The organism is uncultured Pontibacter sp. (assembly GCF_947502515.1).
Taxonomy (GTDB): domain Bacteria; phylum Bacteroidota; class Bacteroidia; order Cytophagales; family Hymenobacteraceae; genus Pontibacter.
The window spans coordinates 346,028-461,052 of record NZ_CANNAI010000004.1 but is presented as its reverse complement, the minus strand read 5'-3'; the positions used below and the strand labels follow the sequence as shown (position 1 = coordinate 461,052).

At 49.0% G+C, this 115,025-nt stretch carries 108 protein-coding genes and 3 tRNA genes (1 of these 111 cut by a window edge); 43 read left to right on the top strand and 68 right to left on the bottom strand.

The genetic code is table 11. The features are described 5' to 3' along the window. The 5 genes from Q1A54_RS13255 to Q1A54_RS13235 form a co-directional block, all read right to left on the bottom strand. On the bottom strand, positions 1-257 hold the 5' portion of the coding sequence (locus tag Q1A54_RS13255) for a hypothetical protein (RefSeq protein WP_196121056.1). It extends 181 nt beyond the left edge of the window; 257 of the gene's 438 nt are visible here — the first part of the coding sequence; the start codon lies at positions 255-257; its stop codon lies beyond the left edge, outside the window. A gap of 8 nt (positions 258-265) precedes the next feature. Next, positions 266-1,129, bottom strand: coding sequence for a TIGR02587 family membrane protein (locus tag Q1A54_RS13250; protein ID WP_299988934.1), 864 nt, complete (start codon positions 1,127-1,129; stop codon positions 266-268). 27 nt (positions 1,130-1,156) lie between these two features. Continuing rightward, entirely contained in the window at positions 1,157-1,930 is a 774-nt protein-coding gene (locus tag Q1A54_RS13245; RefSeq protein ID WP_299988931.1) for a transporter, read from the bottom strand. 608 nt (positions 1,931-2,538) lie between these two features. After that, positions 2,539-3,279 (bottom strand): (Fe-S)-binding protein, encoded by a 741-nt coding sequence (locus Q1A54_RS13240; RefSeq protein WP_076422439.1) that lies wholly within the window; start codon positions 3,277-3,279, stop codon positions 2,539-2,541. A 2-nt stretch (positions 3,280-3,281) separates the two neighbouring features. Beyond that, complete coding sequence (locus tag Q1A54_RS13235) at positions 3,282-4,142, bottom strand: hydroxymethylglutaryl-CoA lyase (protein ID WP_299988926.1); 861 nt, start codon at positions 4,140-4,142, stop codon at positions 3,282-3,284. 266 nt (positions 4,143-4,408) lie between these two features. Between Q1A54_RS13235 and Q1A54_RS13230 the strand changes: the two genes are divergently transcribed. The 4 genes from Q1A54_RS13230 to Q1A54_RS13215 all read left to right on the top strand — a co-directional run bounded on the left by Q1A54_RS13230 (position 4,409) and on the right by Q1A54_RS13215 (position 8,306). Further along, the gene (locus tag Q1A54_RS13230) at positions 4,409-5,257 is read left to right on the top strand and encodes an SDR family oxidoreductase (RefSeq protein ID WP_299988923.1); all 849 of its coding nucleotides are present in this window, start codon (positions 4,409-4,411) and stop codon (positions 5,255-5,257) included. A gap of 15 nt (positions 5,258-5,272) precedes the next feature. Further along, the gene (locus Q1A54_RS13225) at positions 5,273-6,703 is read left to right on the top strand and encodes an aldehyde dehydrogenase (RefSeq protein ID WP_299988921.1); all 1,431 of its coding nucleotides are present in this window, start codon (positions 5,273-5,275) and stop codon (positions 6,701-6,703) included. Positions 6,704-6,815: 112 nt separating this feature from the next. Continuing rightward, the gene (locus Q1A54_RS13220; RefSeq protein WP_299988919.1) at positions 6,816-7,208 is read left to right on the top strand and encodes a hypothetical protein; all 393 of its coding nucleotides are present in this window, start codon (positions 6,816-6,818) and stop codon (positions 7,206-7,208) included. 48 nt (positions 7,209-7,256) lie between these two features. After that, the gene (locus Q1A54_RS13215) at positions 7,257-8,306 is read left to right on the top strand and encodes a CNNM domain-containing protein (protein WP_299988916.1); all 1,050 of its coding nucleotides are present in this window, start codon (positions 7,257-7,259) and stop codon (positions 8,304-8,306) included. A 91-nt stretch (positions 8,307-8,397) separates the two neighbouring features. Here Q1A54_RS13215 and aceA read toward each other — a convergent pair whose 3' ends face one another. Continuing rightward, positions 8,398-9,678 (bottom strand): isocitrate lyase, encoded by a 1,281-nt coding sequence (gene aceA, locus Q1A54_RS13210; protein WP_299988914.1) that lies wholly within the window; start codon positions 9,676-9,678, stop codon positions 8,398-8,400. Positions 9,679-9,861: 183 nt separating this feature from the next. Continuing rightward, positions 9,862-11,454, bottom strand: coding sequence for a malate synthase A (gene aceB / locus Q1A54_RS13205; protein WP_299988911.1), 1,593 nt, complete (start codon positions 11,452-11,454; stop codon positions 9,862-9,864). Between the two features lie 152 nt (positions 11,455-11,606). Here aceB and Q1A54_RS13200 point away from each other — a divergent pair, with 152 nt between their 5' ends. The 4 genes from Q1A54_RS13200 to Q1A54_RS13185 all read left to right on the top strand — a co-directional run bounded on the left by Q1A54_RS13200 (position 11,607) and on the right by Q1A54_RS13185 (position 16,103). After that, on the top strand, positions 11,607-13,088 hold the full coding sequence (locus Q1A54_RS13200) for a helix-turn-helix domain-containing protein (protein WP_299988908.1): 1,482 nt from the start codon (positions 11,607-11,609) through the stop codon (positions 13,086-13,088). Positions 13,089-14,057: 969 nt separating this feature from the next. Beyond that, a complete protein-coding gene (gene xseA / locus Q1A54_RS13195; protein ID WP_299988905.1) occupies positions 14,058-15,620 on the top strand; it encodes an exodeoxyribonuclease VII large subunit in 1,563 nt (520 codons plus the stop codon). After that, a complete protein-coding gene (gene xseB, locus Q1A54_RS13190) occupies positions 15,613-15,879 on the top strand; it encodes an exodeoxyribonuclease VII small subunit (protein WP_007656098.1) in 267 nt (88 codons plus the stop codon). The genes xseA and xseB overlap by 8 nt, the downstream gene beginning before the upstream one ends. Positions 15,880-15,896: 17 nt before the next feature. Continuing rightward, positions 15,897-16,103: a hypothetical protein gene (locus tag Q1A54_RS13185; RefSeq protein WP_299988901.1), complete on the top strand. Its 207-nt coding sequence runs from the start codon at positions 15,897-15,899 to the stop codon at positions 16,101-16,103. A gap of 77 nt (positions 16,104-16,180) precedes the next feature. On the opposite strand, the gene Q1A54_RS13180 is transcribed toward Q1A54_RS13185, so the two are convergent. After that, complete coding sequence (locus Q1A54_RS13180; RefSeq protein WP_299988898.1) at positions 16,181-18,388, bottom strand: bifunctional alpha,alpha-trehalose-phosphate synthase (UDP-forming)/trehalose-phosphatase; 2,208 nt, start codon at positions 18,386-18,388, stop codon at positions 16,181-16,183. Positions 18,389-18,672: 284 nt separating this feature from the next. Between Q1A54_RS13180 and Q1A54_RS13175 the strand changes: the two genes are divergently transcribed. Together Q1A54_RS13175 and Q1A54_RS13170 are read left to right on the top strand one after the other, a co-directional pair. Next, positions 18,673-19,755: a mechanosensitive ion channel domain-containing protein gene (locus Q1A54_RS13175; protein WP_299988895.1), complete on the top strand. Its 1,083-nt coding sequence runs from the start codon at positions 18,673-18,675 to the stop codon at positions 19,753-19,755. Positions 19,756-19,789: 34 nt separating this feature from the next. Then, the gene (locus Q1A54_RS13170) at positions 19,790-20,389 is read left to right on the top strand and encodes a DUF2179 domain-containing protein (protein ID WP_299988892.1); all 600 of its coding nucleotides are present in this window, start codon (positions 19,790-19,792) and stop codon (positions 20,387-20,389) included. A gap of 108 nt (positions 20,390-20,497) precedes the next feature. Here the strand turns inward: Q1A54_RS13170 and glgB are convergent, their stop codons facing one another. The 3 genes from glgB to Q1A54_RS13155 are packed head-to-tail and all read right to left on the bottom strand — an operon-like array spanning position 20,498 to position 28,214. After that, complete coding sequence (gene glgB / locus Q1A54_RS13165) at positions 20,498-22,852, bottom strand: 1,4-alpha-glucan branching protein GlgB (protein WP_299988889.1); 2,355 nt, start codon at positions 22,850-22,852, stop codon at positions 20,498-20,500. Next, a complete protein-coding gene (treS, locus tag Q1A54_RS13160; RefSeq protein WP_299988886.1) occupies positions 22,845-26,177 on the bottom strand; it encodes a maltose alpha-D-glucosyltransferase in 3,333 nt (1,110 codons plus the stop codon). Before treS ends, glgB begins: the two co-directional genes overlap by 8 nt. A 15-nt stretch (positions 26,178-26,192) precedes the next feature. Next, on the bottom strand, positions 26,193-28,214 hold the full coding sequence (locus Q1A54_RS13155) for an alpha-1,4-glucan--maltose-1-phosphate maltosyltransferase (RefSeq protein ID WP_299988883.1): 2,022 nt from the start codon (positions 28,212-28,214) through the stop codon (positions 26,193-26,195). Between the two features lie 209 nt (positions 28,215-28,423). On the opposite strand from Q1A54_RS13155, the gene treZ reads away from it, so the two are divergent. The 5 genes from treZ (at position 28,424) to Q1A54_RS13130 (ending at position 37,840) form a co-directional block, all read left to right on the top strand. Continuing rightward, entirely contained in the window at positions 28,424-30,277 is a 1,854-nt protein-coding gene (gene treZ / locus Q1A54_RS13150; RefSeq protein WP_299988881.1) for a malto-oligosyltrehalose trehalohydrolase, read from the top strand. A gap of 120 nt (positions 30,278-30,397) precedes the next feature. Continuing rightward, positions 30,398-32,821, top strand: a complete 2,424-nt coding sequence (locus tag Q1A54_RS13145) for a DUF3536 domain-containing protein (protein WP_299988879.1) — start codon at positions 30,398-30,400, stop codon at positions 32,819-32,821. 65 nt (positions 32,822-32,886) lie between these two features. Continuing rightward, positions 32,887-35,610 carry a malto-oligosyltrehalose synthase gene (treY, locus tag Q1A54_RS13140; protein WP_299988876.1) on the top strand — a complete coding sequence of 908 codons (2,724 nt, stop codon included), beginning with the start codon at positions 32,887-32,889 and terminating at the stop codon, positions 35,608-35,610. Then, complete coding sequence (gene malQ, locus Q1A54_RS13135) at positions 35,607-37,115, top strand: 4-alpha-glucanotransferase (RefSeq protein ID WP_299988872.1); 1,509 nt, start codon at positions 35,607-35,609, stop codon at positions 37,113-37,115. Before treY ends, malQ begins: the two co-directional genes overlap by 4 nt. A 152-nt stretch (positions 37,116-37,267) precedes the next feature. After that, positions 37,268-37,840 (top strand): thioredoxin family protein, encoded by a 573-nt coding sequence (locus Q1A54_RS13130; RefSeq protein WP_299988870.1) that lies wholly within the window; start codon positions 37,268-37,270, stop codon positions 37,838-37,840. Here Q1A54_RS13130 and Q1A54_RS13125 read toward each other — a convergent pair. Beyond that, the gene (locus Q1A54_RS13125) at positions 37,806-38,600 is read right to left on the bottom strand and encodes a murein L,D-transpeptidase catalytic domain family protein (protein ID WP_299988866.1); all 795 of its coding nucleotides are present in this window, start codon (positions 38,598-38,600) and stop codon (positions 37,806-37,808) included. The two genes, Q1A54_RS13130 and Q1A54_RS13125, sit on opposite strands and share 35 nt — an antisense overlap. 235 nt (positions 38,601-38,835) lie before the next feature. Here Q1A54_RS13125 and Q1A54_RS13120 point away from each other — a divergent pair, with 235 nt between their 5' ends. Both Q1A54_RS13120 and Q1A54_RS13115 read left to right on the top strand, forming a co-directional pair. Further along, a complete protein-coding gene (locus tag Q1A54_RS13120) occupies positions 38,836-40,188 on the top strand; it encodes a peptidoglycan DD-metalloendopeptidase family protein (protein WP_299988863.1) in 1,353 nt (450 codons plus the stop codon). Between the two features lie 101 nt (positions 40,189-40,289). After that, positions 40,290-41,192 carry a phosphatase gene (locus Q1A54_RS13115; RefSeq protein WP_299988860.1) on the top strand — a complete coding sequence of 301 codons (903 nt, stop codon included), beginning with the start codon at positions 40,290-40,292 and terminating at the stop codon, positions 41,190-41,192. A gap of 254 nt (positions 41,193-41,446) precedes the next feature. Here Q1A54_RS13115 and ppk1 read toward each other — a convergent pair whose 3' ends face one another. Beyond that, the gene (gene ppk1 / locus Q1A54_RS13110) at positions 41,447-43,552 is read right to left on the bottom strand and encodes a polyphosphate kinase 1 (RefSeq protein WP_299988858.1); all 2,106 of its coding nucleotides are present in this window, start codon (positions 43,550-43,552) and stop codon (positions 41,447-41,449) included. A gap of 603 nt (positions 43,553-44,155) precedes the next feature. Between ppk1 and Q1A54_RS13105 the strand changes: the two genes are divergently transcribed. The 3 genes from Q1A54_RS13105 (at position 44,156) to Q1A54_RS13095 (ending at position 46,624) form a co-directional block, all read left to right on the top strand. Then, a complete protein-coding gene (locus Q1A54_RS13105; protein ID WP_299988856.1) occupies positions 44,156-45,235 on the top strand; it encodes an acyloxyacyl hydrolase in 1,080 nt (359 codons plus the stop codon). 4 nt (positions 45,236-45,239) lie between these two features. Then, positions 45,240-45,701: a DUF302 domain-containing protein gene (locus tag Q1A54_RS13100; RefSeq protein WP_299988853.1), complete on the top strand. Its 462-nt coding sequence runs from the start codon at positions 45,240-45,242 to the stop codon at positions 45,699-45,701. A gap of 167 nt (positions 45,702-45,868) precedes the next feature. Then, positions 45,869-46,624: a type II CAAX endopeptidase family protein gene (locus Q1A54_RS13095; protein WP_299988850.1), complete on the top strand. Its 756-nt coding sequence runs from the start codon at positions 45,869-45,871 to the stop codon at positions 46,622-46,624. Between the two features lie 84 nt (positions 46,625-46,708). Here the strand turns inward: Q1A54_RS13095 and gyrB are convergent, their stop codons facing one another. Continuing rightward, positions 46,709-48,667: a DNA topoisomerase (ATP-hydrolyzing) subunit B gene (gene gyrB / locus Q1A54_RS13090; RefSeq protein ID WP_196115559.1), complete on the bottom strand. Its 1,959-nt coding sequence runs from the start codon at positions 48,665-48,667 to the stop codon at positions 46,709-46,711. 446 nt (positions 48,668-49,113) lie between these two features. Between gyrB and Q1A54_RS13085 the strand changes: the two genes are divergently transcribed. From Q1A54_RS13085 to Q1A54_RS13065, 5 genes are all read left to right on the top strand, one after another. After that, positions 49,114-49,443 (top strand): DMT family protein, encoded by a 330-nt coding sequence (locus Q1A54_RS13085; RefSeq protein ID WP_299988845.1) that lies wholly within the window; start codon positions 49,114-49,116, stop codon positions 49,441-49,443. 144 nt (positions 49,444-49,587) lie between these two features. Then, positions 49,588-50,016: a DUF2267 domain-containing protein gene (locus Q1A54_RS13080; protein WP_230392021.1), complete on the top strand. Its 429-nt coding sequence runs from the start codon at positions 49,588-49,590 to the stop codon at positions 50,014-50,016. A gap of 166 nt (positions 50,017-50,182) precedes the next feature. Then, positions 50,183-50,611 (top strand): hypothetical protein, encoded by a 429-nt coding sequence (locus tag Q1A54_RS13075; RefSeq protein ID WP_299988840.1) that lies wholly within the window; start codon positions 50,183-50,185, stop codon positions 50,609-50,611. Next, positions 50,598-51,287: an SCO family protein gene (locus Q1A54_RS13070; protein WP_299988837.1), complete on the top strand. Its 690-nt coding sequence runs from the start codon at positions 50,598-50,600 to the stop codon at positions 51,285-51,287. Before Q1A54_RS13075 ends, Q1A54_RS13070 begins: the two co-directional genes overlap by 14 nt. Further along, the gene (locus tag Q1A54_RS13065; protein ID WP_007657988.1) at positions 51,271-51,696 is read left to right on the top strand and encodes a cytochrome c; all 426 of its coding nucleotides are present in this window, start codon (positions 51,271-51,273) and stop codon (positions 51,694-51,696) included. Before Q1A54_RS13070 ends, Q1A54_RS13065 begins: the two co-directional genes overlap by 17 nt. 61 nt (positions 51,697-51,757) lie before the next feature. Here the strand turns inward: Q1A54_RS13065 and Q1A54_RS13060 are convergent, their stop codons facing one another. From Q1A54_RS13060 to Q1A54_RS13050, 3 genes are all read right to left on the bottom strand, one after another. Beyond that, on the bottom strand, positions 51,758-52,264 hold the full coding sequence (locus Q1A54_RS13060; protein ID WP_299988832.1) for a phosphoheptose isomerase: 507 nt from the start codon (positions 52,262-52,264) through the stop codon (positions 51,758-51,760). A gap of 173 nt (positions 52,265-52,437) precedes the next feature. Next, positions 52,438-53,004, bottom strand: a complete 567-nt coding sequence (locus Q1A54_RS13055) for a hypothetical protein (RefSeq protein ID WP_299988829.1) — start codon at positions 53,002-53,004, stop codon at positions 52,438-52,440. Positions 53,005-53,013: 9 nt separating this feature from the next. Next, positions 53,014-54,837: a site-specific DNA-methyltransferase gene (locus Q1A54_RS13050; protein WP_299988827.1), complete on the bottom strand. Its 1,824-nt coding sequence runs from the start codon at positions 54,835-54,837 to the stop codon at positions 53,014-53,016. A 599-nt stretch (positions 54,838-55,436) separates the two neighbouring features. Here Q1A54_RS13050 and Q1A54_RS13045 point away from each other — a divergent pair. The 5 genes from Q1A54_RS13045 (at position 55,437) to Q1A54_RS13025 (ending at position 61,103) form a co-directional block, all read left to right on the top strand. Next, the gene (locus Q1A54_RS13045; protein ID WP_299988824.1) at positions 55,437-56,669 is read left to right on the top strand and encodes a phage integrase SAM-like domain-containing protein; all 1,233 of its coding nucleotides are present in this window, start codon (positions 55,437-55,439) and stop codon (positions 56,667-56,669) included. A gap of 129 nt (positions 56,670-56,798) precedes the next feature. Beyond that, positions 56,799-57,989 carry a HindVP family restriction endonuclease gene (locus tag Q1A54_RS13040; RefSeq protein WP_299988821.1) on the top strand — a complete coding sequence of 397 codons (1,191 nt, stop codon included), beginning with the start codon at positions 56,799-56,801 and terminating at the stop codon, positions 57,987-57,989. Then, positions 57,986-58,909: a DNA cytosine methyltransferase gene (locus tag Q1A54_RS13035; protein WP_299988818.1), complete on the top strand. Its 924-nt coding sequence runs from the start codon at positions 57,986-57,988 to the stop codon at positions 58,907-58,909. Before Q1A54_RS13040 ends, Q1A54_RS13035 begins: the two co-directional genes overlap by 4 nt. A gap of 136 nt (positions 58,910-59,045) precedes the next feature. Further along, positions 59,046-59,549, top strand: a complete 504-nt coding sequence (locus tag Q1A54_RS13030; RefSeq protein WP_299988815.1) for a hypothetical protein — start codon at positions 59,046-59,048, stop codon at positions 59,547-59,549. Between the two features lie 447 nt (positions 59,550-59,996). After that, positions 59,997-61,103: a putative phage abortive infection protein gene (locus tag Q1A54_RS13025; protein WP_299988811.1), complete on the top strand. Its 1,107-nt coding sequence runs from the start codon at positions 59,997-59,999 to the stop codon at positions 61,101-61,103. 24 nt (positions 61,104-61,127) lie between these two features. Here the strand turns inward: Q1A54_RS13025 and Q1A54_RS13020 are convergent, their stop codons facing one another. The 8 genes from Q1A54_RS13020 to Q1A54_RS12985 form a co-directional block, all read right to left on the bottom strand. Continuing rightward, the gene (locus Q1A54_RS13020) at positions 61,128-61,850 is read right to left on the bottom strand and encodes a recombinase family protein (protein ID WP_299988807.1); all 723 of its coding nucleotides are present in this window, start codon (positions 61,848-61,850) and stop codon (positions 61,128-61,130) included. Next, positions 61,847-62,335, bottom strand: a complete 489-nt coding sequence (locus Q1A54_RS13015; RefSeq protein WP_299988804.1) for a RadC family protein — start codon at positions 62,333-62,335, stop codon at positions 61,847-61,849. Before Q1A54_RS13015 ends, Q1A54_RS13020 begins: the two co-directional genes overlap by 4 nt. Beyond that, positions 62,325-62,600: a hypothetical protein gene (locus Q1A54_RS13010; RefSeq protein WP_299988801.1), complete on the bottom strand. Its 276-nt coding sequence runs from the start codon at positions 62,598-62,600 to the stop codon at positions 62,325-62,327. The genes Q1A54_RS13015 and Q1A54_RS13010 overlap by 11 nt, the downstream gene beginning before the upstream one ends. A gap of 1 nt (position 62,601) precedes the next feature. After that, positions 62,602-62,865 carry a hypothetical protein gene (locus tag Q1A54_RS13005; RefSeq protein WP_299988797.1) on the bottom strand — a complete coding sequence of 88 codons (264 nt, stop codon included), beginning with the start codon at positions 62,863-62,865 and terminating at the stop codon, positions 62,602-62,604. A 479-nt stretch (positions 62,866-63,344) separates the two neighbouring features. After that, entirely contained in the window at positions 63,345-63,689 is a 345-nt protein-coding gene (locus Q1A54_RS13000) for a hypothetical protein (protein WP_299988794.1), read from the bottom strand. 2 nt (positions 63,690-63,691) lie between these two features. Further along, positions 63,692-63,958 (bottom strand): hypothetical protein, encoded by a 267-nt coding sequence (locus Q1A54_RS12995; protein ID WP_299988791.1) that lies wholly within the window; start codon positions 63,956-63,958, stop codon positions 63,692-63,694. Positions 63,959-63,988: 30 nt separating this feature from the next. Beyond that, entirely contained in the window at positions 63,989-64,258 is a 270-nt protein-coding gene (locus Q1A54_RS12990; protein WP_299988788.1) for a hypothetical protein, read from the bottom strand. A gap of 1 nt (position 64,259) precedes the next feature. After that, positions 64,260-64,439: a hypothetical protein gene (locus Q1A54_RS12985; RefSeq protein WP_299988785.1), complete on the bottom strand. Its 180-nt coding sequence runs from the start codon at positions 64,437-64,439 to the stop codon at positions 64,260-64,262. A 251-nt stretch (positions 64,440-64,690) separates the two neighbouring features. Here Q1A54_RS12985 and Q1A54_RS12980 point away from each other — a divergent pair, with 251 nt between their 5' ends. Further along, the gene (locus Q1A54_RS12980) at positions 64,691-64,972 is read left to right on the top strand and encodes a hypothetical protein (protein WP_299988782.1); all 282 of its coding nucleotides are present in this window, start codon (positions 64,691-64,693) and stop codon (positions 64,970-64,972) included. A 59-nt stretch (positions 64,973-65,031) separates the two neighbouring features. Beyond that, complete coding sequence (locus Q1A54_RS12975; protein WP_299988779.1) at positions 65,032-65,337, top strand: hypothetical protein; 306 nt, start codon at positions 65,032-65,034, stop codon at positions 65,335-65,337. 36 nt (positions 65,338-65,373) lie between these two features. Here Q1A54_RS12975 and Q1A54_RS12970 read toward each other — a convergent pair whose 3' ends face one another. From Q1A54_RS12970 to Q1A54_RS12945, 6 genes are all read right to left on the bottom strand, one after another. Beyond that, complete coding sequence (locus Q1A54_RS12970) at positions 65,374-65,565, bottom strand: hypothetical protein (RefSeq protein ID WP_299988776.1); 192 nt, start codon at positions 65,563-65,565, stop codon at positions 65,374-65,376. A 30-nt stretch (positions 65,566-65,595) separates the two neighbouring features. Continuing rightward, positions 65,596-66,945 (bottom strand): BT4734/BF3469 family protein, encoded by a 1,350-nt coding sequence (locus Q1A54_RS12965; RefSeq protein WP_299988773.1) that lies wholly within the window; start codon positions 66,943-66,945, stop codon positions 65,596-65,598. 117 nt (positions 66,946-67,062) lie between these two features. Then, positions 67,063-67,233, bottom strand: a complete 171-nt coding sequence (locus Q1A54_RS12960) for a hypothetical protein (RefSeq protein WP_299988770.1) — start codon at positions 67,231-67,233, stop codon at positions 67,063-67,065. A 332-nt stretch (positions 67,234-67,565) separates the two neighbouring features. Continuing rightward, the gene (locus Q1A54_RS12955) at positions 67,566-68,111 is read right to left on the bottom strand and encodes an NUMOD4 domain-containing protein (protein WP_299988767.1); all 546 of its coding nucleotides are present in this window, start codon (positions 68,109-68,111) and stop codon (positions 67,566-67,568) included. Positions 68,112-68,121: 10 nt separating this feature from the next. Continuing rightward, entirely contained in the window at positions 68,122-68,451 is a 330-nt protein-coding gene (locus tag Q1A54_RS12950; RefSeq protein ID WP_299988765.1) for a hypothetical protein, read from the bottom strand. 83 nt (positions 68,452-68,534) lie between these two features. Next, positions 68,535-69,233, bottom strand: coding sequence for a hypothetical protein (locus Q1A54_RS12945; RefSeq protein WP_299988762.1), 699 nt, complete (start codon positions 69,231-69,233; stop codon positions 68,535-68,537). Between the two features lie 339 nt (positions 69,234-69,572). On the opposite strand from Q1A54_RS12945, the gene Q1A54_RS12940 reads away from it, so the two are divergent. Continuing rightward, positions 69,573-70,028 (top strand): lysozyme, encoded by a 456-nt coding sequence (locus tag Q1A54_RS12940; RefSeq protein WP_299988759.1) that lies wholly within the window; start codon positions 69,573-69,575, stop codon positions 70,026-70,028. 87 nt (positions 70,029-70,115) lie between these two features. Here Q1A54_RS12940 and Q1A54_RS12935 read toward each other — a convergent pair whose 3' ends face one another. The 28 genes from Q1A54_RS12935 to Q1A54_RS12800 all read right to left on the bottom strand — a co-directional run bounded on the left by Q1A54_RS12935 (position 70,116) and on the right by Q1A54_RS12800 (position 97,559). Beyond that, positions 70,116-70,580 (bottom strand): hypothetical protein, encoded by a 465-nt coding sequence (locus tag Q1A54_RS12935; protein ID WP_299988756.1) that lies wholly within the window; start codon positions 70,578-70,580, stop codon positions 70,116-70,118. 176 nt (positions 70,581-70,756) lie between these two features. Next, a complete protein-coding gene (locus tag Q1A54_RS12930) occupies positions 70,757-74,812 on the bottom strand; it encodes a tail fiber domain-containing protein (RefSeq protein ID WP_299988753.1) in 4,056 nt (1,351 codons plus the stop codon). Then, entirely contained in the window at positions 74,812-75,570 is a 759-nt protein-coding gene (locus tag Q1A54_RS12925) for a hypothetical protein (protein WP_299988751.1), read from the bottom strand. The genes Q1A54_RS12930 and Q1A54_RS12925 overlap by 1 nt, the downstream gene beginning before the upstream one ends. A gap of 4 nt (positions 75,571-75,574) precedes the next feature. Beyond that, positions 75,575-75,790: a hypothetical protein gene (locus Q1A54_RS12920; protein ID WP_299988748.1), complete on the bottom strand. Its 216-nt coding sequence runs from the start codon at positions 75,788-75,790 to the stop codon at positions 75,575-75,577. Further along, on the bottom strand, positions 75,777-75,920 hold the full coding sequence (locus Q1A54_RS12915) for a hypothetical protein (RefSeq protein WP_299988744.1): 144 nt from the start codon (positions 75,918-75,920) through the stop codon (positions 75,777-75,779). Before Q1A54_RS12915 ends, Q1A54_RS12920 begins: the two co-directional genes overlap by 14 nt. Positions 75,921-76,036: 116 nt before the next feature. Next, positions 76,037-76,543 (bottom strand): hypothetical protein, encoded by a 507-nt coding sequence (locus Q1A54_RS12910; protein ID WP_299988741.1) that lies wholly within the window; start codon positions 76,541-76,543, stop codon positions 76,037-76,039. Between the two features lie 19 nt (positions 76,544-76,562). Continuing rightward, positions 76,563-77,054, bottom strand: a complete 492-nt coding sequence (locus tag Q1A54_RS12905; protein ID WP_299988738.1) for a hypothetical protein — start codon at positions 77,052-77,054, stop codon at positions 76,563-76,565. Further along, the gene (locus Q1A54_RS12900) at positions 77,017-78,330 is read right to left on the bottom strand and encodes a hypothetical protein (RefSeq protein WP_299988735.1); all 1,314 of its coding nucleotides are present in this window, start codon (positions 78,328-78,330) and stop codon (positions 77,017-77,019) included. The genes Q1A54_RS12905 and Q1A54_RS12900 overlap by 38 nt, the downstream gene beginning before the upstream one ends. Before the next feature lie 16 nt (positions 78,331-78,346). Beyond that, positions 78,347-79,207 (bottom strand): hypothetical protein, encoded by an 861-nt coding sequence (locus Q1A54_RS12895; protein ID WP_299988732.1) that lies wholly within the window; start codon positions 79,205-79,207, stop codon positions 78,347-78,349. Next, on the bottom strand, positions 79,204-79,473 hold the full coding sequence (locus Q1A54_RS12890; RefSeq protein ID WP_299988729.1) for a hypothetical protein: 270 nt from the start codon (positions 79,471-79,473) through the stop codon (positions 79,204-79,206). Before Q1A54_RS12890 ends, Q1A54_RS12895 begins: the two co-directional genes overlap by 4 nt. Before the next feature lie 95 nt (positions 79,474-79,568). Continuing rightward, the gene (locus Q1A54_RS12885) at positions 79,569-80,081 is read right to left on the bottom strand and encodes a hypothetical protein (protein ID WP_299988726.1); all 513 of its coding nucleotides are present in this window, start codon (positions 80,079-80,081) and stop codon (positions 79,569-79,571) included. Positions 80,082-80,166: 85 nt separating this feature from the next. After that, positions 80,167-80,937: a hypothetical protein gene (locus Q1A54_RS12880; protein WP_299988724.1), complete on the bottom strand. Its 771-nt coding sequence runs from the start codon at positions 80,935-80,937 to the stop codon at positions 80,167-80,169. A 143-nt stretch (positions 80,938-81,080) separates the two neighbouring features. Continuing rightward, positions 81,081-81,512, bottom strand: coding sequence for a hypothetical protein (locus Q1A54_RS12875; protein ID WP_299988722.1), 432 nt, complete (start codon positions 81,510-81,512; stop codon positions 81,081-81,083). Between the two features lie 113 nt (positions 81,513-81,625). Beyond that, on the bottom strand, positions 81,626-82,195 hold the full coding sequence (locus Q1A54_RS12870) for an XkdF-like putative serine protease domain-containing protein (RefSeq protein WP_299988719.1): 570 nt from the start codon (positions 82,193-82,195) through the stop codon (positions 81,626-81,628). Positions 82,196-82,221: 26 nt separating this feature from the next. Further along, on the bottom strand, positions 82,222-84,966 hold the full coding sequence (locus Q1A54_RS12865; protein ID WP_299988716.1) for a hypothetical protein: 2,745 nt from the start codon (positions 84,964-84,966) through the stop codon (positions 82,222-82,224). Between the two features lie 66 nt (positions 84,967-85,032). Further along, positions 85,033-87,354, bottom strand: a complete 2,322-nt coding sequence (locus tag Q1A54_RS12860; RefSeq protein WP_299988713.1) for a hypothetical protein — start codon at positions 87,352-87,354, stop codon at positions 85,033-85,035. 1 nt (position 87,355) lies between these two features. Next, positions 87,356-87,751: a hypothetical protein gene (locus tag Q1A54_RS12855; protein ID WP_299988710.1), complete on the bottom strand. Its 396-nt coding sequence runs from the start codon at positions 87,749-87,751 to the stop codon at positions 87,356-87,358. Between the two features lie 15 nt (positions 87,752-87,766). Next, positions 87,767-89,215 carry a hypothetical protein gene (locus tag Q1A54_RS12850; RefSeq protein ID WP_299988708.1) on the bottom strand — a complete coding sequence of 483 codons (1,449 nt, stop codon included), beginning with the start codon at positions 89,213-89,215 and terminating at the stop codon, positions 87,767-87,769. Positions 89,216-89,227: 12 nt separating this feature from the next. Beyond that, a complete protein-coding gene (locus tag Q1A54_RS12845) occupies positions 89,228-89,800 on the bottom strand; it encodes a hypothetical protein (RefSeq protein ID WP_299988706.1) in 573 nt (190 codons plus the stop codon). A gap of 69 nt (positions 89,801-89,869) precedes the next feature. Next, positions 89,870-90,022: a hypothetical protein gene (locus Q1A54_RS12840; RefSeq protein WP_299988704.1), complete on the bottom strand. Its 153-nt coding sequence runs from the start codon at positions 90,020-90,022 to the stop codon at positions 89,870-89,872. Then, positions 90,022-92,109: a hypothetical protein gene (locus tag Q1A54_RS12835; protein ID WP_299988701.1), complete on the bottom strand. Its 2,088-nt coding sequence runs from the start codon at positions 92,107-92,109 to the stop codon at positions 90,022-90,024. The genes Q1A54_RS12840 and Q1A54_RS12835 overlap by 1 nt, the downstream gene beginning before the upstream one ends. A gap of 12 nt (positions 92,110-92,121) precedes the next feature. Further along, positions 92,122-92,343 carry a hypothetical protein gene (locus Q1A54_RS12830; RefSeq protein WP_299988699.1) on the bottom strand — a complete coding sequence of 74 codons (222 nt, stop codon included), beginning with the start codon at positions 92,341-92,343 and terminating at the stop codon, positions 92,122-92,124. Positions 92,344-92,377: 34 nt separating this feature from the next. Beyond that, positions 92,378-93,553 carry a hypothetical protein gene (locus Q1A54_RS12825; protein ID WP_299988696.1) on the bottom strand — a complete coding sequence of 392 codons (1,176 nt, stop codon included), beginning with the start codon at positions 93,551-93,553 and terminating at the stop codon, positions 92,378-92,380. 60 nt (positions 93,554-93,613) lie between these two features. Then, a complete protein-coding gene (locus Q1A54_RS12820) occupies positions 93,614-94,333 on the bottom strand; it encodes a hypothetical protein (RefSeq protein ID WP_299988693.1) in 720 nt (239 codons plus the stop codon). Positions 94,334-94,377: 44 nt separating this feature from the next. Continuing rightward, on the bottom strand, positions 94,378-95,838 hold the full coding sequence (gene terL / locus Q1A54_RS12815) for a phage terminase large subunit (protein ID WP_299988689.1): 1,461 nt from the start codon (positions 95,836-95,838) through the stop codon (positions 94,378-94,380). Further along, the gene (locus Q1A54_RS12810) at positions 95,816-96,316 is read right to left on the bottom strand and encodes a hypothetical protein (RefSeq protein ID WP_299988686.1); all 501 of its coding nucleotides are present in this window, start codon (positions 96,314-96,316) and stop codon (positions 95,816-95,818) included. Before Q1A54_RS12810 ends, terL begins: the two co-directional genes overlap by 23 nt. Positions 96,317-96,419: 103 nt before the next feature. Continuing rightward, on the bottom strand, positions 96,420-97,004 hold the full coding sequence (locus Q1A54_RS12805; protein WP_299988683.1) for a hypothetical protein: 585 nt from the start codon (positions 97,002-97,004) through the stop codon (positions 96,420-96,422). A 42-nt stretch (positions 97,005-97,046) separates the two neighbouring features. Continuing rightward, positions 97,047-97,559: a hypothetical protein gene (locus Q1A54_RS12800; RefSeq protein ID WP_299988680.1), complete on the bottom strand. Its 513-nt coding sequence runs from the start codon at positions 97,557-97,559 to the stop codon at positions 97,047-97,049. A gap of 377 nt (positions 97,560-97,936) precedes the next feature. Between Q1A54_RS12800 and Q1A54_RS12795 the strand changes: the two genes are divergently transcribed. After that, positions 97,937-98,458 carry an HNH endonuclease gene (locus tag Q1A54_RS12795; RefSeq protein WP_299988677.1) on the top strand — a complete coding sequence of 174 codons (522 nt, stop codon included), beginning with the start codon at positions 97,937-97,939 and terminating at the stop codon, positions 98,456-98,458. Between the two features lie 57 nt (positions 98,459-98,515). On the opposite strand, the gene Q1A54_RS12790 is transcribed toward Q1A54_RS12795, so the two are convergent. The 3 genes from Q1A54_RS12790 to Q1A54_RS12780 all read right to left on the bottom strand — a co-directional run bounded on the left by Q1A54_RS12790 (position 98,516) and on the right by Q1A54_RS12780 (position 99,107). Further along, positions 98,516-98,589 (bottom strand) — tRNA-Arg (locus Q1A54_RS12790). Positions 98,590-98,828: 239 nt separating this feature from the next. Continuing rightward, positions 98,829-98,902: transfer RNA gene (locus Q1A54_RS12785), tRNA-Pro, on the bottom strand. 118 nt (positions 98,903-99,020) lie between these two features. Beyond that, positions 99,021-99,107 (bottom strand) — tRNA-Ser (locus Q1A54_RS12780). 320 nt (positions 99,108-99,427) lie between these two features. On the opposite strand from Q1A54_RS12780, the gene Q1A54_RS12775 reads away from it, so the two are divergent. The 5 genes from Q1A54_RS12775 (at position 99,428) to Q1A54_RS12755 (ending at position 103,241) form a co-directional block, all read left to right on the top strand. Beyond that, the gene (locus tag Q1A54_RS12775) at positions 99,428-100,399 is read left to right on the top strand and encodes a VWA domain-containing protein (protein ID WP_299988674.1); all 972 of its coding nucleotides are present in this window, start codon (positions 99,428-99,430) and stop codon (positions 100,397-100,399) included. Next, the gene (locus Q1A54_RS12770) at positions 100,396-101,361 is read left to right on the top strand and encodes an aerotolerance protein (protein ID WP_299988671.1); all 966 of its coding nucleotides are present in this window, start codon (positions 100,396-100,398) and stop codon (positions 101,359-101,361) included. The genes Q1A54_RS12775 and Q1A54_RS12770 overlap by 4 nt, the downstream gene beginning before the upstream one ends. 69 nt (positions 101,362-101,430) lie before the next feature. After that, entirely contained in the window at positions 101,431-102,024 is a 594-nt protein-coding gene (locus Q1A54_RS12765; RefSeq protein ID WP_299988668.1) for a TetR/AcrR family transcriptional regulator, read from the top strand. Positions 102,025-102,073: 49 nt separating this feature from the next. Beyond that, positions 102,074-102,586 (top strand): acyl-CoA thioesterase, encoded by a 513-nt coding sequence (locus tag Q1A54_RS12760; RefSeq protein ID WP_299988666.1) that lies wholly within the window; start codon positions 102,074-102,076, stop codon positions 102,584-102,586. Positions 102,587-102,617: 31 nt separating this feature from the next. After that, a complete protein-coding gene (locus Q1A54_RS12755; protein ID WP_299988663.1) occupies positions 102,618-103,241 on the top strand; it encodes an HD domain-containing protein in 624 nt (207 codons plus the stop codon). Between the two features lie 150 nt (positions 103,242-103,391). Here Q1A54_RS12755 and Q1A54_RS12750 read toward each other — a convergent pair whose 3' ends face one another. From Q1A54_RS12750 to Q1A54_RS12740, 3 genes are read right to left on the bottom strand one after another with little or no spacing between them, the layout of a single operon-like run. Continuing rightward, entirely contained in the window at positions 103,392-103,781 is a 390-nt protein-coding gene (locus Q1A54_RS12750; RefSeq protein ID WP_299988661.1) for a VOC family protein, read from the bottom strand. A gap of 30 nt (positions 103,782-103,811) precedes the next feature. Further along, positions 103,812-104,249: an SRPBCC family protein gene (locus tag Q1A54_RS12745; RefSeq protein WP_299988658.1), complete on the bottom strand. Its 438-nt coding sequence runs from the start codon at positions 104,247-104,249 to the stop codon at positions 103,812-103,814. A gap of 37 nt (positions 104,250-104,286) precedes the next feature. Then, positions 104,287-104,628: a zinc ribbon domain-containing protein YjdM gene (locus Q1A54_RS12740; protein ID WP_299988655.1), complete on the bottom strand. Its 342-nt coding sequence runs from the start codon at positions 104,626-104,628 to the stop codon at positions 104,287-104,289. A 210-nt stretch (positions 104,629-104,838) separates the two neighbouring features. Between Q1A54_RS12740 and Q1A54_RS12735 the strand changes: the two genes are divergently transcribed. Continuing rightward, positions 104,839-105,297, top strand: a complete 459-nt coding sequence (locus Q1A54_RS12735; protein ID WP_299988652.1) for a PaaI family thioesterase — start codon at positions 104,839-104,841, stop codon at positions 105,295-105,297. A 79-nt stretch (positions 105,298-105,376) separates the two neighbouring features. Here the strand turns inward: Q1A54_RS12735 and Q1A54_RS12730 are convergent, their stop codons facing one another. The 3 genes from Q1A54_RS12730 to Q1A54_RS12720 all read right to left on the bottom strand — a co-directional run bounded on the left by Q1A54_RS12730 (position 105,377) and on the right by Q1A54_RS12720 (position 111,446). Then, positions 105,377-106,708, bottom strand: a complete 1,332-nt coding sequence (locus Q1A54_RS12730) for a TldD/PmbA family protein (protein WP_299988649.1) — start codon at positions 106,706-106,708, stop codon at positions 105,377-105,379. A gap of 11 nt (positions 106,709-106,719) precedes the next feature. Continuing rightward, positions 106,720-108,351 (bottom strand): TldD/PmbA family protein, encoded by a 1,632-nt coding sequence (locus Q1A54_RS12725; protein WP_299988646.1) that lies wholly within the window; start codon positions 108,349-108,351, stop codon positions 106,720-106,722. 188 nt (positions 108,352-108,539) lie between these two features. Continuing rightward, positions 108,540-111,446: a prolyl oligopeptidase family serine peptidase gene (locus Q1A54_RS12720; RefSeq protein ID WP_299988643.1), complete on the bottom strand. Its 2,907-nt coding sequence runs from the start codon at positions 111,444-111,446 to the stop codon at positions 108,540-108,542. Between the two features lie 283 nt (positions 111,447-111,729). On the opposite strand from Q1A54_RS12720, the gene Q1A54_RS12715 reads away from it, so the two are divergent. The 3 genes from Q1A54_RS12715 to Q1A54_RS12705 all read left to right on the top strand — a co-directional run bounded on the left by Q1A54_RS12715 (position 111,730) and on the right by Q1A54_RS12705 (position 114,987). Then, positions 111,730-112,914, top strand: coding sequence for an acetyl-CoA C-acyltransferase (locus tag Q1A54_RS12715; RefSeq protein WP_196115517.1), 1,185 nt, complete (start codon positions 111,730-111,732; stop codon positions 112,912-112,914). Between the two features lie 126 nt (positions 112,915-113,040). Next, a complete protein-coding gene (locus Q1A54_RS12710; RefSeq protein ID WP_299988639.1) occupies positions 113,041-113,565 on the top strand; it encodes a HEAT repeat domain-containing protein in 525 nt (174 codons plus the stop codon). A gap of 93 nt (positions 113,566-113,658) precedes the next feature. After that, complete coding sequence (locus Q1A54_RS12705) at positions 113,659-114,987, top strand: toxin-antitoxin system YwqK family antitoxin (protein ID WP_299988637.1); 1,329 nt, start codon at positions 113,659-113,661, stop codon at positions 114,985-114,987. Positions 114,988-115,025 lie beyond the last annotated feature (38 nt).

Here is a 115,025-nt window from a genome sequence, read left to right as displayed (position 1 = left end):
GTTTCGCCGCCTTCATTATATACCTCCACCCGGTAGCGCTGCGGAGCATTGTCTGTCGGGTCGGGATAATACCGCACCACCAGGTCGGGGGTGGAGGGTGTGTCGATGTAGGTTTGGTAACTCAGGTAGGCCAGTATGCTCAGTACAAGCAGCAGGCTTACTCCGAACACAGTCCATTCCAGTGCGTTTTTGTCATCGTCCTCACCAGCCCTTCCAACCTGGCTTTGCTTATTTTCTTGTTCTTGTTTTCCCGTCATGCAGCATGTTATTTTATCAGCAGTCGCCCGGCTGAGGCCCCCAGGCTGGCTAAAACACCCAATACAATGCATTGGGCTATGGCTATTTCAAAACTTACACCTTCAAACCGGCCGAAAAACCACAGCAGGAATGCTGAAGCGGCAAGTGCTGTCAGGTAGCTCAGGCAGGTGTCTATTGTGATGGCGAAGAATAAGTCACCATTCTGGTGCCTGCCCGTACCATGGAAATCGCTGAAGTAGACCACCACCACACTGAGAGCAAGCGACAGTAAGGCCATGAGCAATATGTGAAACGGCGCCGCCCCTACCGCCAGCAGCACCACTTCTTCGGTAGGTGCCACGTTGCCACCCACAATCACACTGCCACAAAGCGCCAGTACTACCAGGCTGACCTTACTCCGCAGTCCGGTGCGCCAGCCTGCCTCCTTTGCTTCTGTTTGTACTTCATCTTCTTCCTCCGGTTCATCTTCCGGACTGCCCAGCTGTGCGGTCCCGATGGATACGCCAATAGAGACAGCCATAGCCTCGATGATAATTTTACCCATGATCTCGTCAGCGGACATCTCCCCAAATTGTATGCGGTTAAGTACATACAGTACCGCAAATGACAGGATAATGCCCAGTCCCATTTCCTCCACCGAGTCGATGAAGACGCTGCGCCACGATGCCCCGGGACGCATACCTGCATAGCGATTGTAGCCAAGCAGCAACAGGTAGGTGACTACAACCATGATCAGCAGTTGGAAGGGCGTGGCGATAAAGCCGGCCCACCATACCTCCATGGTAAAGAGCAGCGGAAAACTGAACAGAAGTCCTCCAGCTATGCCGCGGGCGTACTCCTGCAGCGATTTCCGGACAGGTCTCTTTTTCATATCTCTTGCCATACCTGTTACAGCCAGTTAACGGGGTAGCCGTACTACCAGGCCTGTGGTGATAAAACTGTGTGGAGCTTCTTTGTTCAGCCGCCGCCCTGCCGCCACATCGAACTGCAGATTGGGCAGCAGCAGGTAGAGCAGCCCAACGTCCGCCTGGTGCTCGGCAGTCTCCCCTTTCTCTTTGCTACCGAATGCTTCCAGGTAGAGTGTGAGCTTATCGCTCACTTCCCGGGTGATGTTGGCCCCGTACGATCGCACGGGATCACCCTCAGCCCAGCCATAGCCCAGGTTATAAGTCAGGTCCATTTTCTCAGAGATTTCATGACTAAAAGCCAGCCCGAACTGAGGTTCCGGATTATCGGGTTTGAATACTTCGCTCGCAAGGGGCAGCGTCAGCATGGCTGATACAGCAGCCTCCGGACGCCAGCCGCTTTCTTCCCATAGCCGTACCTTCGTGCCGACGCTCAGCGGCCCCCAGCCCCTGATATGGCGCTTTGATCCATTTTCAATTACAGAATCTTTCGCGGCTCCTTGCAGGCGCAACTCCACTCCCTCCAGCAAGCCGATACGCAGCAGTGCCGTGGGGTAGGCGTGTGTTCTAATGGCTGCATTGAGCCTCTGGTAGTGATAACCAGCTTCCAACTGAACATAGCCTCGCGACACAATGCCCGGCCCCTGTGACTTATCCGGTCTGTCTGTCGTAAGCTCCTCCCGTTCTTCCTGCGCCTGCGCCGGTAGTACAAGAGCGCTCAACACAAAACTCAGCAGTCCCAGCACCAGCGTCTTGTTTGATTTCATAGCTTTGAATAGTCCTTGCGTTTGTTGCGCTTTATACGCTGCATGACTACATAAGTAGGGATAGCCTATACAAATACCGATTTGCACGTAGTAGCATCGCATATTAACGCAAGGCGCTGACATAAGCGTCAATCTGCTACCTACATGTAGTCAAGCTCACAAAAACAGCTTGACAACTGGTATTTTCTGCCGGATGAATTAAAAAGGAATCGGGGAGCTGTAAGAGGGGGAGAAAAAAGGGAGCCGGTTCCAACCGCCTGCATTAAAATAACAGATACCGGCTCCCCTTATAAACATGTGCAAACCGCCAAACGCACCCCAGATAGCGTTAAGCACATGATCATTTAAAAACAACGTTTGTATCGGCAGCAGACTCACCAGGAGTCAGAACGTAAGGTTCAACCAACCTAAAACCAAAGTTCAAACTACCTTCCGTGTTTTGTCTATTATACGGCAAGCTTTTGGGGAGGTAAGCCATGTAGGCTCTAATCGGTTGTTTTTGAGCTAATTTCAGTATTACTAGCTTGAAGGCTACGTGTTTTTACGCATATAAAAAAAGCCAGACACTTACCGTATCTGGCTTTTGAATTTTTGTTGATCCCTATACCTTACCAACCGCTGGCCAGCACATCAGCAATGTGCATGGTTTTGATCGGCTTCCTGTTTTTCTGGATGTAGCCGTTCAGGTGCATCAGGCAACTGCTGTCAGTGGATATGATGTAGTCGGCACCGGTGGCCAGGGCATTCTCCACTTTTTGCTCGGCCATGGCTACTGATATGGCTTCGAACTTCACGGCAAATGTACCACCAAAGCCACAGCAGGTTTCAGTGTCTTCCATTTCGATCATTTCGAGGCCATGCACCCCTTGGAGCAGCGCACGGGGTCCTTCCTTGATATGGCATTCGCGCAGGGCGCTGCAGGAGTCGTGATAAGTTGCCTTGCCGTCGAGGCGGGCACCTGGCACCTGCGATACCTTGAGCACATCGGTCAGAAACTCGGTCAACTCAAACACCTTCTTCTGCATGGCACGGTACTTCACCAGTTTCGATGATTTCACAAAAATGTCCTGGTAGGCATTGCGTACCATACCCACGCAGCTCGCTGAAGGTGCCACGATGTAGTGAGACGTTTCATTTGAAAAATCGTCAAGAAACTTATTGGCTACTTCACGGGCTTCATCAAAAAAACCAGCGTTGAAAGCAGGCTGTCCGCAGCAGGTCTGATTCGGGTTATAGTTCACTTCGCAGCCAAGCCCCTCGAGCACCTTGACCATACTCAGGCCTGTCTCTGGGTGCAACTGATCCACGAAGCAGGGAATGAAAATATCTACAATGGTTCTTCTTGCCATAATCAGGAGAAAACAGAGCCTGAGGCTGCCAGCGCGGCAGCGAAAGCCTCTTTGTCGAGCTTCAAATTTAAATTATTATTTTCGAAGTAGCCGACCAAATTTTCAGTCGCCATGTTGCCGACCAGTTCGTCTTTGGCCATCGGGCACCCCCCATACCCGCGCATGGCCCCGTCGAAGCGGCGACAGCCGGCCTGATAGGCAGCCTCCACCTTCTCTTGCCAGGTAGTGGGGGTTGTGTGCAGGTGCGCCCCAAACTCGATGTGCCGGAATGCCGGTACCAGTTCGCTGAACAGGTATGTAATGTTTTCCGGATTGGAAACGCCAATGGTATCCGAAAGAGAAATGATTTTCACCCCCAGCTTATCCAGCTCCTCCACAAACCGGATCACAGTAGCCGCATCCCAAGGATCGTTGTAAGGATTGCCAAAGCCCATGGAAATATACGTGACAAGCGTTTTGTCCTTGCGCTGGCAGATGTCCTGGATCTGGGCCAGTTGGGTCATGGCCTCGGCTATGCTCTTATTAGTGTTGCGCTGCTGAAACGTCTCAGATACGGAGAGCGGAAAGCCCAGGTAATCGATGGCCTCGTGGGAAGCTGCCTCCTCTGCGCCACGCACATTGGCAATGATGGCCAGCAGTTTGGAACGGCTATCGCGCAGGTTCAATCCTGCCAGCACCTCGGCTGTGTCCGCCATCTGGGGGATTGCCTTGGGCGACACAAAGCTACCAAAGTCTATTGTGTCGAAGCCCACCTGCAGGAGCTGATTGATGTAGTCGATCTTCGTCTGCGTAGGTATAAAATCATGAAGGCCCTGCATGGCATCGCGGGGACACTCTATTATTTTGATGGTATCGTCTTTCATAGGGAATAGATTCAGGTCGTTTTGCCAAAGATACAATAAGCCTATGTTTGAATTGGGATTTAAGGAGAGAATTTGTGCCTGCCGGATACAGCTGGTTCAGACCAGACTGGCCAGGTAAACTAACCTGGTACTTGCCTAGGTAAGGCAGGTCTTCAATTGTGACATCTCTATCTGCCTGATTGATAATGAGGTGATAATATTTTTTTATATGATCTTATCCTCCTATATTATGCTTGCGAAATACACATAATATCTAAAAAAGCTCCATGACCAGCATTAAGAAAAGTACAGTACTCATAACTGGGGGTGCTTCCGGCATAGGCAAGCTGATGGGCATGAAATGCCTGCAGCGCGGCGCCAGTCGGGTGCTGGTGTGGGACATCAACCCTACCGCCTTGCAGCAGACTCACCAGGAGTTTAGCGATGCCGGTTATGAAGTACATACCTGGCAAGTGAACGTGGGAGATGCGACGCAGGTACAGCAGGCAGCCGAAGAAGTGCAGAGCCGCTTTGGAGCACCGGATATACTTGTTAATAATGCAGGCATTGTGGTAGGCAAGCCATTTGTGGAACACACGATGGCCGAGATCGAGCGGACCATTCAGGTCAATGTGCTGGGCGCCATGCTCGTGACACAGGCGTTTTTGCCAGCCATGGTGGCGCGGGAGAAAGGACATATTGTGAACATAGCCTCGGCAGCGAGTCTGCTTCCCAACCCGCGCATGAGTGTGTATGCGGGCAGCAAATGGGCAGTGCTTGGCTGGTCTGAGAGTCTGCGGCTGGAACTGGAGCAAACCGGACCGAGCCTGCAGGTAACCACCGTCACGCCCAGCTACATCGACACCGGCATGTTTGCCGGCGTGAAAGCACCGCTGCTCACCCCTATCCTGCAGCCTGAGGAAATCACGGAGGCCATTCTGCAGGCCGTGGAGCGCAACATGATTCTGCTTCGCAAACCCTCTATCGTGCACCTGCTCCCCTTGCTTCGCGGCATTCTTCCCACCCGCCTGTTTGACACGGTGGCAGGCCGCTGGTTTGGGGTCTATACCTCTATGAATAGCTTTACCGGCCGACCGGCTGCCGACCAAAAACCGGCCTATGCAACCAAAACCTAACTTTTTTCACCCGCTATGAACTCAACAAACACCTATGTAAACAGGGCCGGCTCCGTATCGGAAGCAGACCCGCAGGCCATAATGGACCTGCTCAAACAACAACGGGCCTATTTTGCAGGAGGCCATACCCTCGACGTCGGCTTTCGGAAAGAGCAACTCCGGCGCCTCCTGGAGGCAGTGCGCAGCCACGAGCAGGAGCTGATCGATGCCATGTATGCCGATTTCCGGAAACCAGCATTTGAAACCTACACCACAGAGATAGGCTTTGTAGAGAAAGAACTGCAGCTGGTGCTCAAAAAAATAGTACGCTGGGCGAAACCGCAGTCTGTAGGCGAAACCCTGCTTAATTTCCCGGCCCGCAGCTATGTCTACTCCCAACCTTATGGAGTTGCCCTGATCATCGGTCCCTGGAACTACCCTTTGCAACTGGTGCTCAACCCACTGATCGGTGCGCTGGCGGCAGGCAATTGTGCGATTATCAAGCCATCTGAACTCACTCCCGCTACCTCGACTGTGATAGCCCGGCTGATTTCCAAAACGTTTGATCCGAGGCTGGTCGCCGTAGTCCAGGGAGGTGTGCCCACTACCCAGCTCCTGTTGGCGCAGCGGTTCGACTACATATTTTTTACGGGCAGCACACAGGTGGGCCGTGTGGTCATGAAAGCTGCTGCCGAGCACCTGACTCCGGTTACGCTGGAGCTTGGTGGCAAAAGTCCTGTGATCGTAGCCGAAGACGCCGACCTGGGCCTGGCAGCACGCCGCATCGCCTGGGGTAAGTTCATGAACGCCGGCCAGACCTGCGTGGCCCCCGACTACCTGCTGGTGCATGAGCAGGTGAAAGACGAGCTGATCGAGCGCTTGCGCATTGCCATCCAGGAGTTTTATGGCGACTCGCCCCGCCAAAGCCCGGACTTTGCCCGCATTATCAACGACCGGCACTACCAACGCCTGCGCAGTTACCTGCAGGACGGCGTCGTGCGCATCGGCGGGCAGCACGATGCTGCTAGCCGTTTCATCGCTCCGACTGTGCTGGACCAGGTGAACTGGCAACACCCCGTCATGCAAGACGAAATATTCGGACCTATCCTGCCTGTGCTTACCTATACTCACCTGGATGAAGCGATCCGGCAGGTTAATTCAAAAGAGAAGCCCCTTGCATTGTACTTCTTTTCATCCAATGAAGTGCAGCAGCAACGTGTGCTGGAAGAAGTTCACTTTGGAGGCGGCTGTATCAACGATACTATTTCGCACCTCATTAACCCCAACCTTCCCTTTGGCGGTGTGGGGGAAAGTGGTGTCGGCAGTTACCATGGGCAGGCCAGCTTCGAGCTGTTCTCCAACCAGAAGAGTGTCGTGCACCGCGGTACCTGGATTGACCTTCCGCTACGCTACCCACCCTACGGCAACCGGCTTGCTTTTGTCAGGAAGCTTTTCAAATGGTTATAGGTCAAGGTATAGGTATAGCAGCTATGTAGCCGCACCCTATTGCTTCTCGTATGCAAATAAATGAGGGCATTGCCGTATAGGAGCTATACACCCACATATACCTGACATGACTATGGAAAACCTGATAGAATACCTAGACGAATCACTTGTCCCGCTGGAGGAAAAAGTGAAAGAATACCTGCATGTGGAACGGGATATCCGGTTACTGGAAGTGGAATTGCTTTCGCTACAGAGCATGAAGCACGACTTCGACCCGGAGCAGAACATTGAACAGCAGCTGACCGAGCAGCAACCGCAAAACTCCCTGAATGACAAAGAGCAGAGACTGAAAGAATTGCTTGAGAAGTACAAGGACCTGCAACAGGAGGTGATCGCGATGCTGCCGGATCAGAATAAGTTTGTAGAGCTGAACCTGGGCTATGGGCCAAGTATGGTAGGGTATTTCACAGTGGATCCTGAAACCCGCACACCGCTCGAGGAGCCGGTACTGCGCGTGGTGCACTAATTTACTACCTTTGCAAATCAACCAAAGGTTTCAACATAATCCACTCGCATGGGCTTACTTTTCTTATACCTAACCATTGCGCTTATTTTTTCATTTTTGTGTTCGCTGCTCGAAGCGGCATTGCTGAGCATTACGCCCTCCCATGTAGGCATTACGGCACAGGAAAACCCTACGCTTGGGAAACACCTGCAGGAGTTCAAAGACAATATTGACCGCCCGCTGGCGGCCATCCTCACCGTCAACACTTTTGCACACACCATAGGAGCAGCCGGGGTAGGTGCACAGGCCCAGCTAATCTGGGGGGAGGAATACCTGTCTCTGATCTCAGCTGTCCTGACCATCATCATCCTGATCTTCTCTGAAATTATACCCAAAACACTCGGTGCTAACTATTGGAGACAACTCACGCCCTTTACGGTTACGAGTTTGCGCATCATGATTTACTCGCCGCTGTACCCGCTTATTGTGCTGTCGCAGTTTATTACCAAGCGACTGAAGCGCGACAAAGACAAGAGTGTGCTAAGCCGCGCAGATTTTACGGCTATGGCTGAGATCGGCATTAAAGAAGGTATTTTCAAAAGAGGTGAATCCCAGATTCTGCGCAACATCCTGCGCTTTAACCAAATTCTGGTGCGCCATGTTATGACACCCCGCACTGTGATTTACGGTGCGCAGGAGGAGATGCTCATCGTTGACTTTTTCAAGCAAGCCAAGACGCTACGCTTCTCCCGTATTCCGATCTACCAGAACAGCCTCGACGACATCAACGGCTATGTGCTCAAGGACGAGGTGCTCTCTAAACTAATTGACAACCAGGGCCACCTGCCTCTAAAAACGATACGCCGCGACATAGAGGTTGTGACCGAGTACATGCCTATACCTGAGCTGTTCAGCAGATTGCTCAAAGAGCAAAACCACATTGCCCTGGTAGTCGACGAATATGGCGGCACAGCCGGCATCGTGACCATGGAGGACATCATCGAGACGCTGCTGGGTATGGAGATCATGGACGAAATGGACAACGTGGAAGACATGCAGAAGTGGGCCCGCGAAAATTGGGAAAAACGTGCCAAAGGCATCGGGTTCAAAACGGAATAAGCCTCCCCTATACCTGACACACGATTATAAACAGCAAACCCCATCCTTTATTTGAGGGTGGGGTTTGCTGTTTATAATAACCTTCTATCGCTTAATGAAACTGCTCCTCTTCGGTTGAGCCAACCAGGGCCGCAGTGGAAGCGGTACCCGAGGTCACGGTGTTTTGGATGGCATCGAAATAGGCGGTACCTACGAAAGACTGGTGCTTTACGGCTTTGAAGCCTTCTTTTACTAAGCCGAACTCACGCTCCTGCAGCTCGGAATAACCCGCCATGCCACGTGCTTTGTAGGCTTTGGCCAATTCGAACATGCTGGTGTTGAGGGCATGGAAACCGGCCAGTGTGATGAACTGGAACTTGTAGCCCATCTCGGCAAGCTCTTCCCGGAACGTTTCCATTTCTTCCACGCTCAATTTGGCGGCCCAGTTAAAGGACGGAGAGCAGTTATAAGCCAACAGCTTGCCCGGATATTCCGCGTGTATAGCCTCTGCAAACTTACGTGCTTGCTCTAAGTCTGGTGTAGAGGTTTCCATCCAGATCAGGTCGGCATACGGTGCATAGGCCAGGCCACGGGCTATACCTTGTTCGATACCGCAATTCACACGGTAGAAGCCTTCGCTGGTGCGCTCGCCGGGAATGATAAATTCATGGTCGCGCGGATCGATGTCGCTGGTGATCAGGTTGGCGGCGTCGGCATCGGTACGGGCAACTAGCAGCGTCGGCACGCCCATGACATCAGCAGCCAGTCGCGCTGCCACCAGTTTGTTGATGGCCTCCTGAGTTGGCACGAGCACCTTGCCGCCCAGGTGGCCGCATTTCTTGGCGCTCGATAACTGGTCCTCGAAATGCACACCAGCGGCCCCGGCCTCGATCATCATCTTCATCAGTTCAAAGGCATTCAGGTTGCCCCCAAAACCAGCCTCCGCATCCGCCACAATCGGTACCAGCCAGTCAATCTCCCCCTCGCCTGTTACACTTTGAATCTGGTCGGCGCGCAATAAGGCGTTATTGATCTTCTTGATCACGTTCGGCACGCTGTCCGCCGGGTATAAACTCTGATCCGGATACATCTGTCCGGCTAGGTTGGCATCAGCGGCGACCTGCCAACCACTCAGGTAGATGGCATTGAGGCCCGCCTGCACTTCCTGCACCGCCTGGTTGCCCGTCATGGCGCCCAGCCCGGCTACATAGGGCTCGGTGTGCAGTTTATGCCACAGTTTCTCAGCCCCATTGCGGGCCAGGGTATATTCGATTTTAACGGAGCCCTGCAGTTTTACAACTTCATCGGCAGTGTACGGTCTTTTTATACCTGCCCAACGTGGGTTCACAAGCCAGTCTTGCTGGATAGCGTGTATTCTTTCTGTCTTATTCATGATAGTATAATGAGTAATGAATGATGAGTAATGACTAATGAGTGGTAGGTAGGGAATGACTAAAGTGGAATCAATAATGGATGGAGAATAGTGACGAATGATCTGTGAGGAATAGATTGATGATTAAGGCAATTTTCATTATTCATTCATCATTCCTCACTATTCATTCGTCATTACCCATTATTAATCGATGTACTTGTATGCCGGAAGCGTCAGGAAGTCTACGAAGCAGGTCGAGAGAACAAGTTCAGAGAAGAGTTGGGAAGCACGCTCAAAGTGGCAGTTTTTGAACATAGCCAGGCCGACTTCCTCTTTGATGTGCTCGGTTTCTTCCTTGATCAATTGCAGCACACGTTCTTCTGTGATGGGCTCGCCTTCGGCGGTGTGGGTGCCGTCGTGGTGCAGCCACTGCCATACCTGTGCCCGTGAAATCTCAGCGGTAGCGGCGTCTTCCATCAGGTTGTGGATGGCGGCAGCGCCTGTGCCGCAGAGCCAGTTGCCGATGTAGAGAATGCCCACGTTGATGTTCAGTCGCAGGCCGGCCTCTGTGATCTTGCTCCCTTCCATCTTGAAGTTGAGCAGGTCATCGGCTTTTACCTTCACGTCTTCGCGCAGCACATCTTTCTGGTGTGGTTTCTCACCGATCACCTTGTCGAAAGCCTCTCGCGCCACCGGAATCAGATCCGGATGGGCTACCCATGTACCGTCAAACCCATTTCTAGCCTCGAAGTCCTTGTCGGCTTTCACTTTCTCGAAAGCGGTCTTGTTCACGGCCGGATCATGGCGATTCGGGATGAAAGCTGCCATACCGCCCATGGCATGCGCACCACGCTTGTGGCAGGTCTGCACGAGCAGATCGGTATAGGCCTTCATGAAAGGTACCTGCATGGTGATGGCCGTGCGATCCGGGAAAATCACCTCCGGCTGGTTACGGAATTTCTTGATGGCACTGAAAATGTAGTCCCAGCGACCGGCGTTCAGACCGACGATGTGCTCGCGCATTTCGTACAAGATCTCGTCCATTTCGAAAGCGGCCAGTATCGTCTCAATCAGCACCGTTGCTTTGATGGTGCCGACGGGTATATCAAGTGCCTCCTGCGCCGCTACGAACACATCGTTCCATAGGCGGGCTTCTAAATGGTTCTCCAGTTTTGGCATGTAGAAGTAAGGACCTGTGCCGCGAGCAATCAGCTCTTTGGCATTATGGAAGAAGAACAGTCCAAAATCAAACAAGGCGGCTGAAATAGCCTTATCGCCGACTACCAAGTGTTTCTCAGTCAGGTGCCAGCCTCTTGGGCGCACCTTTAGCAAAGCCACTGTATCTTTCAGCTGGTATACCTTGCCATTCTGGTAGGTGATGGTGCGGCGCACGGCATCGTAAAGGTTGAGCTGCCCCTGCACCACGTTTTCCCAAGTGGGCGAGTTCGCATCCTCAAAGTCAGCCATGAACACATCAGCTCCCGAGTTAAGCGCGTTGATCACCATTTTGCGGTCCACCGGACCTGTAATCTCGACGCGGCGCATTTGCAGGTCGGCAGGTATAGCCCCTACTTTCCAGTCCCCTTCCCGAACCGCTCTTGTCTCTTCCAGGAAATCAGGACGCTCGCCTGCATCAATCCGTTGCTGACGTGCTACTCTTTCTTTTAATAACTCCTCTCTTCGGCTGTCAAAGCGCTCGTGCAACATGACCAGAAAGTCCACGGCTTCAGGTGTCAAAATTTGCTCTATCCCTTTTACAGGTGATCCTTTTACTTGGGCTGTGCTTTCAACTAACATAATTATAAACTTGAGGTGATGGATTGTAATTTTATCATCTATACGCGAACAATTTACTTTTGGCGAATTTTCGCTAAATAATTTTTTTACGTTTTTAGGAAATAATCGCAAAAGCCCGTTTATTAGCATATAGACCAAGAAAATTATTTTGGATGAGGCTACAGGAAGATGTTATCCGGCTTATACTCGGACTGAAAATCAAACAGTTAAGGACAGAAAAGAACATCTCGCTGACCGATCTGGCCACGACGACAGGTATATCGGTGTCGTACCTCAATGAAATAGAGAAAGGTAAAAAGCATCCTAAACCGAGTAAGATCGCTGTAATAGCCGATGAACTAGGGGTGACCTACGACTATCTGGTGTCGCTGCAACTGAGCAAACGCCTGCAGCCAGTGGGTGAACTGTTGCAATCCAATATCCTATCTGAACTGCCACTGGAGCACTTTGGTCTGGACATCAGTCGTCTGCTGGACCTGTTTGCGACAGCACCTACCAAACTTAGTGCCTTCGTCAACACTTTGCTGGAGATTTCAAGGGCCTTCGACCTGCGGGTAGAGCAGTTCTACTTCTCCGCCCTCCGCTCCTACCAGGAATTGCATGATAATTACTTTGAAGACCTGGAACTGGAAGCAGAGCGCTTTATGGAAGCGCAAGGCATCAGCCCGGAGCAAACCCCAACTTTCGAGCAACTGGCAAGTATACTGGAATCTGTATTTAACATAAAAATTGAAACAGAGACAATACAAGACCAACCAGAGCTTGCCCCGCTGCGATCGGTCTTCGTATCAGGTATTGCACCTCGGTTGTCCCTTAACCCAAATCTGACAGAACAACAGCGTGCTTTCGCAGTGGCTCGCGAGATTGGCTTTCAGGTGTTGCAATTGCAACCACGTCCGTACACCGCCACCTGGGTGCGGGTAGGTTCTTTTGAGGAAGTTCTGAACAACTTCAAGGCTTCCTACTTTGCCGGCGCCCTCTTGCTCAACCGCGACCGTCTGGTGCAGGACATGGAGAACTTTTTCGCACAGACGGTTTGGCAGCCTCAGCTACTGCTACAGTTGATGGAGAACTACAGTACCTCCCCCGAAACGCTGCTGCACCGCCTGACCTCACTCCTGCCCCGTTTTTTCAACATTAAGCAGCTCTTCTTCCTGCGTTTTCACCACCATGCAGCCTCGGATCGTTTTTCGCTCACCAAGGAACTGCACCTCTCGGGGCTTCATAATCCCCATGCCTCTTTCCTGAACGAGCACTACTGTCGACGCTGGATCTCACTTACTTTATTTGAGGAGATGGAACAGCAAAAGCTCACCGGCCAGCTCGACCAGCCACTGGTAGGTATACAGCGCTCCTCCTATATCAATTCTACAAACGAATACCTGGTACTGGCACTCGCCCAGCCGACCGAAAGCCTGACTGGTACGATTAGTATCGGCATGTTGCTGAACGAGAACCTGCGCCGCAAAGTCCGCTTTTTGGACGACCCGGCCATTGTACACCTCTACGTAAACGAAACCTGCGAACGCTGCCCCGCTACCGACTGTCTGGAACGCGCCGCCCCGCCCGTGATACTCGAAAAGCAGCTGTGGCAGGAAAAGGTGATGGAGATGTTGGATAAGTTGAAGGGGTAGAGCTCGTTTGAATCTTTATATAGCCCCCCCTGCCCCAAGAATTTTCAGGATTATAAAGAGGGCCCCTACACCCACAGATTAATAGGATTCTCGCAGATACCGGGTTACCCATCTGGGCCCTCCCCTTTGTCGAGGGCCCAGGCCCACTACTGTTCAATACCATTGAAACGGGCTCTATAAGGCTTTAAGGCTAGATTCTGTCAATTAAAACTGTCCCCTTTTGAACAAACGAGAACGCGAGTTCGAAGATTGCGACTGTTGATAAACAGGGGTGTTCTATAGGCCGAAGACCATTCAGAGAAGAAACCAAATAGCAAAACAGCAGTCCTTTACACCCCTATGGTCCCCTCAAGGGGACAATCCTGTAATCAACCTGAATAGCCAGAAAAAAAATTATTTACAAGTTAGCCACTACCCCCATTGGGGACTATTGGGTAATTGCCAATCCTCAGGTATAATTCACGTAGCTAAAGTGGTTCTATTGCTATACCGGGTCCAACCACCCCGGCCCCTCCTTATCCAAGGAGGGGAGCTTCTGCCACTGCCAGTCCTTGAATATAAGCTTCGTATTTTCAGTTTAGAGACCACACATACCGCTGACATGCATTGAAAAACTAACTCGCACTGAAACTATGAAACAGACTCAAGTGCCAGGTGCGCCCAAATGACTACCCACTGTTCGAGCGTTCAGCGAGTTTGGGGAGTCTTGATTTTTTTGCTTACTGGGGGTAGGGGCCCTCGATTTTTTTATCAAGAAAAAAAGTAGGGCCCGCCCGGCCAGGGCAAACAGTGCCCGCCGCACAGGCGAAGCTATAATACAAAGCCAGTAAAGAACACTATAAACAATACTAATTGACTAATAACCCTTTATAAAAAAGACAACATCAACGAATAGGATAAAACCCTACTTAGTCATAATAACTTTCCCCCAAAACCACTATCTTCGGGTTTAGATCCTTCACCCTGCCCATGGCCCAGTTTTATTTCAGCCAAACTTCGGTTACTCAGGAGTTCAACGCTCCGCTTTCGCTCTTCGAACTGCACCAGCAGATCCGGGAGGAACTGGAGCTGGCGTTCCCGGAGAGTTACTGGGTGGTGGCAGAGGTTTCGCAGGTAACGCCGGACCGGCGCAAGGGGCACTGCTACCTCAACCTAGTCGATAAAGGCGATAACCCGCGCGGTGCCATACAAGCGCAAGCCAGGGCCACGATCTGGAGCAGCCGTTTTCAAATGCTGGGACGCTATTTCGAAGAGAAGACAGGGCAGCCGCTCAAGGCCGGACTCAAAATACTCTTCCAGGCGCAGGTGCGCTTCCATGAACTCTACGGCCTGAGCCTCGACATTATCAACATCGACGCCAACTATACCATCGGCGATCTGGCACGGCAGCGGCAGGAAACCCTGAAGCGCCTGGAGGCCGAGGGACTGCTGACGGCAAACAAGGAGCTGGAAATGCCACTGGTACCGCAGCAACTGGCCATTGTATCGTCGGCGACGGCGGCGGGCTATCAGGATTTTATACATCAGCTCGAAAACAACAGCTACGGCTATACCTTCGACACACGGCTTTTCCCGGCGACGGTGCAGGGGAACGAGGCACCGGCCTCCATCACCAAAGCCATGGACCTGATTGCCAGGTATAGCCATCTGTTCGACGCCATTGTGATCATCCGCGGCGGGGGTTCACAAACGGATCTGGGTTGTTTTGATGACTATAAAGTTGCCGCTGCTATTGGCAACGCTCCCCTACCTGTGATAACAGGTATAGGCCATGAGCGCGACGAAAGCATTGCCGACCTCGTGGCCCATACCCGCCAGAAAACTCCGACGGCTGTTGCCAATTACCTGATAGACAAAGCACGTTCTTTCGAAACGGAAATGGAGGGGCTGTTTGACAGCATTTATATGTTCGCCAGCCAGCAAATACGTCTCACTGCTGACAAATTGGAACGGCAGAGCCTGAAAATATCGAACCTGACCAATGGCTATCTGCAGGAAAACAGGGAACAGCTGGAACATTTCTCTAAAAGTCTGCTACTCAAACCAAAGAGCTTTCTCGAAAACCAGAAGCACCAGTTGCTGAACTCTGAGAGGTTGCTGCAGGCTTATACGAAAGACCTGCTGCACCTGCGCGGCAAGGAACTAAGCGAGCTCACCGTTTGTGTGGAAGGCATAGGGCAACGCTGGTTGCACATGAAGGAGCAGGACCTGAATAAGCTCGTGCATTGCATTGAAACTGAAGCCAAAGACAAACAGAAGCGAAGTCAGCTCAGCTTTGTGAAGTGTAGTGACCGCCTGCTGTATAGCGCCCAGAAAAAACTCAGCTCCGACAGCCACCGGCTAGATATGCTGGAGATGCGCATTCAGGCGAACGATCCGGAGAAACTTTTGCTGCGTGGCTATACCTTGACCTTGATCAATGGCAAGATCATCAAGCACATCGGGCAGGTGAAAGAGGGAGATGTGATCGAGACGCGCCTGCAGGACGGCAAGGTGCATAGTTTAGTTGTAAACAAAGACGAAAATGAATAACAAAGACATAAACAAAATGACTTACCGCGAGGCTACCCAGGAACTGGAGGAGATCTTGCGTGCCATCGAAAGTGACTCAGTGGATGTGGATGAACTCACCCAGAAGGTGCAGCGCTCTTCCCTGCTGATCAAATTCTGCAAAGACAAGCTGCGCAACGCCGAGAACGCCATCAACCAGGTGTTCAATGAGGAGAACTGTGAAGAACCGGCTTCGAAGTCTGAGAAAGGCAGTGCAGGCAGTGGTACTTTGTTTCAGTAGGTATAGCCAACCAGCCCATGAAGAAATTTGCCCTCGTGCTGATCATCCTGCTGATAGGTTTGATCATTTACAACTTGACGAACATTGACTTTACGGATTCGCTGACCTCTGTACTTAACCAGCATGTATACATGCGACTGGTGGCCAACGTACTGGTACTGATTTCACTGGTATTCAGCTACCGCAGGTATAGCAGGAAGACTGACAACCAGTCACAGGAATAAGCTATACCTTTAGCAGATACAAAAAGCCCCGAGCTGCTCTAAAACAGCCGGGGCTTACTTGTTTCACTATAATCTATTTACAACAATTCTTTCGGAAGCTTTTTCTGCTTCAGCCCAATTAGCCGTGATAGGAGCTTGCGAGCTTCTTCGCAGCTATCAAGGTGGTACTTTGCTACGGAGTGTGTATTGCCAATCTTGACGGTATAGGCCTCTCGCGGCATGGCTTTGAAGATATCTTCATCACCCCAGTCATCGCCAATGGCCAGCACGAAGTCGTGCGGGTACATGTTGAGCCAGTAGCTGGTTGCTTTACCTTTGCTCACCTCCTGCGCCTTGATCTCCACAGCCATTTGTCCGTCGAGCACCTGCAGATTGCTGTTAGTGGCGAGGAAATTAAGGTGGCTCACCAACTCACGAGCACGTAACTCACCCAAACCTGTCTCTACGCGGCGGTAATGCCAAACCAGCGAGTACTCTTTCTCTTCGATAAACGAGCCCGGGGTACGGTCCACGTACAGGTCCAGGATCAGGCGAATATCGCTCTTCCAGTCGTCGATCAGGCTGGTCATGGTTTGCCAGCCGGTGCCGCGTTGTTTTATCCAAACCCCGTGCTCTGCTATAAGGTCGATGTTCAGGTGACCCAACCAGCGCTGCATGTTGTCCTTTTCACGACTACTTATCACTACTACCCTGTTTTTAGAGTTGCTGCTCAGCACCTGCAAAAGTTCCAGCAGATCTTCGTCTGGGGCGGCCATCAGCGGGCGGTTGTGGTAGTCGACCAGGGCGCCGTCGTACTCGAGGAAGAACAGGCGGGAACTTGCCTCTTCGTAGGAATTGCTGAGCTCCTGGTAGGTCGCCTCGTCGAGGTAGGTAGTAGCCATAGACAGCTGCTTGATCTTCACGTAAGAGAGACGGTCCATGAACATGCTCACCCAGTGGTGGATGTTATACCTGCGCAGCGACTCCTGCATGTGTCGCATATGCTGCTGCTGCACTTCTTCCGGCATGGTCAGGGCCGTATGCAGCGTTTCCACCATCTGGTTGATATCGTTCGGGTTAATGAGCAAGGCCTCTGAAAGCTCCTTCGAAGCACCCGCCATCTCGCTCAGGATCAGCACGCCTTTCTGGTCGAGCTTGCTGGCCACATACTCCTTGCATACCAGGTTCATGCCATCGCGCATAGGGGTTACCAGCGCCACGTCGGCCATGCGGTAGAAGGCAGAAAGCGTCTCCAGTGGGTAAGAGCGGTAGAAATACTGGATCGGATTCCAGTTCATGTGGCTGTAATTGCCATTGATGCGGCCTACCAGTTCATCCACCTCCTCTTTCAGTTCCTTATACTTCTCCACGGCATCGCGCGACGGAACCACCAGCATTACCAGTGTTACCTTCTCGTGAAACTCCGGGTAGCGCTCCAAAAACAGCTCAAACGCTAATAGGCGCTGCGGTATACCTTTGGAGTAGTCCAGGCGGTCGATAGAAAGTATTATCTTTTTGGAATGCAGGTTGTTGCGGTAGATCTTTTCCCGCTTCTTAACCTCCTCACTTTCAGCCGTATGCTCATACTTTTCATAGTCTATCCCCATCGGGAAAGAGTCTACTAGCAGGGATCGGTTGCCGGTGTTGATCCAACCATGCGTACTGCCGTAGCCTACCAGTCGGTTGACGGAGCTCAGGAAGTGGCGCATGTCGTCGTAGGTATGGAAGCCGATCAGGTCGGAGCCCAGCATACCTTCCAGCAACTCTTTGCGCCAGGGCAGGAGGCGGAAAACTTCGTAAGATGGGAAAGGAATATGCTGAAAGAAGCCAATGGTGCTATCCGGCAGTTTTTCGCGCAGCATAGAAGGCAGCAACAGCAACTGGTAGTCATGTACCCAGATCGTATCGTCTGGCTCGGCCACCTTCACCAGCTCGTCGCAGTATTTCTGGTTTACCTCTACATAGGTTTCCCAAAGCTGCTGTTCATATATTGCATACTGACTGAAGTAGTGGAAAGTAGGCCACAGCGTTTCGTTGCTGAAGCCCTCGTAAAACTCTTTTATCTCTTTATCGGAAAGAAAGACGGGGTGCATGTTCTGCCCGTTCAGGTTGTCGATGATTTGCTGCTGTTGCGTCTCATCTTCTACTACCATGCCAGGCCAGCCAATCCAAAGGTTGTTCTTCTTTTTGTAGATAGAGCCTAACCCCGTTGCGAGGCCTCCCTCACTCGGTTTAAAATCAAGCCGACCTTCGCTTTCCTGTAGCTTTACAGGGAGTCGGTTTGATACAATAATCAATTTTGCCATGTGATTATACCTTATGTCAGGCTTCTGCAGCTGCTAGCCCAGGGTGTGGTCCAACAGCATTCAGTGTCCGGATTCAAAAAAATTCTCCGCCTATTTGTGGTACAGGCAGTCTTTATATCATACGGATATAGTTGCATGCACGTTTTAACTATATAGTCATTTTTCTATTAAATAAAAATCCCCTCCTGACACAGAAGCATTTACCTGGCAGGAGATACCCATCTTGCTGAATAAGCGTATGTGAGAGGCGTTCACAGGACGTTAAACCTGACTGTTTTTAGCTTATGCAACGATTATCTCAATTTTTAGCTGAACTGGATCATCTTGCACTCGGATTACTGATCATGGGTGTTGCCATATTGGTAGGACTGCTGGTGAAAGTGCTGCTCTTCTGGCTGCTAAATCTTTATAACCGCAAGACCAGCCCACAGCTGATGGCCTCGGTTACGCGCCACCTTGACCGACCTCTCACCTTTTTTATACCGCTGCTCTTTGCCGCTTTTGTGCTCAGTTCCACACCTTTTACGCCTGATCAGTACTATTTTTTCAGACGCCTGATCGAACTGCTGAACATTGCCGGATTTGGCTGGATTCTGCTGCATTTGGTGTTTGTGGTGCAAGATATGGTGCGGCTCAGGTATAACATCACCAAAGAAGACAATATACGGGAGCGGCGCCTGATCACACAGCTGCAGTTTATCAAAAAGCTGTCTATGGTGTTAATTAGTTTCATCACTATTTCGCTCATGTTGCTGTCCTTTGAGCCGGTTCGCAAGCTGGGCACCGGTATGCTGACGTCGGCAGGTATAGCGGGCATCATCGTAGGTTTTGCAGCCCAACGCTCCTTGTCCAACCTGCTGGCCGGTTTGCAGATTGCCTTCTCACAGCCCATTCGCATTGACGATGTGCTGGTGCTTGAGGGTGAGTTTGGCCGGGTAGAGGAAATTACGCTGACTTATGTGGTCCTGCGTATCTGGGACAACCGCCGCATGGTGCTGCCGCTCAACTACTTTATCGAGAAGCCCTTCCAGAATTGGACCCGCAGCAGTTCCGACATCCTGGCCACAGTACACCTATACCTGGACTACCGTGCCCCTATCGAGAAAATACGGGCTGAGCTGGCTCACATCCTCGAAAATACGCCGCTGTGGGACCGCCAGGTACAAAACCTGCAGGTAACCGATGCCAAAGAGCGTACCCTGGAGCTGCGGGTGATGGTGAGTGCCCCCAGTTCCGGCGCAGCTTGGGATTTAAGGTGCCATATCCGCGAAAAACTTATTACCTTTATACAGGAGCACCACCCGGAAGCTCTGCCTAAAATCCGGGCCTCCCTGAATCAGGAAACCATTTCTGACCGAACACAGTAACAGCTTACACATTTGCCAAAGGATAAACCAAAACATGGATTACTTCAAAGGAATTGACCCTGAACTCGTCAATTGGGTCATTATACCTGTACTTATATTTCTGGCCCGTATTATGGACGTTACGCTGGGCACCCTGCGCATCGTTTTCATCTCGAAAGGCGACAAAGTGATTGCCCCTTTGCTGGGGTTCGTTGAAGTGCTCATCTGGCTGGTAGCCATTACACAGGTGATGCAAAACCTGAGCAATTTTGCCTCTTACTTCGCTTGGGCAGCGGGCTTTGCAACCGGTAACTTCCTGGGCCTTCGCATTGAGCAGAAACTGGCACTCGGTCAGGTAGTAGTGCGTGTCATCACCGTCGACTCAGGGGAGCAACTAATCTACCGCCTGGCCGGCCGTGGCTACCGCCTCACCGCCCTCGACGCCAAAGGCACCCGCGGCAAAGTGAACCTGCTTTTCATGATCGTCAAGCGCAAGAAGCTACAGGAGGTTATCCAGATCATCCGCGACTACAACCCCAACGCATTCTACTCGATTGAAGACGTGCGGTCTGTATCAGAAACAGAAATGCCGGAAGAGGAAGGCAAGCATAGACTCGGCATCTGGAGACTTTTCCCGTTGCGGAAGGGGAAATAAATAACTTGGGGAAGCTTAGCTATACCTGAGCACAAAAAGAGAGCGTCTGTTCAATCAGAACAGACGCTCTCTTTTTCATTGGCTTCAAACCAATCCAATCATATAAGACTAGGCCGGCTGATACTTAAAATACACCACCGCCATAGGCGGCAACTTCAGCACGACAGAGTAATCATGCCCGTGGAAAGAATCAGGTATAGCCTGCAGTGTACCATGGTTGTGGAAATTACTGCCACCAAAATGGCCGTCATCACTATTGAACACCTCCACCCAATTGCCTCCGGTCGGTACACCTAAGCGATAGTGCTCGTGCACGCCTGGAGTGAAATTGCAAACTACTAACAGCTGGTCTTCAGGACGGTCACCCTTGCGCAGGAAACTCATCACACTATTATGCGCATCGTTAAAGTCGATCCACTCGAAGCCTGATGGGTCAAAGGCTTTGCTATAGAGAGCAGGCTGATCACGGTAGGTATGGTTTAGTGCGCGTATAAGCTCTTGAATGCCGGCATGGTACTTAAACTCCAAAAGGTGCCAGTCCAGGCTGCTGTCGTGGTTCCACTCACTGCTCTGGGCTATTTCTCCGCCCATAAACAACAGTTTCGCCCCCGGATGGGCATACATGTAGGTATAGAGCGCCCGTAAATTGGCGAAAGCCTGCCATTCATCCCCCGGCATTTTACGGATTAGAGCGCCTTTGCCGTGTACTACCTCATCGTGTGAGAGCGGCAGCATGAAACGCTCGCTGAAGGCGTAAATGATACTAAACGTGATATCGCCCTGGTGGTGCCTGCGGTAGATCGGATCTTTGGAAAAATATGTGAGCGTATCATGCATCCAGCCCATCATCCATTTCATGTCGAAGCCAAGTCCGCCGTCCTCTACTTTGCCTGTCACCTGCGGCCACGCCGTAGACTCTTCGGCAATGGTCAAGGTATCTGGAAACTGCTCATGCACGGCATGGTTAAAGTCTTTCAGGAAAGAGATCGCCTCCAGGTTTTCACGCCCGCCAAATTCGTTTGGAATCCATTCATCATGTTTGCGACTGTAGTCCAGGTATAGCATCGATGCAACGGCATCCACACGCAGCCCGTCCACGTGGTACTTATCAAGCCAGAACAGGGCGTTGCTGATTAGGAAAGAACGCACTTCGTTGCGACCGTAGTTGAAGATGTAGCTGTTCCAGTCCGGATGATAGCCTTTTCGCGGGTCGGCGTGCTCGAACAGGTGCGTACCATCGAAATAGGCCAGACCATGCTCGTCGGACGGAAAGTGCGAGGGCACCCAGTCCATGATCACGCCGATGCCTTCGCGGTGCAGGGCATCGATGAGACACATCAGATCTTCAGGAGAGCCATACATACTGGCCGCTGCAAAGTAACCTGTGATCTGGTATCCCCAGGAACCACTGAAAGGGTGGTACATCACCGGCATAAACTCCACATGCGTAAAGCCCAGGTTCTTGACATAAGCAGGCAGCTCCTCGGCGAGTTCACGGTAAGTCAGCGGACGATTGTTGTCCTCGGGCTTGCGACGCCATGAACCCACGTGCAGCTCGTACACGGAATATGGTTGTGGCTGGCCATGGCGCGACTTTCGCTGCTCCAGCCAGTCGTTGTCCTGCCAGCTGTGGTGCAGCTCGTGCACGACCGAAGCGGTTTGCGGCGGCTTTTCACGGCGCAGCGCAAAGGGGTCACTCTTCTCAACATGGTACATGTGGTAGCGTGACCGGATGTGGTACTTGTACAACATCCCGGCCTGCACATCCGGCACAAAGCCCTCCCATATACCTGAGCCGTCAGCCCGCGCCTGCAAATGGTGACTTTCACGGTTCCAGGAGTTGAAGTCGCCCATCACGGAAACCTGCTCGGCATTCGGGGCCCACACTGCAAAGTATGCTCCCTTCGTGCCCTGTCGCTCCATCAGGTGTGAACCCAGCTTCTCATACAGGTTGAAGTGACGTCCTTCACGGAACAGGTAAATATCAAACTCTGACAGGCGGCTGATGTCGTAATAAACCTGCCCGGTCTGTTCCTGATGCGGCTGCTCCATCACAGGTGCAGGCGTGGTAGACAAGCCCGTCTCCTGTGCCTCTACCTCCTGTTGCTGCGTCACCGACTTGGTAGACCTGCCTCGTTTTGGTTTTGTTTCCTCAGCAGTGGTCGTTGCTTTGGGTGTCGTAGCCTTGGCTGCACGTCCCCGCTTTGGCTTCACCATTACCTCCTGCGCAGCCTCTCCCATTTCGGAGCTGTCCGATTTACGCGGTCTGCCCCTTTTGGCAGGAGCCGCCGCAGCACCGGACTGCACTTCCACAGTGGCTATACCTTCTTGCTTGCTTTTCTTTCTGCCTCCAGCCTTTTTTGTGGCCGTGCCATCGTTCATGGCTGCGCCGGGCCCGGTTTCCATACTTGTTCCCGCCATCGGGTTCTGCTGTGTGTTCTCCTGTTCCTTTTTCTTAGCCATTCTGATATTTCTTCATGATGTACTTTATGCCCCTGATCGGGATGAGCACCCAATCCGGACGGTTGTTCAGTTCATATCCCAGTTCATAGATCGCCTTCTCAAGCAAGAAGGTTTCCATCAACACCTCTACGTCTTCTTCGTTTTCAGGCACTACGCCTGTACCCTTGGTTATACCCAGGTAGGTATGCATAAAGAAACCGCTGGCGTAGTGGTACCATTGCTCTGCCCAGGTCTCCAGGTAGTCGCCGTCTTCTTTGCGGAAGCTGTCCTGCTGGAACAGCGCATTATAAGCCGCATAGTGGAACGAGCGGATCATACCGGCCACGTCCCGCAGCGAGGAGCGTTTCAGACGGCGTTCGCTGAAAGAGCGGGCTGGCTCGCCTTCGAAGTCAATGATGATGAAGTCGCGGCCCGTGAACAGCACCTGACCCAGGTGGTAATCGCCGTGCGTGCGGATCTTCATGGTGTTGATCTTGCGGCGGAAGATCATCTTGAGCCGCTCGAGCACCTCCTGTCGCATTTGCAGTACCTCCTCCGCCTCGGCCCGCACGGCATCCGGCAGGTTAGGCAGGTGCTTGCGCAAGCTGTCAAAGTTGCTGCGCACCAAGGAGGTGAGTGACGAATAAAGCGAGCGCTGGTAGTGCAGCGAGAAGTCCTCCGGCGCAAAGTCCTTCGAGGTAACCATGTCGGATAGTGCCAGGTGCATCTCGGCGGTGCGTTGCCCCAGCAACTCAATGCGTTCTACGGACGCACCTCCCAGTTGCAGCTGCATGTGCTCCGGCGCTTCTGAAAAAGGCACTGGTTTTGCCAGCGTACCTGTCGTATCAATTTGCTCGATGTGCTCCTTGTGTGTCTGCAGACGTTCAAAGAATCGCTTGAGTGAATCCTCCATGTATACCCAGGCATCGCCCTGGTTCGGCACCAGTTCCTGCAGCATCACGAGCACCATCGGCGTTTTGCCTTCTTCCTCGTGCTCTATGGAGCCCAGGTACATCGGCACATTCGGAAATTCCTTCTCCGTAAGCGCCTGTACAATCTCCACGTCAGGGTTCAGTGTGCGGTCGAGTTTGCGGTATACCTTCAGGAAGAACTGGTTGTCGTACAGCACTGAGGTGTTGCTTTGCTCAGCCCCCAGTATTTTGGAAGAGAGCGTGTGCCCGATCTCCTTTATTTTGGCGGCAATAGAGCGGTTACCCGTTCCCACTAGTTCAGCGCTATCCACCTTGATACTCTTGCGCTTGGCCATCAGGTTGAGCAAAAGCTGGCGATAGTCCTCAGAGTAAACGGCATCATACAGAATACCCTCTTTTCCGTCCATGGTCACACGGGCTATCACACTGTTCGGCTGACTGGCAATGAGTTCTTCTTCCTGCTCACCGACCGCGAAGGCGATTGGCAACTGGTACAGTTCCGGCAGTCCTTCGTTGTAGCTCACCTCAATGAACAGCAGCGAAGCGGCAAAGCGACCCGCCGTCATCGGCATGTTGCTCACCACCTGCATACGCTGTATCGTGCGGGCCTTGCCCCCAAACCAGCGACGGTTCATCACGTATGGTGGCAGCACCTTGCTCTCGAGTGTTTTGAGTGCCCGGGCAGGTATAGGCTGGCTCAGTGATGGCAGCTGCATGGCCGGCTTCTTCATGTCGAGGCCTTCGCGACCGCTCACTTCCTGCGGCTGCAGCTCAAACCAGTAGTAGCCATGCGCGCCCATTGTGAGCACGTAGTTCTCCTCTTTTATCTGCGGGAATTTGTTTTTGCTGAACACCTCCACCGGCACATAGCCCCTGAACTCCGGCAGGTCCAGTTCCACTGCCTCCGGGAAGCGCGACAGGTTGGCAATAACCAGGATGTTCTCGTCCTGGTAAGAGCGCACAAAGGCCAGCACTTTGGCATTAGACGGATTCAGGAAGCGAATCTCTCCACGGCCGAAAGCCTTGTAGCGCTTGCGCATGTTGATGACGCGTCGCATCCACCAAAGCAGTGAGTTGGCGTTGTGCTGCTGCGTATCCACGTTCACCGACTCGTACTTGTACTCCGGGTCGATGATCACGGGCAGGTATAGCTTCTGCGGGTTGGCCGTCGAGAAGCCGGCATTGCGGTTATCGTTCCACTGCATCGGGGTACGCACGCCGTCGCGGTCACCCAGGTAGTAGTTATCGCCCATACCTATCTCGTCGCCATAATACACAACGGGTGTGCCTTTCATGGAGAAGAGCAGTACGTTCATGAGCTCTATCTTAGCGCGGTCATTGCCCAGCAGTGGCGCCAGGCGGTGGCGTATACCTAAGTTGATCTTGGCGAGTGGGTCACGGGTGTATACCTTGTACATGTAGTCGCGCTCCTCGTCGGTCACCATCTCGAGTGTGAGTTCGTCGTGGTTGCGCAGGAACATGGCCCACTGGCAGGTTTCAGGTATAGCCGGTGTCTGGTCAAAAATATCGATGATCGGGTAGCGGTCCTCCATCTTCACGGACATGAACAGACGCGGCATGATCGGGAAGTGGTAGTTCATGTGGCATTCGTCACCGTCACCGAAGTAGGAAGCCGAATCTTCCGGCCACATGTTCGCCTCGGCCAGCAACAGCTTGCCTTCGTATTTTTTGTCGACGTGCGCCCGCAGTTTTTTCAGGAATTCATGTGTCTCCGGAAGGTTCTCGCAGTTGGTGCCGTCACGCTCGAACAGATAAGGCACGGCATCCAGACGGAAGCCATCCACGCCCATGTCGAACCAATAGTCCAGCGTCTTGAACACCTCTTTCTGCACCTCCGGATTGTCGTAATTCAGGTCAGGCTGATGGTGGAAAAAGCGGTGCCAGTAGTATTGGCCAGCCACTGGGTCCCAGGTCCAGTTGCTCGGTTCGTAGTCCGTGAAAATAATGCGAACGTCCTTGTACTGGGTTGGGTCATCGGTCCACACATAAAAATCGCGGTGTTTGGAGCCCTTCTTGGCGCGGCGTGCCCGCTGGAACCAAGGGTGCTGATCGGAGGTGTGGTTGATAACCAGCTCGGTAATCACCTTCAGCCCCCGGCGATGCGCTTCCTTCACAAACAGCTTGAAATCCTGCATGGTGCCGTAGCTCGGATTGATGCTGAAGTAGTCGGCAATGTCATAGCCGTCGTCTTTGAGCGGCGAAGGATAGAAAGGCAATAACCAGATAGCGGTTACTCCCAGTTCTTCCAGGTAATCGAGCTTCTGCATGAGCCCTTTGAAGTCGCCAATGCCGTCGCCGTTACCATCCATGAAGGCCTTGATGTGCAGCTCGTAGATGATGGCATCTTTGTACCAGTGAATGTTGTCGTCGAGAAGGGTGTTGTCTTCTGCCATATAGTTTTTTCGGTTTTATTCGTGTTTGCTATGGTCATCAGGCAGCCAGGTATCGTCCAGACTGTCGTGGCCCATGCCCGGGGTAGCGGATTCGATGCGGAAGACGTGCACAGGCATTTCGTGCGGACGAAGCTCCACGTAATTCCACTCGCTGTTCCAGGTATATTTGTGTTCGGTCATCAGGTCGTGCACCATGTACTGCTGGTTGCTATCCATTTTGAGGACGTGCAGGGGCACCTGTACCCAACCCGCCTGCGTATGGTGCGGATCCAGGTTGACGACCATCAGCATTTTGTTCCGGAAGGTGCTGTCCCACTTGACGTAGCACAGGAGCTGCGGGTTGTCGGTATCGCCGAAGGCAATGTTCCAGGTGGTTTGCAGCGCCGGGTTGACCTGCCGTATCTTGTTTATCTTGGTGATGACTTCTCTTATTTTTGTGAGGCGGCCCCAGTCCCAGTGCATGACTTCATATTTCTCCGAATCCCAGTACTCTTCCTTGCCCTGCACCGGTGTGTTGATGCCGAACTCATAAACTGGTCCGTACATTCCATAATTGGATGACAGCGTAGCCGCCAGCACCACACGGGTAATGTGCGCAGGCTCACCACCCGACTGCAATTCGTGTGGCAGGATGTCTGGGGTGTTTGGCCAGAAGTTAGGACGGTAGAAGTCGCGCATCTCGGTTTGCGTGAGTTCGCGCATGTACTCTTTTATCTCGGCAGCTGTGTTGCGCCATGTGAAATAGGTATAGGACTGAGTAAAACCGATCTTACCGAGCCGTTCCATCACACGCGGACGGGTAAAGGCCTCTGCCAGAAAGATCACTTGCGGATACTGCTGGCGTACCTCCCGAATCAGCCACTCCCAAAATCCGAATGGCTTGGTGTGCGGATTGTCGACGCGGAAAACATAAACGCCCTGCTCGATCCAGTGAGTAACAATGCTTTTGAGTTCGCGCCACAGGTTCTGCCAGTCTTCTGTTTCGAAGTTCACCGGCAGCACGTCCTGGTATTTCTTAGGCGGGTTTTCGGCGTACTGTACCGTGCCATCCGGACGCCACTTAAACCACTGCGGATGCTCTTTTACATAGGGATGGTCAGGCGAACACTGAATGGCAAAATCCAGGGCTACTTCGATGCCGTGCTCACGGGCCGCCTGCACAAAGCTTCTGAACTCGTCTAGGCTTCCCAGTTCTGGCAGGATGGACTTGTGACCGCCTGTCTCAGCACCGATCGCCCATGGTGAGCCAGGTTCTCCCGGTTCAGAAGTTACGGAGTTGTTTTTGCCTTTGCGGAAAGCGTAGCCGATCGGGTGGATCGGTGGCAGGTAGATCGTATCGAAGCCCATTTCGGCGATGCGCGGTAGCAGGCGCTCGCAGTCCTGGAAGGTGCCATGGCGGCCTGCCTCTTGTGCAGCGGAGCGCGGGAAGAATTCGTACCAGGTACTGAAAAGCGCTTTTTGTCGCTCTACTTCCACTGTCTGTATTTTGTGATAGGTCGTTACGTTCTGGCGATCACAGCAGGCGTGCATCAGGTCCGATACGTCTTCACCTGTAGCCAGTGCCACCGCGTCGGCAATAGACCCCGGCTTGTTCAGTTGCTCGGCCCACTTGCGCAGTCGCTTCTGCTGACCGGGTTTGGCGGTAGCGGCAGATTCTTCTAATAGCTGGGCGCCTATCTGCAGCTCGATCGTAATATCCTGATTCGCTTCAAACTTCTTCTTGAGCCCCTTCTGCCAGGTATAGAAATGATCCACCCAGCCCTGCAGGGTATACTCAAAAGTGCCCATGCTATCGGGTGTGAAAGTCACTTGCCAGCGGTCGTTGCCCAGGAAAGTCATCGGCACTTCGTTCCACTTTTTCTTTTTGGAATGCCGGTAGAGCAATACCGCTTTTACCTCGTCATGGCCGTCTCCAAACACATCTGCCGTCACTTCGACTTCTTCTCCCACAGTGCGCTTGATTGGATACTGCCCACAGTTTACCTGCGGTTTCACGTTCTCGATGACAACCCTTTTGGTTCCTTCCAATGCTTCCATGTATGCTTTTTTCCTGATTTGATATAGAATAGCTAATAGGTACTGCATGCGCGCGCAATAGGTTTCGGGTGAGTCTGCAGCAGAGCACCTATAGCCTATGTTAAGCGGTGCAGGGGACAACTTTGGAATCATAAAAGATTCAATTGCTCAAAAAAGAACAACCTAATGCCGTATATGCCAGTTAGAAATCAGGCGTAAAAGGATACTATATGAGCATAACACGAGAGATAGGAGCACATTATACACCAGGCAAGGGTACGTTATTTACAGTATGGGCCCCGGCCGCCGCACAGGTGGATGTGGTCTTAAAAGATAACAAAGATAACGATAACATAATACCACTGCAGCGCGAAGCCTTCGGTTACTGGACCGCCCTGAGTGAAGAGACTGGCCCCGGCGCACGCTATACCTTCCAGCTTGACGAAGAGATGGAGCGCCCTGACCCTGCCTCCCACTTTCAGCCCGACGGCGTGCATGAACCCTCAGCCGTAGTAGACCATACCTCCTTTGGGTGGACCGACAAAAACTGGAAACCGCTGCCGCTGGAGCAGTACATTGTGTACGAACTGCATGTGGGTACTTTTTCTGAGGAGGGTACTTTCCAGGGTGTCATTGACAAGCTGTCCGAGTTGGTGGATCTAGGTATAACAGCGATTGAAATCATGCCAGTGGCCGCTTTCCCGGGAGGTCGGAACTGGGGCTACGATGGCGTATACCCTTCGGCGGTGCAGGAAAGCTACGGCGGACCGGAGGGGCTGAAAAAAATGGTGGACGCCTGCCACGCCGCAGGTATAGCTGTGGTGCTGGATGTGGTGTACAATCACCTTGGTCCGGAAGGAAATTACCTCAATGAGTTCGGTCCTTACTTCACTGACAAGTATAATACGCCCTGGGGCAAGGCGCTCAATTTCGATGACGCCCACAGCGACCATGTGCGCAACTTCTTTATCCAGAATGCCCTGCTATGGCTGCGTGATTATCATATCGATGCCCTGCGCCTCGATGCTGTCCATGCCATCCTGGACACAGGCGCGAAGCACTTTTTGCAAGATTTGCAGGAGCAGGTAGAGCACCTGGAAAAACAGTTGGGACGCCACTTCATCCTGATTGCTGAAAGCGACCTGAATGATGTGCGCATCATCAACCCGACAGAGAAAGGCGGCTTTGGATTGGCAGCGCAGTGGAGCGATGATTTTCACCATGCAGTGCATGCCCTGCTCACGGGTGAAGACTCCGGCTATTACAGCGATTTCGGAAAACTGGAGCAATTGCAGAAAGTGCTGCAGCATGGCTTTGTTTATGACGGGCTTTACTCCGAGCACCGCAAGCGCACCTTCGGCAGCGACGCCACCGCAAACCCTGCACGTCAGTTCGTAGTCTGCTCTCAGAACCACGACCAGGTGGGCAATCGCATGCTCGGCGAGCGCCTGACGAAGCTGGTTTCTTACGACACGCTTAAGGTGGCGGCAGGATTGGTATTGCTCTCCCCTTTCACTCCGATGCTGTTTATGGGCGAAGAGTATGGCGAAGAAAATCCCTTCCTATACTTTGTGAGCCACTCCGACAAAGACCTGGTAGAGGCCGTGCGCAAAGGCCGCAAAGAAGAGTTCTCTTCTTTTTCCTGGCAAGGCGAAGCACCCGATCCGCAGTCAGAAGAGACCTTCAACCAATCGAAACTGCAGCGCAGCTACGAGCACAGCGAAAAGCACCGCCAGCTGCGCGACTTCTACAAAGCCCTTATTCAGCTCCGCAAGTCCGCCCCTGCTATGGCACGACCTGACAAGACCAGACTACATGTTTCGGGCGACAGCCATACCCATGTGTTACACCTTATCCACTCGGGTGAGAGTCCGTACCTGTACGCTTTATTTAACATAAGTAATCAACCACAAAAAACCAATATAGTAAAAGAGGTGGGAGCTTCTTGGAAGTTGGTACTCGGTTCTGATGAAGGCAGATATGGCGGGGCAGGGAAAGACTTGTTACGTGAACTCAGTGCAGGACAGGAAATAGAACTGCCTGCGGCGTCCGTCACCGTATACCAAAGCAACATCATTTTATGAAAAGAGACCGGAGCACTGCAGGTATAGCCATCGAGCGGATCAAATACGTTCCGGCACAATACTCCTATACCTGCCAGCCTTTGCCCATCGTCTGAAATTCTTTTGTCTTAAGACACTATTATGAACAAGTATATCTGCATTCACGGACACTTCTACCAGCCCCCGCGCGAGAATCCATGGCTTAACGAAGTGGAGTTACAGGAGTCAGCGCACCCTTTTCACGACTGGAACGAGCGCATCACGGCTGAATGCTATGCCCGTAACTCGGCTTCGCGCATCCAGAACGGCAAGGGGCAGATCGTGGACATCATGAACAACTACGCCCGCATGAGCTTCAACTTCGGTCCGACCCTGCTGGAGTGGATGGAGAAAAAAGCGCCGGATATTTACCAGTCCATTCTCGATGCCGACAAAGAAAGTCAGAAGCGCTTTTCAGGACACGGGTCCGCTATCGGGCAGGTATACAACCACATGATCATGCCGCTGGCCAACGCCCGCGACCAGCACACGCAGGTAGTTTGGGGGATTTACGATTTTCGGAAGCGCTTCGGTCGCGACCCGGAGGGCATGTGGTTGGGCGAAACGGCCGCGAATACCGACACCCTGGAAGTGCTGGCCGAGCACGGCATCAAATTCACCATCCTCTCCCCCTACCAGGCAAAACGCTACCGCAAGATCGACGAGAAAGAGTGGCACAATGCCACAGGGGCCAAGATAGACCCCAAGAGGCCGTACCGGTGTACATTGCCTTCGGGCCGTACCATTGCCTTGTTTTTTTATGACGCGCCTGTGTCGCAGGCCATTGCTTTTGAAGGCTTGCTGGAGAGCGGCGAGAAGTTTGCACACCGCCTCACCACCACCTTCGACGAGCACAGCAAAGATCCGCAGCTGATGCACATCGCTACCGACGGCGAAACCTACGGCCACCATCACCGCTTCGGCGAAATGGCCCTCTCCTACGCTCTGCACCACATTGAGCAGGAAGAGCTAGCCAAAATCACGATCTATGGAGAGTACCTGGAGCTATACCCACCCAAGTATGAAGCTGAGATCATCGAGAACACCTCCTGGAGCTGCATGCACGGTGTGGAGCGCTGGCGCAGCGACTGCGGTTGCCACACCGGCGGACATGACGATTGGAACCAAGCCTGGCGGGCTCCCGTGCGGGAGGGATTTGACTGGGTGCGCGATCAGTTGGAGCCACTGTACGAGCAGGAAATGCGCCAGCTGGGAGCCGATCCGTGGCAAACCCGCAACAATTACATCCAGGTGATCATGGACCGGGACGAGGAGCATGTGCGGGAGTTCATTCACTCACAGACCAACCGGGAACTGAGCAAAGGGGAACAGATCAAGTTCCTGAAATTGCTCGAAATGCAGTACCACGCCATGCTGATGTACACCAGTTGCGGTTGGTTCTTTGATGAAGTGACGGGCATCGAAACCATGCAGGACATTCTGTATGCGACCCGTGCCCTGCAGCTTGCCAAGGACCTGAGCGGAGAAGACTACGAAACGAAATTTGTAGAATTTCTGAGGAGGGCCAAGAGCAACAACAAGGAGTATGGCGACGCATCCAAAGCCTATTACAAAATAGTGCAGCCTACCCAACTGGACCTTTTGCGGGTGGGTGCCCATTATGCCGTTTCGTCCCTTTTTGCTGACTCGCCTGAGGAATTGCCGCTTTATAGTTACAAGGCGACCTCGGAGTATTACGAAATGCTGGAAGCGGGTCGGCAGCGGCTGGCCATTGGCAAAGCCTTTATCCGCTCCACCATCACCTGGGAGGAAGTAGACGTATCGTTTGGCGTGCTACACATTGGTGATCATCAGTTGTTCGGGGGCGTGCGCAAATTCGTAAGCCCGGATGCCTTCGCCACCCTGCACCACGAACTCAGCTCGGCCTTCGATAAGGGGAACATCACGGAAGTAATCATGTTGCTCGACAAGCACTTTGAGTCACACAACTACTCGTTCTGGCACCTATTCCGGGACGACCAAAAGAAAATCTTGGACCAGGTACTGGAGCAAACCATGCGATCGCTGGAGCACGACTTTCAGCAGGTATACGACAACAACTATCCGCTGATGGCTGCCATCAAAAACGTGGACATGAACCTGCCGCGGCCACTGCAAATCACGGTGGATTATATTGTAACAAGTCGTTTGCTCGAAGCCCTGATGGCCGAGCGGGTGGATGTGGATACGGTACTTAAACTGCTGAAAGAAGTCGATCGCATGGGTGTGAAACTGGACGAGGAAGCGGTGAATTATGCGGCTACTATCCATGTAGAAGAAGCGATGTACTACCTGGAAGAAAATCCTGATGACACGGAGCACATGCTATACCTGACAGAACTCCTGACGGTCATCAACGGCTCAAGTCTGCAGCCGGAGTATTGGCAGTCGCAGAACATCGCTTTCAAGATGCGACAAACCACCTATGAGATTAACCGCAAAAAGCAGGATGAAAAAAACGAAAAAGCCGATGCCTGGTGCAAGCAGTTCGAAGAGTTGTATAAAAGTCTGAATCTGAAAATATAAAGCAGGCATCTCACAAACTTTGTCCACTAAGCTACCTTTCCCTATACAGCTAAAAAGAAAACAACATGGTATACATACCTTCCTCCACATACAGACTACAACTGTCCCCGAAGTTTAAACTGAAGGACCTGAAAAACATCCTCCCCTACCTGCGGGACCTGGGCATTAGCACCATCTACGCTGCCCCTTTTTTCACGGCCCGCCCCGGCAGTGAGCACGGCTATGATGTGACGGATCCCCACCAACTCAACCCCGACGTAGGCACCATGGAGGAGCTGCAGGAGATCGCCGATGAATTGAAAGCACATGGCATGGGTTGGCTGCAGGATATTGTCCCGAATCACATGGCCTTCCACCCGAACAATGCCTGGCTGATGGATGTGCTGGAGAAAGGCCAGAAGTCGCGATTCTATACTTTCTTCGACGTCAACTTCAACCACCCCGATTTCAAGGGCCAGCTAATGGTACCCTTCCTGGGGGAGCCCCTGGAGGAGGTAATCAGACAGGAACAGCTTAAGGTCACCTTTGATGAACATGGCTTCCATTTGAACTACTTCGATAATAGTTACCCGGTCAGCATCGACAGCTATACCTTCCTGCTAGGGCGTGCTGCTGAGAAACTTAAATCCTCAGAAACCAGCACCACACTAACTGAGTACGTGCAAAAACTGGAGGGGCTGATGTCGCATGACAAGCTGGAGCCAAACGACTGGGAACAGGCGAAACAGGCACTCTTCCAGACTGCGCAGGATCATGCAGAGATAAAGCAAGGTATAGCCGATGTACTGCAAGGTATAAACGATGACAAGACGGCCCTGAAGGAGCTACTGCAGCAACAATACTACATGCTGAGTCACTGGCAGGAAACAGAGAAGCGCATTAACTACCGTCGCTTCTTCACCGTCAACGACCTGATCTGCACTGCCATAGAGCGGGAGGAGGTATTTCATCACTACCACCAGTTCATCAAAGAACTTTGCATGCGGCAGCTGGTGCAGGGATTGCGTGTAGATCATGTCGATGGCCTATTCGACCCGGATACCTACCTGGAGCGACTTCGTGAACTGGCAGGCGAACAGGTATACCTGGTGGTGGAGAAGATTCTGGAAGGGGAAGAAAACATGCCGGACTACTGGCCAATTGAGGGCAACAGCGGCTATGATTTTCTTGCTTGGGTGAGCAACCTCTATACCGATGCCGAAGGTGAGAAAAAACTCACCGACATCTACCACCACCTGGTGCCTGAAGCCCCACTCGACTACGAAAAGCTGGTGTACGAAAAGAAGCTGCTGATACTCGAAAACTACATGCAGGGCGAGCTGCAAAACCTGCTGCGGCTGCTCCGTGATTGTGAGCTTATACCTGCTTCGACAGAAGATAAAAACTGGCACCATGCTCTGGCTATCTTGCTGGCTTCCTTCCCGGTGTACCGCATCTACGGCCATACTTTCCCGCTGCCGCCCGAGGCCATGGAAGTGGTGAACAAGGCTTTTGCCAATGCGCATGAAAAAGCACCTGATGTCAAAGACGAGCTAGAGCACCTGCGCACTTTGTTTGCGTCAGGTGACCAGGATAGCGAAGAGCAGAAACGCAATAAGCTATACTTTGTCATGCGTAGCCAGCAGTTTACAGGTCCGCTGGCGGCCAAGGGTGTGGAGGATACCACCTTCTACAACTACAACCGCCTGCTGGCACTCAACGAAGTGGGCAATAGTCCGGATGTGTTCAACCTCGACCGTCGTGATTTCCACGAGCGCATGCAATACCGCATGAAAACCTATCCGCACTCCATCAACGCCACGGCCACGCACGACACCAAACGCGGCGAAGGCTCCCGCATGCGCCTGCAGGTGCTGAGCGAAATACCTGAGGAGTGGGAGAAAAATGCGCAGGAGTGGATGCAACTGGCACGGCAGCATGGCAAGTCCGGTACCCCTACAGCAAACGATCTCTACTTTATCCTGCAAACCCTGCTGGGCGTAATGCCGATCGACGGCGAAGTAGATGATACGCTGGTGGAACGGGTGCAGGAGTATCTGGTGAAAGCTTTCCGGGAGGCTAAGGTCAACACGAACTGGTCGGAACCAAACGAGGACTATGAAAATGGGGTCAAAAATCTGGTGCAGCAATTGTTGCAGAAAGACGAGGACTTCATGGCTTCGTTCATGCCTTTTTTCCGGAAGGCAGCGCACTTTGGCTGGCTGTACTCTTTGTGCCAGACGCTCCTCAAAACCACCTGCCCCGGTGTGCCCGATGTGTACCAGGGCTGCGAACTCTGGGACTTCAGTTTGGTAGACCCTGACAACCGCCGCCCCGTAGACTACGAGCAGCGTCAGCAGTTTTTGCAGGAAATAAAGACAAATGAAAAATCGCAAGACTTACTTCAGCAAATTCTGTCAACACCAACAGACGCCCGCGTGAAACTATACCTGTTGCACCAGGTGCTCCACCTTCGCAAGGAGCTAAAATCGCTTTTCGACAAGGGCGATTATATCCCGCTTCAGTTGAAAGGACGGCATAGCAAACATGCCATGGCATTCGCCCGTCAGAACGGCGACGACTGGTGCATCGTGGTGGTCCCGCGACTGCTTACGGGTATCATTACCGAAAACGAATTGCCATTGGGCGAGCAGGTATGGGGCGACACGTTGGTCGAACTGCCTGCCGGGGCTCCGCAAAGCTGGCGACAGCTATTTGGCGGCCATACCGTACAAGCGAAGCAGGCTATACCATTAGCTGAGATTTTCAAGACTTTCCCGGTTGCACTTTTAACATCCACAAACGCATGATCATACCTAAACGAAGCAGTGGCATTCTGCTCCACATCACCTCGCTCCCTTCTGCTTATGGCATTGGCGACCTGGGCTCGGAGGCCTACAAGTTTGCCGACCTGCTGGCTGAGGGTGGTCAGCGCTACTGGCAAATATTACCGCTCAACCCGACCGAAATTGGCTCCGGCAACTCACCCTACAGCAGCCACTCCGCTTTTGCGGGCAATCCTTTGCTGATCAGTCCGGAGCGGTTGGTGGAAGATGGGCTGCTGGACAAGAAAGACATTCGGGCAGGCGGCGGCTTCGATAAGGCCAAGGTGAACTACCCGAAAGTAGCAGACTATAAAGTGAAGCTGCTGCGACAGGCGTATGACAATTACAAAGACGGTCAGGCAAGCAAACTCAAAAGCGCTTTTATCCGGTTTCAGGAAACGCACAAGGAATGGCTTTCCGACTTTACCTGCTTTGTGGCACTCAAGCATTACTACAACGGCAAGCCTTGGGTTGAATGGCCTGAAAAAGTAAAAACGAGGCAGGACCATGCCATGGAAGCGCTTACCGCAGAGCTCGCCGTGGAAATGGAGCGGGAGGCTTTTTTCCAGTTCCTTTTCTACCGGCAGTGGGAAGCACTCAAAGCATATTGCACCTCCAAAGAGATCACCTTTATCGGAGACATGCCATTTTATGTTAGCCACGACAGCGCTGATGTTTGGGCACATCCGCACATCTTCAAACTGGACCGGGCCGGTATGCCCACAGCCGTATCGGGGGTGCCACCGGACTACTTCAGCGAAACAGGACAGCTTTGGGGCACGCCTGTATTTGACTGGAAGAAACTGCAGGAACAAAACTTCGACTGGTGGCTGCAGCGCATCGCCCATAACCTGGAGCTCTTCGGCTTGCTTCGCCTCGACCATTTCCGGGCTTTCTCTGCTTACTGGGAAGTACCCGCCGACGAGAAAACCGCCATCAACGGCAAATGGGTTAATACGCCGGGAGCTGAACTGCTGGTTGTGGTACGAAAAAAATTCCCTGCTATGCCCATCATTGCTGAAGACCTGGGGGAGATAGACCAGCCGGTACGCGACCTGATGAGCCAGTTTGATCTGCCGGGCATGCGGGTGCTGCTCTTTGCCTTTGGCGAAGACCTGCCGGAAAGCATTTACGCACCACACCACCACATAAAGCAATGCATTGTATATACCGGTACCCACGACAACAGCACCGTACGGGCCTGGTATGAGCAGGACGCCAGCCGAGACGATAAGAAGCGACTGAGCGACTATAGCGCCCAGCGGCTCTCAAAGGAAAACACGCACGAGGTGATGGCACGACTTGCCTACATGTCAGTGGCGCAGCTTGTGGTGCTGCCCATCCAGGATGTGCTGGGCTTGGGTAAAGAAGCTATCATGAACAAACCCTCCACTGCGAAGGGTAACTGGCAGTGGCGCCTGCAGCCGGGGCAGTTTACTAAAACGGTAGCGCAGCGCTTGAGAAAGGAAGTGGAATTATACGGTAGGTAAATCTACGCGAAGATCGAAACCAGGTGCTAATTACCCAGCGTAAAACTGTTGTGTAATTAGCACCTTTTTCTTTTTTATTTCTCCCAAAAACCTTACATTGATTCAGCTTTCAGGTATAGCCCGAAAGATTCTCTCACCTAATCTACAGCATTATGCCATTAGCTTCCACAGCATTACCACTGGGCACTGTAGCACCCAACTTTGCCCTGCTCGACACGGTTTCCGACAAGCTTGTCTGTTTAGAGGATGTGGTTTCCAACAAAGCCACTGTCGTCATGTTTCTGTGCAACCATTGCCCTTACGTACAGCTCATACTGGACGAACTGGTGCAGGTAGCCAACGAGTATCAGCAAAAAGGCGTGAGTTTTGTGGGAATCAGCTCAAACGATGCGGTAAATTATCCGCAGGACGGTCCGCTGCAGATGCGGGAATTGGCCGGCGAGAAAAGCTTTCCTTTTCCTTACCTGTATGACCAGACCCAGCAAGTGGCCCGCGCTTACCAGGCAGTATGCACACCGGAGTTCTTTGTGTTCGACCGCAACATGCGCCTGGCCTACCATGGGCAGTTTGATGACGCACGCCCTAAAAGCGAAACGCCCGTAACAGGACAGGACCTGCGACAGGCGCTTGATGCCTTGCTGGCCGGTGATCAGGTAAGTGCTGACCAGAAACCAGGTATAGGCTGTGGCATTAAATGGAAAACTCCGCTGGCGGAAGCTGGGTAGGCTGCGTGCTGGCCATATAGCCCGCCACGGCATTGGCATTGTCCAGGTAGTGCGAGGTATAGGTAAGGTCACCCGAGTGGATGTATAGGGCTGTCTTGCCTTTTACTGCATCGATTATGCTTTCGTGCTCTCCCAGTGGCACCGCCGGGCATCCCAGGCTGCGGCCTAGTCTGCCGTATTTGTTCATAAAGTCTTCGGTCGCATACTCGGCACCGTGCATCACCACGGCACGGTCACGGGCATTGGAGTTATGGGCTTCATCCAGTCCATCGAGCCGCAGCGACTTGCCGTGCTTGCCATAGTATACCTCATCGGTCACATAGAATCCGACGCTGCTCATAAATGATTTGTGCTCGTTAGAAAATGCCTGCGCCATCACTTCGCCTGAGCCTCTGCCATGCGCTACATACGTGTTGCTAAGCACCTGCCGGTTGTTCAAGTCAAGCACCCATAGCCTTTTTTCGCTGGAGGGTTTTGTGAAGTCTACTATTGTCAGGATGCCTTTATCTGACAGACGCCCTTCGTTGTACATGCCGTAATAGCCCATCAAGGCATTGTTAAACACATCATAGTTAAGATCCGACGCACTCAGGTTCATTTGAGTGTAGAGGTCAAAGGACACTTGCTCAAAGCGCATGACAGACAATGCTGTCACATTAGGCTTCACCTTATGGTTGATAGATACATATTTACCAGCCCCTATAGAAGCGGAGGGCGATAGTATGAGCGGCGCAAAGAGAGGCAACAGCCGTTTACCCATTCGCTTCCTACGGTTGCGCCACCGTTCTTTAATACTTTTCTTTCTGACGTTCGTTCTCACGATCCTTTCCCATTGGTACACCTGTTTTTACGTACCTGCTCAGGCTCTGTTCAGATTTGTCCAAAAGGTACAACATTGCGCTTAAATCATTCTATATCAATTAAAAGGAATCAAATCAGGTATCATATTTGTATAGAAAGGGATACACATCTGAAATCCGGAAACGAAACCAAGCATGAACAGAAAGCCGATAAGCTATTCTTCTCTCTTATACTTCTTATTCGTAACCCTCTTCCTCTCCAGCTGCGGAAGCCGGGAAACACTGCGTGGCGTGTTCAAAAAAGAGACGCCTTACGAGGCCTATGTCTCATCTCTGAAGAGCGCCAAACTCGATCAGACTGCTGTGGGAAAGGACTGGCTGGAGGCAGGGCAAACCGCCTTGCAAACACCTACTCCGGTTACGTTGCCTTTTAAAGAAACCGGCTACTTTCCGGCTGACAAACCACGGGCACTTGGCTACAGAGTAGAAGCCAAACGTGGCGAGAAACTGGTAGTGAGCCTGGAGATGAAAGCACGGGAAACCATGCAGGTTTTCATGGATCTATTTGAAGACAGCACCGACCCGGCCAAAGCTCCCAAGCAGCTTGCTCACGCAGATACAACAGCCACTACGCTGACTTATGTGGTGGATGAGGACATGGCACACCTGCTGCGTGTGCAGCCGGAGTTGCTGCGCGGCGGCACGTATACCATCACCATACAGGTACAGCCTACCCTGGCTTTTCCTATACCTGGTAAGTCAAGCCGCCACATCGCCAGCATCTGGGGTGACCCACGTGATGCAGGCGCTCGCAGCCACGAAGGCATTGACATATTCGCACCGCGTGGTACACCCGTGATCGCCTCGGTGGACGGTGTGGTGTCTCGTGTGAACGAAACGCCACGTGGTGGCAAAGTGATCTGGCTTTCGGATATGAATCGTGGGCAGAACTTATATTATGCGCACCTTGACCAGCAACTGGTGACAGCCGGGCAACGTGTGAGCGTAGGCGACACTTTAGGGCTGGTAGGTAACACCGGCAATGCAAGGGGGACCGGCCCGCACCTGCACTTCGGTATTTACCGCTATGGTCGCGGCGCTACCAACCCCTACCCCTACGTGCATCAGTCTGCAGCCCCTATACCTACCGTAAAAGTGGATGCTACGCAGATCGGCAACTGGGTAAGGGTGTCATCCAAAATGGCCAATGTGCGAACGGAGCCCTCAGCTAAAGCAACGCTCCATACCTCCCTCAGCAAACACACACCGCTCCAGGTGGTGGGCGCCGCAAACAACTGGTACCGCGTGCGCCTGCCCGATCAGTCAGAGGCGTATATTATCAGTTCGCTGGTGGAAGGTATAGCCAAGCCCATCGCCGTTAAAAAACTAAACCAGGAGCGTCCGCTGCTGGATGACGCACACCCCGAAGCCGGGCAAATGGACAGCCTGCCGGCAGGCGCTGCTATACCTGTAGTAGCCGTGAACGGGCAGTTTGACCTTGTGCGACAGCCGGACGGCAGACTCGGCTGGGTACAGTCTGCTGAGTAAAATTGCTGGTTTAATTGGTAGCACCGATACTTTCTGCGTACAGCATTTATACCTATATTTGGCTTAGTAAAGCATGTTGTACGCTCTTAACCGGATAATTTTTGAAGTTAGCTGCTATTGATATCGGTTCGAACGCGGTGAGGTGCCAGATCTCCAACGTTCTGAATCAGAATGGAAACGTAATTTTTAAAAGAGTTGAATATATCCGCTACGCCATCCGATTTGGAGAGGATGTGTTCAATGCCGGTTTTATCAGCGAGCACAAAATTCAGAAATTCATTAAGCTACTGCACGCTTTTCAGCTGCTACTCGACGTGCACGACGTGGACCACTACATGGTGTGCGCTACCTCTGCCATGCGTACCTCCCAGAATGCCCCTGAAATTCTGGACCGTGTGCATCAGGCCATCGGCATGAACATTCAGGTGATCGACGGGGTAGCCGAAGCCGACCTGATCAACAAAGTGATCGCTAACTTTCTGGATGAGCGCAACTACCTGCACATTGACGTGGGCGGCGGTAGCACCGAGTTCAACATCTATGTGAACCGGGAGAAAATGGCTTCTCAATCTTTCGAACAGGGATCTATCCGCCACATGCATGGTGTGGACTCGCAGGAGCTTTGGAACAACATGCGGGTATGGATCGAAGAGAACGCAAAAAAATATCACCTCACCCGCGCCATTGGCACAGGCGGTAACATCAACAAGATTTTCGACCTGTCAGGCAAAGCAGTGGGCAAGGCGATTTTCCGCAAGCAGATCGAAGAGATCACACAGCGGGTAGCGGCCATGACCATGGAGCAGCGCATCACCGAACTGCTCCTCAACCCCGACCGCGCCGACGTCATACTACCTGCTGCTGAGATATACCTATCCGCCATGAAGTGGGCCAAGCTCGAAAGTATGCTCGTGCCTGCCGTCGGCCTCAAAGATGGAATGATTCACGCTTTGTACGAACAACATCATCAGGAGCGGTTTGTGATCAGTCAGATCAGCAGGTAGTTTTCGCCTTTCCGACGGGTATATGCTATGCCGCGAGCGCCCTCGCTCGTGATTACTATGGTGAGGATTCTGGCCCAAGTATAGGTATAGCAGTGGCTGTTGCAGGTATAGCAACGTAGCTTGTTCCATAGCTTCGCCTGTTTGGCGGGCGCAATATGCCTTCGCCGGGCGGGACTTTTATAAAAAACAGGAGTGGCGCATGAAGATCATGCGCCACTCCTGTTTTTCTTTTTAGAGGAAGATAAAACCTGGTTTTATACTAACTCTACTTCCTGCGTTGTTTCCTCGAACACCTTCTTGTAGAACAGTTTGTGCACATCAACGATCTCTTCGTTGGCGGCGGGCTTTTTACGGGAATAGGTCCCGTCTTCGCGCATGATGTAGGAGTTCTGGTTGTCGAGCAGGTTGTAGTACAGAATATTGATCGCCTCTTTTTTCAGCTCCTCATTCACGATCAGGAAAAGTGCTTCGATTCGGCGGTCAAAGCTGCGCACCATAACGTCGGCACTGCCTCCGTATACCTTCGGGTCACCGTTGTTGTGGAAGTAATAGATGCGGCTATGCTCCAGGTATTCTCCTACGATCGACTTCACTGAAATATTCTCGCTCAGGTCTTCACGGCCCGGGCGTAAACAGCAGATGCCGCGCACGATGAGCTTAATCGGAACACCTGCCTTGGAAGCTTTGTAAAATTCATCTATCACCTCCTTGTCTTCCAGCGAGTTGATTTTGATCACAATCCCGCTCTTCAGACCTTTCTTGGCATTGCGTGCTTCATGGCGAATCAGCTCGATCAGCTGCTGCCGCATGGACTTAGGGGAAGTGAGCAGGTACTTATACTCGTTGGGTCGGGAGTGACCGGTTATTACATTGAAAAACTCCGACACGTCATGCGCATACACATCGTTGGTCGTCAGCAAACTCACGTCCGTATACAGGCGGGCGGTCTGCTCATTGTAGTTACCGCTTCCGATGTGCACGTAGCGCGTCACCTTCTCGCCTTCCTTCCGGATGATCATAAGCATTTTAGTGTGCGTCTTATACTTGCTGATGCCGTAGATCACAAAACAGCCAGCCTTCTCCAGACGCTCACCCTCGCGCAGGTTTCGCTCCTCATCAAAGCGGGCCTTCACCTCAAACAACACTGATACGTGCTTGCCGTTTTCAGCGGCTTTCAGCAGAGCAGCCGTCACACGTGACTGATCCGCCAGTCGATAAATCGTCTGCTTGATACCCAGTACATAAGGGTCTTCGGCGGCACGCTCCAGCAACTGTACCACTGGCTCCATGTTGTTGTAAGGATGGTGCAGCAGCACGTCATGCTCTTTCAGATACTGAAACATGTCCACTGACTCGGCCGGAAGACTGAGCGGCGTTACGGATGCAGGTTGCTTAAAACCTTTGTCTTTGAACTGCCGGTGGTTGATGATCTGCCACAGACCGCGCAGATCGATCATGCTCGTGATCGTGAAAACGTTGGCATTGTCGATGATCCAGCGCTCCTTCAGCACCTTCATCATAAAGGCAGACGGATTGCGCTCAATCTCCAGGCGCACCACACGTCCTTTTTTGCGCGTCTTCAGCTTCGACTTGATCTCCTGTACAAAGTCAGCTTCGATATCGTCAGACTCTTCCAGTGTAAAATCTCCGTTTCGGGTAATTCGGAAGAGGTTCGCCGACACGATCTCCACGTTACGGAACAGCTTTTTGATTTTCCAGCGGATGATCTCCTCAATCGGCACGAAGATGATCTTGTCCTTGCGGTTGATCTCGTAAAAACGGGCCAGGTTCTGGGGTATCTGCACAAAGGTCACGCGGTCCTGCGCCTTCTGCTCCTCGGTGGTGCGGGTCACCACACCAAAGGTCAGCAGCTGGTTCATGAGCAGTGGAAAGCCGTGGTAATTATCGAACACCATGGGCGTAAGCAGCGGGTAGATTGTATTCTTGAAATAGCTGTCTACCTTCTTCTGCTCGATCTCGGTCAGGTCACCCACCTTGAGTATGTCAAAACCGCTTTTGTCAAACAGCTCGGTGAGTTCGTTGTTGAATGTCAGGTACTGATCGTTGACAAAGCGGTGCGCGTAGTCAAGCAATTTTTTACGGAAGGGCAATTCGCGCAAGCCAGAGTAGTCGAGTCGCTCTTTGCCGTAATCGATGTAGTTATACAAGCTGCCTACCCGGATCATAAAGAACTCGTCGAGGTTGGAAGCCGTGATGGCCATAAACTTGAGCCGGTCGAAAATGGTGCGGCTGGTGTCGCGGGCCTGGTCAAGCACACGGTAGTTAAAACGCAGCCAGCTCAGGTCGCGGCTAATATATTTACTTCGCTTTATTTGGTCAGAAACCTTATTGGTTAACATGTTTTCAGATATTAAAGGAGCCTCATATCAAGTCGGAGAACAGAGGCTCCCTGACAGACGCAGGTATACGGACATTAGATTAAGTATGCCCAACTGCTAATATAATTTTTGTAAGTGAATTTGTCATGCCTTTTGACGAAAGCTTGTATAAATGTTTTCTAAAAGCATCACTTGGCACCAAAAAAGCCCGGCTATACCCTGATCTTTTCCAGAATCTCAAAACCAATCAGCAGGCGCCCGGTATAAAACAAGAGCCATTGTAAGAAGCTATGCTCACAAACCCAATACCCGATACCAGCGAGTTTGAACTTCCTCCCCTGCCCCTTGCCAATTGGGAGACCACAAAGGACACACTGCACCTATCTGCAGATTGTAGGCAAGATACGCCTGACGCTGATGCCCCGCTTAATCATTGGTGGCATTTTACACTATACGTGCACGAACTCACGGCGGGCCCTGCCCGATTTCCTGGAGAGTGCCTACCTGGCAGGTGCCAAACTGGCGAACCGTTCTGTTAAAGAGTTAAAAGTGCCTTGAGGCAGTAAAAAGGTTGTAAAGATGACGAATAGTGGAAGACGCTTTCATACTGGCTTGCTATTATACATGGCTATGGTACTGTCGCTACTATGTGAGCCTGTACTGGCACATGCTGCGTGGCAAGTCGATTCCACCCGGTCGGCGATCAACATCGGCCTGACGGGGCACACAGGCTTCATCATTCCACATTCCAGAGAGATTCGAGATATTTCCGGTTCAAACCCTTGGGGTATAGAGGCAGATATTAGTCTGCATTTCACCAACGAACGTGCCTGGCAGTACCTGCAGGGTTACCCCAGGTTGGGTGCTGCACTGGCTTATTACAACTTTGACAATCCTGACATTCTGGGCAATGCTTATACCTTGCTCCTGTATGTAGAGCCTTTTCTATCAGCGCATCGCCGCTTCAGTTTGTCTTTCCGTTTCGGGGCTGGGCTGGCCTACATGGACAACATCTATGACCCTGACACAAACCCTGAAAATCTCTTTTATAGCACAGCTATCAGTTTTCCACTCGAGATCAACCTGATGGGCAACTACCGCCTCAGCGAGCGCTGGATGCTGCGGGCCGGTGGTACGTACAAACATATCTCGAACGGAGGGTTGCGACAGCCGAACAAGGGCATCAACTTTCCTTCGGCTACACTAGGGCTCAACTATGCCCTGCGACCTGCTGCTTTCCCTGAGCGACAAATGTCCGCAAGTATGCAGGAGCAGCAGGCGCGTAATTTTCTGGTAGCCGTGTTTGGCACCGGCAAGGACCGCCACGACGAACCTTCACGCAAGCTGCCACTGCTAGGTATAGCAGCCTATGTGAGCCAACCTATTGGCCGCATTAGTGCGCTAACTGGTGGGGCCGAGTGGATAGCAGACTATACTTTGCGTAAGCACCTACAGGACGAGGAGGACGGGCGTGATTTTCAGCGGGGTGCTTTGCTGGTGGGGCACGAATTGCGCATCGGTCGTTTCCGGTTCAATCAGCAGCTTGGAGTATACGTATACTCTCCATACAAAGCCCGCGACCCGGTTTACCAGCGCTGGGGCCTAGAGTACCATACAGGAGGGCGTATGTTTTACGGCATCAACCTGAAGGCTCATCGCCATGTGGCGGATTTTCTGGATGCCCGCGTCGGTTTTAGATTCTAATAAGATGAAACACCTTACATTAGTATTTTTCCTGTTGATCTGCACTGCCTGTGCAGGTATAGCACAGCCTTCCCAAGCGGAGCATTTGATCACCAAGCCCAGCGCCTATAGTATGGCAGAAACGCTGAACAAGCTGCGTGCTTCCATACAGGAAATGGGCATCAACTTGGTGGCGGAAGTGGACCACGCCAAAGCCGCCGCCGACAAGGGTATGGAGCTCCGGCCTACGCATGTGCTTATTTTCGGCAATCCGCTGGTAGGCACTAATCTGATGCAGGCCGATCAGCGTGTCGGCTTAGATCTGCCTTTGCGCCTGTTGGTGTGGGAAGATGAAAAAAGCCAGGTATACCTGAGCTACCGCCATCCCAACGACCTGCAGCAAGACTACAAACTAAGCGATCAGCAAGCTGTGTTGGATAAAATGGGGAAGGTGTTTGAGAAACTGAGTGAAGTGGTAAGCAAGTAGATGCCAGTCATTTGATAGCGTTTTAAATGTGCATGAGCATACAAGCTGACAAAAGAATAATCAACAAACCATTTGTCCGAAATTTACTCTTCCCTACACGTTGTAAGTACTTATATTTTAAATTATTATTGCTGCTTAAGAGCTTCTAATGGCTCTTCGAATAAGCTATGCCTATACGTAGTCTACTCTCATTTGCAGCAGGATTTTTCCTTCTTTTCGCCATTTATCATTTTCCCGAGTTCTTTTCTTCTTTTTGGATAATGGCCCTGTTTAAAATCGGGTTTATAGTGGCAGCTTTTTTCTTGGCTAGAGCGCAAGGGTGGACAGGCCTTGGGGGCTATGGCTTGAGTCTGAAATCTAAATGGTTAGTACAGCTCATGGTGGGGTTGTCGCTAGGCCTGACATTTTTCATCCTATCGTTCTACCTCTCTATTCTGTTGGGGTATGAAAGCATTGTTCCCAGCATAGCCCTCACAACCTTTGTAGGGCAAGTCCCCATGCTCCTGCTGATGACTGCGGTTCCCTCTGTTGCGGAGGACATTCTAACCCGGGGTTATTTATATGCTCATCTGTTCAAGTATATGAAACCCATTCATTGGGTGTTGCTTTCCGCTTTGGTCTATGTACTAAATCACATTTGGCGATTAGGTGATGGTGCAGCAGTCCTCTCCTATCTCATGTTACTAGGCCTGGTGCTGGCTTATGCAGTAATCATTACCAAATCACTCTGGCTTGCCTTCGGGATACACTGGGGTGCCAACATTGCCTACGAATCAACAAGAACCCTATTCAGCACTACTTCGGCTTCAGGTGATACCAGCACCTGGATACTTGCAGGCTGCTGGGGCTTGTTGTTAGTGCTATTAATACTTTGGGAGTTCTACAGGAAACCACTTGAAGTCAGGTATAGCACTGGTGTCTGACCTGTACTGAACAAACCTATCATAAAACAGCAGCGGCTGCCTTCTTTCGAAATCAGCCGCTGCTGTTTTATACTTAGATATAGATTACACGTCTACACGAGCGTACTTGGCGTTGCGCTCGATGAAGTCACGGCGAGGACCTACCTCGTCGCCCATCAGCATCGAGAACAGGTGGTCGGCCTCAGCGGCTGACTCAATTGTTACACGCTTCAAGCTGCGGGTTTCAGGGTCCATAGTCGTGTTCCAAAGCTGCTCCGGGTTCATCTCACCAAGACCTTTATAACGCTGCACGCCCACACTTTCTTCTCTTCCCTTACCCAGTTCGGCAATGGCATCGATGCGATCCTGCTCACTCCAGCAGTAGCGCTCCTCTTTACCTTTTTTCACCAGGTATAGCGGTGGAAGAGCGATGTAGATATAACCATTCTCAATCAGCTCTTTCATATAGCGGAAGAAGAAGGTCAGGATCAGGGTACGGATGTGCGATCCGTCCACGTCCGCATCCGTCATGATGATGATGCGGTGGTAACGGAGCTTCTCCATGTTCAGGGCTTTCTCACCTTCTGACGTTCCGAAGCTCACGCCCAGGGCGGTGATCATGTTCTTGATCTCTTCGTTTTCGTAGATGCGGTGCTCCTGCGCCTTCTCCACGTTCAGAATCTTACCACGAAGCGGCAGAATAGCCTGGAACATACGGTTACGGCCCTGCTTGGCAGATCCGCCCGCCGAGTCACCTTCCACCAAGTATATCTCGCAGTTCTCCGGATTATTGTCAGAACAGTCGGCCAGTTTGCCAGGCAAGCTGGTACTGGAAAGTACGTTCTTGCGCTGCACCATTTCACGGGCCTTGCGGGCTGCGTTACGGGCTTGCGCAGCCAGAATCACTTTTTGCACGATGATACGGGCCTCTTTCGGGTTCTCTTCCAGGAACTCGTTCAGCATCTCACCTACTGCCACGTCCACAGCACCCCCTACATCGGAGTTACCCAGTTTGGTTTTTGTCTGTCCTTCAAACTGTGGCTCCTGCACTTTCACCGAAATAACGGCAGTCAGACCTTCGCGGAAGTCATCACCGGCAATGTCAATCTTCACCTTGTCCAGCATACCTGACTTGTCTGCATAAGCCTTCAAGGTACGGGTAAGAGCACGACGGAAACCACCAACGTGTGTACCACCTTCGATGGTGTTGATATTGTTCACATACGAGAAGATGTTCTCAGTATAAGAAGTATTGTACTGTAAGGCGATCTCTACAGGCACGCCGTTTTTCTCGCTTTCAATATGGATTGGCTCCGGAATCAGATTCTCACGCGTCTCGTCCAGGTAAGCCACAAACTCTTTCAGACCGCCTTCTGAGTAAAAAGAATCAGAAAGTGGCTGTCCGTCCTCACCAGTCTCACGCAGATCCGTCAGGTTAATGCGGATGCCCTTGTTCAGGAACGAGAGTTCGCGCAGACGGCTGGCAATGGTGTCATACTTATACTCTGTGGTAGTAAAGATCGAAGCGTCAGGCTGGAACGTTACTGTTGTACCAGTCTTATCTGTCGTGCCGATCTCGCGAACCGGGTAGGCAGGCACACCGATGTTGTAGTGCTGCTCAAATACCTTGCCTTTGCGGTGCACCGTTACGTGCAGGTCAGTGGACAGTGCGTTCACACACGATACACCCACACCATGCAGACCACCGGATACTTTGTAAGTGTCTTTATCGAACTTACCACCCGCGTGCAGTACCGTCATTACCACCTCCAAAGCTGAGCGGCCTTCTTTCTGGTGGAAATCCGTTGGAATACCACGTCCGTTGTCAGACACGGTAACAGAGTTTTCCGGATTGATGGTAACATTGATCGTGTCGCAATGACCGGCCAGGGCCTCGTCAATCGAGTTGTCTACTACTTCCCACACCAGGTGGTGCAGGCCTTTGATACCAATGTCGCCAATGTACATGGCAGGACGCTTGCGCACGGCTTCGAGTCCTTCCAGCACCTGAATACTATTTGCTGAATAATCGTTTGCTAATGATTTTTCTTCTACTTCACTCATGTGTGTATATGGGTAGATTGAATAGGTAAAATTACCAATTTATTTCGTTTTATCTATGCTTTTCGGAGCAGTACTTTACACCGATAGCTGCATACCTGTGATCCCATCAGGTAGAAGCAGGAAGCACACCTTGATTTAAACAAAAACGAAAGCCCATTAGTGCCTGTTTCACAAATACTTATACCTTAAAAACACAAAAAGACCACCTCTTATGGAGGCGGTCTTTCTGATCAAGTCGAATGCAAAATATATCGGCAGATGGACGTAAGTGATTTTACTCGCTTTTCGTCTACTTTGCCCTTAGGGGCGACTCGAAGGCCGACCCGGTTTTTTTCATAGCTCAGTCAGGCATTGCATCGTGTTGTAAACGAACATACTGACTCGGCATTGCGAAGGTTGCTTAAATTTTCTGCCGTCTTGAATGCGCCTTATGTTAAATTTCGGGCATGAAAACGATTATACTCCTCCTTATCTCCAATATCTTCATGACCTTCGCCTGGTACGGTCACCTGAAGTTCAAAGACACCGTGCTCTGGAAGGTGATCCTGGTGAGCTGGTTCATTGCCTTTTTTGAGTACATGTTTCAGGTGCCCGCCAACCGGATCGGCCACGGACAGTTCACAACTTTCCAACTCAAAACCATACAGGAGGTCATCACGCTGGTCGTGTTTGTAGGCTTCTCGGTGCTATACCTGCGTGAAGAGGTGAAATGGAATTACATAGTTGGCTTCATCTTCATCCTGCTGGCCGTGTTCTTTGTATTTAATAAGTGGTAGTTGAATTTTATAAGGTATTAACCATCGTTTCAGGCAGGCTGGCTTGAACAGGTTCACATTCCCTATTATCTGATAACCCTCGCCTGGCTGTTTCGTTGTAAACAACAGAGTACATGATGTTTAACCATAAAAAAGGAGGTAAACATGTCCATGAATTTTGAGAATTATCAGAAGGAGGCAAAGACCTGGTTACACGAGCTCTGCGACTACCTGGGTATAGAAGACGAGCTGAAAGCTGCCCGCATCTTCAGAGCAGTGCTGCACGCCATCCGCGACCGTATTCCTGCCGGAGAAGCCATACACCTGGCGGCCCAGCTTCCAATCGTTTGGAAAGGTATTTACTTTGATGGCTTCACACTGCGGGAAGAGCCCGTCCGCATACGCCATGAAGAAGAATGGCTGGAGTTTATTCGCTCTAAGGATGCTTTTGCCGATATGGCTGATTTCCCGACCCTGGAGCACGCCCACTATGCGTTTCAGGATGTAATGAAGTTTCTGCGCAGCCGCATCTCCGAAGGGCAGTACAACCAGGTGGCACACGCCCTGCACTCTGAATTGGCTGTGCCTGCCTAAAAAAAACAAACTTAACCTAAACCAATGCCTGGCCACCGTGCCGGGCTTTTTAATGTCCGCCCACAGGGAATTGCCCAAAACTTAGCACCTGAGGGGCCATTATTCTGCCATATCCTATACCTTTGCAGCTATACCTGTTCTTATACCAAACCTTATCAGCTAAACGATGAAAAAGTGGCTGCTATACCTAAGTTTACCCCTCACCCTGCTTGCTTGCCAGGGCGGCCCCAGTGAAGCGGAGCGACAGCAGGCCCTGGAAACAGAGGTAATGGACCTGCACGACGAGGCCATGGCCGACATGAGTAAGATCTACCGCTTGCGCCGCAACCTCACCAGCCTCCGCGATACGCTGCAGGCACAATCTGCCGACACCGCGACCATTAGCCTGCTCACGCGCCGTATTCAGGAGCTGGACCAGGCCGATGAAGCTATGATGGAGTGGATGCGCCAGTACAAAGCTCCCGACACGCTGGCACACCAGCAGGCGATGCTATACCTGAATGCCGAACACCAGAAAATGGAACGGGTAAAATCACTGATGGACAGCACCATCACTCACGCACAGGAAACTTTTGCTACTTATGGAAAGAAATAAACTAAGTACTTTTTTTTCAGCCTTACTATTTGGCCTATCTGTACTCAGCTGGCAGGCCTGTTCGCAGGAACGGTCCTCTGATGCAGGCTCGCTTCCCTATCTGGGCGAGCGACAGCTGGTGCAGCGTGAAGTCGACGGCCAGCAGATGACTGATACGGTATACCACCGCATACCTGACTTCGCTTTCATTAACCAGGACAGCCAGGTGGTGACTAGCCTCACCGTGCAGGACAAGGTATACGTCACCGATTTCTTCTTTACGACCTGCCCGACCATCTGCCCTAAGATGAAAAGCCAGATGCTGCGCATCTACGAAGCTTTTGAGGACGACCCAAGGGTCATGCTCCTGTCCCATACCATCGACCCGAAACACGATACAGTAGCCGTACTGCGTGACTACGCTGACCGCCTGCAGGTGAACAGCGACAAGTGGCATTTTGTGACCGGCGAGAAAGACAGCATCTACAGCATTGCCATGCAGTACATGGTGTCGGCGATGGAAGACGAGGAAGAGCCCGGTGGATTCGTGCACAGTGGCGCCTTTGTGCTCGTGGACCAAAACCGCCATGTTCGCGGCATTTACGACGGCACCGACCCAGCCCAGGTCGATCGGTTGATCCGTGACATACCGGCCCTTTTGCCTAAAAAGAAAAAGAAGGATGCTGATAAAAACTAAATTCTTGCACTATGCTGCCGGTATAGCCGCTTTACTCACCCTGACCCAGTGCTTTTATACAGACAAGCAAAACGAAGGAGAAAAGCTCTATACCCAGTACTGCGCCAACTGCCACATGGACGACGGCAGCGGGCTCCGCAACCTGATCCCGCCGCTGGCGGGTGCCGACTACCTGGAGAACCACCGCGACGAGCTGGCTTGCATCATTCAACACGGGCAGACGGGCAACATTGTCGTGAATGGTAAAAACTACAACCAGGGCATGCCGGGTTTTGAACACCTGAACAAAGGGCAAATCACCAACATCCTCAACTACGTGCAGACCAACTTCGGCAACAGCAACCCGCGCTTCACCATACAGGAAGTGGAGAAGCAGCTGCTTAAATGTCGCCATTTGCTGGAGCAATAAAAATAAAAAGGGCGCTGCAGTTAAGCTGCAGCGCCCTTTCTATACCTGTCAAATACAGGTTTTACCGGCCAAAGTCATCCTGCACACGCACAATATCATCTTCGTTGGAAGGATTGGCCGCATCGGTGTGTTGCCAGATCTCAGCCAGTACGCCCCATTCATCGAGGCCTACCAGGCGGTGACGTTCTCCCTGACGCAGGGTAATCAGGTCACCGGTGCCTAGCACTTTCAGCTCTCCTTCTTCATCTGTGTCGCTGGTCACAACTCCTACTGTCCCTTTCACCACTTTCCATATTTCGGCGCGGCGATGGTGGTACTGCCAGCTCAGTCGCTTGTGAGGTGCTACCAGCAATATTTTCGGACTTAACTTGCCGGATATCTTCAGTTCATCTACCGACATGTTGTCGAAATAGGTGTTGGCGAAGTCCTGCGCCTGCGCTTCGTCGATCACAAAAAATCCGCCCCAGGGACGATCCTGGTCCTGGCTGCTGATGTTAAAGTGTTGCTGTTTTAATTGCTGTTCTGTTTCTGAGAAAAGGGCTGTTTTATCTAAGGTGTCGATTGTCATGTTCAATTCAGGCTTTAAGGGTGTTAGCGTTATACTTGCAGGTATATGCTAACGGAAAATGCAGCTCACCTGTTGAGGCGGGGCGCAAATTTAGTATAATTCTACAGAAGTCAAATCTGCACTTTGAAGGAGCTCACTTATACCTGAGGGAGTAGCACCAGTTACCGGCGATCTTAAGCCTCCTTGCTCTGCAGAATGCCTTGGAAGAAACGCTCGAAGTTTTTGTGCAGGGCTCCCCATCTGAATTCATGGTTAGGCGTCCGGTAGGTGTAGCCGGCAAAGGCATTCTTTGTCACCACCGGAAAACAGCTGATTTCTTTCCCTGTTATCCAGCCGTAAAACCCTACTTCTCTTCGGCTAAAATCCACCCAACCCACAATCACATAATCTTTGGAAGCCGGCTTTTGCTCCTGCGGATAACCATAGGTCCAGTTGTCATTAGGCGCCCTGTCAGTTGATTTTTTCGCAACTTTCACATCTATCTTGCAGCCGCCAATCAAAAAGTCGAACGCATCCGAATTTCTGTTTTCGAAGCCGGCACGATCAACCTCGTAGGTATAGCCAAGGGATTTAAGCCAGTGTTCGAAAGCATACTCCCCCATGCATCCCAGCACCGCCTTCTCGAGGCGCTCTTTCTCAGAAAGGCCGAAGCGGGAGTACAGGCCGTTGCTGACCATATCAGCCGCACATTGCCGGGCTATGGCAAGGTTAACGTCAAAGTCGAAGTTTTGTACCAGCATTGCATTTCATCAGATTGATTTAAAATCAATACCGATGTCCTGCAAGGTTAGTTGTAAATTGGTCTTATCGATTTCGTTCAGCTGGAATAACGTATCCGGACAAATAAAGGCTTTGGGCTTCAGCTCGATCGCCCTCCGAAGGACTTCTTCGTTGATCCTATCCAGCCCATACAGGAGCCCTTCCTCCGCAACCTCATACAGTACCGTATCACCGACGAGCACTTTGTTTATAGCAGCGGTCAACGGTATACCTGACCTGAGCAACAGCTCCCACAGCATGTGTTCTGAATGCTCTTTCTGTTTTTCTACCTGCTTAAATAAGGTCAGCTGTTTTGCCTGCTCATTTTCATTACTGCTACCTTCTCCACGCCTGGCTTTGAAACTGGAAGGGGCTAGTTTAAAATACCTGAAACCTGTGTCGATGGCCTCCGTCTCCTCCTGTCCCTGCAATTTTTCATGTAGCAACAGCAGTCTTTTCCTGGTGATCTCGGAGATGGTTCTGAAGCCCTGCTGGTAGGCCTTAGCCGATGGGGCGATCTGCTCATCCAACTGCACACAGATATACTTCCTGTTGCCACCATCCTGTTGGTTCATTTCGAGCACGGCCTGGGCAGTGGCACCCGAACCAGCAAAAAAGTCCATGAAAATGCCATCCGGATCGTCGGAGAAGCCTAGCAAGTACTTGATCAAGCTGGGTGGTTTCGGAAAGTCAAACACTTTCGCGCCAAACAAAGCTTCCAGTTGGGCGCTGGCGTTTTCGTTTGTACCCACGCCGACCTTTGAATTGATCAGGTTAGGTGGCACCTCTTTGTCGTACACCAGCTTCTCATAAGAAGGACTGAGCTTGATCGTCGGTATACTGATCCGGGTACCTTTGCTTATTTCTTCATCCAGTTTCGGCTGAGACCATTTGAATTTAGCCTTCAGTATAACAGGCTTCACAAACACACCGTCCTTTACCTCGGTGTCCTCGAGCAGTTCAATAGCATAGCTGTCCGTTCCGTAACTGCCTTTCTGTAGCAGGCCATCCTTTAGACGCGTAATAACTACATCCGCCGGGAAGGTCAATATTCCTGCTTTATTTGACTGGTTCAGCAATCCGTTGGAACTGGTACTATTCTTCCTGATGCCCTTGAATTTCTCGCCGTTCTTATTTTTTTGGTAGCAGAGCACATACTCCACTACTTTTTTACTCTTTTTGCTCAGGTTGGCAGGCGTTTCAGACTTTGCCCAGGAAAAGTAATCGATAAAGTTCTCTTCCCCGAACACCTCGTCCATCACCAGTTTCAGGTTGGCCAATTCATTGTCATCGATGCTCACGAAAATTATACCGTCTTCACGCAGCAGATGGCGGGCCAGCGACAGCCTTGTCAGCATCATGCTAAGCCAGTTCGAATGACCGTTTTTCCTACGGTCGGACTGAGAACGGCCATTTTTTCCTGCAAAGTTATCAGCGTAGATGAAGCTATCGGAACCCGTATTATATGGTGGATCGATATAGATACCTTTTACCTTTCCAGCATAAGCCTTCTGGAGCACTTTCAGCACCTTTAGGTTATCCCCTTCGATGAACACATGCTTCGTTTTCTCCCAGTTGATTGAATCTTCCGGTATAGGTATAAGTGTATCGGTCGAAGGCTCCTGAACTTGCTTATAGGCCTCTGCCTTGCCTGCCCAGGTCAACTGATATGCCTCCGGGTCTGTATGCACGTGCTCCCCCAACAATTGCTTCAGCTGCGCTACATCCAGCTTATTCTCTAAAAAGGCCACAGGTATTAGCGCCTTCAGTTTAGAAAGCAGGTCTTCCGAAATACTATTGGAGTCTCCGTTCATTATAATATTGTATTAATCTGGTCAGTATGCCATCAGGCAACCCTCAACTAAGCATAGCTCTGATCCTAATGATGATCTGGATGATCTGATAAAGAACCTCAAGTCTAAGTCCTTACTCACCTTATTAGCATCAGACATATCCTGTGCTTTGTTGTAAAATGAATCTGCTATTGTTTTACCTCTGGCTTTTGGAGGCAAAACTTGAAGATAAGGAATAAAGGGGAGATGAAGGAAAGGAAGTTTTCTAATATTAACAGTCACCCATCTTTTCTAAGTTGATTTTGAGACAGAAAGCTGTTTTATTGAGAGAGCCGGGTATATCAATAGTTCTGAAACCGTCTGCAATAAAAAAAGCACTTATAAGTTTTACCTTATAAGTGCTTGATACTGAAGTGATCCCGTTTGGATTCGAAATAAGCCCCTAATTTTTAGATATTTTTTTGATAATACTCTGACTGTGAGAATATTATAATTCTTGGGTTGTACTAGTCAGGATTTTTTTGAGTGTGTTTACCCTGTAAAAACTTCACAAATAACCACACAAAACTCCGCAGCGGTTCCGTCTGAATCTGCTACACTCGCTTAAAACCATATAAGCGATGAAAGTAAAAGCATTTCTACGCCCCTACAAAGACAAGGAAGAGGCACCAGTATACGTCTGGTACACCCACAAAACTAAGTATTTCCCGGTACCGCTGGGCCTGAGCGTCCTGATAACGAAGTGGAACAAGAAGAAAGGCTACGCCATAGGCGACGACCTGACCAACCTGCAGATTGAGAAAACGAAGTCCGAACTGCTGGAATGCGCCAAGAGGATTCTGCTTTCAGGACTGGACCCGACCATTGACTTGGTAAAAGCGCAGTACAAAGCGGGCAGCCAACCTATACTATATAGAGAGCAACCTACAGCCGAGCAGGAAAAGCCAACCAAAAAGGAAACAAGCTTTACTGAAATGCTCGACCTGTACCTGGAGCATAATAAATCCCACATAGAACCGGGCACCCTTAAGCAGAGAAAGGCATTTGTAAGCAGTATGAAACTGTTTGCTGCTGACAAGAAATACGATTTACAGTTTTCACAAATGACTGAAGCGTTCTACTCAACCCTTGCCCACTACTACCTTTATGAGAAGGACAACTACAACAATTTCTTTGGCTCCATAATAAAGAGACTTAAAACCTTCTTGAAGTGGTGTGCAGATGAAATGGGCGTTGCAGTCAACCCTGCGTTCCGTAAGTTTAAAATCTACACGGAGGAAAAGGAGATTGTCTATTTCACTCCCAAGGAACTCACCCTACTATACAACCATAATTGGGATAAAGGCAGGAGAAAGTATGTAGACCTGTTTGTGCTGGCCTGTGATACAGGGTTCCGTATCTCGGACGTCTTCCGCTCCAGGTTGTGGAAGATAGAGGACGGAATTATCTATACGACTACCAAGAAAACGAAGGGCTCCGCGAAAGTGCCTGTAAGCGAGCGGATGCTAGAAATACTGAACCGCTACGGCTTTGATATGCGAATAGCTACCGAACAGGCTGCGAACAAGGCTATCAAACAGTGTCTTAAGGAAGTCGGCGTAGATGAAAATGTTATCTACAGACGCTATAAGCTACGGGAGGAATTTGAGTTTACCGCTCTAAAGAGTAACCTAACTACACTGCATTGCGGACGCCGCTCCTTTATTACCAACTCCTTTGCGAACGGCTATACTGAGTCTGAGATATTGGAGATGATTGGAAGCAAGGATGCTAAGATCCTAAAGATTTACCTGAAGATTGAAGCATCATCTTTAAAAGATAAAATGGTTCGATCTAGCCTGACACTTGTATAATAATACTTAATTACAACCAATCATCAGATTCTACTAACAAAAAAGTAGGTTATTCTTTTTTTAGAATATATAAGAATAAAACATCAAGCTTCTTGCATATCTATTTAGCTCTGCTTATTTTTCTAAAAATTGATAGGCAGCGAAATGGGTAAAATACAAGACGTAAATTCTAAGGAACTAGATCTCGAAATTGAAATTGCGGCGGAAAAAGAAGAAGAAGCTGAGAAAGTTATTCCTTCTATACAACCATCGCTTTTTGGAATAAAGCATTCATCCAGGGACTTTACAAAGGCCGATGCTTGGGGTAAGAACAAGTTTAATTCGGCTTTCCCCGCTTCATTAGTAGCTTATATGGGTCATATAGGTGTTCCCTGTGTTTACTTGAAGCTAGGTCCTAAGGGTACTTTAGTAAAAGAGGAGATTGAATCATCCAAGCTATTTGGAGTTGATCCTACATCTGATGATCTTTTCTATTCATTTGAGAAATCGTATGAGCCTTATAAGGATTATGTAACTGATAATCAAACTCCGAAAGTAGATTTAATGCTGTCCAATAGGCACACAGATGAAATCTATTCCGGCTTTGAAATCAAACTCACTACCCTACCCGATGAATCAACTCACCACTTACCTGAAAATCAATGGGGATGTGAATTGGTAATTAGAACACCTAGCATCATTTTCTTAGCCTGCAGTATAGCCCATATTTACAATGGTCGACATAGAGACTTACAAAAGTACTTCGGCAAGGGAGGTTTTGGTAATGTTGCAAATTATAAAGAAGCTGTTCAAGTTAATCCTATCTTGCCTCAAATGGCAGAAATTCTACATTCCATATTTGAGGACAATCTATCCAATCAGAAGCCAGCAATCATACAGCCAATCTGGAAAACTAAGGGCAAGACTGCTAATATAGACGATAACTGTTTGGACGTATTTGTATGGAGCGAGCTGGCCTTTACTAAGTTGTTCCTTAAGACCGAGTATTCTATACCAGCAGACCCAACGTCGAATATCGACAGGCCTTCTAGAGCAGTAATACATCTGTTCTTTATGATATACAATTTTGCTATGTCCGGGAAATTCGACCCGAAAATGATTTTCCAAGAGCTTAGTTATAAAACTAAAAATGACAAAGCCTTCTCTACCAGTGGTAGAGTAACCACTCTGCTAATGGGCGGCGCAGAGCTTACAAAGCCTAGAATTACTAAAGAGCACATAAAGAACATTATACAAAATGGCGGAGAAAAAATGCTCTCCCCAGAGCGGCGGTTTGACGCGGTTCTCGTAAATTCGTCAGATATATTTGACCGTTTATGAGAGTAATAGATTTGTTTGCTGGCTGCGGTGGCCTTAGTTTAGGCTTACAGCGCGCTGGTTTAGATGTTGTTGCGGCCTTTGATAATTGGACAGCAGCAGCAAATGTATACAGAGAGAATTTCGACCATCCGATGTTCGAATTGGACCTGTCTGGCGAAATTGACTTCGAAGTTTTCAGACAACACAGACCTGATTGTATTGCAGGGGGGCCCCCTTGCCAAGATTTCTCTAGTGCTGGTCAGCGAAATGAAAACGGCGGAAGAGCTGACCTTACTCTTTCTTATGCGGAGATAATAAGTGAAATTCGTCCTGAGTGGTTCATAATGGAGAATGTTGAGAGGATTACAAAAAGTGGTATTCTCGTTCAGGCTCTTGAAATATTCAGACGAGCGGGGTACGGTCTAACAGCCACTGTACTTGACGCAAGCTTGTGTGGAGTACCACAAAGTAGAAAGCGCTACATTTTAATAGGTAGATTAGGCGAACCTGATGACTTTTTGAGAGATATAATCGAAGAACAGCAAGCCGATATACCTATGACTGTTCGTGACTACTTAGGAGACCAATTAGGTACGGACTTTTATTACCGCCACCCGCGTAGCTACGCAAGAAGAGGTATTTTCAGTATAGACGAGCCTAGTCCAACAATCCGCGGAGTGAATCGGCCTATACCACCTAATTATCAATTCCATCCAGGTGATGAAACACACGACAGAGGTCTAGTTAGAGCTCTGACTACTGAAGAGAGAGCATTGATTCAGACCTTTCCTCCTGATTTTGTATTCAATGGTACTAAGTCTGCTGTTGAACAGATGTTGGGGAATGCTGTTCCTGTAGAACTAGGCCATTTTGTAGGCAACTGTATTCAATTATTCAGAACCCGAGTATTGAACCAACAGGTAGCAGAACAAGAAGCATAAATAACATCTTGCAAGAAATTAAAAGAGCAACTACAATGGTTGCTCTTTTTTTATTCCCTCTTTTATTAATGAATAACATTTAAATATTTGATATGATGTCGACTATAGCATATATTTACTATTCTAATTAAAAGATATGGCGAAGAAAGAATCAGACGAGCAACCAAAGAAAATCGGAAAGAGAACGGACACTGAAGAGCCTGCCGGGTATTTAAATAAGCTTCAGAAGAAAGCATCCAAAGCGCGAGCCGAGAATGCTAAGAAGAAAGAGCAAAAGCAGATGCTGAATATATTTGAGGATGTAGTTAAAAGCAAGCCGAAAACAACCGATATTCCCCAAGAGGAGCAATACCTGGAAGCTACTGACCAGTATTTACCATTCTCTACTTCTTTAAGAGCAGATCAGTATCTCAAACTCAAAAGACTGGAATACTGGAACCGTATGTCTCAGCGAGAAATCATTGAGAACATAATGGACCTAGCACTCAACAACCTGCCTAATGTTGATAAGGAATTACCTGAATCAGAGAGAGCCAAACTTAAGCAATTGAAGACGGCTAATGACTACTATCATATCAGGGCCAAGACTGCTAAGGAGATACAGGAGCAAGGTAGAAAGTTGAGGAAAGGCGAAGAATAAAATTTCCTGCGGCGTTACACACTCAATCCACAATGAGATTGAGTATATTGTATCGTTAATATAATTGGATGTGATACGGGCCGCCTAAACAGCGTCTGTGTCAGTTATTGGAACGTTATGATGAATGCCGAAAACGTAAAGTACTATGATGAAGTCCTAAAGGCGCTTATATCAAATAAAGGTACCACTACTAGATCAATCGAGAAGATTTGTAATGATGATTCCAGTTTAGTTAATTCTATTTTGATAGAATTTGAAGAAAGAGGATTCATTAAACAATTGAGCTCTAACTACATATCTCTAGACAACAACAGAAAAGTGATTGCATTTCAAGAAAGTGGAGGGTTCAGTTCTGAGATAAAAAAGAGTATATCAATTCCTACGCCTAGGAGAGCAGAAAGACTCGACTAGATATTCACATAAACCAATCGATTTGTGTAATCAGTAATGAAAAGAAAAAAACCCTCTATTTATATCAATCTTATAAGTGAATATGGAGTTTCAGGTACGATTATATTTGTTGCCTCAGGGCTAGCTATTCTTATTAGTCTAATCGTAACTGGAGTATTTATCTGGAATTTCAGTGAGTCTGTAAAAATAGGTGTCCCTAGTACTGAAAAAGACTTCACAGTCAATGGTATAATAGGTGATTTTTTCGGTGGTGTAATCGGCTCCCTCTTGTCATTTATAGGTGTATTACTGTTCTTTTTGGCTTTAAGGCTTCAGAGTAAAGAACTGAGTCTACAAAGAAAAGAATTAGCCGATACAAGAGAGGTATTCACTATTCAGCAGTTTGAGAACACTTTTTTCAGTCTTCTAAAAACACAACAGGACATACGATTAAATATTAATGTAACACATAACAAAGAGATAGTAGAATTTGACGAGTACTCACAAGAACATTACAGTTCTATTGCTGTATTTGACTATCTACGAAGTGTTATGAGAAATTTTCGTAACGTCATAATTGATGACTTCAACGAATTAGATAATATCAAAAAAGTAGAGCAACCTTCCCGCCAACAAGTTGAAAGAAAGCAAGAGTTAATTGATGAAATAGTCGCTTTAACAGGAGAGAATAACTATGAGTCTGTTGATACTCCAGAGAAGATCTCAAAAGCTGCTTACCGGTATATCTATATTATATACAGCAACCAATTAGGGCACTACTTCAGAAATTTATACCATATTCTCTTATATCTGCAAGATAATGAAATGAGAGATAGAAGATTCGCTATGGCCAACTTCTATAGCAACTCATCAGATTTTTCTCTCGAGTATGATTTAGGTGAGGTTGCAGCAAAGTATAAAAAATACGCAGCGTTTGTTCAGGCACAAATGAATTCGAATGAATTGTTTTTGCTTTTTTATAATAGTCTATTTTTCCCAAAACTTAAGAACCTGTTGTATCATTTTAATTTTTTAGAAAATCTAAATACAGATGACCTGTTAGATCCTGACAATGATATTCATTTGTATGGAGAATGGCAGTCAATAAATGATATATACGATGCAATGATTTTCAAATCAAAATCTGAAATCCTAAAACTATAGTTATATAAAAAGAAAGGAGACTGTTCAAGTCTCCTTTCTTTTTGCTACCCCTTTCAGAAGCATCGCAATGCTGCCTGTCTGATAAGTCTTTCCGCGTGGAGTTTTATACCCTAACCCATTGAGTTCATCGCATATCTGTTGTAGCTTCAAACCCTTGTCCTGATACAGGTAGATAAGATTAAGTACTTTCTTATTCACGTCTGACTGTGCAGCCAGCTCACTCATTCTAGCCGAACCTTTGAGCCTACCCTTATCAGAAAAGTTCTCAGGCTTACCGTTAGTCAACCCCCTCGCCTTCCTAGCTTGCAGTGCTTTCTTGGTGCGTTCTGATACCTTCTTAAGTTCCTCCTCATTGAATGCAGTCCTGAGCCTGATGAACATCTCATCATCTTGGGGATTGTCAGCACATACAAATCTGATGTTGTAGGCTATCAGGTAGTTAATCAGCAGTGAGAACCTTGACAGTCGGGATGCTTCCTTTACAACTATGGTAGCTCCTGTCTCCTGGGCTTGTTTAATGGCTTTTAGGAGCACAGGACGCTTTTTAAGCAGTTTGTCAATCGTTACGTCTTGGTGTGCACTGATCTTGTCTTTACTGCCTCCAGACTCGATTTCGACATACTTATCTATTGACTCAGCATTGATGCTCTTAATGTAAGTAGAAACCGCAGCGGCTTGAGCCTCTAAGCCCAAGCCGCTTCTACCCTGTTTCTGAGTGCTAACACGATAATACTCTATGACTTTCATAGCATTCCCTCGTCAGCAAATGAATAGAATGATTCCTCGCATACAATCAAATGGTCCAGCAGTACGATGTCCATAGTCTCACAGGCAGCCTTCATCTTCTTGGTCATTGTTATGTCTGCTGAGCTTGGCTTGGTATTGCCTGATGGGTGGTTGTGTGCTATAACTATGCTAGAAGCGTTCAGTAGTAATGCCGCCTGTAGTATAATCTTAGGGTCTGCCACTGTACCGGCTACACCTCCTGAGCTCACCTGATATACTCCCATCACATTGTTGGCCCTGTTAAAGTAGATTGCATAGAATCTCTCTATGTGCTCGATATGGGGCTCCATTTTGCTCCGTAGGAAGGTGTAGACGTCTGTAGATGATGTGACCTTGACATTGCGCATTATGATAGCATCAGCAGTATGCAACCTCTTATAAGTAAGCTCCACCTCCCCTACCGCTGATACCGGTATCTGTCCGAGTGTTATCTTCTTATTCTTCATCGGTAGCAGTCAGACACTTGTAAAACACCTCAAGACCAATCTCATAAATGTCTTCGCCCTCAACGTGGCAGTACACGAAGCACCCCACAAGAATAGCCTCCAAATGGTCAGCCTGCTCTTCTGTGAAGGTGGTAGTTCCGTCAGGGTTTACATAGTCGTGGAAGCTGTTATCAGGGTGGAAGTTCAGCTTCAGGTCAGTGATCAGGTAGTGGAAGAAAGCAGAGATGTCCTCTCTGCTGTTAATCGTTATGTCTCTGATTTCCATATTAGTCGATGCAGTAGGTGTAGCCCTTGATAGCTGTGAATGTGTAGATTGTGATTTCATCATTAGCCCTGTTGATGTTCACATAGTTGTATTGATTGTCAATGGCATCTATCAGGAGGTCTCTCATAATCTGCTCATCAGTTGAATTGCTGAACACAACTAAATTGAGTTGAGACTGACCCTCTTCTGTAGTTGAGGTGTAGGCCTTCAGCAGTTGGAATGGAATAGCGTCTTGGATGTCGCGGGTGTTGATGGTTAAGTTCATATCGCTTTGTTTTAAAGTATAAGCGAGTATAGAAGTAACCGGCGACACCGTCCTTGCTTTTTAGAATTACTTACGAACATTTCGTAGAAACTTACTAACGCTGTTACAAACGTACTAATCAGCGACTTATCTCATTCTAAAAAGCTAGAACCACCGTACAAGCCTCTTAGAGTAACAATTTCAGACCAGGGCAGGCCAATGGGGACGGTCGGTTGTCGAAATGGTTGAAATTAAGTGGAAGGAAGTTTTACTTTCGCTGCTACGGCAAGGTAAAACTTGCGACAGGCTCAACAGATGAGCATTCTCTCATATTTGGATTAGTTACTGAATAAAATTGCTCTCTTCACTACAAATAGAAAAAGACACCCTTTCGAGTGTCTTTTCAAGTCAAATCTCTCACAAAATGACTCAGTACATAAATGGTAAGCAACAATAGAAGCGTTATAATATTATACTGTGTAGTAGAGTAGAAGTCTGAACTATTTAGAGTTTATACTTACTGTGAATTCTAGCCGTTCTGCTTGCAACTCGTATACCTTGGTGACTACAGCGCAGCACACTCTTAGATTATAATTGTTGCTTTCGTTTAAGTCTGAATCTCCGAAAGAAGTGTATTTCATATTGTGTATTACTTCCAGATCATTATCCAGTACGCATACTCTAATTATTCTTGATGGTCTTTTAAGTGCTGCTGCTAGTTCTTCGTACGCTGCTTCTAATGCCTCTGTCGTTTCCTGGGCGAATAGGTCATCTAGTTTAAAGTCTGTGGTTGTTACTGTACCGTCCAGGTATTTTACGATTGCTGTGTATGTTGAATTGTTCATTGTTATTTATCCTCTTGGGTTTCTGGCTCCTCTATTGGAGTTGTTGTTATAGTAATCTCGTGTGTGAATGTGTCACCGGCTACTGCGTTACTTGTAAAGGGTTCTTTGTACTGTTTGATTGTAAGAAAGTGTGCCATTGACTCTATTGCTTCTTTCATAGGCTCGCTTAGTTTCTCATCTGCTGGCTCGAATGAAATAACCTTCGGGTAAACTGCACTGTCCTTTCTTACTATTTCCGTTGTCACCAGGTAGGTTGTTGATGCTTGCATTGTTATTTATCCTCTTGGGATTTTGGCTCCTTACTTGGAGTGATATTTTTTTAGGTGATCTGAATAAGAGCCTTCTATTAAAAACCTCTCACCGGTTTCGGATACCGTATAGGCATTAAAACTAACTATACTATCATCCAACATCTTTTCCCACTTAGCTGATATTAAAGCTCTCTGCTCTTCTGTTGGTTCGTAATCTTCGCCGAACTCTTTCCATTCACCGTTGATTAGTATTCTAGGTATGAATTGTTGTCTGGTGTTATCAAAATAGATGTCTACTGGTGTTACTTCAAAATTCATTTTAATTATCCTCTTGGGATTTTGGCTCGTCTAGTACGAGTTGTTTCTTTATGGCTCTCGCCTCTTGTAGCAGGAGTTCCTTTTCTATCTCCTGTAGTGTCTCTTCCGGTAGTTCGAAGGCTTCTCCTGGTTCCAGTGTGAACTCCCTCACCTGGTCATCGATTATCAGTTCTACCTTCATTATAGTATCTGAACCGCTATCTTTATTATGTTCAGGAGGGATACCGCTGCGATTACCAGCATTACCCTGCCGAAGTTTGTTGTTACTGCTGTGTTTGCGATTGCTTTGAGAGTTGTCATATTGTTGCTGTTTGTTTTAATTATATATTTCAGCTAAAGCCCTCCCTTTCAGTATTTCTAAAGTTTTTTTCCGCGCATTATCCCACTATTAATGAGATCAATTTCATAGTTTTAAGCTTAAACAAAAAAGATATGAGACAGATTGACATTTATAGCCACCCAGCTAATGAGTACATTGCTTATGCTTTATCAGGCGGCAGCCCTACCTTCAATTTGCATATACCTGGAATTGCAGGTGCTGCTCCTTGGTATCTTATTGTAAACGGTAACAGATGTACCTTTCATCAACAGCCTGGTAGTGTAACCATCAAAGGTAATCCTCAGTTTAGTTTTGGTAATTTGAGTGGTGATGGGCGTATGTTTAATATTTACGACTCGAATCGCAACTACATAGCCTATGGTTTAGTTAGGTAGGATCAATGGATAAACTTAAACTAAGAGATTATTTACAGAGCAGGTCGACCAGACTTTTTATGATTGGTGGGAAGGCCTCTGAGGATATGTACCCCAAGAAGAAAGAGATTAAGCAGGCAATGCAGGGCAGGTTCTTCGAGTTCGTCTACGAGGGGCCGGTCAGAAGGGTGAAGCCGTTCCAAGCAAAGCTTTGGGTGGCCGCAGCACCTAAAGAAGGCAGCTATGGTGGCTTTGGGTATATGAACTACCTGGAGCCTGACAACCGCAACGGACTTGAGCCAATGGACTCTTTGATGTCTGCTTGTAAGGCGTTCGAGAATGAATTCGGGTACTATCCTGAGAACATCCTGCTGGTAAGGGTATAAAAAAGAAAAGGAGCTGTTTAGGCTCCTTTTTCATTGCTAGCAAAGATCAGACATTTCTACATCTGCAAGGCTCGTAATCTTACAACGTTCAAGGAATGCTGGCAACTCCTCTTCTTTAATCGTCAACTCGAGTTCAAAGTCATCCGAACCTGATACATAGTAGCTCATATGGATGCTGCCCGCGTGATACATAATTTCTACTCCGTTTTTGTTGAATGGTATTTTCATATATTAATTATTAAAAAGTTTCTGGTTTAATTAAGCTGCGAATAATTCGCTCATATCTATTGAGAGTGCTCCTGCAAGCAGGTCTTCCTTCTCTCTTATAATTGGAAGCTCGGTTATCACACCAGACTCCACCTCGATTTTCTTGAGTACAGGCTTTGTTACCGCTACTGTTTTTTCAGTCTTCATCGCCTTGTTAAGCTCGCCGATATACTCCTTGAACTTTGAGTAATGGCGCTTTACTGTTTTCTCTGACTTACCTATTCTCTCGGCGATAGCTTTGGCTGTTATCTTCTCTGTGCTGCCCCAGTCTTCGATGCAGTCATATATCTTTTGTGCAGTCTCGTCTCCTCTCAATTCGTTCAGTTTGGATGCCGCCACCGAGCGTCTTGTCTCACCGCACCAGCCGTTGTTAGGGTTGAAGATAATCTTGCGGGAGTGGTTACATTGTACTTCCAGGGTACCTTCCGCTTTATACTTCATAGCTGTTTTCAAAGCGTTCTTAACTGACTTCAGGTAGTTCTTGATACCTGCAGATTCTGCGATATTGCAGAGCCACACTTTAATTTGCTCCTCGCTGTGGTTAGGGTTCAGGTAAACTATTTTCAGCGCGTTGTAGAAGATGTAGTTATTCTGCTCGCCTTTCTTTACAGATTTCTTCAGCACAATCTTCACAGTACCTACTTTGTCTGGGAACAGTGTGTAGTCCTTGCCTTCATCGATGTAGTCCGTTGCATTGGATAGCCTAAGAGGTGTGAAAAGGGGACGTTCAGTGTCTATATGCTTCTTTTTTATATCTTCCTCTTCCTTATCCTTTTTTACCTTATTATCCTTTTTTATCTCTACTACATCTTCTGTTGCGGCAAACACCGGTGCGGCTTCATTGAAGTATAATTCAGGGTCGTATGAGCAGATGGTGTACTGTGTCGATTTCACAGCGTTCTTATCTATATAATCGGACAGGCCCAGCTTATCAGCAATGTTGCTAACTGTGGACTTAAGGTTCTGCTCTGTGAGACCGTCAACACGAACGAAAATAGACCAGCCTTTGCCACCGAAAGAGTTGTGCAGCATAAGTACTTTGCTTTTGTCCAGGATAGCTATATCAAAGCCGTCTGTATCGATGTCGAAGAACAAAAGGCCTGTAGCGCTGCGCAAATTTGCTTTCTCTTTCTTGCCGTTGAAAGTGAAGTTCATCGTGAAGCACTTGCGGTTGTTCTTTACAGACTTGTAGGCATCGGAGCCTTTACCGGCTGCTCTTGCTTTCAGTATCTGCTCGACTTCGTAGCCGTTCTTTACCAGGTCAATGTAATCTGTAAGCGTGGTATCGGTAGGTATGGCAGTACCTATTACTTTCTTGTAGGATTGGATAGTTGTGTTCATATAGACAGTTGTGTTTTGTGACGGTTACTGTTTTATAACTTAGGTGGTGAGTAAGCTGGCCGGCTCACTCACTCTTAGCACCCCAACCGTCAAGCAGGTGCCGTTATACCTTTTATTTTAGTCTTTGTAAGTGTTGTGGTAGTAGTCCAGGATGAACTCTATAAATCCACTCATCGAGTATGTTGTCTGGTGTTCTTTCTCCAGCCACTCCAGGGTTGTCTGGAGGTCGTCCTTTACTCCTTTGTGTACTGAGATTGTCGTGTAGTCTTGTTGATTCTTTCTAGGCATAAATGGCTCTGAATATTTTTTCTATACCTTATATAGTATAGGTTATACCCTCCCTTTCGCCCATTGTCCCAAATATTTTCACTTTTTGCTAAAATATTTTCTACCAAAAAAAAGGACGTTCAGTGTCTATATGCTTCTCTTTTATCCTGTCTTTTTCTTATCATTTATTTTCATTTATTATCCTTTTGTGCTACGCACTGGAAACAGTAGTCTACTACACTTCTACCCTTGCCTGGAACCCTGCTGGCCGAAGCACAGGCGCAGGCAAGGGTGAGCGTATGTAATTAGAACTAAATCAAACTAAAGATTGATTAGATACTGGAGAACTGGTTTTAAAAATTGACAGGATTATACCCTAACTCTATCAATGCATAATCATAAGCCAGAGCAGCCTCCATTTCACTTTTAAATCGACCTAGATACCTCGCACGGTAAGTATCAACAGACAGTCGCGCGAACCATCCCTGGCTATCTTTGGCTTTGCTAACACCCAAGAAATTTGAGGTTATTTCACTTCCTCTAGGTTTTCCTTTTAAAATAGTTTTAGATTCATTAGCTAAAATAATGTTTACTGGAGGCATCTCTCTCCAAACTAAATTACTTGCGCGGTTATCTAATTTATCTCCTGATAGATGCGACACCCTAGATAATTTTTTTGGATTTGACACAAAACTTTGTGCTACTAATTGAGCTAAAGTATAACCCTTATTAATTCCGTTTTTACACAAGCCAAGTACTAAATACCCATCCCTATTAATAGTAGGTTTTAATATTCTTTCCTTTTTTTTCAGGCTTTTGACTCTGCCAATATTCGACACTTGGTAATCACCATCATACCCAGGGATGTCTACCCATACTTCGTTTACAGTATTTTCCATTTGGCTAAACTTAGAGGAGGAAGAGTTCCTTGATATGCACCAAGTCCTCATCAGTCAACTTGTGTTTTACTATTGGTCTACGCAGATGAAAACTCTCAAAAGCGGTCCACTCAGTTGTAGTATGGTTCAACATTGCGAATTTCTTTAGAATCCTTTTGTTTGTTATTGGCTTACGTAAGTGGACTTTAGCTATTTCTAGTAAAAAGCCTAATCGTGCTCCAATTTCTTGCGCATCGTCCATACAGTCTTTATGATATTTTTCCAGCCAAATACAAGACTGTCTATGAGCAGAATAAGACAAATCTGTTAATTGTAATCTTTTTGGTGTTCTCTTCTTCATATAATTTAATTAATTTAATCTTGTTAATTGTTGATTGTTTAATCTTGAATACCGTGCCCAAAAAGTATAGCAGGATTGAAATACTAGGATCTCTCCACTTTTGGCTGTTCCTTTATTGGTTCAGGCTTGGTAAACACACCTGCTAATCCATCGGGGTGCTGCCACGCAAAAATGTCTTCCCATTCACAACTTTCTATACAGCCACATTTCCCTGTAATTTCTCTTTCATCACAGGCGCGGATGCCTTTTAATGGGTAGACTATGAGTTCTGGAGGTAAACCAGCATAGGCGTAATGCCCATATTTATTAAACCTTATGATTGCACAATATGAACCAGCATCGTCGTAATGCTCATATTTCCTATAGCTTACAATTGCACAATGTGGACCAAACTCACTTAGGTTTCTTTTACCAGAGTAATAAAGCGCAACACCGAATTTAGGGTCAGACTTCAACCTATAATTGGTCGAAAAAAAATCTTCATCTTCGCTTTCGTATATTTCACATTCATAGATTAAGTCTTCGCTATCTATTACAGATTTATCCGGCAGAATTATGTGAAAACCAGTCCCAGTATACACATACTCCAATTCCTCGAAGCAGTATGAAGTAATCTCCTCGTGGTATTGCTTTAATTCGGCTAACCCACCAAACAGAGTTTTCCTATGTTCTTCTGCTCTTTTGTAATCCTCCTCATTCTCTGTTAATACTTCTGTTGTTTCTAAATTTTCGTAATCCTGTTCAGTCATTGTTTCTACTTCTGTCGTTTCTAAATTCTCCATTTTTATTAAAGTTTAAGGGTTTATAATTCATTTTAAATCGGGCACGCTACGCGCATACTTTTACACATCAATCACTTACATCATTTCAAACAACTTTTTAACTATTTAAATTCTTTTAATGTAAAAGATTAACGACACAAAGGTATGGGAATCTGAACCATATATCCAATAGGTCCAATGTTAAGAAATTGTTAAGGAATCGGTTTTTGGTATTTGGAATTTACTTTTTACAAAACTGTTTTATCACTATCTCTCAACCTTAAATACCTCTCCCAAAGGCACATATATAGCTTAAGAGGGCCTGCCTGCTCACAAAAGAGCGAGGCCCGAGCTATGTAAATGAAAATTAACAAGGCAGGCTTGCAGCTCGTCAAAGAGTGCGAGGGTCTGAGATTGAAAGCCTATGTATGCCCAGCCGGGGTATGGACGATAGGCTACGGCAGCACACTTGGTGTGAGGGCCGGGATGGAAATCACAAGAGAAGAAGCAGAAGCATTACTTATTAGAGACCTCAAAATATTCGAGGACGGCGTTACCAAACTTACCAAGACGGTAAAGCTTAATTCCAACCAGTTTTCGGCGTTGGTGAGCTTCGCGTTCAATTTGGGTCTTACTGCTCTCAAAAACTCGACCTTAATGAAAAGAGTACTGGCTAATCCGTTCGATAAGGACATCGAAAATCAGCTGAAACGCTGGGTGTACGCAGGCGGCAAGATTTTACCAGGACTTATCAAGCGCAGGGATCTCGAATCTAAGCTCTATTTTACTCCTATGGAGACCAAAGCTACAAAGTAATACAAACTACTTACGAAGAGACCAGACGCGACACGGACCACCTAAACGACAAAAAAAGACCCTCAACGTTGAGGGTCTTTTTTTGTTTTACTGAATCATAAATCTGCTTGAGTTGTATGAGTTCATATAGTCAGTGTAATTCTGTGATGGATAGTAATACCCCCAAACGTGAGGTCTTGCCTGACCGTAGAGAGGGTCGTTCTGGTTATCCCACATAGCGTCATTATGACCGTTCATCCAAGCTGTGTTTGTGCCACCCGTTGAAGTTTTCTTAGGTACGAGAATGGTCTTTGAAACTGGTGAGTAGTATGCGTCTATACACTGGTCAAATGAGACAGAAACATTATAATCATAGGTTTGTCTATCTACCGTGAATTCAACCATTTCCTGTGTAGTTGAAGCAGGAATTTGTATGGCCCGTTGCTGAGGGTAGAACCCGTCATTCTTGTCAATGGTGTAGTAGACAGTACTTGGGAACTTGACACTCTTGTTCTTGTTGAAATAAACATACACGCTAAATTGGTTGGTTGTTGGTGCTTCCAGCGTAGACATCGTAACAGTAGGTGTAGCGTCATACCCTCTAAAATCACCCATATTGTGCGGCCTGTTCTTGTTGGGTAAATCAGAATTCAAGAAAAGAAACTCCAATGTGAGGTTAGATGGTGCTGAGGTGCGAAATAACTCATTGTAAATCGCACCCATTGTCAAGTTAGTCTGTGGTAGTGGCATTATCTACCTCCCTTCAGTTTTTCCACTTCAGCCTGAAGCCCTTCTATCAGCTTCTGCTGTTCCTGTACAGCTTTCGTCAGCATCACCACCATACGAGAATAGTCGAGTGCAAGGAATTCGCTCTCCTTTACAAGGTTAGGTTCAATCTGCTGCACTTCTTGGGCGATGAAGCCTATCTCGTCGTCGGACTCGATGTCGGTACGGTCATAGGTAACAGGCCGCAGCTGCATCACCTTCACCAGGCCACCCTCGTACGGCTTCACTTTAGTCTTCAGTCTTGCATCAGAGAAAGCAGTCACTTGACCTGATGCCCAGATGTCACCGTTAAATGTGGTAGAGCCAAACTGTCCGTCTACAAGTGAGTTCCCAGACCTAAGCGTAAAACCGTTCGCCAGTTTTACCGGGTTACCGGATGACTCACCAGACCGAACCGCTATCACAAAGTGTTCAGCGTGCAGGGCATTTGCAGTAGATTGGTTATACCGCATCACCCTGTAGGAAACAGCAGTATTGGAACCGGCTATCGTATGGAACGCTATCAAGGCAGTCCAGTCGTCAAGCGGTACACCCGCAGATGTCACCGTTACCGATGCAGCACCGTTCAGACCTTGAATGACTACACCTGAGTTCGGCATAGCAAAATCAATATAGCCGTTACCGCCGATAGACTTATCGACAGGTATTGCTATAAAGCGTTGTGTCCATTTCAAGTGAGAACCGTTCCAAGTCACCGTACCACCACCCGTGATACTATTCTGCGCGTGCCTGTACCTCGTCTCATTCAGGATGTCGGTAGAGGTCACATACTCTGGGTGCGTGTGTGTAGATGATGCATATTCAGGGTGCGTGTGGTTAAGTGGTGCGCCACCGATGTCAGCGAGTACAGATGTTTTCGCTATCATAGACACAGAAGCTGTTCCAGCACCCACTAAGTAAGTACCAGCGCCCAACGTAGAACGCCCCGTACCACCTCTCGCCACACTGAATGTCCCTGATGTGATGTCTGTTGCTGAGTGGGTGTGTGATGCCGCCGCAAACTGGGAAGTGTCAAGACCCAGAATATCAATCGCCTGGTGTGTATGTGCCACAGGGTTAAATTCCAATGGCTTGTCAGCTATATCACCCCAAGTGTGCGCGTGAGATGCTGGTGCAGCACCGATGTCGGTCAGTACCTGAGCAGGCGTTCTCATAGTCACGGCTGACGTGCCGTTACCTCTCATATATGAACCTGATGTCAACGTACTCATTCCTGTGCCACCACGAGCCACGCTGAACGAGCCAGATGTAATATCACCTGCTGAGTGCGTGTGACCGTTCATCGCGAAATCTGGCTTGATAGTAATGTCTTCCCACGTATGGGTATGGACTGTATTAGCTTTACCTAATAACTCAGTTGACAGGTTCGCTACCTCGGATATACTATGCGTATGTGTTGCGGCAGCAGCACCTATGTCGGTACGAACCTGCGCCGGTGTCACCTGTGCCAATGTCGTAGTAGCAGTAGCCTTGATGTAGTTACCTGCTGTATAGCTTGCCAGTCCTGTGCCTCCACGAGCGACTGAAAGCGTTCCAGTCGAAATATCGGCAGCGCTATGACTGTGAGCAGATGGTGCAAACGTAGTTGGTTTGCTGAGAATCTCTGACCAGCTATGTGCGTGGCCGTTCAAGGCAAAATCCGGTTTGATGGTAATGTCCTCCCAGGAGTGGGTATGGACAGCAGGAGCCAGACCGGCAAGAGTAGTACTCAGGTTTGCAACATCATCTATGGCGTGGGTATGAGTGGCAGGGGCAGCACCGATGGCCGTTAATACCTGCGCCGGTGTCGCTTGTGTCATCGCTCCCGTACCGTTACCTCGAAGGAAGTTGCCCGTCGTAATAGTAGCCAAACCGGTCCCACCCCTGGCTACAGTTAGAGTACCTGAGGTAATGTCTGCCGCGGAGTGGTTGTGTGACGCAGGAGTGAATGTAGTAGGCTTGCTAGTAATCTCCCCCCAGCTATGGCTGTGCCCGTTCATCGCAAAGTCTGGTTTGATGGTGATGTCATCCCAGGTATGTGTGTGTATCGTGTTCGCTTTGTTCAGCAGTTCAGTTGACAAATTCGCTATGTCAGAAATACTGTGCGTGTGCACATTAGGTGCGAACGTACTGCTTGCCCAGCTTTCGGAAGCAAACGTCTCCCAGGCTTTCCATCCTCTGTTACTATGAAGGCCTACCCGCCACATCGGTTTACCGTCATTGTACCCGGCGACGTCAGAATAAGGAGTCAGAATCTGGAACTGCCCGCCGTCTTCAGAGGTGGTGTAAGAACCGAAACTCATAAGCTTACCATAGGTGATAGGGTAGCCATTAGTGTCTCTTACAAAGCCGTGTTTGAAGCCTGTCCCGAAAGAACGCGGTGTTGCTGTTGCCGTACCTATTGTGTAAGCGGACAAAGGCACTATCTCCGTGTGCGTGTGCGTGCTTGGTGTGAAAGTAGTCGGTTTCGATGTAATGTCATTCCAGCTATGAGTGTGTCCGTTCACTGAGAAATCTGGCTTCAGGGTAATATCATCCCAAGTATGTGTATGAACACTATCCGCTTTGTTCAGTAGCTCTGTACTGAGGTTAGCCACGTCCGCAATGGCGTGACTGTGTGAGGCAGATGCAGCACCGATTGCTGTCAGCACCTGCGCTGGTGTAGCCTGCGTGAATGCTCCTGTACCGTTTCCACGAAGGAAGTTCCCTGCAGTAACAGTCGATAGACCGGTACCGCCTTTACCTACAGCTATCACGCCTGATATGTCGGCTGACGTATGGGTATGCCCATTCATAGCGAAGTCCGGCTTCGGGTTGATGTCCTCCCAAGAGTGTGTATGTACAGAGCTGGCTTTATTCAGTAATTCGGCTGACAGGTTCGCTACGTCCGAAATACTGTGGCTGTGCACTGCCGCCGCTTTACCGTTCAGCGTTGTCTGGAGGTCCGTTACATCAGCGATTGAATGGGTATGAACAGAAGGCGCGAATGTAGTAGGTTTCAGCGTAATTTCAGACCAGCTATGGCTGTGTCCGTTCATCGCGAAATCTGGCTTGATGGTAATGTCTTCCCACGTATGGGTATGGACTGTATTAGCTTTACCGGCAAGTTCAGTGCTCAGGGTAGCTACCTCGCTGATCGCGTGGGTATGTGTAGCCGCTGCTGCACCTATGGTCGCACGTACCTGAGCAGGCGTTTCCTGCGTGAAAGCGCCTGTACCATTCCCGCGAAGGAAGTTACCGGTAGTCACCGTGGCCAAGCCTGTTCCACCTCTCGCAACCGTTAAAGTACCGGATGTGATGTCAGTAGCAGAGTGGCTGTGAGCACTCGGAGTGAATGCAGTTGGCTTCAGCGTAATCTCTGACCAGCTATGACTGTGCCCGTTCATCGCGAAATCCGGCTTAAGAGTAATATCGTCCCAAGTATGTGTATGTAGTGTACTTGCTTTTCCTGCAAGTTCGCTCGCCAGATTCGGAATGTCGTTGATACTGTGGGTATGCGTAGTTGATGCAGCACCGATGATGGTAAGCACCTCAGCAGGCGTCTTGGCCACCATCGCAGCGGTGCCGTTGCCTATCAGGAAACTGTTGATTGCAAGCGTAGTTACGCCAGTACCGCCTCGTGTAACGACTAAAGTACCGGAAGTAAGGTCTGCAGCAGAATGGCTGTGTGCTGACGGTGCGAAAGTGGTGGGTTTTGAAGTAATCTCTGTCCACGCGTGGCTGTGCGCACTCGGGGTGAAAGTGGTCGGCTTAGAAGTAATCTCTGACCAGGTGTGCTCGTGTACGGACGGCGTAAAAGTAACCGGTTTGTTAAGGATACTCTCCCAGGTAGAGGTGCTGCCGGTACCGTAGGCAATCCAGCTGTCAAGACCCGCGCTCAGGTAATAAGGCTTGCCCTCAGTAGTGTCGAAAACAGGCATACCGGCATACTTCAGCGGACTGTTCAGGTAGGCTTCCCTCTGTGCGGTCGTCATCCTGAAGTCAGCGTCTATACTGTCTGCATATTGTCTTTTGAATCGTAAAGCGAAATCTAATGCCATTAGATGGTGATGGTGTATTTTTGTGCCGCTGAGAATGGTACAGCGGGTGTGTAGCGGTAAACTTTGTAACCGACAGCTGTAAAGCCGTTAGCACCTTCCACATTTACCAAGGTCTTGGTGAATACTTCCTTCACGTCAAAATTCGTCTCAACGTGTCGTACAGTCGTCACATCGCGAAGTGTATCCGGGTAGGCGAATTCAACAGATGTTGCGCCTGCCGGTATGTCTATTGTAAAAGAGCTTCCGTTAGCAGGATTCAGCAGCTTACCAGTGAATGCTCGGATATTGGCAGATGTAGTAACTGTACCGTTCACGCCGTAAAAAGCGTTTCTTCTGCCTGTTATGGTCACTGTATTTGAGGTGAAACTGCCAGCCGGTAGTGATGCGCCTGCACCATAGCTGAATGTCGCCTGGTAACTGAAAGCGGTGTTACCGATGGTGGCTTTTTCGTTGTAGGTCTGCAGCGCGGTGGCGTTGATGACAGCTACTGAATTTCTTCTCAGAACAAAACCGGTCAAATCACCTCCATCGTTCTTGTTGAAAGCAGCCGTGATGTTGTGGTTCAGGACAGTACCTATCTCAATGTTAGAGATACTAGAAGAGATGGAGCCTGTCGGGTCTGCTACCTTGTTCAGTATGCGTTCCAGGATGTCCGCCAGCGGAGTGCCTTTCACTATCACATCGCCGTCTTTCAGGTTGCCGACCGTTACCCCTTTTACCGTGATGTCCTTGTCGTTGGTGAGTCTGGTCTGTTTCAAGTGGTTACGCTTCCAGTTTTTTCTTCAGGTAAGCCAGAAGTGACTTCCTGATTTCTTCCGGATCCAGCATTATGTGTGCTATGCCAACGATCACTAGGAATGGTACCAGCAACTCAGGAGCTGGCATCTTTTCGTATGCGATTGCGAAACCGGTGGCGACCAGAACGACTATACCTACCAGGGTGCTCTTCCAGTCTTTAATATTCTTATTTAAGCTCATTTCTGATTTTCTGGTAGGTCTCCAGCTCCGTCAGTTTTATCAGCACCTGCTGTAGAATGTCTTTCATCTCCTTCATTTCCTTCGCAATTTCTTTGCGGTCGGTAATGATACTTTCTATGTCTTTTTGCATTGTATCGACTCTACCTTTCAATCTCACTACATCTTCCTTTTGCTGATACCAAGCATACATTAGCGGAAATACTATCGCTGTTAATGCCCATTGCGCAACCTGTATAAAATCCATTATTAGCCTCCTATCCAGTACTTTCTATCTTCAATGAACACAACGGGCGAATGTGAAGCCGTAATTGTTGGCTTCTTCTCAGTCATTTCATTTGTGAAGTATTGCGGAAAATCCGCTTTGTTCTTCTCCAGGTAAGCAAGGATATTCGACTTCATTTGCTCTGCTTTGGAATACACCTCGTTGCGCTTGATTTTCACGACATCGATGGAAGCCGCTCCTGCGTCCTCCTGATTGCCTTTGTTGGTAATCTCGAACAGGTTGAACATCAGTTCGTGCTGTACCATCAGAGCGAAGTATACCTTGATTTTCTCATACAGCTCCGCCTGCTTAACTGTCAGCGGTGTGTTGTTCTTCAGGTGATCGATGTAGAGGTCGTAAAGCGGAATAGACAACAGGTCCTGGATGTAGAAGTCCGTGACGTTCTGGAAGGCTATCTTGATGTCGGTAGCCTCTTTGTGCAGGCTGACGTTTACCCTGCTTTTTAAGTACTGCTCTGTGATTAGAAACATTTAGTTTTTTTGTTTTCTTTTAGCCCGTAGGTTGATTATTGATGTTAAAGTCCGCGAAGTCCGAAACGAATTTCCCTCTCTCGAAGGACCAGACTCCGGTTATCATCACCACCAGTCCGGGTCTGAAGCTTCTCCAGGTGCCATTGATGGCCTGGCCTACGTTCTTCGTGTAGCGTCCTGAGGCATCCCGTATAGCTGTGTTCTTGTTTCCGGGAGTACTTCTGCCAGTATCAAAATACCGGATCGTCCTGGTTGACTTATTTCTTCTTGCTGGCTTTTTGCTTGTCGGTATCAGGTCTAAGTTTCGGGTGCCGTATCGGATACTTGTCTGCTGCCCTGCCCTGCCGAGTTTTTTGTTCTCTTCGTTGTCAGCGTACACATAGACAAACCTTACCCAGGTAACTCTTGACCAGTAGTAGAAGTCGTCTATGGCAGCCAGTTCGAAACGGAGCTTTTCAGGCTCCGTCATTGACTTATATTTCTGTATCTTCTGGTGTATCTGTCGGTACATTTTCGTCTTCCTCAGGGTCTTCTATGTCACCATTGCCGTCCTTCAGACTATCAAGTATATCCTCAGGTGTGTAGCCCTGTTCAGAAAGCCATACTTCCGGCTTCAGGAAGTCCATCTTCCAGACAGGTACTTCGGTGTTAGTCATCATCGCAGAAGATGTTATGTCCAGTTCGAAATCAGCAAACCCATTAAAGTTGAGAACCCTTGAAAGGAAAGTGATAAAAGGTTTTTGGAGCTGTCGGATTACGGTATTATAATAAATCTCAAGCGAGTCTCGGTACAGTTTACCGTCGCTTCCTAATGAACTTCCGTCTGGTGTTACGCCTGCTACAATCGGGTTGCCTCTGTGCGCTGTAGAAATCTCAGCTACATATACATCCCGTCTGGTAACCACCTTATCTGAATTGTCAGTCGAGTTGAGCGGCGTGAGCGTTACAGCGTCAACATCCTCTGAGATTGTAGTCATCAATTTGGAAGCGTTCTCAGAACCTGTAAAACTTGACGTAATCTTTGTAATGAATTCAGCCTTCTGCTCGTCGGTCATATTCGCCTTGATGTTCAATAGACCCGAGCCGAAGAAACCGTTCAGAACGTCGTTCAGGGCGAACTTGCCTACTTCATAAGCCATCTCGATGTAAGTCAGCGCGCTGGCATAGCTTATCACAGGATAGAAAGGATTGCCCGCTGTACGTTTGTGGTAGAAGTATAGCTGGGTTGTCTCTTTTACTTTGTTAGGGTTGAACTTCTCAAAGTATACCGGCTGGTTCATCGGTAAATTAGACCAGTCTGCACTTACCCAATATCCCTGCACATTACCCAGCTCGTCCAGGTTCTTGTCCACCCTTACTTTGGATGAATCCAGGTAGTCCAGGGCGACAATTTTGTTCTTAAGCTTGTTGTAGCGAACTACTACCGCAAAAGTCTCCAGTGGTGCCAGGTCGTTTGCCACAAGCTCAAGCAGTTCATCTGCCGTGTTGCCTTCCTCATTAATATTCTCTAGGAATGAAGCGATGTTATCTGAATAAGTAAGGCCCTCAGATAAAATCAGTTCCGCTCTTTTATTCAAAAAACTCTGGTGTACCGTTGAAGCCGGAATTAGCTTTATCAGGTAGTCCGGCCAAAGGTTTCTGTTGCCGTAGTCTACCCAGGGATTAGGGCTGTACTTAAGCTGCGTAAGGTTGATGGTTGGCATCTTCACCTCAGCCAGCTTGATATTGTAAACACCAGGCCCGGATTTAGCAGCAGGAACAGGTGTTTTTGTTATTCTCTTTTTCAATTCATTTTGAAAGGTTTTAAGCCACAAAAGCAGTGGTGCTCCAGGTTCCTCCCTGGAAGACGAAGGTTAGCGAACCATAATCTGAGTTGATTTCCGCCTGAGTGGAACCGTCGATGAAATAGATAGCCGATTTAATGACTACCGGCGCAACGCTGGCATTGTAGGCTGCTATGAAAATATGCTGCTGGCCCTCATAAGGACTTTCAGGCAGTAGTACCGTTTTAGCTGATGTTATTTTCAGGTAATGGTCTGTGTTCTGCACCTGGTAGAAGTCGGTCGTCACGTTGATAGTGTTGTAGACGTTGCCAATCTGGCTACCACCCGACCCACTGGATACAGGTTGCAAATTGATAGGCGAAGGCGTTGAAGTGGTTTCTGACATATTGAGTTGAATCGTTGACATAAACTCGTAAGAAACCTCCTCCACGCCTGCCAGCTGCTTTGTGCCCATCTTGACGCTGTAACCACCCTCATCCGAGATAGCCTCGTAGGTCGTTATAAGACCCTGACCGAAGCCTAGCAGCCAGTAGCGGTAATTCTCATCCTCTACGATGGCAGCGAGCTCAGAATTGACCATACTGTCCAGCAGGTGCTTGGTATCGGCTTTGATGCCGGATATGCCGAAGCTGACCTCTACGTTGTATACAGTGCCGTTCTTACCTGATTCTGGCTTCACATTGTAGGCAAGCGATTCCAGCTCCTCAAAGGCACTGAATCTGCGGTCTCCGCTTACGGTATTGATGGTCTGCACCTGCCTGTTTCTGAAAGTATAGCCTACCAGGTTTTTGGACGGCATAAAGAAAATGCGCCTGCAACCTGCCATATTGAAAGTACTGGCGTTGACAAAGCTGGCGTTTAGTTTATTGGTATAGATCATTCGATAATGAAGGCGCTCTCACGGTAGATTGTATCGCCGTTCTCGTCCAGTACAAGCAGCGTATTCTGTCCGGCTATAGCAGACAGGTTAATGTCACGCACTTCTATTTTGAATGCGTTGAACAACTCAAAAACATCGAAGGAAAGCTCCCGCTCGAAGTCAGAGAATGAATTCTTAAGTATGATGTGGTAAGCGGATTCTATCTGAGGTAGATGCGTCTTGTAGATCAGGAACTGCATCGGCTGTCCTTGTTTGAATGTTATCATCAATTTATATATGTCCCTGGCTGGGTTTTATTTTGTGTAAAAAAAAACCACTGCGCGATCGGCAGTGGTTTTAAACAGGTATTGTTTAGGTAGGATTAAACTGTCGCAGTAACGTTTATAAGCGCGTCTAATGCTGTGTCCGTCATCGTCACGTTTGAGCCGTAACCAAGATTTTTCGCAGTCAAAGTGAAGCTTAGTGTAGCGTCGTCCTCAGTAGAGTTTGCAGTAGCGGCAGTACAACGAAGACCATTAGTCTGGCCTAGTACAACCCACTTACCGTTGCTCTTCTTAACCAAAGCCACATACTGACGGCCAAGTATTACAGAATGAGCTTTTGCGATTTCGTCGCTCTCCACGCGGAAGTTCAGGGTCTGTGTAATGTATTTTGCGCTTGCGCTTGAAGTAAGTTCCTGTGTATAGTTTGCGGAATCCTCAGTGAAGAAAATCTCTTGGAATTTAGCGCCAGTAGTTACAGCGATGGCTGTCACGTTGTCGCCGCCAGTGTAACCTGTAATCTTGCTTTTCTCAATAAGGGCAAGACGGTTTATACCAGGGATACCAAACGCATCAGCAGAAACACCACCGAAAGTTGAATTTAAATATGACATTGTTTTTGTTCGGTTGATTTATGGTGAAGGAGGGGCAGTTAACCCCTCTTCATTATTTCAATTCTTTAGATGTTATTAATGAAAATTAAACGTAAAGAATTTTCTGTGCAGGTATCACGATAGCCTTGTCTCTGGTGTAAACTGACTTGTAGAAAAGGATGTCGCTGTAGTTGTTTACTTTGTTAATTTCGATAGTAGCCTCGTCGTTCAGAACGTCAGTTGCGAAAACAACCTCAGTCTTGTTACCAGCGAACATTGCGTCTTTCGCAAGCGGAACGAACAACATATCAACACCAAGGAATTTAACAGAGTCACCGTTAACAACGAATCTGTCTTTGTAGTCGTCGTGTAGGTTTGCAAGTACGATCAAGTCCTTGATAGCCTCGTCAGCGTATATTACAGCGTTACCTGTAGCTCTTACCTGAGAAGGGATTGCTTTCCATACTTTCTCAACTTCGTTCAAGATGTTAGAAACTGTAAGACCGCCTTCAGCTTTCGCTATTTTATTACCAGCAGGTACTACGTCGCCAGCAAGTGCCATAATATCATTCCAGAAAGCAACCTCGATAGAACGGGCCATTTGCGGGATCAATACGTCAAGCATTTTGTTTTCGAACTCAGTGATGTTCAGGTTACGAGCACCAGCACCCATCTTAGAGTCGCCGAATCTTGAGAAACGAAGTGTCTCAGGGTCTACAGTAGTGAAGAACATTTTCTTGATAGGGCGAACCTTCTCGTCGAAAATGCTAACGCTGCCTTTAGAAGCCTCGATAGGGTCGAACATAGAAGAGTAATCCTGTTCAGCGATGTTAGCTGCGAAAGTAGTCACAAGAGTCTCAGTCTTTACGTTCGGCATAATGTGAACGTAGTTATTAGCAAAAGTCTTAGCGGTAGCTAGCGTCTCAGAGAAAATTTGGTGGTAGTGGTCACCTTGGAATAGGTTAGGGTTGTAAGTAATAGCCATTTTAAGTTTGTTTGTTGGATTGTTTTGTAGGGTGATTAGAACCCTTTTTTAACCGATGCCAGGAATCTCTCGGCTGGTGTTTGTGCGGCAGGAGTCACGGATAGTGTCACTTTTTTGTCTGCTGGTTCGCTCTCGATTTTTGAAAGCTTGGTCTTCAACTCTTCGTTCTCGGTCTTAGACAGTTCCAGGTCAGACTGGATAGCGGTAACTGTTTCCCTTAGGCTTTCGATAGTCGCTTTAAGGGCTTCCATATCGTCTTCGGCCTGCAGTTTTACTTCATCCTCTTCAGTCTCTTTTTCAGAATCTTCAGATGGTTTTTCTTCGTCGGATGGCGCTTCTTCAGACTTCGGGTCTTCTTCCTCCTCGTCTTCTTTAGCCAACTCAACTTCAGGTTTTACCTCTTCCGGTTCCATACCAAGAGCAACTGCGAGCTTGTTGAAAATTGCTAGTAGTCTTTCTTTTTTCATAATGTATGTGCGTGTTCTTCATTTTATATATGTCGAAAACCCGTTCTATTTTTTCCGGCAGGGGCACAAAAAAGCCCGTATCGATACGGGCTTTTTCTCTCGTTTATTCTGTGTTATTCTGACTCTAATTCTCTCACCAGTTCCTCTAATAGTGACTCAACCGCATCCGTTTCCTGCGCCTGAAGTCTAATCTGCTCCGATACAAAAGAACCCTCCAAGCTGAAACCGTTACGCTTGCTTACCTCTGCCCATACATTAGCGTCCGGAAAGTGGTAGGAAGCCATCAGGGTGCCTGCTTTAAGTCCTTCGAATCCTAACGCTTTGGATTTGTCTTTGTCACTGTCAAGGATTATCCAGGATTCCAACAGATAGCCTTCAATAATGTCGTTACCTGAGTGGTCCAGGTTGCTTAGTTTGGTCACGCCGTTCTTCATAAACTTTGCGTGAATCTTCTCGATGTCCTCAGCTGTGAAGGTGATGTAGAATTCTTGCTCCCCGTTTTTGCGGTAGATGAGCTGGTCGGGCTGAAGTACCGGTCCTGTGACAACCTGCTTCTGTTTGTCGGAAGCAAGTTTTATTATTTCTACTTCCTCGCTCAGTTTGACGAAGTTGACTTCAATAGCAGGTCTGTCTACTACTGAAATCAACTCTATGCCTGTCTCGTCGAGTTCATCGATTTTCATTCTGTATACTGGTAAATCCTTGTTCATTATTTAAGGGCTGTTTCTTTGATGCTGGTTACCCTGGCATTGACTTCGGCTACTTCGGTAGCTACGGTATAGATTGGTTTGTTCAGATTCGCGTTCAGCATTGCGTTCATCGCGTCCAGTCTGGCTACAAGCTCCGCGTTAGGGTTCACTGAGTCCGCCATAGCAGCGGCTACAGAGCCGCCTTCAGCGTAGCCTCTTGTTCTTTGTGCTTCCAGTGAACTGATAAGGGATTTGTTCTGCTTGACCATCCACTGTGGTATAACATACTCGCCTTTGTGCACGATGCCAGCTTCCTGGTACTTGCCGCCGTCACCAGTGTACCCCCCTTCAGCGAAGCCCTTTGTAGCACTTTTGATAGTAGCCAAACTGCCTACGGTAGCAGCTGTCATAGCCAATAGAATGGCGATGTTGTCCCAACCTACTTTACCCTGTGCAGCTGCTTTGGAGATTGCTTTGGCTGCTTCTATACCTGCTAACGTGGATTCCACTGCGACCATACCGGCCTGAATAGCGGCCAGCTTCTGCTGTGTCTGTGTTTGCTTCTGAAGCGCTCTGTCTTTCTCCTCTTCCAGGCGAATTTTCTCCTGTTCGGCTTTCTTGATCCGGGCATCCTCCTGCTTGCGCTGCATTGCCAGTTCTGTCTCTTTCTTGCGCTCCTGCTCTAACTGCCTGATGATACGCTCCCGCTCGTCGCCCCTTGCTTTCAGTAAAGAGTTTTCAAGCCCGTTGATATTGGATTGCACCGTGTTGGCTTCTGCGTCTATCTCAGATAGTCTGTTGTTTGCCTCAGAGAGGAAGTCGTCCAGCTCAGTTAGTCTCGCATCCAGCATCGATACGGCGGCCCTGGTCACATTATTAGAGATATTGCTTACGGTAGTCGCTATTTCAGAATAGGCATTCTTATACAGCTCCTTTGTCTTCTCCATTGCAGCCAGGTCGCTGTCACGTACCTCTTTGCGTTTTTCCCGGATACCGTCTTCCAAGGCGATAACTGCATCAGCACTGGCTTTCTCCAGCTGCTCTTTCTTCAGTAGGTATTCCTGTTCCAGTGCAAGCAGTTCCTTGTCAGAAAGCTGTTTATTCTGTTTTGCCTTCTCATACTTCTGCTTTTCGGCCTCCAGTTCGGTGTTATAGTAGCCTATGGTGGCAGCTATTTTCCTGTCGCTGGTCTGGATAAAGGCATCCAGGGTAGTTTCATCCAGTCGGATGCTGTCGGCAGCCAGTTTCTGGCGCTGGCGCTGCAGTTCCTCCAATTTGGTGGCAGCGGTTTCCTGTTTCTTGTTGTACTCGTCATCCAGCGCTTTCAGGCGTTTTTTCTCGCCCTCCTCCACTTTGCTGGCCTGAGATTTCAGCTTAGCTATAAGCTTCTGGTTAGCCAGGGATTTATCGCTGTTATCAATCTCTTGTAGCTGCAGGGCTACAAGTTCTTTCTGCGCTTTGTAATTTTCCTGAATAAGTGTGCGCTTCTCCTGGTAGGTCTTCTCGTCACTTGAAATCAGTTCTTCGTTCGCTGAAATAAGCTCCTCTATCGCCTCCTTTTGGGTGGAGATAAGTATCTTCAGCTGTTCGCGTCTGAAAGCGGATATTTCCTTGCCGTCTGCAATCTCGTCACGCTGCATCTCAGCTCGTATGGCACTGATTTTATCCAGAGCCATTCTTTCCGCCTGGATGTCCTTTCTACTTGAATCGGACAATGCGTTACGGCCTTTTATTAGCTTGTACTCAGCGCTTGCCAGCTTGATTCTGTTCGCGAAAAGACCGTCTTCTGCAGCATTGGCTTTCTTGAATGCAGCTTCCCGCTCTTTCTCATTTCGGGTAGAATCCTTGTAGATGTCTTCGTAGTACTGCTTCTGCCTCTCCAGCTTGGCGTTAGACAGTTCGATGCTATGGGAAAGCTTCTCGAACTCTTTCTCCATCTTATTGATTTTCTGCGCGTCCTCCCCGGCCTGATTAAGTTCCTGACCAAGGGCTTTCATTTTTTCAGTTGCATTCTCAACACCTAGGGAAAGCATACCGAAACCGTCCGCTACGCCTTTCATATCCCATTTCGCAAGGGAAGTGAATATCTTGAATAAGCCGCCCGCTCTTGTCTTTACCTGTTCGATGATGGCATCCAACAGCACCATCGGGTCGTTGAGCACCTTCTCGATGAAGTCTGCGAACTCCTTGCCCATTCGGGACATTACATTCACCAGACCAGTGAAGATGCCGCTCAGGTAGGACATCTTGTGAGATAGCCTGTCGGATCCTTCCTGTGTCTTCGTGAAGTAGGCTACTAATGATGCTATACCTGTCAGTAATGCTAAGATGGGAATAGCCAGAAATGCCATTCTCAGTGACATCAGCGCTTTTGTACCCTTACCTCCTAACAGTTCGATTGACCGTGTCAGGAAATTATTCTGGATGCCCATCTGAGCAAAACCCTGTTCCAGTAAACCTACTGAGTCGGATGTACCTGTAACGGTCTCGGTCAGTTTACCGAAGCCATCGCGTACACCGGATACGATGCCCTTTACCTTATCCAGTTTGGTGCGGTTGAAGGACTCCACTTTACTGCGGGCTACGTCCAGCTGCGTACTGGTCTTAGCTATCTCCTTCTGAATCTTTCTGAACTCTTCGGAACCCTGTTCGGCTTTGGAGAATTCGGTGTGAAGTTGGCCCAGTCGGTCGGTCAGCTCCTTTACTTCCTTGTTGGCCTGGTTAAAGCCCTCTATGTCAAATTTGATTTTCTTGTTAGTTGCCATTAAGGTGGGAACCGGTGGGACATTTGCACCCCACCCGATTTATATATGTCCCTTTCCAGGGGGTATTTAGCTGGACACCATCTTGTAAAGTTTTACTTTCGCGGTGTTGCCAGTAGGGTCGTAGCTTTTGACACTCTCTAGTAGGTACAGATCGTCTTCGATACAGAGTATGTTACGCCCGTTCAGCCTGTTGTAAAGCAGCGGGTCCATTTTGATGGTACCCTCGGTGAAGTTGGACCAGTCTGTTATCGCCAGGTCATTCTGGTAGAGCTTCTGGAACATCGATTTAGAGCCGGTGTTTGCAAGCGATGTGACATCCAGTTTACCTGCGTTGTGCGCGTCCGCAATGAAAAGCGGGTTCTCGCTCTGGTATACAGTGGTACCTGTAAAGTCATTGACAAAGAATTCCCTGGTCGGCAGGTTGGTCTGCACCTCGTAGGCGGGCTGTTCCTTGATGTTGAAGAATACCAGCCTCGGCATTGGTTTCGCAGTACTGACAGTCCGTAGTCTCAGGTAATAGTTACTGTTGGTGTCCGAGATGACATAGCTTCCTGTTGTAAGCGGGTTAGGTCCCATATAGAGAGCCAGTTTAGGCTTGTAACCGAAGTTGGAGCTGGCGCTGTAGTCCTCCAGTACAGACATATCGGTGATGTCCGTGGCCGGTATGGCAGCTGGCAGCAGGTCGTAGGCTTCCTGAAAATCCAGCATATTCTGCCCGTACTTCTTCAGCTTCACTGCTAGGAATCCGAGCGGTGCGAAAGGCAGCTCGTACGCTTCCTCCGGCGTGTCCCCGTTCACCGTATCCATATAGTCCGTCCGGGCAAGCAGGTAGTCCGATTCATCAGTTGACCACTTGAAATAAGTTTCGGCTATTTCACCCTCTGATAGCGGTGTTTCCTCAAAACTATCTAGGTTCAGCCTGTTGGAGATGTCCAGTATGTTGGCCTTGCTCTGCTCGAAGAACTCATCCCGGCTGAACAGCGAAACCATCTTATTCCCCTCGTCAATCTGGTAATAGAGGTTGAACAGCTTGAAAAGTGCGTTTACGAAATCAAGCTGGCTCATCTCAGGCAGAAAACGGGCCGGGTTCAGCTGCTGGTGTCCGTCGATATGGGTGATGCTGAGCCAAGTGTGCGCGTTCACGGCGTGGAGTAACAACCCATCTGTATTCAGGGTGTTTCTGATAAAGATGTATACCTGTACCCGGTATTGTCTCCCTGCTACCAGCCTTACCGTGAAGTTGGAGCGTATGCCATCGCCGTCAGGTTCGTTGTTCGTGTTCAGCGTGTCAAAATCCTTGATGCTGTCGAAGTTGATGCTGTTGTAATTCTGGTATTTGTAGGAGCCGTCTGCGTACTTATCGTTGCCTATCTCCCGGAACACCAGGAACTGCTTGGCCGCTATCGCTGTACCGGCTGTATCCGTCACCGGAATCTGTGACTTCAATCGGAAAGTGTAGTTGGAAGTGTAGTTACAGGTGTAGACCCCGTCCTCTCCCATACAATAAGCTGTATCGCCGGATTTTGCATAGTCAATGATGTTCGGGTCAAATACGTTTCGGATGTCCCTGAACTCTGGTTCCGCTACGTAAAGCTTGTAGTCCTGTGCCTCCACATCCGGTACCATCGGTCCGTTGATTGACTTGCTCCGGTGGTAGTGACCGAATACGCTCAGGATATTGAGCCTGGCGTAGTTGTAGGCAGTCTCGTCACCGTTGTCGGTATAAAACATCAGCAGCCTGTTGAAGGCATCGCTGGACAACACTGAGCCGTTCAGGGTGTATCCCTGGTCTGCAAAGATATTTTTGAAAACGGCAGCCGTAAAGTGGCTTACTCCGAAGTGGTCGAAGCGCAGTGACTGTGGTGTACCGTCGATGTAACCACCCGACATATACTTCAGCCTGGCAAATGAATCCAGGACAAAAGGGAAAGCTACCTCTGAATTGTTAGCAGTCAAATCCCGGTCCATATTCTCCCAGACAGTATAATCGCCCAGGTAGTCAATCGGAGTGAAAGACTTGATGTCGCGCAGCATCAACTTCTCTTCAACAATATCAGAGATGCGTCCGCCTTTAGAGCCGGTGATAAACCCCTCGAAATACCCTTTGGTGAGCTTGTTCAGTATGAAATAGCCCGACAGAATCAATTCGCCGTTGCAGTAAACCTCGCAGTCGTATTGCTTGCGGAATTTGCCGATAACTGCCCTGTCCTGTTGGTAGTGGAAAATACCCTTATTCTTCAGAGTATCCGGGAATTTGATGGTGTAGGAGTATGTGCCAGTTTTTTTCAAAGGGTTGCGGAATTCGCTTACCACCTTATCCAGCACCACTTTCAGCGCCTCGCCCAGGTCAGTCTGCTGGCCGTTGATGTAAATCTCTAAATGATTCAAGTTAGAAGGAGATGCGGTTTTGGCCGTACTCGGATGCTACGGTCAGCTCCAGGCTAAACAGCCTGTTGATGGTGTCTATCTTTTGGTTCCGGTCGATGGCATTTACCTGCCTGCCGTTCACCTGGATATAAGGGCTTTCCATCAGGTCTTCCATCCAGGCAAACTCCGCTTCTGTAAACCAGGGAGAATAGTAGGTTACTGACTTACTTGAATCGACATTGTAGGTTCTGGTAGTATTGCCGGATTCGTATGTCTGCGCCTTGCCCTTTACCTCAATGTCCTGGAAACGGGTAAACAACACCGTGTCAAGACCGCCCTTCCTGTTGAGGAAGGTAATCTTGACCGGCGCGTCCAATGCCCTTGTCAGGCTGAAGCTCTTTGTTGTCGTTATCTGCATTGTAGTGGGTTGTCTTTATTGGATTTGTCCGCCAGGGCTTGCCAGGTAGATGTTGAGTATTCTTCCGTCCGTACCCACTTCGAACACCATTCCAATGTCGATCTTGTAGAAGCCGCGCACCAGGTTGTAATTTCCTGCTGGGCTGGTGTAGGTCAGCTTACCTGATTCTAATGTACCGTCATCCGTGTAAAGTGCTGAAGGGTAGAACGTGTCGTTGTTCGCGTCATTAAAAGATAAATGTCCGTAAGTAGTATAGCCTGCGAATATTTTCGGCTGCTCGTTAAGCGTACATACAAGACCGCTCTCAGCCCCTGTCTTGGCGCTGTTGAATGCATTCTGATCTGCTTCCGCCTGGGAGTAGTAGGACTCACCGTAACCGTTGACTGTCTTCTGTCCTGAATATCCTGTTGGACAGTAAGCGGTATAAGTATAGGTGGCGGTGTATTTGGTCGGTGGAGGCGTACACACAAGACCCTCCTGCGCCATTGCGATAGCCGCTGTCCTTGCCTTCTGCTCGGCATCGGTCTGTGAAATGTTACTCGTTCTGGTGGCGGTAGCCATTGAGCTTCCCTCCACTCCGTTGGTACAGTAGACAGTCTCTGTTACAGTGGCTGTGTAGGTTCCTGGTCCAGTGCCGTTGTTCTCGCATACCAAGTTCGCCGCTGCCAATGGGTTGGCTATATCTTCCGCCTTTATTTCCGCGTCATAGAATGAAACGGTACTGTAACCAAAACCTGTGGCCTGATGGCCTCCGGTCTCTCCAACGTTAGCGCAGATATGGTAAACTTCTCTTAACGCGGTGTGGACCTTGTTATCAGCCTCCAACCAGACCGTAAAGTTGCTGTGTGCTTTGTTCTGCAGCTCAGGTTTCACGTTGAACACGTATACCCCGGCTGACGGAATAGATGCGCTGATGGTCTGCACCTCAGTCACATAGTTAATCTTTACTTTTACCTCGTTGGGTGCTGTGAAAAGCACTGGTAGGTAGAGATTATTCCCGCTCGGCTGGCTTGGGGTGATGTCGGTCAGGAACTGCACCGGTACATCATAATTGACTGTCAAATCCGCTACCGTTACGCTGCCGTCAAATGGCAAAGCAGCTCTCAAAACATAGAAATTGCAGGAAGTGTACAGGTGTTTCTTTACCTGCTGACGGTTGACCATCTTGATGAAGCCCGCTTTGATGGAATAGCCTTTCATTGCGGTGTCGTCCTTCTGCATAAAACGGGTCGGGTCGTAGGGCATTACCTCGTTGAAAAGGGTGCGCAGCGTATGGCTCACGTCAAAGGTGGCGCGGCCGGTACCAGATCCGTTTTTGATAAGGGTCGTCAACAGGCTTCCGTCTGCTTTCAGGATGTCCACATAGAACAAATCGCCCACAGCGTAATTCTCGTAGTTAAAACCCCATTCTATTTTGTTGAAGGCGGCCTCGACAATCCTCGGCCTCTTGATTAGTGTAAACAAGTTATTGCGTAGTTATTTCTTGTCGCTGAAGCTGAACTCAACGATTTGGATGATCTCGGGAATCATTATCTCGTCGATCACCTGGGAGATAAGCTGCTCTGTGAAGTCGAGCGATGCCTGTATGAATGGGCGGGCCTTGATGCCGTTTTTGTAGATACTTTGCTGGATGGCCCAGGCGGTGGAGTTAATGGAAGCAGCCGAAGTCTTCCTGTACTTTCCTGAGCGCTTGTCGCGCCCTAGTATACGGTAGCGTTTCAGCCACTTTATGATGGCCTGTATCGGCACTTTCTTAGCAAGCGGCTTTCTGCCCTGTTCAATATAGTAGGCTTGCTCTGGGAGCGTTATTTCAACCCCGTCTGTCGTGAATTCCACTTCGGTGCTGTTGACAAAACCGCCCCTGCCGTCTTTTCTGAACTTATGTCTGCCACCTTTCTCTGCCTCGGCGATGATGAATTCCTTTATCTGCTTGGCCAATTCGAACAGCTCGCCGTCCAGGTAAGTTTTCAGCTCCTGTGGCGTGAATAGCTTACCGGATCCCTTGCCCCTGCGGACTCTCTTAATCCTACCGTACTTAGATTCGCTCATCAATTTATATATGTCCCCGGCAGGTTTTTATTTAAACAGAAAGAGCTCCCTGTAAAGGAGCTCTTTGGTTTAAAACACACTGCTTGTTTCCTGGCTGCCGCCACCCTCTGCCAGGTAGCCGGAAACGTCCAGGCCGATGCCCGTTATTTCCCCTATCTCGTGGGCGGCGAGTGGTTCTGTCTCTAAGACAAAAGCCACATCGTAGATGATGTCCTCGACCATTAGCTTACGGACAGTACCGCTTTGATTTTTATACCAGCTGGTAGACCAAGCGCCTTGTAGCGGATGTAGTTGCCTACCCTGTTGGCTGCATTGCCGTTGAAAGGAAGCCAGTTTACGGCATCTGTTGAATACTCCCAAGTACCGAACTCGCTGATGGAAGTGTTGTCAGCCAATACTAGTATATTGGTCTCGACGTTGAACAGCTTGATGGTCATTTCAGGAACCCTGCTACCGTCGAAAAGATCCACCTGGCGGTATGCCATCACATTGTTCTGGATAGAAGTGTGTTTGTTGCTCGGGCTGAAATGTGAGTCTGTGTTGTTATCCTCATAGGTAACCGTCAGACCTTTGATTCTCGCGGTAAGGCACGTCTGGCCCATTACGCGGAAAGTGAACTTGAACTGTATTTTAGTACCTGTTACACCAGCCATATCGCTGTCAGCCTGTATCCATAGACCAGTATTATCATCTATACCAGAAGTGCGGTAGTAGAGGTTGTATGGCTCTGCAGACACACCCAAACGCTCACTGCCTATTCTATTGATAACATCCACATAAACTTTGTCTAGTTTTCGCAGGTTCGGTATGTTGAACACCGGGGTAATGATGTACTGGTCATTAGACAATAAATAATCTGCAGCTATAGGGATAGCGTACATCTGATTAGTAGTATTAACTGCACTCTGTCTGATTGTGTGCATAATGCCATTCTCAACCCAAGACGAGAACGTTGCGGTAGATAAAGATGGGTAGAACGGTGCATCACTGTCAGCGTTTGAACCGTCTATCTGTCTTGCGTCCGATAGGAAGTTGAGGTCGAACTGAGAACCGTCTGTCTTGTACTTACTCACATAACTTCTACCAAGACCTGATGAGTTAACTATAAACGAGTCAATAACACCAGAGTACTCAACACTAGACAGAACAGCACCCGCCATTACAGTCATTGCCCCACCAGCAGGTATCTCTGTCATAGAATCTGACACGTATGTGGTAGAACCGCTGGTTATGTTTGCCAGGTTAATCCTGTACAAACGGGAGTTAGTCACGAAGTAAAGAGATTTCTCCCCAGCACCGGCGCCGTGGTTAGCCGTAGCTATTCTACCGTTGTTGTTGATAGATAGTGTTCCTGTAACCAACTGGTTACCGGTAGATAACACAAGAGCCTCGACACTTTTACCGGCTGTTAGAGTAGTGAGCGGTTGTCTAATGTTGTATTTGAAAACTCTTAGAGTAGTGGAAGAACCGTTGGTACAGTAAACTTCGTGGTTATGCCAGTCTACCATTTCGTCTATAGCAGAGCCGCCTGGTAGTATGTTAGTAACTACCGGTGCATCAGCAAGCCAATAGGTAGCACGTATATTGTCTATTGTCGTAGCGGCTGGTATAGTGGTACCTGCCTGTGTGAAAGTGTCATAGTTTAAGCCTTTAATAACGAACAAGCCGCCATTAGTAGTAACGGAGTTTGAGCAAGCCATTATCACACGGACTTCCTCTATAGTGAATGGTTGTCCCGCTACTTCCTCAACAACAGGCTTGTTCAGCGTCAACTGGTTGTCTGACTCTATGCTTGTTATTTCGTACCAGGCAGTCACATTTCTGTGGTCGATTGTACCGAATCCTATTCTGGAACCAACAGAGAAACCTGCGGTCTTCCAATTTGTACCCACACCAGTCACAGTAGTACCAGATGCTGTAACCTGGCCGGTTGTGTAGTGATATTCAGCTAAGCGTAAACCTCTTGCAGATACGTTACCTGTTACGGGGAATAGCACAGTGATGAAACCTTTCCATATGTAGCTACTAGTATGCTTATTAAACTCATACATAATAACACGTCTGTTAGTAGTAGCGGTAGCGCCGTCCACCAGGAATACGTACTGAGTGTCTTCGTCGTACTCAATAGCGAACGGGAATAGTCCAGCAATAGCCACACTGGCTTCCATAGGTCTGGCTAGTGCCATCGGCATCGGGGTCAGCGTGTTATCTACCTGACGTATGAGGCTTCCTACGGTAATCTTGTCCTTATCGTATACCTGGGTGAGTAAGTCTGGTCTGTTGAACCTTAAATCTTTGTAGCTTTTCATTGTCTTGTTTTTTTAATAGGTAATCGGTATTGTAATCGTCAATGTGTTAGGTAAAAATTCTGCCTGGAACACTTTGATAGTAATAGTGTCACCGTTACAATCCGGCTCTATTATGAACTCCAACAGGGCTATCTCGTCACTGCCCATCGGGTTCCGTTTGCAAATCGCATACTCTACTATGTCCTTCAGTTTAGTGGACAAGAAGCCGCCCATCTCTGTAAAATCAATTCCCATTTCTTATATTATTTTTTGGTAGCAGGCTATCCTCTTAGTCTCTCTTGATGTTTAGGAAGAGCTGTATCTTGCTCAAGGTGGCGGACTCAACGAAGAATTCCAACACGTTTCCGGCGTTTACCTGGATGTCCCAGCCTAACAGGTCCGTACCCAGTTTCTGAGACTGTCCCTGCAGCATCGGCCTATTGTTTCCGCAGATAGAAACCGCTGATTCAAGGGTCTCCAAAGTAGCTTTCTTCAGGTCGAAAATGATGTCGCCTGTGTTCGGACCGATGATGGTATAGGAAAGTATTTTTCCTGCGAAAGGTATCTCGCGGTAGCCTTTACTGCCTGATTTGATTGCCAGTTTACCGCCGTCCACCGTGACGCCTATGGTCTCTGTGGTTTGAGAACTGATAAGGATTTTGTCTTCCAGTTCTGTCTTGGTCGCTTCCAGTCTCGCGTTGAACTCTGTCTGCGCGCCTACTATCCTGGTATTGAATTCTGCTTTGGCTCCGGTTAAATCTGACTTGACGTTGTTTATATTCCCTTCCAGGTCTGACTTAACAGTGCCTATGTTATCCTCCAGGTCTGATTTGGCGACCTGTATCGCGTCTTCCAGAGCCTGTCTTGTAGTTTGTATGCTTGCGTTAAGATGTTGTGATACGGCTTCTAAATCGTCCGTGGAAAGCAGTTCAGGCTTGTTCTTGATACTGTCCCAGAGGATGATGTGCGCATTACCGAATTTCGGAAGGTTCGGGATGTCAATTGACATCAGTCCTGAATTCTTTCTGGCTACATAACGGGGTATGCGAATAGTGAATTCAGCCCTTGTTACGGCCAGGTTGTCCTTACCATAGCTTCGGTACACCAGTTTGCTTGTATAGCCTACCTTGATGCTGCTCGGAGAGAGTGTTTCCAGTTGGTAGTGTATCTCGTCCAGGATTTGCGTTGTCTTGGATAGTGTCAGAATAACCTCTTCCTCGGTTGCATCCTCCGGCATACGGTCGGCGATGTTCAGGTTGATGCTGTAGGTCTCTGAGTTACCGTCTTCCTGTCTGACATCAAAGCCAGTTTCCAGGTAAGCGAGCGGGTACATCGATTCAGTGCCTTCGTCTTCCAGGGAGAGACCGGACTTGAATTCGCTGACGCTGATGTGTGCCTCGCAGGTCACCTTTACCAGGTCCCTGATACCCTTCAGGCCTTGAATCCTGTATATTTGGTTGGACATTTATTGGTTAGTTGTTTTGTTGGTCGAGCTTCTGAAGGCTCTCCTGCATCGTCGCGGTGTCTATCTCGTATTCGAGCTGCGCCAGAACGTCGAGAGTCGGCGTATCATAGACAAGCTGAAGGTTAATGACCGATTGCGCCATTTTGTGAGCCAGCGCCCGCCAGCCCCATTTGCTGTCAAAAGACTGCGTAATTCTTCCTCTTTCGCCTTTATTTCCTTTTCCAGGTTTGAATACAGAAGGGAAGCCTCGCTGTACAATCGCTGCTTGAGCAAAAAAAAACTGTTGATGCGCAGCACCGTCTCAGCGTCCAGCTTTTCAAACAGGCTGGCTCTTTCCTCGAGTATTTTTCCTTTAAGCGGTTTCTCATTCTGCTTTCTGCATAGGATAGCCAGCTTCCAGGTAATGCCCTCCTCAGGCTTATCTTTTGTCTTTTCCTCTATGGTTTGGAAGTCCACGTATTCGCGGAAAGCGGAATTTTCCAAGTCGTTGACGTAGTAGGTCTCACCATCTAACTGGAAGTGCATTACAGGCTCCATATTCTCTACTCCCGTATCCAGGAAATCCAGCTCGTGGAGAATTCTGAAAATAAGTGCCGGATCCTCGTCAACCAGCGTATCGTAAGCCACTCCCGAGAAAACGGAAACGATGCGTACCGCCCTTTCGAGCTGTCCCAGTTCGTCCTGGTTCAGCTTCATCAGCTCTTTGAATTGGCTGAATTTCACTTCAGACCAGCCCTCAGGTAGTGTATAGGATGCTTTGTTGTGCTTGATTGTCTTCATCAATTTATATATGTCGATGAAGGACATCTATTTAATGGATTGCATTAAGAGAATCCGTAGGCGAAAGTCCTGTTGTTAGCGATCAGCTCTTTGATGGCATACACCATTGCGTCCACCATATCGTCATTCTTAGAGTTCGGGAAGATGGTCACCTGGTCCAGAAAAGTGGATGTGTAAGCGCCTTCAATCAGCACAACGCGTTTCGATTCCACGAAGTCAGTGACGCCGTAGGCCCTGTCCTCTTTCGACTCCTTGCCTGGTTGCAGCTCTTTCAGGTTGAAGATTGAGTTCTGTCTCAGCTGCTGTATAAGTGACTGACCGGAAGCCTTGCCTTCTATGTGTATTCTGGTACCTGATGTGGCATACCTGGGTACGTATTCCTTTATGAACTTCATCAGCTCAGGGAATTCATAGTGCTTGGTCTTGACATCCCGGATATAGAGGATATTGCCGACCTTGGCCGCTACTACAATGGCAGTCGGGTCGTTCTTCTTGTTGGAGGTAAAGGCCGTGTCCAGGAAGAAATGCCAGGTTACCTTTTCATTGCTGGTCGCCTGCAGGAATTCCTCAAAAGAGATAATCTTGAAAGACTCCCGCTTGAACATACCGCCGCCAGCAGGTGCCGGTGACTGTAGGTACTGGCCTGCATAGGTATAGGGCTTTTTCTTCAGCTGCGCCAGTCGGCTGTGTCCCAAGCGAACCGGGTCGAATAGGCCGTCCCTGTAGTACTTTTTAAGCTTGGCAGGCTTTACGTCTTCATTCAGCTCTGCAGGCAGGCAGATGTGCTCGAAATGCTCCGGGTACTGCTCCAGCAGGTAGCCAACCAAGTCATCTTCTGAAAGGCGCTGCATTACAATAATCCGTGAACCAACTACGGCGTTGTTTAGTCGGTTCTCAATGGTGTTGTCGTACCAGTTGTGTACGTCTTCGGTCTTGGCCTCTGAATTGGTCTCGTCCGGTTTCTGCGGATCATCTATAATGATGATGTCAGCTCCCATACCTGTGATGGTACCGCCTACGGAAGTGGAAACCCTTGCTCCTCTGGCTGTCGTCTCGAAAGCGGTCTTGTTGTTGGCGTCATCCTTTAGCGATACCTCAGGAAAAAGCTTCCTATACCAGTCTGACTGTATCAGGGTACGGCTGTCCAGGGCAAGCTTAGTAGATAAAGTCGCAGCATAAGAAGCGGTGATGAAACGCATATGCGCATACTTCGTCCACACCCAGGCAGGAAGGCACACAGAAAAGATAAGGCTCTTGGAAGTCCGGGGCGGTACGTTTACAATCAGGTCTCGGTCTTTCTTCTCCCCCCTTGCTATGCGCTCGACTTCCTCCTGTACCCTGTCACATAGGTATTTGATGATAGGGCTGTCAACGTAAGTAGTGTGTGGCTCAAGTACCTTGAAGGCTCTTTTAAAAAACTCGTAAAAACTCTGCTTGCAGATGGCTGCTTCCAGTTGTTCAGCAGTGATGCCCTGGAGCGGATTATTCTGATTCTTCTTGCTCACTTGGGTCTTCAGGGAATTCTTTGCCTACTTCGGTAAACTGCACATCGATTGCATTGCCGGGTAGGTGCGCCTGGAGCTGTAGGAGTACTTCGAGCGGTAAAGCGGACAGGTCTAGCTGAGGTTGGTTGGAGGTAACGTTCTGCTCAATGATAACTCGGTCCAAGCCTTCCAGACGGTCAATCTTGGCTCTTACATCGGCAGCCTCTTTGTATTTACCCTGCTCGTACAATTTGCCATACAGGTCTTCGTACTGGGCTCTGGCTTTGTTAAGCGCCTTATTCCGTTCCTGAGGTGCTGGGTTAGCCAGGTGCTCGTTTACCTTCTTGATATAGTTCTTGGCGTTGCGCTCAGTGTCGTCAAACTGCATAGCGAACTCGCGGACAATCTGCATATACTTCATCCCCTGTATCACCCGCTCATAAGCGAAATCAAACTTCTGCTCGCGTAGGTTCTTGCGTACAGCAGGAGCTGCGTTCATCACAGAGACACCTTTAGTCTTTTTTAATTCTGACATAAATGAAAAATCGAAGAGTCCCGGTTTATCGGTCACTCCTCGATTTATATATGTTCACTCTTCACCTTTATTTGGCAGCCAGGAAGTACTCCTTGTTCGCCTGTACATCCGCCCTTATTGCTTTTACAATCTCATAACAGCGGCTTCTCTTGAAACGGGTGGCCTCTGCCAGCTGGTCGAATGTAAACCCGTCGATGGTGTGTGCTTTGTAGATTGCCGCTTCCTCCTGGTCGTACTTAGAATAGACGTACTCGAAAATCCTGTGGTATACATCAGCGGTGTTGGTGATGATGGGGTCTTCCGAGTATGCAGTATCCTCAATCGTCTGGCTGTGCGTGGAGTTGATGGGGATATACTTATTGTTATGGAAGTCTTTCTGCCTCTTCATTCCAGAGTTTTTAAATCTGTACCAGAAAGACTTGGTGATGTAGTTCCTGACATCGTTCCAGCAGGTAATCACTACGCTGCTTTCAGGATTAGCCAGTTTCTCGGCGGTGGATACTATAATCTCGTTGAAGCAGTCGTCAATCGTGTCTAAGTCAAGCGTCTTGTCAAATTTGCTTCTTAAGTACTTCAGGCAAATCTTAATCAGGTCTTCTCTTTTGTTATGGACAATGGTAAAAAATTCTTGGGTGGTAAGGCTTGAGTTCAATTTTCATATTCAGGTTCTTTTAGTGCGTGCGCATAGGGTAGTTTAGACAACCGTGTACTGGCTGTAGAAGCTCTTCTGTACATCTGATTCGGCTGGAATATTATACTGCATTCTCAGCGCTCTGTCTGTTGGGAGGTTGAGGACGTACTTGTCAGTCTTACCAGCGGCGCGGTTCATTGTGTATTTCGGGCACGGAATCAACTCAACCTGGATGTCTTGGCACTTAAGCAGGTTGAACAGCAGGCATACGCCGTCATTGTAGTAGCACTGGTAGATAGGCAATTCTCCTGTCTCCTGGTATCTGCCCATCAGATAGTCGAACTTCTTCTTCTCTATCATTGCAGAAGGGTAGGCAGTTGACGAAACGTCTCTGATTTTGAACTCAGCTACGCACTTCTTACCGTGTGCAGTATAGGTAGCGTCGTGCTGATCGTAGCCGAGAATGTTTGTGAAGCTGAAGTCTGAGAACTTTGGGAACTGGTTTGACTCAGTGTAGTATCTTTCTTTGAACGATGAGTAAACGAATTTTACATTGTTAGAAGTTAAAGTGGTCATTATTAGTGTGTCAGATTTTATTTATATATCTGACTACACCGCTCCCCTTTTGACTTTTTTAATGTTTTTTCAAATTATTTTCTACTAAAAAAAGGGACGTTCAGTGTCTATATGCCTATCCTTTTACGCTTCGCTTTTCTTATCATTTATTTTCATTTATTATTCATCCTTATCCTTTTAACGCTTCGCGTTTGGGAAGACGGGCAATAGGTACCGTTTTCCTGAGATTACCCATATAAGTAAATTGACTACACATCTACCCATCGCAAGGAGTCCGTCGGCCCGCCTCAAAGCGGGTCAGCCGTAAGGCACGAGCGAAATAATTAGACCAACTTCTAATTAAATCAGACTTTGAGTCTTCTCAGCCATATAATGGTATGAGAAATGAATTAGAAATCTGGAAAGACATACCGGGATTTGAAGGCCAGTACAAAGCATCTAACCTAGGGAATGTATGGTCGGTTAAGAATGACAGGCCACTATGCAAGGCAGTTGGCACCTGCGGTTACGAACAGTTAACCTTGATGAAGGAGGGTAAGCAGTGTGGTAGATTTGTTCATCGCTTAGTAGCACAGACTTGGTTACCTCTACCTGAGCACTTGAATGGTAAGAAAGCCATCGTGGACCACATTGACTTTGACCGCACAAACAACAATATAGAGAACCTGCGATGGGTTAGCTACAGTGAGAACCACAGGCACACGTTAGACCACAATAGACACCAAGCGAAACAGGGCGAGGACAACCACTTAGCAAAGCTGACTGAAGAAACTGTATTAGAGATCAGGAAGAGATACGCTACAGGCGGTGTTACGACCAGGAACCTTGCTGCGGAGTTTAATGTAGGACAGGCAGCAATCAGCAAAATATTACTCCGCAAGACCTGGAAACACATATAACTAGAAATAGTACTAAAAGAAAAACCCTTAACTATCTGATAGTTAAGGGTTTAACCGTGATCCGTAATGGATTCGAACCATTGACCTACTGCTTAGAAGGCAGTTGCTCTATCCAGCTGAGCTAACGGACCAGGAAATGTTGGAGTAATTTACGATGTAAAAACTTCACAAATAACTCCACAACTCCAAAAAATGTGCCCCTGTAAGCCTGGATTGAGCCTTGTCCGAACACCGTTTGGATTCGAACCAAAGACCTACTGCTTAGAAGGCAGTTGCTCTATCCAGCTGAGCTACGAGACCAGCGTCCTTGGGAGAGCTTAGCTCTACCCTTAAACAAAAAATTTCGGAATTGCTTCCGAAATTTTTTAAGTCGGGGTGGCAGGATTCGAACCTACGACCTCCACATCCCAAATGTGGCGCGATACCGGGCTACGCTACACCCCGAACTGTGCTTTCAACTCCGGTTAGCGATGTTTGATGTCGCTGTTAATGTTGAACGCGGTGCAAAAGTAAGCGAAGAATTTAAATTGTCAAAACTTTTTCAATTTATTTTTTTCGCTTGCGGAGGAGGGGGGATTCGAACCCCCGGTACCGTTTCCAGTACGGCAGTTTAGCAAACTGCTGGTTTAAGCCACTCACCCACCCCTCCGGGTCTCTCCCTGCTGAAGAGATTGCAAACATACTACATTAAATTTGCCCACACAATAGCACTCGCCAAAATTTTAGCAAATAAACCCGCCTGACATACCTCTAAACTACCTTTTCGAAAACTAACTACTTGATTCTATTCAGCTTTCTGAAGCGAAATTTTTAGAAAAAAATTTAGGCCAGTATTGCCTTTTCAGCTTCTTACCTCTTGCCTCCCCTTCCTGCTATACCTGTATCTGTCGACAAGGCGCCTCAAAAACCCGTTACATTGGCTTTCCTTTCTTATATTTGTCATCGGGCGTTGGCCTGAACCCGCACAACATGACCTGGTACCAAACTTTAACACTGCTTGAAATACTGTTCGGCATTCTCTTTATGGGACTGTACGTCGGTTATCTGTGGCGGGTGCGGAAGGTGTCTGCCTTTTTTGGACAGCGTCCGCATGGTGTTTGGGTGAAGTTTGTGCTGCGACACGCCTATGTTGTGCTGCTGATCATCGCCATACTCGGGCCATCGTTCGGGGCAATGAAAAAGGAAATCAAAACCATTGGCAAGGACATCTACATCGCCGTGGACCTTTCGGCTTCCATGGACGCTAACGACGTGCAGCCTTCACGACTTGAACGGGCCAAGCGCGACATCATCAGGCTCATCAGTCGCTTTAACTCAGACCGCATCGGCCTGATCGTATTTGACTCCGAAGCCTATCTGCAAAGCCCGCTCACCTACGACCAGCAGGCGCTCACGCTTTATACCCAAACCTTACGCACCGGTCTGTTACCACACGGCGGAACCAGCTTTGTACCTGTGCTGGAGATTGTATCTCAGAAATTCGGACAGGCGGCATCGCCGGAGGCAAGTGAGCAAAAGGCCCGCATCCTGGTGCTCATCAGTGATGGAGAAGATTTCGGAGGCCGTACCTCTGACTGGGCTGACAGGCTGCGCGAGCAGAACATACGGGTGTTTGCTTTGGGCATCGGCACTACTGACGGCGCCCAGATACCAGTTGGCAACACCTTCAAAAAGGATCAGCAAGGCAATCCTGTTGTCACCCGTTTACACCCCGAAGGGCTGGAGCAGCTAGCCGAGGCTACCGATGGCGAGTACTTTGAAGTAAACGGCCGCATCAGTGAGGTGAGCCGGCTGATCAACGCCATCAACAACATAGAAGGTGAACTGCGCGAAAGCAAAACCATTGATGTAACCGCCAACAAGTACATCTACCCGCTGGCTCTGGCCTTAGTGCTTATACTGCTGGATGTGCTTATCACCGTTAAACTGCTCAGGATATGAAAGCTCTTCTAGCTGTCATACTATTTATCGGATTCCTGTCGGGAGGACTGCGCACTATCTCGCTCATGAACGAGCATGCAGACCTGGCAGCGGCAGCCTACAAGCGGGGAGATTACATAGAGGCAGTGGCTTCATACGAGTATCTGCTCGAAGATCTCGACGTACAGGATGATCAGGTACGGCTTAACCTGGGGCACGCCTACTTCCGCCTGGGCGAATTACAGAAAGCCCAGCAGCAGTATACCCTGCTGGCCAACCACGCCACCCGCCATATCAAGGCGGTATCGCTGCTCCAACTTGGTGCTATTTCCTCTCAAAGCAAAAAATACAGGCAGGCCCTCTCCTATTTCCGTCAAACTCTGATTATTGAGCCCGGAAACGAGGCGGCCAGGTATAACTATGAGTTGATCAAAAAGCTTCTGGAACAGCGTCCGGACCTGGCTCAGACGGATGAAGAGGATGATCAATTCCCTGCAGACCAGCAGGCAGCCCAAAACCAGCCAAAGCCCCAACAGCAAAAACCGGAGGAGGAAGAGCAGGCAGAACAACCACGCAAGAACCCTGACAGCGAAGGGGACCAGGAAGCAGAAGTAGACAAGCCTGAACGTGACGACCAGGGGCAGCAACAGGAACAAGGAGGAGGGCAGCAGCCAGATAAAGACGGCAGTGACAAACAGTCTGAAAAAACGGAAACAAGTGGCCAGCAGCCCGGCGATACGCAGGGCATGAACCCTGACAGCCAATTTGACCCGAGCCTGCCAGAGCGAAGCCGCAGTGGAGAACCTCTCACTGATGCCGAACAAAGAGCGCAAACCCGAAACAACCGGCTGCAGCAGCTCAACATCAACCCCGAAAAAGCACGCCTGATGCTGGAGGCGATGCGCAGCGCAGAGCAGCAGTACATCCAGCAACTCCCCAAAAAAGCGACACGCAAGCCAGATCCTACCAAGCCGGATTGGTAAGCCACGATTTGGAAATTAAAAACCGATTGGTTTATTTTGCGTATTCAATTCTGAATGATGCAAACAGCCTTGTCTAAAGCAGAACGTACACGCCAGCTCATCATAGAGCGGTCCGCCCCTTTGTTCAATCAGATGGGCTATGCCGGTACGTCGATGCAGGATATCATGACAGCCACCGGGCTGACGAAAGGAGGCATCTACGGACATTTTGAGAGCAAGGAAGAGATTGCCCTGGCTGCTTTTGAACATGCGGCTGGCATCATCACCCGCATGATCGGCGAGCGAATAGCAGCTAAAGAGAGTGCTTCAGATAAGTTGAAGGCGATCCTGCAGTTCTATAAAACTTACCTTTTTTCGCCTCCCGTGCAGGGTGGCTGCCCTGTTCTGAACACAGCAGTCGAAGCGGACGACACTAACCCGCTCCTAAGGGCCAGTGTTGTGAAAGTGCTCAACCGTCTGCACAAAGCGGTTGCCAACATTGTGATGCAAGGTATAGAGCGGGGAGAGTTCAGACCTGAAACAGACCCACAGAAGTTTTCTATTCTGTTAGTGAGTATGGTTGAAGGCGGCATCATGCTTTCAAAAGCTTATGGCGACAACAAATACCTCAACACGGTTATTTCACAGCTGGAGTATATGCTCGAGTCTGAATTGCAAACCTGATTTTTTTTTAATATAAAAAAACCAATCGGTCTTTTTTAACCTATTCATTATGGAAAAAAATTATAGCAAAATACTGGAAAGCAAGGCACTGATCCGCTTTGAAGATTGTGATCCTTTCGGTCACCTGAATAACGGCCGCTACATTGATTATTACCTGAATGCTCGCGAAGATCAACTGCGCGACAACTATGGCCTGGACATTTACGCCATGGGGAAAACGACGGGCAAAGCCTGGGTAGTAGCCTCTAACCAGATTGCCTACCTGCGCGAAGTGAAGTTCATGGAAACGGTTACCATCAAAACCTGCCTGCGCTGGTACAGCGGCTCTGACCTGATGATGGAGGGTCAGATGGTAGACCCGGAAACAGGAGCGATCATCTCTGTCATCTGGACACGCTTCGCCTACATCGACATCCGCAAGGGCCAGAAAGCGGAGCACAGCGAGGAACTAACTGAGCTGTTCGGAAAAGTGGCTGTACTGGGAGAAGGGAAACTGGCAGAATACTTTGAAGACCGTGTAAAAGAGCTGCGTATGGCAGCAGTGGCTGCATTAGAAAAATAAAGTCTTATTTTTGCAGCACAAAATACAACCTATGAAAGAGAACCTTGCGAAAGTGCTGGAGGTGCTAACCCTGGCAGAGAAGATCAAATTTGAGATGCGCCATAGCTGGCTTTCCAATGGTAGGCAGGAGAGCGTGGCGGAGCATACCTGGCGCATGAGCCTGATGGCTGTTTTGTTGGAGCCATACCTGGAGCAGCGCGTTGACATGGCCAGGCTGCTCAAAATGATCATCATTCATGACCTGGTAGAGGCCGAAGCCGGTGATGTGCCTGCTTTCGATATTGTGAATGAGGAAACCAAACTGCTAAAGCAGCAGCGTGAACAGCAAGCCATTCTCAACCTGCGGGACCAGTTACGCGAATCAACCGGGCAGGAGATATATGAGCTGTGGTATGAGTTTGAAGAAAAGGAAACGTATGAGGCAAAAGTAGCCAATGCACTCGACAAATTAGAGGTACAGATTCAGCACAACCACGCCGACATCAGCACCTGGATTGAGATTGAGCGGGAGTTCGTTTTCCTGATGGGTCGCCACACCTCGTTTGACAAAGGGCTGGAGGAGTTCAGAGCCTTGATAGAGGAAATGGCCATTCTGAAAATGGAGGCCGCAGGCATCTGTGCTACGACTGTAAAACAAGGTATGCCTGCCCGGTAAAAAAGTAGCTAAACAATAATTTCTGACCCGGCCACAACATAGTTTTGGATTAGGAGTATAAGGAGTTCATAGCACAAAATATAACTATGAAAAACGGGCAGCTAGTAGTAGCTGCCTTTGTTTTTTTTTTTCAGCTACTGTTGTTCGTGTTCAAAGCTTTACATCAGGAGTATAAGCCACCTCCAGCACGAAGCCATTCGGATCCCGAAAATCGACGGTATAATAACTTGCACTATAGTGTGGCATCTCCTGCGGTCCACGTATGATAGCAGCATTTTGCTTCCGAAGCCACTCCCCTACCTGATCAACCACCTCCCTGCTTATGGCATGAAAGCAGATATGCCGCACACCCAGGCTGTCACAGAACTCAACCGGCATTTGCTTGAAGTAGATTTCGTGCTGGCCGCAGCTAAAGGATGTTTCGTTGAGCGCGTACCAGCCAATCATTGGGAATAACTTTCCATAGAAAAGCACCGATTCCTTCAGGTCTTTCACCCAAAACTCGATGTGGTTGATGCCGGGGCCGTAGGGGTATTCCATCTCAGAGGCTGCTTTAGTCAAGGTATATGATCAGCTGTTTTCCAGGATTTCCTTTAGCTTTTTCAGATCTTTGATATTGGCTCTGCGCATCATGGTTGCCATAAAGGGAGCAAACACTTTAGAGAACCCGGAGGGCTGCCCGGCATTGCGCAGGGTCATGTGTGTGCGGCCAGCATCGATTGCCTCCCAGGTATAGGTGGTTTCCATCGGGAAAGGTCCTTCAGAAGTTCGCATCACCATTTTTTGCCCCGGAACATAGCTGATGATTTCGTAGGTATAGGCAAGCTTTCTGCCCAGAAAGTGAGCGAAGAAAGCGACCTGCGAACCGACAACCAGGGGTTTCGACTTCTTCCATTCCACCGACTTGATATTATCATACCACACCGGCGCATTATCCGGATCCGCAGCGTAAGCCGACACTTCGAAAAGAGGTCTGTTAATGTCTATTTCGGTGAAGATATCTACCATACAATGCTGCCCCCTGCTCAGCAACAGACCAAACTGCTTAAGCTTTTCTTACAAACTCTGATTTCAGTCCCATAGAGCCAAAGCCATCGATTTTGCAGTCGATGTTATGATCACCCTCGGTCAGGCGTATATTCTTTACTTTGGTTCCAGCCTTCACCGGCTTAGGAGCGCCTTTCACAGGCAGGTCTTTGATGACAACAACTGAATCGCCGTCTTGAAGTATGTTGCCGTTCGCATCCACTACTTTCAAACCCGCATCCTCTTCCACTTCATTCGGGTTCCACTCGTTGCCACACTCCGGGCAGGCGTAAAGCTCTTCGCTCATGGCGTATCCGTAAGGTGAGCTACATTTCGGACACTGTTTCAATTCATCTGACATAATGGTGTTCTATTTTTATTCTGTTCATGCTTCTGTACAGCAAGCGCGCAATGAAAAGGCAAGTGCATTCCCTATCCATTGCAATTTATTCGGCTATACCTGCAACAAGCGAATATACTAACATTCCTGCAATCACTCCCTTTTCTTTCTTCCACAAAAGCTCAATCGCCTGAGTAGCATTGCGTATACTTGCACAAAAAAAAACACCACATGTCGACCAAACCTGAAACCCATCACCGGAAACTGGAAAGGCTATACCTGAGTGCCAATGTACAGCAGTTGTTCAGCGGCAGCAGCATCGAAGTGTCACATGGCAAGGCTGAGATCAAACTACCAGTCAACTCAAAGTACTTTCACGGAGCGCAGGCCATACACGGTGCTACCTATTTTAAGCTGCTCGATGATGCTGCTTACTTTGCTGTTGCTTCTCTGGTGCCGGACGTGTTTATCGTTACTTCTTCCTTTCAGATCAACTTGCTGCGGCCTGTAAATGCCGGCACCCTAAGAGCCGTAGGTACGGTGCGTTCTATCAGCAAAAATCTCTTTGTGGCAGAAGCAACGCTGTACAACGAAAGAGGTAAAGAAGTAGCCTTTGGGACGGGGCAGTTTATGCGAACGAACCAGCCGTGGGAGAGCCTAGAGCATTACGAATTGGGGTTGAATAAATAAGAATTAGAAACCAAAAAAACCGCCCGGATTGACCGAAGCGGTTTCTTTAGTTTTAGATTAAGTCGTGTTCTATCTAGGCTTAAACAGCGTCTGACAGACTGCTGAACGTAAAGTCACGGACCTTGAGTGGTGGCAAAATATAATTCACGTTCGACTCGCCACTCACCACCCTTTCCGGACGTCCCATTTCCTCCAGGTTGTTCAGCATAATGATCGGACTTTCGTTGAAGCGGAAGTTCTTCACCGGATGCTTTACCTTCCCATTCTCAATTAAAAAAGTACCGTCGCGTGTAAGGCCTGTCAGCAAGAGGGTCTGCGGATCCACAGAGCGGATGTACCACAGACGCGTGACCAGGATGCCGCGTTTCGTGTTTTTGATCATGTCATCGAGCGATGTCTTTCCTCCTTCCATGATCGCGTTGTTCGGCATCGGGATTGACTTTGCCCCTTTGTTTTCTGCCCAGTAGCGTGAGGCATACAGATTTTTTATCACCCCATTCTCGATCCAATTTGTTCGCTCCAGAGGCCGGCCGTCTTCACTCCATGTGGCCGTAGGCAAGTCTGGGTGAGTAGGGTCTGAGTAGATATTCACTTTTGAATCCACAAGCTTTTCGCCGATCTTGGTTTTGCCCCCTGGCTTGCTCATGAAGCTGCGGCCTTCGTCGGCATTGCGTGCATCCATATTAAAGAACATGTTCTCCAGCAGCACTGCTACGGCAGCAGGTTCAAGTATAACTGTATACTTGCCCGGCTCTATGGCAATCGCTTTGGCTGAGCCTTCTGCTTTGTCCATGGCGATTTTGGAAGCTGTGCCCGTGTCCAGTTTGGTGATGTCGTTGTATCCGCGGGATGCGTATCCCGAACCCGTACCTGCTTCGTTTCGCACCGTTACCGAGAACCTTACGTCGGTGCTGGGATGGTAGGCAAACAAGCCTTTGGAATTGAGCATGGCCTGGAAACCGGTATTATGCTGCAAGTAGCCGGCGGCTATAAGCTTGCGTTGGCGGGCGGGCATTATGCTCGCAGCCGCGGCATTGGCGCGTTGCTCGGGTGAGAACGCTGCCGTGCTCTTGAAATAAGCATTGGAGCTGCTGTATTTCTGCGGCCCGAGAATCGGCATGTACTCCGGATTTTCGGGCGCCAGCTGGGCCAGTTCTTCGGAGCGGCGCACGACCTTTTCCAGTGAGGCGTCATCAAATTCATTGATGGTAGCTATACCTGTTTTTTTGCCGAATGCAGATGTCACTACTAAGCTGGTTGTACTATTTTCGCCGCTGGTAGACACAGCATTGTTAGCGTAGCGTATGTTCCCGCTGTCACTGCCCTGCAGGTTCACCACACACTCATCTGCTTTGGAGTATTGCAGCGCCTTCTGCATAATGTCCCGTGCCTGTTGTTCTGTGAATAACATAGTTTGAGAGTTTAGATTTTACGAGCTGTATTGATCACATTCACTCCATTAAAGCGGGTGGTCGCGCTGCCATGGGACACGGAGCTCACTTGCTCTGGCTGGCCTTTGCCGTCGAAGAAGGAGCCGCCCAAGCGGTAGTCACGTTCATCGCAGATAGCAGTACAGGAGTTCCAGAATTCCTGGGTATTACTCTGATAGGCCACATCCCGCAGCTGACCGGCAATCTGTCCGTCTTTGATCTCGTAGAAAAGCTGTCCCCCAAACTGGAAATTGTAGCGTTGCTGATCTATCGAGAAAGAGCCGTCCCCGATAATGTAGATGCCTTTTTTCACATCCTTGATCATGTCCTGCACGCTGAGCGGCGTCTTGCCTGCCGCAAGTGACACGTTCGGCATGCGCTGGAACTGCACAGAGCTCCAACTGTCGGCATAGCAGCAGCCGTGTGATTCCTTCTCCCCAATGATGTGTGCCTGGTCGCGGGTGGCCTGGTAATTCACCAGCGTGCCGTCTTTCACCAAATCCCACTTCTTGGTCTTGACGCCCTCGTCATCGTAGCCCACGGCACCAAGTGAACCGGGCTGTGTCTTGTCTGCAAACAGATTGACGATTTTGCTGCCGTAATTAAAATTCTTTGACTTCCATTTGTCCAGTGTGGCAAAAGAAGTGCCTGCAAAGTTTGCTTCGTAGCCCAGCACGCGGTCGAGCTCCAGCGGGTGTCCCACCGATTCATGAATAGTTAGCCAGAGGTGTGACGGATCAAGCACAAGATCGTATTTGCCTGCTTCCACCGACTTTGCTTTTAGCTTTTCTACAGCCTGCTTGCCGGCTGCAGTGGCGTCTTCCAGCATATCGTAATGATTGCCGTAAAGGGTGGTTACGCTGGCGATCTTGCTCTCTTTGCGCCCATCCAGGTACTCATAGCCCATACCCATCGGCGAACTCAACGACTGACGTGTCTCGAACTTGCCCGTGGCAGGGTCTATGGCCGTAGCGATAAAAATAGGCCAGATACGGTGCACGTCCTGGTCAATGTAAGAGCCATCGGTTGAGGCAAAGTACTTTTGTTCGTTCACCAGAAAGAGAAGCGAGTTCATGTAATTGGCCCCGCTTTTCATAGCAGCATCGTTGACGGCCAGCAACAGATCCGCTTTCTCCTTGATAGGTATAGCCAGGGCGTTTTTCTCGATGGGCGTTTTCCAGCTCACTTCGCCATAGCCCTGCTGCGGCGCCAGCACGACTGGCTGCTCCAATAACTTGGCATTGGCTTTGGCAATGGAAACGGCCTTTTTGGCCATGCTGGCAATGTTGTCACGCGTGATGTTATCGGCAGCTACAAAGCCCCAGGCACCGTCGGCCAGCACACGCACACCGGCACCGTAGGATTCAGTGTTAACGGTGTTCTCCACTTGGTTATCGCGGGTGATCACATACTGGTTCAGGTAGCGACCGATACGTATATCAGCGTATGTCGCGCCACTGGATCGGGCTGCATTCAGTGCGACATCTGCCAGTTCTTTCTTCAGTGCCACATCCATTTGCCCCATCAGGGCCTCCGGCGGCACATGATTCCCCATTACAGGTATAGGCAGCATCAGCGCTCCAGCGCCCATACCTGCCAGGTACATAAAGTCACGACGTTTCAAGCTTCTATTCCATTAGTTAACAGATAGTTGAAACTAAGCAATACCTTTCACAAATACAAATTTTTATTGAATTTAAACTAATAGGTTTAATACTATGCTTATGACGGGATCAGTAAATCATCCCATAAAAAAACAGCGGCCGTTTCTGCAAAGAAACGGCCGCTGTTATAAACTGATTCGGGTATAAATTACTCCTTTGGTGCAGAAGAAACCTGCGGCTCTGTCAGTTCAAAACCATAGTCTTTGCCTTTCAACAAGGTTGGCACACCCTGATCCATCCACTTCGGAGCAGGAGAACCTTTGAGGTAGTGGTCAAAGAACTGCGACATGCGCACCGACAGGTCTTTGCGGTTTTTGCGTTGCATCAGGTTGTGGTCCTCGCCGTTATACACGAGCATCCAAACCGGCTTTTCGAGGCGGCGCAGCGCCATAAAGAACTCAATGCCCTGGTACCACGGCACTGCCCCATCCTGGTCGTTATGCATGATCAACAGTGGTGTCTTCACACGGTCGGCGAAGAAGAGCGGGGAGTTTTCGATAAACTGCATTGGCTTCTCCCAAAGTGTACCGCCAATGCGGCTCTGCGTGCGCTCGTACTGGAACTGACGGCTCAGGCCCGTTCCCCAGCGGATACCGCCGTAAGCACTCGTCATGTTAGACACTGGCGCACCAGCCATTGCAGCCTTGAACATATTGGTGCGGGTCACCATGTAGGCGATCTGATAGCCGCCCCAGCTCTGCCCCTGCAAGGCCATGTTCTTGTCATCCACGAAGCCCTGTGCCACGATGCTCTGTACACCCGGTATAATGCAGTCCATGGCGCTCTCACCCGGATAACCTTCGGTATACACAATGTCTGGCACAAACACGAGGTAGTCGTTGCTTACAAAGTATGGGATGTTGATGGTAGAAGCGCTTGGAGCCGGTACACGGTGGTTGTGTATACCGTCAGAAGAGCGCTCGTAGAAGTATACCAGCATCGGGTACTTCTTTTTCGGGTCAAAATTCTCCGGCTTGTACAACAGGCCCTCTAACGGTATACCGTCCGTCGATTTCCAGCTCACCAGTTCCACCGTTCCCCACAGGTACTCATTCATCTGCGGATTGGCATCACTCAGTTTCTCTACATTGGCAAAGCTCAGGTCAGAGGTATAGAGGTCGTTGTACTCACGGAAAGAGCCGCGGCGGAAGGTGGTGCGGTCGCTGTTTTTGGCTTTGCGCAATGAGGTATAGCCATGCGGTGTCATTACCAGTTTTTCAGGCTGCGCAGTCTTGCTCACATGGTCGCGGAAGAAACCGGCGGACTTATCGGTGGTGTTAAAGGCGCTCAGGTATAGCGTCGCATCGGCAGGTATAAATTTCTCCTCGCTATCGAGTTGCTCGTAGCGCAGGCGCAGTTTGTTGGTGCGGCCATACCTGTCCGTCAGGTTCTCCGGGGCTTTTTTGCCACTCGGGTCCAGCTTCCAGATATCGAAACGGTCGTATACCAGAAAGGCATTATCCTTTTCTACCCAGCCTGCTGCGCCGTAAGAGCCAGGCAGTGCCGGCACATCGTTATCCTCTTCATAGAAAGCCTGGCCTATACCTTTGGTCAGGTTGATGTTGGCGCCGCCTTTGATGTTCATCGCGTGCCAGCTGCTGTCGGTAGGTTCGTACCAGTAAACATATTGACCCTGTGGCGAAAGTCGCGGATAGCCTCTCGTTTCTTTTAGAATCTGCTTTGATGTTCCCTTTTTGAGGTCAATCAGGTAGGCGTCTTTGCGGGTTGGGGTATCGTAGCCGATCGTCACTTTATACTTCTCGTCGCTCACGGCCAAAGCCACATCTGCTTGCCCGTAAGCGTCCAGGTATACATCAGGCATTTCGAGGGTAGCCAGCTGCTGCATTTTCTTGCCGCGTAGGTCGTATAAGGCCAGGAAAGAGCGTTTCTGATCGCGGCTCAGCTGCTTGAGCTGCATCGGCTGGATCAGCGGATCTTTGTAACCCCAGATGTCGAGACTCACTTTCTCCTCGTCGAGTTTAGTGGTGTCTTTTTCAAAACGGGTCGGGCGCGGGAAGGTGCCGAAGAACAGGCGGCGTCCGTCTTCTGAGAAGCGCAGGTTACCATGTTCGCTCACCATCCAGGCAGCTGGCATACCTTTGGTAACCGTATCAGCCAGCGTCACCGCTTTGTTGTCTTTCTTGTTCCAATGGTATAGGTTGAAGTAGCGTATCTCAGCCCCTGTGGAGTCGGTTGTCGCCACATAGGCCAGTTGCTCACCAGCTTTGTCGGTGCTGATGCCTTTGTAAGTCACCTTGCCTGTATCGATCGGCATTACTTTTAGGTCGGCAGTATTGAAAGCGTATACCCCAGCAGTGTGCAGGGAGTCCAGCTCATCCTTCACAAAGTAGAGCATGTTGCCTTTCTCGGAGAACATGTAATCCACTACCCGATCGAAGCGCTGCTCCTGTCCGGTTTGCAGGTTGCGCAGCACCAGCTCCGTACCCTCCGACTTCTTCTGCTTCGGCTTGGCAGCTGGCTTTGCGGCAGCTGTCTTGGCAGGTTCAGCCTTTGGTGCCTCAGGTATAGCGGGCTCAGTTTTAGGATCTTCTTTCTTCGCGGCTTCTTTTTTCGCCGGAAGTGGTTTTTCCAACTGATAGGCCAGCCAGCTGCTGCCTTCCTTTGGCAGTTTAAAAGACTTCACGCGCGGCACTTTTACCACGTTCATGTTCTCCAGCATTACAATAGCCAGGGAGTCTTTGGGCAGGTCGTCGCCTTTTTTCTTTTTCAGCTTAAGCGCACGCACCTTGTTATACTCCGGCTTGATCTGGAACACAGCATAGCGACTGTCGTTCGTAAACTCCGCCTTGGTACCGCGGGAGAACTCACGCATGGCTTTGCTGGCGTAGTTTCGGATGAAGAGGGCGCCATCGCCTTCCTGCGGATCCATGTTGAAGAGCACATACTGGCCATTGTTGGAGAGCTTGTCGCTGCCTACGCCTTTCCAGCTGTCGTACACGTCGTGGGTGAGTGGTTTTTTGGTAGCTTGCTGCTGAGCCTGTGCCTGACTGAGGCCTGCCCCAAACAGCGCCATCAACACTAAGAATTTCTTCATTGTAAAAGGTTTGGCTATTGGTTAGCGGTTTTGATTGGTTTTCTAAATGTACAAATTATTTTGCGGCTGTGGCCGTTATACCTTTAGAGCTCACTTTATAAGGAAGGTTTAAAGGCAGTTAGTTCCGCCACCACTTATGTGTGCCACCAGCCTTCTGAGAAGAAGCGTAACAATTTAGCATTTAAACCATTAAGCTACAAAAGCGGCCATTTACCTAACGATTGTTTGGTTTTCAACCTGAATCCTGATAATTTCACACTATAAAACTATTAGACACAATCTTATGCAAACGAAGGAAGTATATATTATTTCGGCTGTGCGCACCCCGATCGGTAGCTTTGGCGGCGCTCTGGCCAGCCTCTCTGCCACGGAACTGGGTGCAGCCGCTATCAAAGGTGCGCTGGAGAAAGCCGGTGTTGACAAAAGCCTGGTGCAGGAAGTGATCATGGGCAATGTGCTTTCGGCCAACGTAGGCCAGGCTCCTGCCCGTCAGGCTGCTGTAAAAGCGGGTCTGGGTTACGAAGTAGAGTGTACGACTGTCAACAAGGTATGTGCCTCCGGTACAAAGGCAATCATGTTTGCAGCGCAGGCTATCATGCTGGGTCACAAAGATATCATCGTGGCAGGTGGTATGGAGAGCATGTCTAACGTACCTTACTACCTCGACAAAGCGCGCTTTGGCGCGAAGCTTGGTCACGGCCAGATGATCGACGGCCTGATGAAGGACGGTCTGTGGGATGTGTACAACGACTTCCACATGGGCAACGCCGCTGAGAACACAGCCCGTGAAATGAAGATCACCCGCGAGATGCAGGACGAATACGCAACACAGTCTTACAAAAAAGTAGCCGCCGCCGCTGAGGCAGGTATGCTGAAAGACGAGATTGTGCCGGTAGAAATCCCGCAGCGTGGCAAAGACCCGATCGTGGTGTCGGAAGACGAAGAATATAAGAAGGTAAACTTTGAGAAAATAGCTGGTCTGCGCCCTGTATTCGATAAGGCTGGTACGGTAACGGCCGCCAACGCCTCTACCCTGAACGACGGTGCTGCAGCCCTGTTGCTGATGAGCAAAGAGAAAGCTGAGGAACTGGGTCTGAAGCCAATCGCGAAGATTCGTGGTTTCGCTGACGCGGAACAGGATCCGATCTGGTTTACAACAACGCCATCACTGGCTATACCTAAGGCTTTGAAAAACGCCGGTGTATCGCCTGAGGAAGTTGACTTCTACGAAATCAACGAAGCATTCTCGGTGGTGTCGATTGCCAACAACCAGAAACTTGGTCTGGAAGGCGGCAACGTGAACGTATTTGGCGGTGCCGTATCCCTGGGCCACCCACTGGGTGCCTCCGGAGCTCGTATCGTGACTACCCTGTGCAACGTGCTCGACAAAAAAGGCGGCAAGATCGGCGTGACCGGTATTTGCAACGGCGGTGGCGGTGCTTCTGCGCTTGTGATCGAGAAAATGTAATCTCCGCTTTGCGGTATATTTTTTGCAGGAAGCCTTACGTTATTTCGTAAGGCTTCTTTTTTATACCTTGGCCTGCAGATTAAACTGTTTGACCTACTTTTGGTGTTTATCCAATTTGAATCGTTTATGTCATTAGAAAACGAGCTAGCAAAGTTCTGGGAATGGGCCAATATGACGCCCGATACTTACAATGAAAACAGAGGCTTAGGCGAGTGGGAAGCGGAATATCCCGGATGGGACGCACTCTACAAAGCAGCTAACGATGCGCTGGAGCAACTAAATCAGGAGTTTAACCATGATCTGGCGCAACTGCTGGTATATGCGCTGGCCATTGACAACGAAGCGGGTGTAGTGCTGAAAAGTGTAGAGGAGAAGCTGGAAACCCCATTGCGGTTTGTGCGGAAGGCTGTTTTTTCTGACCAGCCACAGGCCAAGTGGCAAATGGCCGAATTGCTTGGAAACGTTGATGTGGAGGGTCGAGAGAAGATGCTGCTGCAGCTGATCAACAGTGAGGACAAGTATGTGGTAAGACGCGCCTTGCTGAGCCTGAACAAAGTAAACCGTGCCAAGGCAGTGGAACTGGCGCAGCAATACGTGCGGGATACCGACCCGTTTATGAAATTAGTGGCAAAAGAGATCACCAAAAAATAGCCATACATCAGATTAAGCGATACAAGAGTTCATTTTTTCGTTTTGAACTGATTGTGCTGCTAAGTATAAAATTACCAGACAGATAAAGTACCTATGTCTAAATTGCTTTCAATCTTACCTGCAGTCTTGCTCATCAGCGCTGCTGCTTTCGGGCAGACTCAACGCAAAGTGGTAACCTATCACGACGGGTCCATGACCACTGTGAAGGAGGTGTACTACATGACACCGGACTCGGCTATTGTAGGTTACTACAACCGCTACTATCCTACCGGCGAGCGGGAAGCCTTTGCCAAATTTGTGGAGGGCAAAAAGGACAGTGTATTCACGGAGTTCTACCAGAACGGACAGCCCCGCATGCAGGTAACCTACGTGCAGGATCAGAAACAGGGACCTTTCAAGGCTTTCCATCCGGACGGCCGTCTGCTGCAGGAAGGCAGCTACGATAAGGACCAGCAGAGCGACATGTTCAAGACTTTTTATGCGGATGGCAAGGTGCGTAAGGAAACCTCTTTTGTAAACGGCTTCCCTGAGGGGCTGGTGCGGGAGTTTTACCCGAACGGAAAACTGAAATCAGAAATCACCTACAAGAACAGCCAGCAGAACGGTCCAGCCAAAACATACTTTGAAAACGGTAACCTCGAAACGGAGGCCACTTACCGCAACGGTATGCTGGAAGGATCCTACAAAACTTACTTTGATAATGGCCAACTCGAAACCGAAGTAATCAATGTGGCTGGTCAGCGTAACGGCACGTTCAAAAGCTACTACCGCAGCGGAAAACTCAGCACCGAGGGCAGCTTTGTGTCTGGTAAAATGCACGGCCCTTCTAAATCATACTTCGAGAACGGCAACCTGCGCAGCATGATCACCTACCGCAACGGGCAGATACAGGGTCTTTCACAGGTATACTTTGAAGACGGGAAACTGAAGGAAGAAGGTCAATACAGCAATAATGGCGATGACCGCAAGATCACAACCTACTACCCTTCCGGCAACCTAAAAGCCGAGGAGCAATTCAAAAACAAACTACGCTCTGGCAGCTGGAAAACCTACTATGACGCTCCGGGCAAGAAGGTAGAGGTAGCTGAAACCTACAACGCCGACAAACTGACCGGGGAGCGTATTGTTTACTATGAAAATGGTCAGGCCAAGGCGAAGTATACCTATGGCAAGGGCGATGGCAAGATCGTGAGCAGTCAGGAGTTTTATGAAAACGGCAAGCTCAAGTCCGAAACGAGCTACAAAGACGGGCTGCGCTTTGGTCCCTACAAGCAGTACTTCGAAGACGGTAAAGTAGAGGTACTCGGCCAGCACCGAAACAACAGAGCCACAGGCACCTGGAAGTACCACAACGATGAAGGCAAGGTATACAAGACACGACTTTACCGCAACGGTGAAGTTGTAGAGGAGAAAGAGAAGTAGACTTGTTGAAGGTATAGAAGAGTCCCCCGCTTGTTAAA

What these genes read in the sequence shown, in the direction of transcription:
- Q1A54_RS13250 (WP_299988934.1), bottom strand. Translation starts at nt 1,129, where the DNA reads ATGAAAAAGAGACCTGTCCGGAAATCGCTGCAGGAGTACGCCCGCGGC.
- Q1A54_RS13245 (WP_299988931.1), bottom strand. Translation starts at nt 1,930, where the DNA reads ATGAAATCAAACAAGACGCTGGTGCTGGGACTGCTGAGTTTTGTGTTG.
- Q1A54_RS13240 (WP_076422439.1), bottom strand. Translation starts at nt 3,279, where the DNA reads ATGGCAAGAAGAACCATTGTAGATATTTTCATTCCCTGCTTCGTGGAT.
- Q1A54_RS13235 (WP_299988926.1), bottom strand. Translation starts at nt 4,142, where the DNA reads ATGAAAGACGATACCATCAAAATAATAGAGTGTCCCCGCGATGCCATG.
- Q1A54_RS13230 (WP_299988923.1), top strand. Translation starts at nt 4,409, where the DNA reads ATGACCAGCATTAAGAAAAGTACAGTACTCATAACTGGGGGTGCTTCC.
- Q1A54_RS13225 (WP_299988921.1), top strand. Translation starts at nt 5,273, where the DNA reads ATGAACTCAACAAACACCTATGTAAACAGGGCCGGCTCCGTATCGGAA.
- Q1A54_RS13220 (WP_299988919.1), top strand. Translation starts at nt 6,816, where the DNA reads ATGGAAAACCTGATAGAATACCTAGACGAATCACTTGTCCCGCTGGAG.
- Q1A54_RS13215 (WP_299988916.1), top strand. Translation starts at nt 7,257, where the DNA reads ATGGGCTTACTTTTCTTATACCTAACCATTGCGCTTATTTTTTCATTT.
- aceA (WP_299988914.1), bottom strand. Translation starts at nt 9,678, where the DNA reads ATGAATAAGACAGAAAGAATACACGCTATCCAGCAAGACTGGCTTGTG.
- aceB (WP_299988911.1), bottom strand. Translation starts at nt 11,454, where the DNA reads ATGTTAGTTGAAAGCACAGCCCAAGTAAAAGGATCACCTGTAAAAGGG.
- Q1A54_RS13200 (WP_299988908.1), top strand. Translation starts at nt 11,607, where the DNA reads ATGAGGCTACAGGAAGATGTTATCCGGCTTATACTCGGACTGAAAATC.
- xseA (WP_299988905.1), top strand. Translation starts at nt 14,058, where the DNA reads ATGGCCCAGTTTTATTTCAGCCAAACTTCGGTTACTCAGGAGTTCAAC.
- xseB (WP_007656098.1), top strand. Translation starts at nt 15,613, where the DNA reads ATGAATAACAAAGACATAAACAAAATGACTTACCGCGAGGCTACCCAG.
- Q1A54_RS13185 (WP_299988901.1), top strand. Translation starts at nt 15,897, where the DNA reads ATGAAGAAATTTGCCCTCGTGCTGATCATCCTGCTGATAGGTTTGATC.
- Q1A54_RS13180 (WP_299988898.1), bottom strand. Translation starts at nt 18,388, where the DNA reads ATGGCAAAATTGATTATTGTATCAAACCGACTCCCTGTAAAGCTACAG.
- Q1A54_RS13175 (WP_299988895.1), top strand. Translation starts at nt 18,673, where the DNA reads ATGCAACGATTATCTCAATTTTTAGCTGAACTGGATCATCTTGCACTC.
- Q1A54_RS13170 (WP_299988892.1), top strand. Translation starts at nt 19,790, where the DNA reads ATGGATTACTTCAAAGGAATTGACCCTGAACTCGTCAATTGGGTCATT.
- glgB (WP_299988889.1), bottom strand. Translation starts at nt 22,852, where the DNA reads ATGGCTAAGAAAAAGGAACAGGAGAACACACAGCAGAACCCGATGGCG.
- treS (WP_299988886.1), bottom strand. Translation starts at nt 26,177, where the DNA reads ATGGCAGAAGACAACACCCTTCTCGACGACAACATTCACTGGTACAAA.
- Q1A54_RS13155 (WP_299988883.1), bottom strand. Translation starts at nt 28,214, where the DNA reads ATGGAAGCATTGGAAGGAACCAAAAGGGTTGTCATCGAGAACGTGAAA.
- treZ (WP_299988881.1), top strand. Translation starts at nt 28,424, where the DNA reads ATGAGCATAACACGAGAGATAGGAGCACATTATACACCAGGCAAGGGT.
- Q1A54_RS13145 (WP_299988879.1), top strand. Translation starts at nt 30,398, where the DNA reads ATGAACAAGTATATCTGCATTCACGGACACTTCTACCAGCCCCCGCGC.
- treY (WP_299988876.1), top strand. Translation starts at nt 32,887, where the DNA reads ATGGTATACATACCTTCCTCCACATACAGACTACAACTGTCCCCGAAG.
- malQ (WP_299988872.1), top strand. Translation starts at nt 35,607, where the DNA reads ATGATCATACCTAAACGAAGCAGTGGCATTCTGCTCCACATCACCTCG.
- Q1A54_RS13130 (WP_299988870.1), top strand. Translation starts at nt 37,268, where the DNA reads ATGCCATTAGCTTCCACAGCATTACCACTGGGCACTGTAGCACCCAAC.
- Q1A54_RS13125 (WP_299988866.1), bottom strand. Translation starts at nt 38,600, where the DNA reads ATGGGTAAACGGCTGTTGCCTCTCTTTGCGCCGCTCATACTATCGCCC.
- Q1A54_RS13120 (WP_299988863.1), top strand. Translation starts at nt 38,836, where the DNA reads ATGAACAGAAAGCCGATAAGCTATTCTTCTCTCTTATACTTCTTATTC.
- ppk1 (WP_299988858.1), bottom strand. Translation starts at nt 43,552, where the DNA reads ATGTTAACCAATAAGGTTTCTGACCAAATAAAGCGAAGTAAATATATT.
- Q1A54_RS13105 (WP_299988856.1), top strand. Translation starts at nt 44,156, where the DNA reads ATGGCTATGGTACTGTCGCTACTATGTGAGCCTGTACTGGCACATGCT.
- Q1A54_RS13100 (WP_299988853.1), top strand. Translation starts at nt 45,240, where the DNA reads ATGAAACACCTTACATTAGTATTTTTCCTGTTGATCTGCACTGCCTGT.
- Q1A54_RS13095 (WP_299988850.1), top strand. Translation starts at nt 45,869, where the DNA reads ATGCCTATACGTAGTCTACTCTCATTTGCAGCAGGATTTTTCCTTCTT.
- gyrB (WP_196115559.1), bottom strand. Translation starts at nt 48,667, where the DNA reads ATGAGTGAAGTAGAAGAAAAATCATTAGCAAACGATTATTCAGCAAAT.
- Q1A54_RS13085 (WP_299988845.1), top strand. Translation starts at nt 49,114, where the DNA reads ATGAAAACGATTATACTCCTCCTTATCTCCAATATCTTCATGACCTTC.
- Q1A54_RS13080 (WP_230392021.1), top strand. Translation starts at nt 49,588, where the DNA reads ATGTCCATGAATTTTGAGAATTATCAGAAGGAGGCAAAGACCTGGTTA.
- Q1A54_RS13075 (WP_299988840.1), top strand. Translation starts at nt 50,183, where the DNA reads ATGAAAAAGTGGCTGCTATACCTAAGTTTACCCCTCACCCTGCTTGCT.
- Q1A54_RS13070 (WP_299988837.1), top strand. Translation starts at nt 50,598, where the DNA reads ATGGAAAGAAATAAACTAAGTACTTTTTTTTCAGCCTTACTATTTGGC.
- Q1A54_RS13065 (WP_007657988.1), top strand. Translation starts at nt 51,271, where the DNA reads ATGCTGATAAAAACTAAATTCTTGCACTATGCTGCCGGTATAGCCGCT.
- Q1A54_RS13060 (WP_299988832.1), bottom strand. Translation starts at nt 52,264, where the DNA reads ATGACAATCGACACCTTAGATAAAACAGCCCTTTTCTCAGAAACAGAA.
- Q1A54_RS13055 (WP_299988829.1), bottom strand. Translation starts at nt 53,004, where the DNA reads ATGCTGGTACAAAACTTCGACTTTGACGTTAACCTTGCCATAGCCCGG.
- Q1A54_RS13050 (WP_299988827.1), bottom strand. Translation starts at nt 54,837, where the DNA reads ATGAACGGAGACTCCAATAGTATTTCGGAAGACCTGCTTTCTAAACTG.
- Q1A54_RS13045 (WP_299988824.1), top strand. Translation starts at nt 55,437, where the DNA reads ATGAAAGTAAAAGCATTTCTACGCCCCTACAAAGACAAGGAAGAGGCA.
- Q1A54_RS13035 (WP_299988818.1), top strand. Translation starts at nt 57,986, where the DNA reads ATGAGAGTAATAGATTTGTTTGCTGGCTGCGGTGGCCTTAGTTTAGGC.
- Q1A54_RS13030 (WP_299988815.1), top strand. Translation starts at nt 59,046, where the DNA reads ATGGCGAAGAAAGAATCAGACGAGCAACCAAAGAAAATCGGAAAGAGA.
- Q1A54_RS13025 (WP_299988811.1), top strand. Translation starts at nt 59,997, where the DNA reads ATGAAAAGAAAAAAACCCTCTATTTATATCAATCTTATAAGTGAATAT.
- Q1A54_RS13020 (WP_299988807.1), bottom strand. Translation starts at nt 61,850, where the DNA reads ATGAAAGTCATAGAGTATTATCGTGTTAGCACTCAGAAACAGGGTAGA.
- Q1A54_RS13015 (WP_299988804.1), bottom strand. Translation starts at nt 62,335, where the DNA reads ATGAAGAATAAGAAGATAACACTCGGACAGATACCGGTATCAGCGGTA.
- Q1A54_RS13010 (WP_299988801.1), bottom strand. Translation starts at nt 62,600, where the DNA reads ATGGAAATCAGAGACATAACGATTAACAGCAGAGAGGACATCTCTGCT.
- Q1A54_RS13005 (WP_299988797.1), bottom strand. Translation starts at nt 62,865, where the DNA reads ATGAACTTAACCATCAACACCCGCGACATCCAAGACGCTATTCCATTC.
- Q1A54_RS13000 (WP_299988794.1), bottom strand. Translation starts at nt 63,689, where the DNA reads ATGAACAATTCAACATACACAGCAATCGTAAAATACCTGGACGGTACA.
- Q1A54_RS12995 (WP_299988791.1), bottom strand. Translation starts at nt 63,958, where the DNA reads ATGCAAGCATCAACAACCTACCTGGTGACAACGGAAATAGTAAGAAAG.
- Q1A54_RS12990 (WP_299988788.1), bottom strand. Translation starts at nt 64,258, where the DNA reads ATGAATTTTGAAGTAACACCAGTAGACATCTATTTTGATAACACCAGA.
- Q1A54_RS12985 (WP_299988785.1), bottom strand. Translation starts at nt 64,439, where the DNA reads ATGAAGGTAGAACTGATAATCGATGACCAGGTGAGGGAGTTCACACTG.
- Q1A54_RS12980 (WP_299988782.1), top strand. Translation starts at nt 64,691, where the DNA reads ATGAGACAGATTGACATTTATAGCCACCCAGCTAATGAGTACATTGCT.
- Q1A54_RS12975 (WP_299988779.1), top strand. Translation starts at nt 65,032, where the DNA reads ATGATTGGTGGGAAGGCCTCTGAGGATATGTACCCCAAGAAGAAAGAG.
- Q1A54_RS12970 (WP_299988776.1), bottom strand. Translation starts at nt 65,565, where the DNA reads ATGAAAATACCATTCAACAAAAACGGAGTAGAAATTATGTATCACGCG.
- Q1A54_RS12965 (WP_299988773.1), bottom strand. Translation starts at nt 66,945, where the DNA reads ATGAACACAACTATCCAATCCTACAAGAAAGTAATAGGTACTGCCATA.
- Q1A54_RS12960 (WP_299988770.1), bottom strand. Translation starts at nt 67,233, where the DNA reads ATGCCTAGAAAGAATCAACAAGACTACACGACAATCTCAGTACACAAA.
- Q1A54_RS12955 (WP_299988767.1), bottom strand. Translation starts at nt 68,111, where the DNA reads ATGGAAAATACTGTAAACGAAGTATGGGTAGACATCCCTGGGTATGAT.
- Q1A54_RS12950 (WP_299988765.1), bottom strand. Translation starts at nt 68,451, where the DNA reads ATGAAGAAGAGAACACCAAAAAGATTACAATTAACAGATTTGTCTTAT.
- Q1A54_RS12945 (WP_299988762.1), bottom strand. Translation starts at nt 69,233, where the DNA reads ATGGAGAATTTAGAAACGACAGAAGTAGAAACAATGACTGAACAGGAT.
- Q1A54_RS12940 (WP_299988759.1), top strand. Translation starts at nt 69,573, where the DNA reads ATGAAAATTAACAAGGCAGGCTTGCAGCTCGTCAAAGAGTGCGAGGGT.
- Q1A54_RS12935 (WP_299988756.1), bottom strand. Translation starts at nt 70,580, where the DNA reads ATGTCTACGCTGGAAGCACCAACAACCAACCAATTTAGCGTGTATGTT.
- Q1A54_RS12930 (WP_299988753.1), bottom strand. Translation starts at nt 74,812, where the DNA reads ATGGCATTAGATTTCGCTTTACGATTCAAAAGACAATATGCAGACAGT.
- Q1A54_RS12920 (WP_299988748.1), bottom strand. Translation starts at nt 75,790, where the DNA reads ATGAGCTTAAATAAGAATATTAAAGACTGGAAGAGCACCCTGGTAGGT.
- Q1A54_RS12915 (WP_299988744.1), bottom strand. Translation starts at nt 75,920, where the DNA reads ATGCAAAAAGACATAGAAAGTATCATTACCGACCGCAAAGAAATTGCG.
- Q1A54_RS12910 (WP_299988741.1), bottom strand. Translation starts at nt 76,543, where the DNA reads ATGTTTCTAATCACAGAGCAGTACTTAAAAAGCAGGGTAAACGTCAGC.
- Q1A54_RS12905 (WP_299988738.1), bottom strand. Translation starts at nt 77,054, where the DNA reads ATGTACCGACAGATACACCAGAAGATACAGAAATATAAGTCAATGACG.
- Q1A54_RS12895 (WP_299988732.1), bottom strand. Translation starts at nt 79,207, where the DNA reads ATGATCTATACCAATAAACTAAACGCCAGCTTTGTCAACGCCAGTACT.
- Q1A54_RS12890 (WP_299988729.1), bottom strand. Translation starts at nt 79,473, where the DNA reads ATGATAACATTCAAACAAGGACAGCCGATGCAGTTCCTGATCTACAAG.
- Q1A54_RS12885 (WP_299988726.1), bottom strand. Translation starts at nt 80,081, where the DNA reads ATGTCATATTTAAATTCAACTTTCGGTGGTGTTTCTGCTGATGCGTTT.
- Q1A54_RS12880 (WP_299988724.1), bottom strand. Translation starts at nt 80,937, where the DNA reads ATGCCGAACGTAAAGACTGAGACTCTTGTGACTACTTTCGCAGCTAAC.
- Q1A54_RS12875 (WP_299988722.1), bottom strand. Translation starts at nt 81,512, where the DNA reads ATGAAAAAAGAAAGACTACTAGCAATTTTCAACAAGCTCGCAGTTGCT.
- Q1A54_RS12870 (WP_299988719.1), bottom strand. Translation starts at nt 82,195, where the DNA reads ATGAAAATCGATGAACTCGACGAGACAGGCATAGAGTTGATTTCAGTA.
- Q1A54_RS12865 (WP_299988716.1), bottom strand. Translation starts at nt 84,966, where the DNA reads ATGGCAACTAACAAGAAAATCAAATTTGACATAGAGGGCTTTAACCAG.
- Q1A54_RS12855 (WP_299988710.1), bottom strand. Translation starts at nt 87,751, where the DNA reads ATGCAGATAACGACAACAAAGAGCTTCAGCCTGACAAGGGCATTGGAC.
- Q1A54_RS12845 (WP_299988706.1), bottom strand. Translation starts at nt 89,800, where the DNA reads ATGAGCGAATCTAAGTACGGTAGGATTAAGAGAGTCCGCAGGGGCAAG.
- Q1A54_RS12840 (WP_299988704.1), bottom strand. Translation starts at nt 90,022, where the DNA reads ATGGTCGAGGACATCATCTACGATGTGGCTTTTGTCTTAGAGACAGAA.
- Q1A54_RS12835 (WP_299988701.1), bottom strand. Translation starts at nt 92,109, where the DNA reads ATGAAAAGCTACAAAGATTTAAGGTTCAACAGACCAGACTTACTCACC.
- Q1A54_RS12830 (WP_299988699.1), bottom strand. Translation starts at nt 92,343, where the DNA reads ATGGGAATTGATTTTACAGAGATGGGCGGCTTCTTGTCCACTAAACTG.
- Q1A54_RS12825 (WP_299988696.1), bottom strand. Translation starts at nt 93,553, where the DNA reads ATGTCCAACCAAATATACAGGATTCAAGGCCTGAAGGGTATCAGGGAC.
- Q1A54_RS12820 (WP_299988693.1), bottom strand. Translation starts at nt 94,333, where the DNA reads ATGAAGACAATCAAGCACAACAAAGCATCCTATACACTACCTGAGGGC.
- Q1A54_RS12810 (WP_299988686.1), bottom strand. Translation starts at nt 96,316, where the DNA reads ATGAACGCAGCTCCTGCTGTACGCAAGAACCTACGCGAGCAGAAGTTT.
- Q1A54_RS12800 (WP_299988680.1), bottom strand. Translation starts at nt 97,559, where the DNA reads ATGACCACTTTAACTTCTAACAATGTAAAATTCGTTTACTCATCGTTC.
- Q1A54_RS12795 (WP_299988677.1), top strand. Translation starts at nt 97,937, where the DNA reads ATGAGAAATGAATTAGAAATCTGGAAAGACATACCGGGATTTGAAGGC.
- Q1A54_RS12775 (WP_299988674.1), top strand. Translation starts at nt 99,428, where the DNA reads ATGACCTGGTACCAAACTTTAACACTGCTTGAAATACTGTTCGGCATT.
- Q1A54_RS12770 (WP_299988671.1), top strand. Translation starts at nt 100,396, where the DNA reads ATGAAAGCTCTTCTAGCTGTCATACTATTTATCGGATTCCTGTCGGGA.
- Q1A54_RS12760 (WP_299988666.1), top strand. Translation starts at nt 102,074, where the DNA reads ATGGAAAAAAATTATAGCAAAATACTGGAAAGCAAGGCACTGATCCGC.
- Q1A54_RS12755 (WP_299988663.1), top strand. Translation starts at nt 102,618, where the DNA reads ATGAAAGAGAACCTTGCGAAAGTGCTGGAGGTGCTAACCCTGGCAGAG.
- Q1A54_RS12750 (WP_299988661.1), bottom strand. Translation starts at nt 103,781, where the DNA reads ATGGAATACCCCTACGGCCCCGGCATCAACCACATCGAGTTTTGGGTG.
- Q1A54_RS12745 (WP_299988658.1), bottom strand. Translation starts at nt 104,249, where the DNA reads ATGGTAGATATCTTCACCGAAATAGACATTAACAGACCTCTTTTCGAA.
- Q1A54_RS12740 (WP_299988655.1), bottom strand. Translation starts at nt 104,628, where the DNA reads ATGTCAGATGAATTGAAACAGTGTCCGAAATGTAGCTCACCTTACGGA.
- Q1A54_RS12735 (WP_299988652.1), top strand. Translation starts at nt 104,839, where the DNA reads ATGTCGACCAAACCTGAAACCCATCACCGGAAACTGGAAAGGCTATAC.
- Q1A54_RS12730 (WP_299988649.1), bottom strand. Translation starts at nt 106,708, where the DNA reads ATGTTATTCACAGAACAACAGGCACGGGACATTATGCAGAAGGCGCTG.
- Q1A54_RS12720 (WP_299988643.1), bottom strand. Translation starts at nt 111,446, where the DNA reads ATGAAGAAATTCTTAGTGTTGATGGCGCTGTTTGGGGCAGGCCTCAGT.
- Q1A54_RS12715 (WP_196115517.1), top strand. Translation starts at nt 111,730, where the DNA reads ATGCAAACGAAGGAAGTATATATTATTTCGGCTGTGCGCACCCCGATC.
- Q1A54_RS12710 (WP_299988639.1), top strand. Translation starts at nt 113,041, where the DNA reads ATGTCATTAGAAAACGAGCTAGCAAAGTTCTGGGAATGGGCCAATATG.
- Q1A54_RS12705 (WP_299988637.1), top strand. Translation starts at nt 113,659, where the DNA reads ATGTCTAAATTGCTTTCAATCTTACCTGCAGTCTTGCTCATCAGCGCT.